Here is a 115,343-nt window from a genome sequence, read left to right as displayed (position 1 = left end):
GGCCTGAGCAGCTACAACGCCTTCATCTCGATAATAACCAATTGTCTGACTGGCCGAGCGAATGGCCTGTACAGTTACAGCGCCTTAATCTCGATAGTAACCAATTGTCTGACTGGCCGAGCGAATTACCTGTACAGTTACAGCGCCTTGATCTCGATAGTAACCAATTGTCTGACTGGCCGAGTGAATTGCCTGAGCAGTTAAAAGTCCTTTTTCTCGGAGACAATCAATTGTCTATCTGGCCCACTGTCTGGCCAAATTTACCTAATTTAAAATACATGAATTTATCGGGCAATGGACTAGGAGAAGACGTCGATGCACTAAGCATTACTAATGTTGAAGCACTTAAACGCTTATTTCAACGATCTGCAGATCGTATCTTTATTAACGAAGCCAAATTACTGATCGTTGGTGAACCCGCATCAGGTAAAACCTCTTTAATGAGGAAATTAACCGATGCAACGCATATTCCCATACCGAATACAGAATACAGAATCCACCACAGAAGGTATCAATATCGCTCAATGGCCTTTTGATAATGGCAAATCAACACCTTTCACTGCCAATATTTGGGACTTCGGTGGACAAGAAATCCAATACGCCACCCATAAGTTCTTCTTAACAGAGCGAGCCGTTTATGTTGTGGTAGCAGACAACCGCGCCCAAAAAACCAACTTCGATTATTGGCTTCGTATTATTAATTTCTTAGGTAAAAAAGACAGTAAATTGATCGTCTTCTTACACGATAAAGAAAACGCCTCGGTAACTAACTTTAATGAAAGCGAATATCATAAAAAATTTCCAGACTTTGGAATCGAAAACTTCCATGCAAACTTAGCGGATGGTGATGTTAGTAAGTTTTCAGTGTTACAACATGCTATTCAACAGTCTCTTACCACTCTGCCATTTCTTAAAGAAAAGGTAGATAAAGCATGGCTAGATGTAAAACAGCATATAGAACACTTACGGGAAAGCGGTCGTCATGATTTAGGATTTAACGAGCTTACAAATATTTGCTCTGAATATGGGCTAGCCAGTTCAGAAGTAGAGCCATTAGCTAAATACTTAAATTGGATGGGGGTTATTATTTATTTTGAGAATGATTTGTCCAGCTTAAGAGACTTTATCATTATCGATCCTGAATGGGCGGTTAATCCGCTCTATCAAGTACTTAAGCATGATGTGGTTAAAAAATATGGAGTGTTCGAAGAATCGTTTTTCTTCGATTTATTAGACGACACTCTCTATAATCCTGCTCAAAAAGGACATTTACTCACATTATTAACCAAAGACCATTTTGAGATTTGTTATCCGATTAATGAAAAAGAAGGCCATTATGTTGTGCCTATGCTTTTACCTGAAACACCAAATCGCCTTGATATTGAAAACCACCCCAAAACACAAAGCCAACCCTTACAATATGAATTTGAATATCGATTTTTACCTAAAGGCTTGTTTGCTCGCCTCATCATTCGCCACTTTTCTGACATAGCCAAAGACAATGCAGATAATCAATATGTTTGGCGAAGTGGCGTGCTGTTTAATGAAGGGAACTGCGCTGTCGAAGTATTGATGGAAGATGAGATAGATAAGGTTAATGGTGTTATTCGGATACGTGTATACGGAGCAGAACATCAAAGACGTAATGCTTTATTAAAGTTTAGAGCAGAAATCCAAAAACTGAATCGGGATTTATCTAAGTCTTTGGAAGGCGAAGTGGAAGAAAAAATCCCATGTATATGTGAACACTGTGTTGTTTCAGAAAAGCCTCAATACTACCCTTTAGATCGATTGGAAAACAATCTAACCAAAGGCAAAAGCACCGTAGAATGTGGAAAATCTGGTTATGATATTTTAATATCTAAGTTAATTGAAGATATAGTACCCACAAGCTATGAGCCAAGTCTTAAAGAACTAGAACACCGTGAAACGGAAATGGAATCATCTGAAGAGTTTGATGTGACTACTTTGATGAAACAAAACTCTCTTCAAAAGATAGAGCCCTCAAAAGATGAATTACAGATTCTTATTCAACTAGTCAAAGGTCTTGAAAAAGTCCACTCTGCCCCTAGAGTAGAGGTTCATAATCATATTCAAGCTCAGGCTTCCTCTCAAGCAACTAACACAAACAACATATCAATCAATATCGAACAGAAGAATCAGCATTGCTTTGACATAAGTGGTTTTCTAGATGAGATGAAAGATCAGCTTAATACTCATCCAAAAGCCACTGCGGAAATTGAGCAAGCTGAGAAGTTAGTCGATCAAATTAGTGAGTCGGATAAGGCGGAGAAGGGAAAACTCAGCCGCCTAAACGGCATCATTAATAACATCAAAAACGGCACATCAGAAGTGGGTAAACTGATGAATTCGGTACAAGGTTTAAAAGACCCCACTTCCAAATTAATTGATGGTTACAATATGATTGCTGGGCTATTTAGTCAGCCGCCTATTGATAACTTTTTGAAATAGTTATTTATGGTAATAAGGCGTCAGCCCCTTAAAATATTTAAGTCGGTTGCCGCCTGATTAGCTTTATATTAGGTTTTTAACATTTTTATAAACGTTCTCGTGTGAGCCAAGTGCAATCAGTTCTAATGTCACTGTGCCATCCTCTTAGCGATAACCTAATAACATAAGCTGTTTTTTTTGAGTTTAAGATCCAATCAACCATGATTTCCGTATTGCTTTTATGGCTCATAAAAAACCAAATTTACCCGAAAAGATTTGTCCTGTTTGTCAGCGTCCGTTTACGTGGCGTAAGAAGTGGGAGCGCGATTGGCCGCAGGTAAAATTTTGCTCTGAGCGCTGTCAACGACAAAGAGCAAAATGAGTATGTTAGAAAGTTATTTCTAAGCAGTCTTTTCTGACAATAAATAAATCAATCTTTGATTTTGATCGTGCTTTGTCTTTCGCGATTGATGTGCAGTTGCGTGACGTCAGGTCTAGAGTAATGGCCTACCGGGTCAAAACTGTGTCGCTCTTCTAGCACGGTATTAAAGTCTAGTGTGGCGAGGTAAATGCCCTCTTTTCCAATTTGAGGTTCCACTAGCCATTCACCATCTGGTCCGGCAATGCAGGATGCTCCGTTAGCCAACATTGGCTTGGCATGCTCTAATATTTCCTCTAAATAAGGCGTATCAGCAGGGAAGTCTTCCGCTCTCATTAAACCCGAAGCCGAGATCACATAACTGCGACTTTCTTTTGCGATAAAGCGAGTAATGTCGTGTGTGTTATGTTCTCCGCCCGGCCATATCGCTACATGTAAATTCTCACCTTGCCCGTACAATGCAGCGCGAGCCAGCGGCATCCAGTTTTCCCAGCAATTCAGCGCTCCCATGGTAAAAGGGCCAACTGGGAAGGTTCTTAAACCGTGTCCATCGCCAGATGCCCAAGTGAGTCTTTCTTCGTAGGTTGGCATTAATTTACGATGGACATTTTGAATCAAGCCATCTTTATCGATGTACACCAATGAACAATAAACACTATGGCCACCTCGGTCAGTCGCTCTTTCAGCGACGCCAACAATAACGGCAATACTTCTTTGTTTTGCTAGGTCACAAATAGGCTGTAAATGGCCTTCTTCAATGTTCACGGCTTGTCTTAAATAATGAGCGTGAATTTCTTTTTGTCTAGTTGAGTTAAATTCCGCGCCGTTGGTTAACTCGATCCAAAATGGATAACCAGGAAGAAGGGTTTCACCAAAGGTTACGAGTTCCGCGCCTTTATTCGCCGCTTCTGATATGGCAGCTAAAATTTTATCTATCGTTTTATCTCGATTTAGCCAAACCGGCGATATTTGAGCTATAGCTACCTGTAAATATTGATCGTTTGCCATAATATGCGTCCTTCAACCTTCTAAAACCTAAAAATGCGTTAACGTAAATACATTCATACCAAAGGGTATTTTGTGTTCACCTTGTTTCACTGTATCAAACATAACAACGATAACAATGCTCAGAAAGGAAAATAATTGGAGGGGCTTAATCGTTTTAACCTAGAAATACTAAAAGGCCCTTGATTACTCAAAGGCCTTTTTTATTGTGTGCTAACAGACAGATTATCCGTTTTTATGCTTTCACTTAAAGCTAAGAAATACTGTCATTCTTTTTAATTTCAGCTTTATTAATGTACATTTTTTGGTCTGCTACAATAAGCAACTGTTCAACGTTAACACCATTTTTAGGGTAATGGGCAGCTCCGATTGCAGCACTTAAAGTGAGTTCTAACTCATCAGATAATATAAGAGGTTCTGACAGCGCTTTTTCAATTTTCAGAAGAATAGGTTCTAAATCTTTTTTGTTTTCTACATTATTAATCATAACGACAAATTCATCCCCCGCGAACCTTGCTGCCAAGCCATTCGGGGGCATATTATTGTTAAGCCTTAACGCAAACTCTCGCAACGTCTGATCACCTACATCGTGACCATATACATCATTTATTGTTTTAAAATTATTGAGATCAAAAAACAAAACAGTAAACGGAGTAATGGTTTCTGCTGCATCGCATTCGCCAATAGTCGCTTTTATGTGTTGTTCAAAAGCATATCGATTAGGTAAGCCTGTTAGATAATCTGTATGTAACCTTTTTTGCATGGCAGAGAAATTCTTAGCGAGATCACCTATCTCATCCTTCCTTTGAATATTAATAGGTTCTTCAAGGAAACCACTTCCAACTCTGTTTACTGCATTCGACAAAAGCTTAAGATCCTTCGTCACCCACTGCAGTGTAATAAGTCCTATAATAGACACAAACGCTGTTGCTAAAACACCCAGAAATAATGTCTGAATGACATTGTTTTTGATGCCTTCCATAAAATCTTCACTCGGTATTGCCACGACATTTATCCACTTTAAGCCGGCTTCATCTTCAAACTTATTATAGGCAACATGAATCTCTCTATTTTGCTCATTAGTGAAGCTAAAAGACTCAGGCTTGAGGTTCTCCATCTCACCTGAAATGAAAGGCATTATTTTCGAATAAACTTCTGAGAGTAATACGTTTTCACTTTCCTCGGCGGGTACCCTTATATTAGCCCCATTTTCGTCTTGTCTAATATTAGAGCTATGCGACGAAGCGATAAGCATACCGTTAGACTCTACAATAAAGGCAATCGCATTTTCGGAAATATTAAGGTTACCGATAAAGTCATTTAATGACCTTAAGGACATATCAGTCGCAACAACGCCTTCAAACTCTTCATACTCACTTTCAATACGACGAGCTCGTGTAGCAACCAAATGCTGTGTTTTAAAATCGATATAAACAGATGTCCAAATGTCATCTACATTTTCCCAACCTGCTTGAAACCATGGTCTTATTCGAGGATCAAAATTCTTCTCTTCGACTGAAGAGAATTGAGGTTCACCATTAATGCCATCGACTTTGTAAAAGGTTCGGTGTTCGTTTGGCTCAAACTTAACCCTCAACTCTCCTGAGCTAATCGAATCTCGATACAGCCCTATTCCTTGGCCTGCGACATTTCCATAATAAACATAGTTATTAGGGTCTAAATACAAGGAAGAAGCCGTCCACAATCGAGTACGGATAGCTTCAAATTCATTACGGATGTCTTTTTGAACAGGTATTCCTTCTGGAAACGCGGTTTCGAGTGTTGCAACAGAGCCAACTACATGTCGGTCTATGGCTTGGCTTAAACGGCTTACCGTTTCTTTTAATAAATGATTAGACACAGTTTGAACGGCATGGCTGCCGGCATTATAAGAAAGCAGACCAATAGCGAGCGCCAAACAAATAATAAGCGCGACATAAGGAAGAATAAGAGCAGATCTAAGAGAGAGTTTAGCCATGTTGAGTATCTTGCGTATAAATAATGATTAAAAGAAAAGAACAATGACGACTCATGCTATGCATGTATTATTAATGCCCAAAACTAGACGTAAAAGATTAGCGACTTAGAGATAAGCTCTCAAGTAACGAGATGTTCTACTTTGTAACCAAAGCCCCAGCATGACTGGCGTGACTATAACATAACAACAGAAATACAGTCTTAGTTCAGAGAGCAAAGCGCCGATTACAGCAGTCTTAATTGAAGAATCGCCTTTCTAAATTCTCTTCGTCAAAACTCACCAAGATATAGAGGTAACCTAATGTTCTTCTTAAAAAATTAAACCCTATTGCTATATTAAGATCTTGCAAGTTTTTAAGGTGGTTAGCACATTAAAGGATTAAAAATCGCAGGCATATTAAGCCTTTAAGTAAATTGGAACTAACAGAGATATTATTTCTAAGTGGTACGCCCTATTTTTTGCTACTCTTGACCCTCACAGGCTGAAAAACTTAGTTCAACCCAACAAGAGACATTAAATGGCAAAGCGTAAACGAAGTATTTTCGGTTGGATATGGCTTATCACGTGGCGCGCTGCGTTGCTATTGGTGCTGGTTTTACTGTTATTTCGGTTTGTGCCCTTACCGACTACGGCGTTTATGTTGCAGAGCCCTTATCCTGTTACCCAAAAGTGGATCAGTATCGATAAAATACCGTCTCATATGGCCTTGGCGGTGGTCGCTTCAGAAGATCAGCGTTTTCCATCACATATCGGCCTCGATTTCGCTTCTATTCGCAAAGCCCTTGAACAATACAACGATGGTGATGGCCTTCGTGGCGCGAGTACTATTACGCAACAAACCGCGAAAAATCTCTTTCTATGGTCAGGGCGAAGCTTTACACGCAAAGGGATGGAAGCCATGCTGGCACTTGGTCTTGAAGGCGTTTGGGGTAAAAAGCGTATCTTGGAAGTGTATTTGAACGTGGCAGAATTTGGCCAAGGTATTTATGGAGTCGAAGCCGCGAGTCAGCATTACTTTAATCGCTCTGCCAGTCGCTTATCCAAAAACCAAGCCGCGAAATTAGCCATCATGCTGCCCAGCCCTCGAACCCGAAACCCTAATGACTTAACCTTTTATCTTCGTCAAAGAGTTATCTGGGTAGAGCAGCAAATGCAGCAACTTGGTACGGGTCACCTTAAATCTATTCTTAATTGAGAATGTTAAGCAACAAGAGTCATAGCAGACCTTAAATCTCAACAACAACCGCATCATTTTTAAAGGGTTCTGACCTCTTTTGAGTGTTAAGTGCTAGAATGCAGTCTTTATTTTGTACGCTTTCACTTACTATTTTTACACCCAAGGCAGGCTATGACCGTTCTTCTGATGACACCACCGATGACGCAGTTAAATACGCCGTATCCAGCGACGGCTTATTTGACTGGCTTTTTACGCTCTCGTGGTTATGAAGCGGTGCAACGTGATCCTGCTATTGAGCTTTTCCTTGAAATGATGACTATGCCTGCGCTGGATATTATCCACCAGCATGTAGAAGACAATTTCGAGGCGTTTGAAGACGATGAACTCCCCGATGTAATCTATACCTTCATGGCGGAGTTTGATCGTTATCGCCTTTGTGTTGAGCCTGTCATCCGTTTTTTACAAGGTAAAGACCCAAGCCTTGCCCTACGTATTGTTTCCCGTCGTTTTTTGCCTGAAGGTCCTGCGTTTGATGCCATTGCTCAAATGGAAGCGGTGTCTGGTGATATTCTAAAAACAGCGTTTGGTAGTTTAGGCTTACAAGACAAGGGCAAATATTTAGCGACTTTGTTTATTAATGATTTGTCTGCGGTAATTACTCAAGGCGTCGACCCTTATTTTGAAGTCAGCCGTTATGGTGAACGCCTCGCGGCGGCGAATCCAAGTTTTGATAATCTCTACGATACGTTAATGGGCGAGCCGAGCTTTAGCTCTGAAATTTTAGAGCAGTTAGTTGAGATGTACTTGGAAGAAACCCAACCCAGCGTAGTTGCGTTAACCGTGCCTTTCCCCGGTAATATGCTAGGTGCTTTGCGAATCGCACAAACTTGCAAAGCAATTCATCCTGACCTTCCTATCGTTATTGGCGGTGGCTTTGTAAACACCGAATTACGCGCATTAAAAGACCCTCGAATATTTGAATTTATTGATTTCATCTGTCTTGATGATGGCGAACGCCCTTTTATGACCTTGTTAGAATACTTTGACGGGCAGCGTGAAATAGACGATTTGGTACGAACCTATTTTCTCGCAGAAGACGAAAATGGCGAACAATATGTTCATTACAACGAAAACCCTGAACTCCACGATATTCCACAGACTGATGTAGGCACACCGATATACGAAGGTTTGCCATTGGGCGACTATCTTTCTTTGTGTGAAATGCTCAACCCTATGCACAGAATTTGGAGTGATGGACGCTGGAACAAGCTGACTATCGCCCACGGGTGTTACTGGCGTAAATGCAGTTTTTGCGATGTGACGCTGGATTACATTGACCGCTACGATGCCGCTGGTGCAGATATTCTGGTGGATCGTATTGAAGAGCTTATTGAAGAAACAGGCCAAACAGGTTTCCACTTTGTGGATGAAGCCGCACCACCAAAAGCCTTGTTTGCTTTAGCAAGGCGCTTAATAGAACGCGGAGTGGTGATTAGTTGGTGGGGGAATATTCGTTTCGAAAAGACTTTTACGCCTGAGCGCTGTCAACTATTGGCAGATTCTGGTTGTGTTGCGGTGAGTGGCGGCCTTGAAGTCGCGTCAGACCGATTACTGAAATTGATGAAAAAAGGCGTAAGCGTCGAACAAGTTGCTCGCGTGACTAAAGCCTTTAGTGATGCAGATATTTTGGTTCATTCTTACCTGATGTATGGCTTCCCAACACAAACAGAACAAGAAACCATTGATGCATTAGAAATGGTGCGCCAGATGATGGAGCAAGGCTGTTTCCAGTCGGCATTTTGGCATCGCTTCGCTGCCACGATTCATAGCCCAATTGGTGTGAATCCTGAAGAGTTTGGCATTACACTGGCTGAACGCCCAGATATTTTGTTTGCAGAAAACGATGTGGACTTCACTGACCCAACAGGCACAAACCATGAAATGCTAGGCGAAGGGCTACGTAAAGCGCTCTACAACTACATGCACGGTATCGGTTTTGATCAGCCAATGGCGTTCTGGTTCGGAGAACCTGTCACCCCAACCTTAGTGAAAAAAACTCTTATTTCACGTGCCATCAATGACCTGATTGCACACAGCTAACAACACAATCGGAATAGTTCTGATTAAATAATAGACACAAAATCCATTCTCTTCTTTCTGGCTTAGACCTTACTAAAAAAACAATGTATCTTTTTGTAATATACTGCATGTAGCTTATTATATGCGAACTAAAACAATAGAGTGCATGGATCGCAGATTCAAAAAAAGAACCTAATAACAGCATTGGATCGCTTACATAGGCAACTATAAAAGAACAACCCATTTACGTTTTCACTGGAGTGAATATGAAGCTCAAAAAGATGAGTGTGCGATACCAGCTTTTGATACTAATTAGCAGTGCTATCATTGGTTTAATTGCACTAGTCGGAGTAAGTTTGTTTCAAACAAAGAATGTTTATACCTCCTCTAATTATGTCAACGTAAAGGTCGTTCCTTCTATTGAGGTAATGCTAAGTATCAGTAAAGCCATCAGTGAAGTTCGCCGTTTATCTTATGTGCATGTATTGGAAAAAGACAAAGATCAAAAGCTCAAAATAGATGAGCAGCTACAAGGCCAAGTCGCTGAAGTGTATAACGAATTTGAACAGTATAAGCTTTTGGTGAGTGATGAGACCGATGGCACTCTGTTGGATAATGAAATTAAGGCGTTTGAGGTTTATAACCAAAAAAGAGAAAAAGCCATTTCCTTATCACGTAAGAATATTCAGGCTGCAGCAACCAAAGTGCTGCTTTATACTGCAGTTGAAGCAGAACAGTTAACTCAAGCGCTTGATGAACATATCGCATTTAATGAGGCACTCGGTAAAACTGGTGCAGATAACGCTGTCACCGCAATTTGGCAGGCGGTTGTTATCCAAATTAGTATTGCTATTGCTGTGATCGTTCTGGTCTTTACTGTTGGAATAATGATTCTTCGAAACATCATGAGTTCTCTCGGAGGAGAGCCTCAGGAAGTAGCTGAAATTGCCAATCAAATTGCACAAGGCAACACAAGCATTTCCATTCAACTTAACGACCATGATCAGGGTAGTCTTAAAGCCAGTATGAAAAAAATGGCCGATATCATCCAGGATATCGTTCACGACTTGTCTGATAAAATGTCGGCATTGGCAGAAGGTGATTTACGAGTAAGAATCACAAAAGACTATATTGGAGATTTCTCCACGATCAAAGACAGCACGAATGGGATGATCGATCGACTCAAGAACACCATTGTTGAAACCCAGAATGCGATGGATCAAATGGCGGCAGCCAGCTCTCAAGTCAATGTCACCGCACAGAACCTATCTAGCAGTGCGGCATCAATGACAGATAACCTTAAAAATACGACGGCAGAGATTGATAAGATCGCCATCAGCATAAGTCAAAACTCTGAAAGTGCAGCATCTACCAATGAAATCGCGCTCAATGCCAGCAATAAAGCAGTACAAGGTGGCGAAGCCGTTGATAAGACCATGACGGTTATGAGAGACATTGCCAATAACATCAGCATCATTGAAGACATTGCAGAGCAAACCAATCTTTTAGCATTAAATGCGGCTATTGAAGCAGCACGTGCAGGAGAACACGGTAGAGGATTTGCGGTCGTAGCAGATGAAGTCCGTGCTTTAGCGGCGAAAAGCCAAAAAGCCGCTCAGGAAATAAACGATATAACATTGAACAGTGTAAAAATCAGTGAGCATGCTGGTAATTTGCTAAAAGAAGTTGTGCCACAGATTCATCAGACCTCTGAATTGATTCAATCTATTGCTACCGCAAGTGTTGAGCAAAACGCCAGAATAGAGCAAATAAACCTCTCTATGCAGCAACTCGATGACATCACCCGACAAAATACTACTGGAAGTGAAGAGCTTGCAAGTACGAGTGAAGAGATGACGGTTCAAGCAGAGCAGCTTAAACGCATGATGGATTTCTTTAAAATTAATGCCTAAGTAATGATTTTTCAATAATACCGCATATCATCAGTTTTAAAGCGGGTATGATTTTAGCCAGAATAATAAAGCTCTAATCTGCCCGTTTTTTCTTTTCCGTTTCTTAGGTCTATTGGTTTCATCCAAGCCCTTTCAATCAAGCCTTATCACATTGCAGTCTCATAACTTTTTGAAAATATCTAATGAGATAAGATACTTTAGGCTCACTCTCACCGCTTCAACATTGTTAATTCAGGCAAACGCCATTTACTTTAAGTGGCGTAACTTCCAACAAACCGTTACACACCTAAACTAATTACCTGTAAGCGCTTCAATCATTTTTAGTTACTCTGTAACCCACACTAAAAGTGAGGAGTGTAATCATGAAAGGCGCTGTTTTTACTAATTTCCAAGAAATGATCGAAGACCAATTTGGTATGGAGTGCTGGGAAGCTTTGCTGGAAAAATGCGATTTACCCAGCGGTGGCATGTACACCAGTGCCGATACCTATGACGATCAAGAAATTTTATCTCTTGTTGGTGCGCTATCTGAATACAGTGAGTTACCGGTTCCAGCTCTAGTGGAAGCATTCGGACGCTACTTGTACGATGGACTGGCAAACAGTTTGCCGCCCTCCATGATGAACTACCCTGACCTTTGGTCTTTGCTTGACGCTGTAGATTCCGTTATCCACGTTGAAGTAAATAAGCTTTACCCTGACGCTTTAACGCCAAAAATCATTGTCACTGAAAAGCACGATAATGGTGTCACCTTGTATTATCAGTCTCCTCGTAAAATGTGTTTGCTCGCTATAGGTTTGGTTCACAAAGCCGCTGAGAGCTTTGGTACGCCCGTAACGATTAAACATACTTGTTGCATGAATGAAGGAGCAGATCATTGCTCTATGCTCATCGAACAAGACTGAGTCGGGAGAAACTATGGAATACGAAGCCGCCTTTCAACGGGAGCGAAAAGCACGAAAAAAAGCTGAGTCAATTCTTGAACAAAAGAGTCGAGAGCTTCACTTCGCCAATACGTCGTTGAAGGAAAATGTCGATTCTCTGCATTTCGCCTTACGGGAAAATAAGTTCCTAAACCACATTGGTCGTTATGGTATTGAGAAGCCTAAGTTACTCGATTTTTTACCCACTATAGTGAACGACATGATGCGCCTAAGCGAGATTCCTTTCGCGGCTTATGTTCATTTTCCATTTGAGACGCAACAAGCTGGTTTTTATTCACCACTCTTGCGTAACCCTGATTTATACGACGATGCTTTAGAAACACAAAACAACGAAACAAACCGTCTAATTACTGAAATAGAACCCATCATTCGAGACATGAAACGAACGCATTTACAGATTGTGGATCTAGCTATTGATGACAAAGCTATTGATACCATTGTTGCTTTACCCATTATCAGTTTAGACCACCTTAGCGGTATTATTATTCTGTTTACTCACACGTTAACCGACAAACAAAACCATGTTCTGAACGTCTTTAAAACAGGTATAAAGCAACTCGCTATTATTATGGAGCATAGATATCAAGAAGATAAACTAGTCGCGAGTTATGAAGAAATTAGCGCTACCAATGACGCCTTAAAAGATACCCAGAACAAGCTTGTGCAATCAGAGAAAATGGCGACTGTCGGACAACTTTCCGCAGGAATTGCCCACGAAATCAATAATCCAATGGGGTTTATTAAAAGCAACATAGGGTCTTTAGGCACTTACATTGAAGACTTCGTTGAATACGTAGAAGCCTCTAAATCTCTCACTGAGAAAACAATGCAATCAACTGACGACGATATAATGACTGCAGCAAAAGGCTTAGACAAAATTTGGTCAGATTTGGATATGCCCTATTTAATAGAGGACAGCAAAAATCTTTTGGCGGAATCGCAGCAAGGCATCAAAAGAATTATAGATATTGTGGGAGGGTTAAAACGCTTTTCTCGCCAATCAGATAATAAGAAAGAACCTTGCTATCTTGATAAAACCATAGATGAAGCACTCAAACTTGCACATAATGAACTAAAGTTTAAAGGTGTGGTAATTAAAAATGTCGCCAAAGTGAAGCCAATTAACGCGAACAATGGTGAATTATTACAGGTATTTTTAAATCTATTTGTGAACGCTTCCCACGCCATGAATGAACAAGGCGAATTAATCATAGACGTTGTGGAAGACACAAAAGGTGTCAGTATCAAAGTCACAGATAACGGCAGCGGTATCGACGAGAAGAATTTGGAATCTATTTTTAATCCGTTCTTCACTACCAAAGACATTGGTGTGGGTACCGGCCTAGGCCTTTCTATTTCCTACGGTATTATTAAAGATCATCAAGGCACTATTGATGTAACCAGTGAAGTAGGTAAAGGCACGGCGTTTAGTATTTGGCTGCCTTTCGAAGGCACCAGTTCAAAGGAGGGGTTGAATGAGTAGCACTGAATTGAATCAATTGGATACGGAAGTTATCCCTGGCTTGTTGTTAGTTGATGACGAAGTGAATGTGCTGTCGTCATTAAAACGGTTATTTCGAAAATCAAATTGCAATGTCTTTATTGCGAATAGCGGCCCAGAAGGCATTGAGATTCTTAAAGAACAATCCATTGATGTGATTATTTCTGATGCGCGTATGCCAGAAATGAGTGGACCAGAATTCCTAGCGATAGCAGCCGAAGAATACCCAGATACGATAAGAATTTTATTAACCGGTTATGCGGATATGGAAGCGGTCGTTGATGCGGTTAATTTAGGTAAAGTCTCTCATTATCTTGAAAAGCCATGGGACGATGAAAAACTAAAAGAGCTCGTTGACGATACTTTTGTCGCGATCGGCTTTAAGAAGCAGAACGAATACCTACAGTCTTTGGTTACCTCGCAAAACGAAAAACTTACAGAAGCGAATGAAACACTAGAAGCAACGGTGAAAGAGCGTACCCAGAAAATTATAGAAATAAACGGGGCGTTGCAAGAAAACTATAAGAGCACTATTGATCTGTTTGCTAACTTATTAGAAATGCGCAACCCAAAAAATAATGCGGATGCACCAGATATAGCGATTCTGGTAACCGATATGGCAGAAGTAATGCAGTTACCGCAACGTGAGCTTATTCACCTAATAAGAGCCGCTAAAATGCGTTATATGAGTCAAATGAGTTTCGCCGATGAATTACTTCATACACCTTACGTTTCCTTATCAAAAGAACAAAAGCGCGAGTACCAACAATACCCTTTAAAAGGCGCACAACTGCTTAGTAATATTCGCCCTCTTGTTCCGGTCGCTGAGATTATTCTACGCCATAAGGAATACCTAAATGGCGAAGGTTATCCAAAAGGTGAGAAAGGAGCAGCGCTTTCTAAATCGGTACAAATATTAACCGTGGCAAATGATTATATTGAGTTGCTAACAGGACGAATGCAAAAAGCACCATTGACGCACGCTGAAGCGATTCAGTATTTGGACTTGAAGTCAGGCAGTTACTACTCTATCGATGCAATTGAAGCATTAAAAACTCTGCTTTCAACCACTAAATTAGAAACGGCCGTGAAGAATCATCGAATTCTTTCGAATCAGCTTGTATGTGGAATGACGCTTTCTCAAGACCTTAAAAATCATAACGGAGACTCTTTACTACCCAAAGGCAGCGAGCTAGCGAACAGTACTATTACAATAATTACTGAGCTAGAACGAAGTTCAAAAAAAGGCTTTCAAATTTTCGTTAATATTCCAGCGGGATTAGAAGTGTCTAAAGCTTTACTAACGAGTATTAAAAGCACCCGATAAACATCATTTGTTTATATAAGAATCTATTTAAAAAGCGACAGACAAGTATCTATCAAACTTGTGCCAACACTTAGAGTCATGCACACTCTAAGTGTTATTTTTAACCGTACTTTATGAGTCTTTTTGACGTGCTGCAGAAGTATTTAAATCTTGTTAGGTCTGTTTTATGAAATGTCCACATTGTAAATCTAAACTGTCTTTTTCTTCTATTAAAAAGAGTCTACGTCGCCCACAACCCTGTAATGAATGCGAAGAAGGCTACCTGCTTACTCTGAGCATGAGTCGTATGCTATTACTGATTCTTCCAGTGGCATTCAGTTTGGTAATGATTCGTCCAATCAGCTTACATTGGGGAATTCCACCATCGATATTTACCGCACTGATTGTAGTGCTTTATGGACTATCCTGCTTAACATTGGTCAAACGTTCGATTCGTTAATTCGCATTATAAATGCTGTGATTAAATGAGCTTATCTTGTTTAAAGATAAGTACTTGATCCAATGGAATTGGTCTAGAAAAATAGTAACCTTGCAGGTAATCACAGCCATATCCAATTAATAGATTTGCTTGTTCCTTTGTTTCTACACCTTCTGCAATCACAGATACACCAAGTGCATGAGCCATTGAGATAATTGCTTCACAAAGTGTTTGTGAAGCATGCTCTTCGCCCAATTTTTGGACAAAACTTTGGTCAATTTTTAAGTAGTCGATGTCATAGTTCATAATATAGGCAAGAGATGAGTAGCCCGTTCCAAAATCATCTAACGCCACTTGAATACCTTTCTCTCTAAACGCTAATAACGCATCTCGAGTACTTTCGTCTAGGTTCATCAGAAGGTGTTCGGTAATCTCAACCACTAGGCTATTTTGGCCATTCCCACAACTTTCTTTACTCAGTAAATCAGCCAGTAATAAACCATTTCCATCTTGCTGTTTTGATAGTTGTATCGGTGACACATTTACGCCAATTTGAATGTTTTCACCATATACACTGCGAATAGCTCCTAGTGCTTGTTTTGCTTCTTGGATAACCCAATGGCCTATTTCTATAATTTGTCCAGACTCTTCTGCATAGCTAATAAACTGGTCTGGTGCTATAAGACCTTTCTCAGGGTGCTGCCAACGAATAAGAGCTTCAAACTTCAACACTACGCCATGCTTATTAACAATAGGTTGATACAATAAATAAAACTCTTGATTTAAAATTGCTTGGCGTAAGTCTTTAATTAATTCGGTTTTATGAATTAGGGCGTCCTTTAACTCCCAATTAAAGCGTCTAACAGCATCTCGTCCGCTCTGTTTAGCAAAATACATAGCTTGATCGGCTGCCCCCATAAGCTCTTTTACATTTTCTCCATCATCAGGATAAAGAGCAGCTCCAATACTAGCCGTTACGATAATCTCAGTACGAGAGATGATAAGGGGCTCTTTAATCGCATTTCTAATATCTTCACATACAGCGAGGAGATGACTTTCGTTAACATCCCTGCTTTCAAAAACGAGAATAAATTCGTCTCCACCTAGACGGCTAATCAATTTCGCCGTTGGTGCATGCATAACTAAACGCGATGCTATTCTTTTAAGCACGTCGTCACCGATACCATGACCACGGGTATCATTTACCTCTTTAAAGTTATCAAGATCGAGAAGAATGACACCAATTTTTTGGTCACCTTGATTTTCTATAATAATATTCAGTAATTGCTCATTCAACGCATCACGATTTGAAATACCCGTTAAGCTGTCAGTCTGTGATTGTAAAACGACTCTCCTCTCAGAATCGCTAATTTGTTTAGCCATTTCAAGAAAGCCATTTTTCAGATCATCCATTTCTTTAACACCCGTTGCTGGGGCAGATGTTGTATCTATGTGTTTACGCTCACCTAGTTTAAGAGCTAAATCAGATAATATTCCTAATGGCTTTGAAATCGCATTCATAAAAAATTGTTTAAGTAATATCAATATTATGAGAACCATAATAGAAAAAATAATACCCATCACCGTATAGCGATAATTGACACTTTTCAGAGCGTCATCTACTGCGATTCCAGTTAAAAAAGTTAGGAGTACATCACCATTGGAATCAGTTACTTGACGCTTAACAAAAACTCTATTTATACCATCACCACCTAACCACATTGCCTCCAGATCGCTAGGGGGGTCATATTTAATATTATCGGGATAGCTTGCGACTGGTTGACCTTTATTGTCTAACATATAGGCAATACTACCTTTAGGTAACTCGTTACTATTGAGTAATTCACCCCACCAATCTAAAGACATAACCACAACAGCAGCGCCAACAATCTCACTGTTTGTTTCACTTTTTTGTACAGGGTAAGCAAAGTTGATAGTCGGATGACCTAGCACTCTGTCTATATGCACGCCACTCGTACTAAAGCGCCTAAACGTCATGGCGTCTTGGACATAGCGTCTGTCTTTAACGTCAATAGCAGATGAAAGCTGAATACCACTGCAAGTCAGCATGCCGTCTTTATTTGGCACTCCGATGTTAATAAAGCGATTTAATAGAGGTGTGATTTCACTTAGAAATTGACGGCAGGCTTCAGAGTTTGGTTGTCTGATCTGAGGTAAGGTGGCAAGAGAAACAATGAAAGACTCTGTCGAATTAACCAGAGATTCTTGATTATTCACAGCTTGATTCGACACTAATCGAGCCGCATCTAACAGATCTTCTTGTACCATGTCTCTACTGTAGCTAAAGCTGAAATAGATAAAGATGTAAGTAGGAAGAACCACTAAAGCAGTAAGAAAATATAGCCTCCCTTTAAGTGTACTCAGCATTATAGAAACGACTCCTAACTCCATGTAGATCTAATGGTAACTTAGCCACATATTTAATGTGTGACTCCTTGTTTATTCTGGTTAAAATTAACACAACTAATTAAAATGAATCCGTTCATTTTTGTAAAAAATCGAAAGTATATGTGATGATAAAGCATTCCTTTACTCTTCCAAATTCAATCTTACTGCCAGTCGTTAAAACCATAATCTATATCAATAATTTAGTATGTTATTTTGTTTTTTGAAAAGCCTTAATACTCAGCTGTGAAATGTAGTAACTAGAAGTATAAAATAAATTTTTTTACTATTTAAAAACTAAATATTCAATACAACATTGAATCAAGCTAAGGAAAAAAAATGGCACATACTCATACTGGATCTTGCCTTTGTGGCGGCGTTAAATTCGAAATGGAAGGTGAGTTCAAAAAGTTTTTCTTCTGCCATTGTAGTCGCTGTCGAAAGATGTCCGGCTCAGCTCATTGTGCCAATTTATTTGCACCAAATGCAAAACTAACCTGGCTTAGCGGCGAAGATAAAATCAGTTTTTATCGACTTGAAGGTGCCAACTTCACTCGCAATTTCTGCTCTACTTGCAGTTCACTACTGCCTATTTATGTCAAAGCAAGAGACATAGTTATTGTACCAGCAGGTGCGCTAGATACAGATGTAGACATTACGCCACAAGCACACATTTTTACGGACAGTAAAGGCAATTGGGATGACGTATTGAACGACATTGCTTGCTTTGAACAGATGCCAGTCTAACTAGACTTCAATCAGTACAAACATCAATAAAAAAGCCAACATCTAATTGTTGGCTTTTTTGTTTTCACTGTCCCGTCCTGAAATAGGTTTATCACTGAGCCATAAAAGGATAATCCGTATAGCCTTCTGCACCTGGTGTATAGAAAGTATCTGGATTTGGTGTGTTCAATTCTGCACCATGCTTAACACGCTCAACGAAATCAGGATTAGCAAGAATGCCAGTACCAAATGCTACACTGTCGGCTTGTTTATTCGCAATTATTTGGCTGGCTTCTTCAGCACTGTAACCCATGTTTACCATTAAGTGACCTTTATAAGATTCACGAGCAACAGGCACAACGTCAGCTTGTTGTAGACCAAAGAAATCGGCACGCATCAAATGTAAATAAGCTAGGTCATAGGCGTTTAGTGCATTCGCAAGATAACGAATCAGCCCAACCGGGTCACTGTCTTTCATACTATTAAAACTGTTAAGAGGAGAAAGGCGTAAACCTACTCGACCGCTTCCCATCACTTCTGTCACCGCTTCAATAACCTCTGTGAGGAAACGAGTACGGTTTTCAAATGAACCACCATATTCATCTGTACGTTGGTTAGCGCTATCACGTAAAAATTGATCAATCAAATAACCATTTGCACCGTGAATCTCTACTCCATCAAAGCCAGCTGCTTTTGCATTAATTGCAGCTTGACGAAAACTATTAACAATTTCTTTAATCTCGCTGACTGTCAATGCATGTGGGACTGTATAAGGTTTTTTGCCTTCTGGCGTATACGTCTCGCCTTCAATTGCAATCGCACTTGGTGCGACGGCTTCTTTACCGCCATTTAACAATGGATGTGCTGCACGACCAGCGTGCCAAATTTGCATAAAAATTCTACCGTCCGCTTTATGGACCGCTTCTGTCGTTAGCTTCCAACCTTCAACCTGTTCTTGTGAATAGATACCTGGGTCTGCGCCAAAAGATGATGTGCCTTCAGCAGCCATAGTACATTCTGTGATTAGCAAACCAGTACTAGCTCGTTGTGAGTAATATTCAGCCATCAAGGACGTTGGTTGATGTCCTGAGGCACGAGCACGAGTAAGTGGAGCCATTACAACTCGATTTGGTAATGTAATATCGCCTAGCTGTACTGGGCTAAGTAGTAGGTTTTCAGTCGTGGTCATTATTGACTCCAATAAATTCAGTCATATAAATAGTAAGGATAGCCCTTAAGTAAGGTCACCTTTTAAGAATACAATCGCTTGCACCTTCTTTACTGAATTGAACATTCACTTTAGCGATCTGCGAATTTAACGACATACATAGCCTTATCCGCTCTATGCAACATATCCTCTAAAGTATCGCCTTCTTGAACCAGGGTACTACCAACACTAAATTCAATAAGGATGTCTTGATTATTGATTTTGATAATCAGTGGTTTTTTATTCTCTAGCAGTATTGCCGATATTTTGACGGTATCTAAATCATCGATTTGTTTTAAAAGTATTAAAAATTCATCGCCACCCCATCGCGATACTTCTCCTTTTTGCCCTACTACATCAACCAAATGAGCGGCAATTTTTTTCAATACAAAGTCACCTACTCCATGACCATACAAATCATTTATCGCTTTGAATTTATTAACGTCAATGTTTATTAGTCCAAAAGGTTGCTTTTGCTCATGCCACTGCTGCATGTACTCGACCATATGTACTTCAAAACCACGACGGTTATATAGTTCAGTTAAAGGGTCTAATTTAGATATACGACTTAGCTCTGTTGTTCGAGCTTCTACTTTGTCTTCAAGCTCATGCTGATACTCCAATAGAGTCTTAGACATATCTTGATAATCCGCTACTAGTCGCTTAATTTCAGAGCCAGCAAAGCGGCTGAGTTTTGGCGCCTGATATTTATTTTTTCCCAACGCGCGTATAGATGAATCCAACTCTGCTAAAGGCCTTGTGACAATCAAGGAAAACAACAGATAAAAAATAATCAGGGTACAAATTAAGCTAATAAGAAAAATAAATAAAAGGCTATAAAACTCAGTTACTGGTAAAAAGTTATTGATATCAATAAAGTTAATTTGAAACCAGTCAATTTCAGGGATATACACAACACTGGCTAATTGACGCACACCTTCTTTACTTACAGAGGATATATCAACACTGTTTGGATGATTCCTCGCTCGCTCAAAACTTTGTTTTAATATTTTGCGAGAGCCTTCATCATCGAGTAACTGAAAAATACGTTTTTTATCTTCAGAGTTTTTCGTTATTGAAGCGTAATCAATTAGGTCTTCTTCTTGATAAAGTTGAATGGCACCTTCGTAATTAGTGAATACAATAGCGGAATAAATATCTTGTTTTTCAACTATTTGACTTAAAAAATCGGATAGATCTAACCCAGTACCAACAACACCTAAAATGTCATCTCCATCCCGAATTAATACATCACTCCATAGCTTAACAACCCCTAATTCAATATCAGGGTTTACATTAAGGTGGAGATTTAGACCAACTTCCATAAGTCGATAAAACCACGCATCCGCAGCCTTTGATGCATCCAATGTATACCGATAAAGCTCTTCATGCGAAGCGGTCTGCTCATCACTGTAGTAATAATGATTATTACTTTTCAAACCAATGAAATAGGAGTTATCTGAAAAGCGGTTACGAAAATCTTCCGTATCTATCCTAGCTTCTTGTTTCAACAATACGTTATCTGGTTGTTTCGCCCACGCCTTTAACGACTCTAATTTTGCAAATTCTTTTGATAATTCCACCTCTTGAATTAAAGGCAGCAATGTTCGCGCTTTATCATATAGAACTTGTTTTTCTGCATAGCGTTCAACCCAGCTAACGATAATATCTTCCGCTAAAACTCGCATTGAAAGCCAAGAAAAAAACCCCGTTAACAATAAAATAAGTGTTGTTAATATTAAAAAACGCGACTTAATCTTCATACTTTTTAAAGATTCCAAATAATCAAACGAAAATAATTTTATTTTACCTTTCTAATAAGATTATAACACCGACTAAAATCCCTTTATTTTTAATAGACCCACGAAACATTTAAGAAGCAATAAAAAACTAAAGCATTCATTTTTTATGAAATGTTACACTAGCGAAATTACTTATAACGAACGAGATACCCATGAGCTTCACCTCTTTAGGACTTCTTAAAGAAATTACCGATGTCATACATGAACTAGGCTATGTCACTCCTACTCCAATACAAGAAGCGGCTATACCTGCTGTTCTCGATAAAAAAGATCTAATGGCTGGTGCTCAAACAGGGACAGGTAAAACCGCAGCATTTGCCTTGCCGCTTTTACATCGTATTGTACAAAACCAACAATCAAATGAGACAAGACACATAAAAGTATTGGTTCTAACGCCGACTCGTGAACTAGCGCAACAAGTGCATTCCAGCTTTATTCGTTATAGCCAAGGTTTAGCCGTTAATTCTGTTGTTGTTTACGGTGGAGCAAGTATCAATGTCCAACTGGATGCATTAAAGCAAGGCTGTGAAATATTGGTCGCAACACCAGGGCGATTACTTGAACTTGTCATGAAAAACTTGATTGATTTGAGCAAGGTCGAAACATTGGTTTTGGATGAAGCTGATCGAATGCTAGATATGGGCTTTATCATTGATATTCAAAGAATTTTAAAAAAACTTCCCTATAAAAGACAGACTTTGTTTTTTTCTGCAACTTTTAATGATGAGATTTTTGCTTTAAGTAAAACTTTATTGAAAGATCCAAAATTAATTGAAGTAAACAATCGAAACACCACGGCGGCCGAAGTAGAACAACTTATTTATGCCGTAGATAAAGACCGTAAAAGCGCGCTTTTATCCTACCTAATTGGTTCTAAAAACTGGAAACAAGTACTCATTTTTACTCGAACCAAGCAAGGTGCTGATGAATTAGCCAAAGAAATGGGTAAAGATGGCATTGCCACTCAATCTATCCATGGTGATAAATCCCAAGGGGCTCGTGATCGAGTATTAACAGATTTTAAAGCAGGCAAAGTTCGTGCATTAGTAGCAACAGATGTTGCTGCGCGAGGGTTAGATATTGAACAACTTCAATACGTGATCAACCATGAGCTCCCTTATAATGCTGAAGACTATATTCACCGTATTGGTAGAACAGGGCGTGCAGGGGCAACGGGATTAGCGATTAGTTTAGTGTCTGAAAAAGAACGTTATTTACTGACTGATATTGAGAAATTAGTAGGCGAAAATTTTGTGCCTCAATGGCTTCCAGGTTTTGAACCAGATTTAAATAAGGTCGAGAACACAAATAAAAAACGCGAGCCATCTAGAAAAGAACTAAGAGCGAAAGCATTAGGTCATCACTCGTCTAAAAGCAGTAAGCCTAAGCGAAGACACCCCGCAAGATAAATACAATATTAGATAACAAGTAATGCCGTATGACTTTTGTTTAGTCATGATATATTGCTTGTTACAAGCCCACCTAGCGTTATAAACAACCAGAGCAATAAAAACTGCTGATTCTGTTTTATTTTAAAGATATCTGGCTGTTTTAGTCTGTGTATTTTCAATGCATTTATTAGCACTTTTCTCCCTTGATAAATACTTTCTATTTTTCCTGCTTAAGATTAATTGAGCGTGCTCCTAATGCTCTCAAATGTAACGCTTTAGTTTTTATGGCTTTTTTGACGCTCTCTTCATTTGAACACTCATCCACACTTTTCTATTAGACATACCATCCCCCAAAATCTAATTTTCATCTATTTTTTTTACTCAATTATCTCGCACCAGTTTTACAGCGACTTCGCATCTAAATAACATCTAATCAAGCCAATATAAAATTAAAAATTAGTTTAAATTCACACAAATACACAAACAACACACTGTATAGTTATTGTAAAATCACAAAAATACACTTAGTATTTACAGAACACTCTACACTGTAGATTTATTACTATTTGGAATAAAAATCTCTAAAAAGGGGGCTTAAAGTGATAAGAGGCGAAAATGAATTTTTAGAAGCGTCATCTGAACGCGAGTGTGTTTTTTACGCAGAGTATTTAGTGCAGCATATTAAAAGCGCATCATTAAAAAATTTACGCGGTTTGTCTTATCAAGAAAAATTAAAGGGAATAAACGACGAGCTAGAAGTTCTTATTAAAAAAAATCGAGCCCCTAAGAATTTTGCTTCTCAAATGCGTACAGCATTTAGAGCAGCCCAAATTCCTTCACAATATTTCCGCTGGATAGATAAAAATGACCAACGCTTATGCAATTGGGCTTGGTGCTACTTAAAAAGCCGCACATCAGAACAGAATCCAGAAAATGAGAAAAAACCATTAGCACTCTCTGCAAAATCTTTTAATACAGATAGAGACAGCGTTTTGGAGCGACACGCAGATATTATTGGTGCGTTTTATGATGGCGAAGCGGATATTGAGACACAACAAAGCATTCTTGAGCATTTAAAGGCTAAATGGCAAGATGTTAGATTAAATGAAACAATTGTAAATTGGATGGAAGACAACAACCCTAAACACTGGGTTTGGGCATGGTCTTACCTACAAAACATCACTCAAAGACCTCTAGAACAAGCTTGGATTCCAAGCAGTGATGCAGAAAAAAAAGCTGCGGTCATTGCTACTATCGATTTATCTGATAACGTAGACCGTAAGGCTTTGGTCATTGATAAGATGAAAAAAGCTTGGAGTCAGAAAAAATTTAGAGAAAAATCGAGTGGTAAAAAGCCTTATAGTATTAGTATGACGCTCAATACGAAGCAGAAGCTAAATGCACTGGCCGAAGAAAAAGACATGAAAATCAATGAGATGATTGAGTTCCTAGTGAGAAGTGAATATAAGAAACGGGACCTCAATTAAGAGTATAATTCATTGAAAAGTAAGAAAGATTTCATCATATCAGCAATAACGTTTAGTATTTGTTCCTGATAGTTTAATTTGTCATTTAATAACTGTATAACGAGCCGCATGAAAATCCCTAAAAGAATACAACCACTCATCGAAGATGGCTTAATAGACCAAGTGCTTCGACAATTAATGAGCGGGAAAGAAGCGACAGTCTACGTAGTACGTTGTGGAACAGAAATCCGCTGTGCAAAAGTATATAAAGAAGCTGGAAAGCGCAGCTTTAAGCAAGCGGTACAATATCGTGAAGGTCGAAAAGTCCGAAATAGCCGACGCTCACGAGCGATGGAAAAGGGCTCTAAATTTGGCCGGGACGAACAAGAAAACCTTTGGCAGAATGCCGAGGTCGATGCTTTATATCGTTTAGCCGAAGCTGGCGTTCGCGCTCCTACACCTTATGGCTGTATTGATGGCGTCTTGTTAATGGAACTCGTCACAGACGACAATGGTGAAGTAGCACCCCGTCTAAATGATGTCGTTTTAAGTCCAGAACAAGCAAGACGAGATCACGCTACCATCATACAAGAAATCGTTCGCATGTTATGTGCAGGTCTAATACACGGTGATTTATCCGAGTTTAACGTTCTTGTCGACTCCCATGGCCCAGTCATCATTGACCTTCCTCAAGCCGTTGACGCTGCTGCTAATAATAACGCAGAGTGGATGTTAGAACGCGATGTAAATAACATGCGTGACTATTACGGCATGTCTGCTCCTGAGATTCTAGAAACCAAATATGCCAAAGAAATTTGGGCTCTATTTGAGGCGGGTAAATTAACACCAACCACAGAGTTAACTGGCTTGTTTGATGAACCGACAGAAGAAGCTGACGTTGAGTCGGTTCTTGTAGAAATACAAGAAGCATTTGATGAGGAACAAGAGCGACTTGCTCGCATTAATTCAGCAGATGATGAAGAAGACTAACACTCTTATTGATTAAGTAACGGATAGACATTTAATCAAAAGCGCTTAGTATTTAGATAGAAATTTAAAAAGAGGCAGTGAGAGCGACTTCACCGCCTCTTTTTATTTAATGCGCTTTTAAGCATTACCTTTTTTAACCACTGCGCCATACACAAACTTTATGATTAGACATATCAAATTGAATTATCAAAAGAGTTATGTATAATCCGCCTCCGTGTTTGATCATAAGATCGAACCAATATTAAAATTGAATGAAAGTCCATTTGAAATAATGCACTTTTATAAACTTGGGTTCCCTCACCCCAATCAAACGAAAAAGGTCACAATATGAGTACGTTCACATCTCTACAGCAGGGTAAAGCTCTGTGTTATCTTGCCATTTTCCATTTGCTGGTTATTGCGTCTAGTAATTATCTTGTTCAAATCCCTTTTACTCTTGCTGGATTCCATACTACTTGGGGTGCTTTTACTTTCCCTTTTATTTTTCTAGCGACAGACCTTACCGTTAGAATTTTTGGCGCTGCATTAGCGCGTAAAATTGTCTTTTGGGTCATGATTCCATCTTTGCTTGTATCTTATGTTTTATCTGTAATTTTCGCTCAAGGTGCGTTTCAAGGATTTGACTCTCTAGCGTCGTTTAATACCTTCGTTGGACGTATAGCACTTGCAAGTTTATTGGCATATTTACTTGGACAAGTACTTGATATTCAAGTTTTTAATCGTCTTCGTCAGTTGAAATTGTGGTGGATTGCACCTGCGGCGTCGACTTTATTAGGGAATGCGTTAGATACTCTGGCCTTCTTTGGAATTGCCTTTTATCAAAGCCCAGATCTATTCATGGCTCAGCATTGGCAAGAAATAGCTCTCGCAGACTTTGTATTTAAGCTGATTATTAGCCTTGGGTTATTTATTCCGATGTACGGTGTCTTACTAAATTATTTAACGAAGAAGCTTACCTCTATCAACCCTGAGTTTTCGTTAAACAGTGCAAAAGCCTAAACCCACAAATCACCAAACCGATCTCGATGGCTAAGATAAACACGTAAATCGAATTCGAGCTGATGATAATCTGGTTCCATGTAACAGCAAAGCTTATAGAAAGCTTTGCTGTGATCCTTCTCTTTTAAATGCGCTAATTCATGCACCACTATCATCTTCAGTAAAGGTTCTGGTAGGTTTCTGAACAAGGCTGCAATACGAATTTCATTTTTTGCTTTTAGCTTATTACCCTGTTTTCTAGAAACAAAAGTATGCAAACCCAATGCATTATTTATAACGTGTATTTTATCGTCATAAATGACTTTACTAATGGGAGGTGAGCTTCGCATACAGTCATTTTTAATACCCATCGCGTAATCATATAACCCACGGGTACCATTTAAAGTGTGTGCATGAGGGTATTTATTTAATAACCAGCTTTGTGATTTTTCAGTTTCAAGTAAGTCTTGTACTTGCTGCTGCACGTGAGCACTATAACCATTGAGGTAACTTCTGACGCCTGTCGATTGGTTGCTTTGACTCATGATTCCTGCTTTTATATTTTCTGTGCGTGTTACCTAAATGATTTCACACCATTCAAAGTGGTTCTGAAAAATAACACTAAAAGCCAAGATTGTAGTTAAAACAACGACTTCCTGCCATGACATTCTAATGAGAGCACACAGTTCCGTCCTGCATCTTTTGACTGGTACAAAGCTTTATCAGCTTGGCTTAACAACTCATCAACAGAACAATAACCACTGTTCTTATAAGCGACACCCAAGGACACCGTAAGATAAATTTTCTGATTTTCGGGGCTCAACACCATGCTTTTTTCTATTGCAACTCTAAGTTTTTCAGCAACTCTGATGGCGCCTTCTTCTTTGGTAGATGGCAATAAAATAGCAAATTCCTCACCACCTATTCGAGCAATAAGATCGTCTTGCCTCAGGACAGATTGACTCACTTCAGCTAATTTTTTCAAAACAGAGTCGCCTGCTTTATGTCCATAAGCGTCGTTGATATTTTTGAAATGATCAACGTCCATCATAACGATAGACAAAGGCGTATCATCAAGAAGAGTCTTATTTAGAATGCTTTCACATTGCTGGAAGAAACTACCTCGATTGGCTAAACCAGTGAGGTGGTCATAGTAAGCTCTCTTCTCCAGCTCTTCTTGACCTTTGAAGCTCTCAATCGCAATACACACCAAATTACTGGCGAAGTTAATAAGCTCAAAATCTTTTTCTGTCGGAGAAGATGGTACGCGCTTATAAATAGCAAATGTACCAAGTAAATCACCTTTCGAGGACATGATAGGATCAGACCAACAAGCTGCAACATCAGCCTCCTGAGCCACTTGTGTGAAAGGAGCCCAGTTTTTATGTGTCGCAATATCTTCTACTATAACGCGCTTACCTGAATATGCAGCGGCGCCACAGGAACCAATATTTGCCCCAACCGCTATGCCATCTACAGCGGCATTATAAAAATCCGGCAAATCAGGGGCAGCACCCAATCTCAAACATTGCTCAGTCTTATCAAATAGCAATACGCTGCAAAGGGAGTCTGAGCTTTCTAATTGAATCTGCTTTACGATGACATTCAAGATATCTTTCAATGCTGAACTTTTTGCTACCATTTCAAGCATATTACTTTGAGTACGAAGTCGTTTTTCAACAACCCAATAATCTGTAACGTCATTGAAATACCACAGCCTTTTCTCACCTACGGTAGAAAAACTCATACTAACTTGTCTAACAGAACCGTCTTTGCAAAGTAACTGTGTCTTTAAATCTTCGGTAGACGAATTCCCATCACTGCTGCAGATCCAAGGTTCAATAACATTATGGTAAAAACCAGCATCATGAGAAACACGTAGACACCAAGTTCCGATATCGGGGAGGTCTTCCAGGTTAAAGCCAAACAGTAGGTTAAAACTCTTATTGATATATTCGACTCTATCAGAGGAGACATTAGACCACCCAACAGCAATAGGAGTCGTGTTTAAAATGTCCTCTAACTTAATATCACTTTTTACATTGTGTTCCATACATATTTCCACGAAAAGTATGCTTTTTACGATAATTAATCCAATCCTATCGTTTACCCTCTAATTAATAAGTAATTGATCATTTAGTACAAGGTTGAATCGGATTTTTTTGTATGTTTTTTGTACAGACCATGCGATCATAATTTTTTACTTTTTTATTAACAAGCTTGGCTATTCCCACTTCTCATATTCTAATACTAGAAAACACTTACTTAATTCTATAATGCTTAAAAACACTTTTTTATGTAAATAGAAACAACTTGAACGCCGCTATCGTAGACATGATTCTGATCATCCATTTAAATTGAATTGGGTTCACCTTCTTCAAAAAGTGGAAACCAATAAATGAACCGATCACTAAACCCGGGATTGCATATAAACTTGTTTCAATCGTTTTCATCGACAATAAACCAAGTCCCATATACAAAGGAAATTTAACAAAGTTAAGAATCAAGAACGCCCATGCACGCGTGCTGACATACGTTGGCTTATCTAGCTTTTGCTCTAGTAAAAATAAACTAAACAATGGACCGGCTGCATTAGCCATCATACTTACAGCACCTCCGAAAAAGCCCATTGAGTAAGCAACCCAAGGTTTACGCATAAAAGAGGTTGGTCGAAAATCTAAATATAAACCTAATGCAATCATGGCAAGAATAGTGACACCTAAAAAAACCACAAATTGGTCCGCATCTATCGTTGCCAGAAAGTGACTCGCGATAAAAATACCGAGTAAAGCCAAAGGTAAGAACCGCGCTAATACAGGCCATGCGATTTTATTCTTATAACTGGCGACAGCCATTAAATCGGTGATGATATAAAGCGGCAACAAAATCCCTAACGCCTGCGGCCCAGGAAAAGAGACCATCACAATTGGCAATACTAATAAGCCCATTCCACCTACTGAAAATTTCGAGAAACCAGTAATCAAACCCGCAAAAAATAAAATAACAAATGATAACTCCACTTAGCCCTTCTCCTTTCATAAAACGCACAAAACAATGTACTTAATGCTTGTTATGTTAAAACAAATAATGAACTATAAATAATCTCGTTTTTCTATTAAAACGATCATAATTAATTATCATGTGGCATGAATATGAAGTTAGACCAACTCAGGGCTTTTATTGCAGTTGTTGAAACAGGTAGCTTTCGCTCTGCAGCTGAAGCAATACACAAAACTCAGCCAGCTATTAGCGCCTCTATTAGAATACTAGAAGAGCAATACGGTATTTCTTTATTTGATCGGGACAGTTATCGACCCACATTAACATCAGCCGGTCATGCTTTCTTTCTACAAAGTAAAAAGCTTTTGTCCCAAGCCCAACAACTGGATAATCTTGGCCATGACCTTGCTCAAGGAACAACTACGCCTTTGGCTATTTGTTTGAGTCTTATGGGGCTCGATAGCGACTGTATGGGTCGGATTAAAGCCTTCCAACTACATTATCCTGATATTTCTTTAGACATCACCACAGATCATCTCTATGGCGTCCAAGAGAGGTTAATAAAAAACAAATGTGATATTGCCATTGGCCCGAGATACGGATTAGATGATAGACACGCTTTCATTGAATTAAATAAAATACAGATGATCACTGTCGTCAGCCCAGAATGCTTTAATACGTTCAATAGCAATGGTACAAAAATCAAGCCTCAACAACTTTATAAACTGCCACAAATCTTAGTAAGTAATACTGCAGAAAGCGCCACTGAAAATGGTCATAGATACATTTTACCAACAGGAAAGCGTTGGTACGTGAATGATTTTCAAGCAAAAAAAACCATGCTGCTGCATGGTTTAGGTTGGGCAAGAATGCCAAAGCATACTATTAATTCTGAACTTGACGGTGGTCAGCTAATTCCCATAGAAATAGAAAATTTTACCTCACAGAGCCAATTGCCTATTTTTATGATTCGCATGCGTCATCAAACTCAAAGCTATCAAGCAAAATTATTTTGGGAAATGATGAAGAACTATTCTCCCGTAGAAGAATAGGCTATTCATCACACACTCAAAAAATGTGCTTTACAACGTTTTATTCAATGCCCAATCATAGTCTAGAAATTTGATGTCTAATTTCTTCGCTTTAAGCTTTACTATCGCATCAGGAGTCAGCCCTAAATCAGTCGAATAACTGACTAGAAAATCTTCTAAAGACTTATATCCTTTCCAGTTTTTTTCAAAGTCTTCACGGTACCATTTGAAAATAGAAGACAATTCTACTTTATTGCCTTTCAAACGATTTCGGCTGCGATCTGCTAGAAACAGTTTTGTTTGCGTTTCTAATAAGCTATCAACATTGTCACCTTGAAAAGCTTGATTCGCTAATGCAGGACAACCAATGCTGGCACAGTTGACGGCAAAGTGAATACGCGGATCATTGTAACGATCTGAACCACGAATCAACTTGTGCTCAACATCGTCCAAAGAGTATTTTTTACCAAACAGAGATACGATACTTTTACTCCAAGGAGAGCTAAACAGACTACCAAGATCTTTAATAGATTTCAGGCCAGGCCACTTAGTTAAAATAAGCTCAACCGTCCACGCATTATAGGTGTTGATTAAAAACGCTAACTGATCATTTTTAGGCCAGTTATCGAATTCAGTTTGACTAACTTGAGCCAAACTCTCTAAGTAATTTTTCAAAGACGTCCTGTCATCTGCAAACCCCTGATAATCCACTTGGCTAGCTTGACCGCCATTCAAGAGGTGTACATTTTGCTGTAGCAAGTCATTCCATGATGAATGGTCAAATGCGTTTTCAGCATTCACCATCGTACTTTGTAATCCAATAACCGCGAATAAAGTAATCAGCCATTTTTTCATTTGATTAGCCTCGACGCCATGTGTGGTATTTTTCTACCCAAGCCAATATACGCTCTGGTGTATGAGCTCGCTTCCACTCGCCCGCTGCGTATTTGTTTGACTCAGCCCACGTTGGGTAAGTGTGGATCGTACCCAGAATTTTGTTCAGACCTAAACCATGTTTCATTGCTAAGACGAATTCAGCCAATAACTCACCAGAATGCTCACCAACAATGGTGACACCTAAAATTTTGTCTTTGCCCGGAACCGTTAACACTTTAACAAAGCCTGCCGTCGCACTTTCTGCAATGGCACGATCTAAGTCATCAAGTCCATAACGAACCATTTCATAAGCAATGCCTTGCTCTTTTGCATCTTGCTCACTTAAACCCACACGAGCCACTTCAGGATCAACAAAGGTCGCCCATGGAATTACTCTGTAATCTGCACGGAACTTCTTAAAGTTACCAAATAACGCATTCACAGCAGCAAACCAAGCCTGATGGGCGGCAACATGAGTAAACTGATAAGGGCCAGCCACATCGCCTACAGCGAAGATATTCGGGAACAAAGTTTCAAGATAATCGTTTGTTACAATATTGCGGTTTGTTTCAACGCCTAGATTTTCTAAACCGTAGCCTTCAAGACGTGCTTGACGGCCTACAGCACAAAGCAACGCATCAAACTCAATGACGGTTTCAACACCGTCTTTTTCAACGATTAAGCGCTTAACATCACCGTCTTTTTCACAACGAATGGCATTGTGAGACGTTAGAATGGTTACACCATCTGATCTCATACTCTCTTGAACCAGCTCAGACACTTCTTCATCTTCTCTCGCCATAATACGCGCAGCACGCTCAACCTGAGTCACATTAGAGCCTAGACGAGCAAAACTTTGAGCCAATTCAGAGCCAATTGGGCCACCACCTAATACAACAAGACGTTTTGGTGGCTCATCAAACTTAGCAAATTCTTCCCACAAGTTATCGCTTGTGTAATAACCCACGTCATTCAAACCTGGTAAATCAGGAACAAATGGACGAGCACCTGTCGCTAAAACAATACTACGGGCAGTCAGACGTTGAGTACCACCATCGTTTAACTGGATTTCTACCGTCCAAGGGTCAATAAGTTTTGCATAACCCTGCACTACGTCTACACCTAGTTCTGTATAACGCTCAACACTGTCATGAGGCTCTATTTTACTAATAACATCATGAACACGTGCCATAACCTTTTTGAATGAAAAAGTTGGTTCGCTGCTGTCTAAACCATAGTTTTCGGCATGACGCATTTGCTGCGCAACTTTCGCACTTTTAATCAAAGCTTTACTTGGGATACAACCGTAGTTTAAACAATCGCCGCCCATTTTATTTGCTTCGATTAAAGTCACTTTTGCTTTTACTGCCGCTGCGATGTAAGCACTTACTAAGCCACCAGCACCGCCACCAATTACAATAAGGTTACGATCAAATGATTTTGGTTTCGTGAATCCTTTGTAGACACGACGCGCTTTGATAATTTCTACTATTTTTTTAGCCATTAAAGGAAGTAACCCTAACAAGACAAAAGAGAACAATAATGAAGGAGACAAAATACCTGACAAACTTTCAAGTTGACCAAGCTGAGTTCCTGCATTCACATAAATTACTGTACCGACTAACATGCCTAATTGGCTTGCCCAGTAAAATGTAAAAGCACGAAGTTTCGTTAAACCCATTACCAAATTTATAAGGAAGAAAGGGAAAACAGGCACAAGACGAAGGGTGAATAAGTAAAAGGCACCGTCTTTTTCAACACCTTCATTAAACGCTTTAAGGCGATCTCCAAAGCGTTTTTGAACGGTACTTTGCAGTAAATAACGTGAGGCAAGAAATGCTAATGTTGCGCCAATACTGCTGGCAAAAGAAACAATTACAGTTCCTAACACTAAGCCAAAAAGAGCACCTGCCGCCAAGGTCATAATGACAGCGCCAGGCAAAGACAAAGCGGTTACTGCTATATAAAGCAATAAGAAACCGCCAGTCACTAAGACTGGGCTAGCACTACGCCACTCTTCAAACTGTGTCAGGCCAGATTTTAAACCATCTAATGTTAGTAGTTGGTGAAGATCAAAGTAGAAAAATCCAGCGACAATCGCTGCAATTAACACCAACAATCCAATTTTTTTCATTTAGCAGACTCCAACAAAACCGATTCGAATTCAGCTCAAATTAGTTATTAAACTGATAATATGAAGATTAGACGTCAAAAAAGTGAAAATGTTACAACTCATTCCTGCTTTTTTAACCTATCCCTATTATTGACACAATTCGAATGTTTATTAACCCCCATAGGGCTAAACAGATTCAGTCGATTTTATTCGATTTGCCAAGAAACTAAACACAATACCTAAACTACATATCAGCAGTACTAATGAAACTAGGCCGTAGATTCCATAGAGCGAAATTAATAGAGCAAACGAAGGGGGTCCAATGGTTCCACCAAGATTACCGAATTGAGCAATAAGACCATAGCTTTGCGCCTGCTCACTTGGATTACGAGCTAATGCAGGAATCATCGCCATTGATGCGCCAGACACCATACCAAGAAACAAAATCAGCACGCCGACCGCCAACCCAAATACGATTGGCTGATCCAATAAAGAAGATAAGGTCAACGCACTAATTCCTATCCCTGAATAAGCCATTAAAGCGACATGTTGTGGCCGCATTACGTATTGTGCCAATGCGCCTGCAAGAAAGGTCCCGCATGTACTGACCAATGGTAAACACACCATCAATAATGCCTGCAGTTTTGCATCGTCTACTAAGCGAGGAGCATAGGTTAATAACGACACAAGCGTACAAGTATAGAAAAGAAAGACGACGCTCGGTAATAGCGATCGCGGATTACGATACACTCGCGCCATTTGACGAAGAAAGCTGCCTTGATTAACGGCTACAGGTTCAATATTTAATACAGGATTATTACGTAATAAAAAATACAAAATTACAGCCATGCTAGTAATTAATACGCCATGACTAAAGAATAATTCACTTAAGCCATATTGGTCTAATATGGCTTTGCCTAACCAACCGCTTACGGCAAATGCAACACCAAAGAAAGTTGCCCATAACCCCATACTCAAGGAACGATGCTGAGGCGCGCTTAATTTAGCGATTAACGTTGGAGCCGTAACAACAACACCTAATTGAGAGAAGCCCTCAATTAATCGAGTAATTATTAACAAGGTAAAGTTTGGCAGTAATGACTGAATAAATGAGAGTAAGCCCCCTAAAAGCAAGGCGCCCATCAATACCTTTAAATAGCCTACTCGACTAGCGATAATGCCACCAAATACGCCGAACATTAGCCCTGCAACACCTAAAATCGAAAGCGCCATTCCTGTCATTGTTGCGCTGGTTTGATAGTGTTGTAAAACAGCATCATAAGACACCGAGAATTTTGCGAACTGCATCGCAGTACTCACGCCTGCAATCCACAGAAGTACGATCTCAAGAAGCTGAGTTTTTGGTGCTGGAGCTGGAACTGGAGCTGGATTATTCACAGAGTCGCGTGACATCTATTTTCCTTACTAGAGACAAACAATTTTATCGATTCTATTTGAATCGATAAAATTGATCATTTGGACAAGTTTAAGGTCTCTATTCTAAAGTAAAAGAAGCTCATTTGTGCGAGGTATTTTAATATGGTCTTTATAAATGTAAAAAAGAGTCTGATGTATATCATCAGACTCTTTAAGTCATTGTTAACTAGAACCCTAAAACGCAGAGTAGAAAATAATTAGGATTGATGCGTTTCTGTAATTAACTCTGTGTGACGAAGCTCTTTCATGCGTAAGCCAATGTTGCCAAGAATCAAAATACTCCCACCAATAATTTGGTAACTGGTTAATCCTTTGTCTAGGAAAAGCCAATTAATGCTAGCCGCAAATACAGGAAAAGATAACTCGGCCAAGGTTGCCATTTGAGCAGGTACTGTCTTTAAGCCTCGATAATAGAACCACATACCTATTAAGCCACTTAATAGGGCCATGATAATAATTAGGCTCAAATCCACAGGCACAATCGCGGTCAGACTTTCTGTCTGCATCATCGCTAACGGTACTAAAACCAACAACCCCGCGACAAAACGACCAGACATAATCGCGTTTGCAGGAACATTTTGATGTGAAAGGTATTTACCGCACACAGTCGCAGCGCCCCAAGCAACAACTGCAATTAAGGTAAAACCATAACCTTTTAATAAACTCATACTGTCGCTTGAATAATGCCATTGTGCATCACTCAACAAACGTAAATCAGGCCACATCATAATAAAACTACCTGACAAAATAACTATGGCCCAGCGCAGAAACTGACCTTCAATACGTTCTTTCAAAAACCAATAGGCCAGCAAGATGGCAATAATCGGTTGTAGTTTTTGCAACAAAATAACAACCGTTGGATTCAGGTATCGAAAAGCTTCAGTGAACGCCAGGGTACCAACCGCTGAGCCGATTCCACCAATAAATAACAAACATAAGAGACTGTTGAGTGATAAGTGGCGGAAAACATAGCGATAGCGACATATCAAAGGGCTGATAATAACTACTAGCGTAAGGTGTTCGATTAAAACAATTTGCAGTGCGGAATAACCCGACCCCAGTAAAGGGTAACGAATTAAAGTATCAAGCGCCCACGTAAAGCACGCGATCATGATAAAAAGTATTCCTGCCATCTTGGTTTCTCCAAATGAATAAGATGCACAGGGGTGATGAGTACGAATATACCAAGTATTGGAGCCATAAAAAGCACAGAAAAGAAGCTTCTGAATACCATCAAAAGCCACTAACACTTGGTCGATCTTCTATCATCCGGACTGTAACCGTCGGCTCTGGAGTTACACCAGATCTGCTGACCTTAACTTCTTAATATAACCAAAAAAATTAAGCGCTCGCGGGCTTTTTATTACCATCCACTAACATTTGATTAGTAAATTTAAACAAATTACCGCCGGTGGGGAATTTCGCCCCGCCCCGAAGTTCGATTTATGTAAAATTTGTTGAGCTCACTTTAAACGCATCACTTTATTTAGGCAATACTATTACCAGCAAGATGTTCATCTTTCTATTTGTAAGGGAGTATTTTTTATACTGCACGAGAGCTATGTATTCCTATACACTCACCACCCTAAACTGATACACATGAAATTAGGATGACAGCGATGCAAACATCTTCTAGAAGCGGCATTCTTTATGCTTTAACTGCTTTTACCCTATGGGCAATTGCACCTATTTATTTTAAAGAAATGTCTTTCGTCCCAGCGACGGAAATACTTGCTCATCGTGTTATTTGGTCCTGCATCCTAGTTTTTGTATTAATTATTATCTTGCGATATAGCGATGCGTTAAAAACTGTTTTACGTTCACCAAAAATCCTAATGGCCATGTGTATTTCGACCACCTTAATCGGACTAAACTGGGGGGCTTTTATTTGGGCGGTACAAAATGATCAAATGCTCAGCGCCAGTTTGGGTTATTACATCAATCCATTAATAAGTATTTTACTTGGTGTTATTTTCTTCAAAGAAAAGTTAGATAGAGTACGTAAAGCAGCCGTTGCTTTATGCTTTTGCGCTGTGGTATTTGAAGTTATTCAGTTTGGTTCTTTGCCTTGGGTAGCATTAACGTTGGCATTAACGTTTGGGGTTTATGGATTGATTCGTAAGAAAATTGCTGTCGATAGCTTTACTGGAATGGCAATTGAAACCAGTATTATGCTGCCTTTCGCTATAGTTTATTTAGTGCTTATCGACTCACCAACAGCGAACATGTTTGCTAATACCTCTTCAACAAATTGGTTACTATTCGCAGCAGGTCCCATCACAATGGTCCCTTTAATGTGTTTTGCTGCTGCAGCAAACCGAGTCAGCATGGTAACGCTTGGATTCTTTCAATACATAGGTCCGACTGGAATGTTTTTCCTAGCCGTATTTTTGTATGACGAACCCTTAAGCCCTGAAAAATTGATAACTTTTGTGCTTATTTGGTCTGCACTAGCACTACTTATTTTCGATTCTATTCGACGCTTGCGTAACACTCGCATACAGAAGAGACCCGCTACTAAAAATTCTATTTAAATAAAAATGGCGCTCTATGCGCCATTGTTAAATAACTACTTTTTTGTAAAGACCAGCCTTTAATTGTCACTAACAAGAAAGTATTGCAATAAAACCTTTCACCAGACTGTTTATTCATTTAAGAGCACCCATTGTAAAGACCAACACCCATAACTGAGCTTTTAGAATGACAATTAATGTCCAAAAAATCTTCGCAAAAACCTTTGCCTGTATCTTCTTTACTTTAGCCGGTTTAGTCGTAATTTCGACCTTCGTTTCTGCAGTTGAAGAATACCTTAATGGCAAAGACCTAACTCAAGTGATTATTCAAATCATTAATTCGAATATCATTGCCATTGCCGTATTTGAGCTAGCAATGGTAATTAATAAAGAATATGGCAGTGGTAATGAGCATGACGTCATTATTTTATTACGTCGTACATTGCCCCGATTCATAGGTACAGTATGTGTTGCCCTCGCACTGGAGGGACTTATTATGGTTATCAAATACAGCCAGCTGGATATGGCAGGAAACCTGTATTACCCCGTGGCGATTGTAATCAGTGCAGCTGTTTTGTTGGTTTCACTTGGCTTGTTTCTCAAATATGCTCCAAATGAGCCTTAGGCAAGCAATAAAATTCTGATGGCTATTGGGTATTAAAGAAAAAAGAGGGAGATTTGAAGTGGATAATATAAATGACCCACTTCACTTGACGATACTCTGACTACTTCTTAGCCATAGTATTAATTGCTTTTTTAAGCGCCAGCGCAACATCGCCTTGAGAGCCAGTTTTAACTGAGCACTCTTGGATTCCTACTGCGTAGTCAGTTAAGAGTTTTTTCTCTGAGTAACGGTCATCCAGATATTGAGTAAAGGTTCCTTGTTGACGGCTAAACAGTTTTTTCATCAGTTTAGCTTGAGAAGCATTTCCTCCATATAGTTTTAACAACTTCGGATTAATAACATCTTTATCAAGATACTCACTGTACCCAGACAAACCTTTATGAATTAACTCTTTTTCATCTGAAGAGTAAGTGTCGTTAGCACCCTTTACTTTCGAGTTTACAAAATCGACTAAAGCCAAACAAGAATGAATGGAATTAATAGATAAGGACTCAGCCATCAAAAGAGGCGAAGAAATTAAACTGATGATAAAAACGATATTTTTATAATTTTTCACAACCCTTCTCCTTTTTATAAGTCGAGAGAAAATAACTCCCTAAAATGCACGCCTCTTCCTGAGATTGTAACATTCAGTTTTTTCACACAATCAACTATTGTAAATGATTCCCATAAAATACCATATTAAGATTCAAGATGGCATAAAACCATCGTGCTTCACCTATGCAAACAATTAAAAAAAACAATACTTTATCAACTCTACATCTCCATTTAACGTGTATTTAAAGAAGAAATATAGTTACTATCTACGATAGAAAAATGATATTGGAGCTTAGTCGTAGGTAATAAGGACGCTATTAATGACAATAGATTTTAAAAATAAAATCCGCCCACACCGTTCGTTTAACAGACCAAATTTTGATGAACGCAACCAAGATCTTTCAATTTTTGAAAGTGATCGTGGTCGTATTATTAACTCTGCCGCCATTCGTCGTTTACAGCAAAAAACCCAAGTCTTTTCCCTAGAACGTAACGCTGCTGTACGCAGCCGTTTGACTCATTCAATGGAAGTCCAACAAGTTGGCCGTTACATCAGCCAACAGATTTTCAAAAAATTAAATAAGGCTAAACAAGAAGAATACGGACTAACCGACTTAGATCGCCAGTTTGAATCAATCGTTGAAATGTCTTGTTTAATGCACGACGTAGGCAACCCATCCTTTGGTCATTTTGGAGAAGGCGCGATTAACCAATGGTTTGGCGATCACATCCAAACCTTTGTAAAAAGAGAAGATATCCTTGATGAGGCAATAACTCTCAAACCTCTCATAACAGACATTTGCGCTTTTGAAGGTAATGCCCAAGCCTTACGTATTGTGCATTCCTTGCAAACGCTCAACCTCACGTTCACGCAAATGTCAGGCATCATCAAATACACCCGTCGAGCAGACCAAGCAAAGCCTAAGGTCGAAGACAAGGACCCCAAAAGCTACCTGAAAAAGAAATCTGGTTTTTACCTTAGTGAAGTCGCGATTATTAAAGCAGTCAATAAAACACTAAACATTCAAGAAGGCTGCCGTTCCCCATTTGCTTACGTCATGGAAGCGGCCGACGATATCTCCTACTGCATTGCCGACATTGAAGACGCCGTAGAAAAAGGCATCTTGAAATTTGACGAGCTGCTGGTCAGGCTCAAAGAGGAATATCAAACCATTATCAATAACGGCAAGTTTTCAGTTTATGAAAATGAAGTCGGCCTGATGGAACAACTGATTGAAAACAATCTGTATCGCTACAACAAAACCAATATCGTCAGTGATTTCTTTGTACCTTTTCGAGTTGCACTCAATACTCGCTCCGTCAAACACGCCAGTAAACAATTTATCGATAACATCGACGCCATTTATCACGGCACTTATAACCAAGCTTTGGTCGAAGACTACAGCAGTAGCCATGCGTTATTAGAAACCCTTAAATCTGTCGCATTCAAGCACGTATTCTGTGCGCCAGAAGTTCAAAAACAAGAGCTACAAGGCTATCGTATCATCGCGGGGTTATTAGACATTTATAAACCACTGCTCGATTTAAACAGAGAAACCTTTACCGCGATTATTAACCAAGAAGATAAAACACCGCTTTACCAAACTCGCCTGTGTAACAAGCTATCCAGCAAACACCTCCGTGCTTATCAAGAGGCGATAAAACCTGAAACGCTTAAGGAATTTAAATCTCACTTTGCTACTGATAAGAATCTGAAAAACGTCAGTGACGACGCTTGGGAATTCTATTTCCGTTGTCGATTGATTCAAGATTACATCAGCGGCATGACAGACCAATTTGCCTATGATGAATATCGTGCTTTGCACGTCATTGAAAATTAGAACCCTGTGCATTCCAGCATTGAGAATAAGGAAGATAATGTGACTGACTCAAAGCAACGCTGCGCATGGGCAGATTCCGCACCAGACTTTCCTGATTATCACGACAAAGAATGGGGATTTCCAGTTGCTGACGATCAGCGCTTGTTTGAAAAACTCTGTTTAGAAACCTTTCAATCAGGCCTGAGCTGGCGAACCATACTGACCAAACGAGAAAACTTTCGCCTCGCTTTTCAGCAATTCGACTTTAATAAGATCGCCTTATTTGATGATGAAGATGTAGAAGACCTTCTTAGTAACGCAGGCATCGTTCGTAACAAACGTAAAATTCTCGCCGTGATCAACAACGCCAAACGCGCTCAAGAACTCATCGCCAAAGAAGGCTCTCTTGCTGCGTTTCTCTGGCGCTACGAACCTAATGAAAACACCTTGCCACTACCAGAAACACAAACCACATGTAAAGAATCTGTCGCACTTTCTAAGGACCTAAAGAAGCGCGGCTGGATTTTCGTCGGCCCAACGACACTGTATGCCTTCATGCAATCCATGGGGCTTATCAATGACCACGCCGAGCATTGTTTTATGCGAGAGAAAATAGACACGGCCAGAAAGGCTTTTGAGAGACCCTGATAATATCAAGCGACTCTAACTAGTCATTTTCATACTTACAATATAATTTCTCTACGATAGTCTTTCAGCTCAACACCTAAAAACATACTTAATAGCACCGCGTCGTTTTCAAGTTGATCTTCATTATTATGATTCAAAATGTTAATTCTTCGTCCATGCAGGGTCAGTAAATTCAATTCATAGCAGGCGTAGCTAAGAGCATTTTTACGTTGAATAATCTTGTTGTTTATTTGCAATGAAACAATATGGTGTAGCTTTACATTTCGATCTTTACGGTTGTCAAAAACGCCTGATGTTTTATTAAAGCTCACGCGCCTTAAAAACGGTTGGATTAACATAATGCCAAAAGCACCAATGGCAATACCAAAGCCACCAACAAATATAGAAAGGTCATATTGAGTAGAAACAACTAACAAATAAGCGGCAAGACTAGATAAAAAACCTCCAACAACGATATACACGACACAGAACATCATTGCTCCCACTGTTGGCCTTAAATACGCATTACTCTTTGTTATCACCAATGTATGCGATAAAAATTTAGGGCCATCTTTAAGTAATGTTCGTGTTAGGTCAACAATACAAGATTCACTTTCGTTCATATTGCTCTCTATGCCGTATGGATATGTGAGTAATAAAGCCCAATATAAAAAACCCACCGTAGTGGGTTTTTTATATAACGGGATTACTTAACAACTTTTAGGTTGCGATTATTTCTCGTAAGTTTTGATCTCACCAGATTTAACGCGAGCAATAAAGGATGCTAATTCTTTCTTAACAATCGGCATCAAGAAGTACAAGCCGATAATGTTAAAGATAGACATTGCAAAAATCGCCGCGTCAGAGAAGTCGATAACAGCACCAAACTGAATAGTTGCACCGATAACAACAAAGACACAGAACATCATTTTGAAAGCCAATTCGATTTTTTTGCCTTCACCGAATAGGTAAGTCCATGCTTTTAATCCGTAGTATGACCAAGAAATCATAGTAGAGAATGCAAACATAACAACTGCTAAGGCCAATAAGTATTTGAATACGCCAGCCGTCTCAGTAAATGATGCTGCAGTCAGTGTTACACCTGTTAAACCGCTGCCATCAAATGGACCAACGTTTAAGCCTGCAATAGTGATAACCAATGCTGTCATAGTACAAATAACAACGGTATCAACGAATGGCTCTAGTAATGACACCAGACCTTCAGTGATAGGCTCTTTCGTTTTAACGGCTGAGTGAGCAATCGCAGCAGAACCAACACCTGCTTCATTCGAGAATGTTGCTCGTTTCAAACCTTGTATCAAGGCACCAATAAAACCACCAGCAACACCAGCACCAGTAAATGCACCAGCAAAGATAGCACTGAATGCAGCGCCAACTTGATCGATATTAGCAATAATAACGATGACAGCCATACCGATATACAAACCAGCCATCCACGGAACTATTTTCTCTGTTACAGATGCAATTGATGGCATACCACCAACGATAACCGAGAATACTAAAGCAGCAAGTACAAGACCTGTAATAACGCCGTATTCGCTTGGAACATCAAAAGCGTAAGTAAGCATTGCGTGAGCTTGGTTAGCTTGGAACATGTTACCGCCGCCTAACGCGCCTAGAATACACATTAGAGCAAAACCAACAGCCAATACTTTACCTAAACCGCCTAAGCCTTTTTCAGCAAGACCTTGGCTTAAGTAATACATTGGACCACCAGAGATAACGCCTGATGGTAAAACTGTTCTGTATTTCACACCCAGAGTACACTCACAAAACTTAGATGCCATACCTAGAAGACCACATACGATCATCCAGAATGTCGCGCCAGGTCCACCAATCGCAAGTGCAGCACCAACGCCAGCAATATTACCAAGACCAACTGTACCGGAAAGAGCTGTTGTTAATGCTTGGAAATGAGACACTTCTCCGTCTTCTTTAGAGTTAGGGTCTGTGTATTTGCCTTTTACGATATCAATCGCCATGCCCGCACGTTTAAACTGAACAAAGCCAAAGTACAGCGTAAAGATCAGAGCGGCTAACAATAGCCAGCCAACAATGATTGGGAAACCGACATCACCAATTGGTACACTTTTAAAAATTAAACCGACAAACCAGCCAGTATAATCGTTAAAAAAACCGTCGACGCTTTCACTGAATGCAGCAATGGTTTGCTTAAACGAGCCTGCTTCTTCGGCAAAGGCACTCGTACTAAAGGCTAATAAAAAGCCAAAGAAAATCTCTCGTATTTTTCCCATGTTTTTCTTCCTCGTATTTAATATACATATTTTTTTATGTGATTTTCCACTTAAGCTAATCACTTGAACTCTCTAATGCCTACAAACAATAATGACTGATTAAAGATATGATATAGAATAAAAAGTGGCTCACTTTTATATAGATTGCTCTATAAAAATATTTAATATTTTTTGGCACAGGAAATAATCATGCCAAATAAAAATTCAAACACCTTATAGTCACTATGCATTGATCTTAGCACCGGTTTGGTTCATTTTTTACGGAACTTCACTTTTCTTTACAAAAAACAGCCGAAGGCGAATTTAGCCAACCCAATATTGATCGCTTCCTCTGTTAGCATCACAACTTCTTTGATAAAGTTCTCAAATATTGAACACAATGAAACCTCTCTTTCGTGAAAGACTTCCTACGAGACTAAAAAACAATCAACTTATTATTTTTTCGTATGAGATGAGGCATTTTTCACATTACGAGCTGCATGTTTTTTAATTAAAAAAGGCAAAAGCCATGGGTATTAAAGATCACCGATCTTTGCCATGCCCATTGTATTTAACGTGAGCCCCCACTCAGAAATTTGTGGAACTTCAACTAAGAAAGAGACTATGGATAGAATATTTGGCGCAGTATTTGCTTTTATTTGAAGGTATTAAATAACTTAAAAAGGTGGTAAATATGAAATTAAAAATACTTAAACTGTCTATATTTTTGACTATGTTTAATTTTTTAGCACTTTCGGCCACAACATGTGCAGGGCAAGAAAAAGCTGACCCAACACTATCAACGACACTAAAGACAGATTTAAAAGTATTACAGTCAGTGACAAGCTATTTAGAGAAGTCATCTGATGAAACAGAAATCAGAATTTGTATTGAAAAAACGAGAGAACTTGAAGAATTACAGAAAAAGAGAAATGCCATGGAAAAAACTGTAGCAAAGTATGAAAGAGCCGTTGAGAACCATAAGGGGAATATAAATGGAGCCAATGATATTATCAAATACTTTCAAGAGGATTGTGATGAATATAATGAGAGCTGCGATACTATCGAAGACCAGCAGATAAGAAGATTTAACGAGATTAATATGAAAATGGAAGCAGAAGAAGACCTAATGGAATATAGAGAAGAAAACTTTCATCTTATGAGAAAAGAAAGGGCCCTAAAAAGAACATTCGATGCAAATTGTGAACGGAAAACATACCTAAGAACTCAAGTTGTTCAAATTTGTAAAGATTACTACTCTAGAGAATTTCCAATTTGTAGATACAATATCTAAACTATATATATCCACCACATAATAGGCCTTTAAATAAGTAAAGGCCTTATTCCTTACTCACATTCCCCACCTATTTTTTAAAATCTTATAGATTTTTCACTTTAATGAGTAAGCTAAACAACATCACCCCTAACTTGATACGTATCGCAGCCTTAACCGCCCTCGCTGGACGCTCTGCACTGTATACCTACACGCTTATTTTGCTAAATTTATAGCCATTCAGAACGTATAGTCATTCGGACATTATAGTCACTATAAAAATATAGTTTTACTGAAAAAAAACCAGAGCTAAATGACGTATATTTCTATTCATCGCTAGCTTCGAACACTCAATTTGATCTTTTATCATCCTACAACTTTTTTCTCATTTAAAAAGCCACCTTCCCCTTCCCTCTAATCCTTCATTTTTACCTTTATCGCACTGAAATTGTGCAAAAAATAATCGTTGCATCGAAACATTTTCGGTCTTAACGTCGATTGCTGCTGATCATGAAATGCACGATTAAGGGTTTATATTTTCCTCTTAATGATGGACAGTAATAAAAATAAGAATGGAGTGCAGTAAAGACATTATGTCTATTAAAGAGATAGCTACCCAATTGGATTTGTCGGTATCAACAGTGTCACGAGCACTAAACGATTACCCAGATATTAGCCCTAGTACCAAAAAGCGCGTTTTGAAAGAGGCAGCGCGACAGGGTTACCAATTAAAAGGCGCTGACGCGGCCCACTGGGTACAAGCGAAACGAGCCATTACGGCTATTGTTCCTAGCCAGGATACTCAATATCTCGACCCCATTCTTTCGAAGGTGTTAGCCGGAACTCGACATGCGCTGCAAGCAGAAGGTTATTTACTGCAAGTGGTTGCCATTGATACCGGAAAACAAGAGTTAAGCGAATTTGAACGCTTTATTAAAGCTGGCGATCAAGACGGTTTTCTACTCCTTCGCACTCGGGTTAACGACCCGAAAGTCCATCGATTACTTAAACTCAACGTGCCTTTCGTGTGTTACGGACGTACCGAACGAGCCACTCAATTTGCTTGGCTAGATTTAGACAATTACCAAGTCGGCCATTTAAGTCTGACCCACCTTTATGAACAAGATCATCGTCATATTGGTGTGGTGTCAGTGAACGATCGGTATTTTTTCGCCCAAGAAAGGCAACGTGGTATTCAAGATGCAGCAAAAGAAGTTGGGCTGACTCTTACGCCCGAACACTGTTTAGAGGTCGGTTTTGACGAGGAAGATACTTACCTCGCGTGTGCCGAATTTTTGCTCCAACACCCAGAAATTACTGCGCTAATTTGCCTCACTAGCACTAGCGCGCGAAGTGCCGCTTTGGCAGCAATGCGTTTAAGCCATAGACAAGACAATACAGAACATAAAATAAGTGTGATTGGTTGTGATACACCGCTTGATGAGCTAACCGCTAGTATGGGGATTACCAGTATTCAACAAGCACCTCCAGCACATATAGGTGAACAACTTGCCAACATGATGATATCGCGCATTAAAGGTGTTCGAGTAAAAGACCTTCAAATCGTTTTATCCCCAGGTGTGGTGAAAACAGGGTTTTAATTCATCCCTAAAATAGACAGCTTAAAGATCAATCAGAACGGTAAAAACACGGATAAATAACCACTAATAAAAACAACATGAGGAAATCACAATGCAACATTATAAATCTCTGCTTGTCGCCAGTACTCTACTGGTAAACGGACTCGCTGTGAGCTCTCTTACGAACGCGGCGACGGTCGAATTTTGGACAGCACAAACCCAATCAGATCGATTACAAACCATCGAACTGCTTGCCAGTACGTTTGAAGCTTTGAACGATGGCGTTACGGTGAAAGTCGTGGCCGTTGATGAAAATGAAATGGCAACTCAAATGGCAGCAGCAGTTGCTGCTGGTACTACACCTCAATTGATTGAGGTTAACTCTGAAATCATTATGTCATTGGGTGAAGAGGGCATTATCGATACAAAAGCACACCAAGACGTAGTAAGTAGCATAGGTAAAAGTAGGTTCCATAAAGGCGCGCTTACCACGCTCACCTCACCATCTGATGAATACTACGGTTTACCTTATCACGGTTGGATTCAAGGGATTTGGTACCGTAAAGATTGGTTCGACGAGAAAGGCTTAGCAGCTCCTAATACATGGGAGAACATCGAAACGGCAGCCAAAGCGTTGACTGACAAAGCCAATAACCAATACGGTATCTTGGTTGGCACCAAGCAAGACAGCTACACAGAGCAAGTTTTCACTCAGTTGGCATTATCGAATAATGCCAACGAGTTCGACGCTAAAGGCAACCTGATATTTAATAGTCCAGCCACGTTAGAAACTATCAAATATTACAAAGATCTTGCTCAGTACAACCCTCCAGGTCCGCAAAACTGGCGCGCACGTGATTATTACCTGCAAGGTAAAATGGCCATGTTCTTCTACTCCACTTATATTATGGATGATTTGTCTTTAGCAGAAGTCGCAAAAGGTTCGCTGTCTTCTGAGAACTTTGCAGAATTGAGTGGTGGAACCTTTGATCCAGAGTTGGTAAAAAATACGGCTTTCGCTCCGATCATTAGCCATAAAAGTGCCGCGTCTTACGGTACTTTGTCTGGTCTTGTAGCCTTAAAAACAAAAGACTCAGCAGATACTGAAGCAACAAAAAACTTCATCGAATTTATGTACGATCCAGCCAGTTACATCACTTTTTTACACATGGCACCAGGCGGTATGAACCCAATGCTTAAAGGCATTGCTGAAGATCCAGCGTATTTAGACGACTCAAATGGTGTGTTTAAACTCTATGGCGCAGACAAAATGAAACAGATTGTTTCTGGATTTGACAACATTCGCTCCTTCTCTGTAGTTCAAGGTAAAACGTTCCCTGCTTCTGGTGCTATTTTCGCCAAATCGGTCATTCCTCGCATGATCTATGACGTGACCATTGAGGGCAAAGATCCTCAAGCGGCATTAGATGATGCAGAGAAAGAAATGAAGACGATTATTGCTCAATAACGATCATCAGATCGCTACGATCAAAAGGATCGTAGCGATCTGTATACGTCGACATATGAAAACCTTTACTAACACAGTAGCCACGTAGACCGTTTTCAAGCAAAAGGAAATAAACATGGCGTCATCCATACTCATAAAAAACGAAGCGAGACTCGGCCTCAAAATGGTCGCGCCTGCCATTGGTATTATTGGCTTGCTGGTGATTTACCCTATTTTGTTCAACATCTATTTAAGTTTTTTTGATGTACAACTCAATGGTACGAAAACCTTTGTCGGTTTGGATAATTATAGCGATTTACTTGGTAACCCTCGTTATTACCACTCCATTGGCGTGTCTGTTATTTACTTGCTCGGCACTGTCATAGGAACAACGGTTTTAGGCTTGGCAGCGGCCGTTTTAATGAACCAAGAATTTCACTTTCGTAATATAGCTCGTGGTTTGATCTTGCTACCTTATTTTGCGCCTGTGATTAGTGTCGTGTTTGGTTGGCAGTTTATTTTTGATCCAGTGAACGGCATTTATAACCATGTTGTTGTGGATGTATTGCACTTAACAGACACCCGAGAAAACCTGATTGGTAATCCTGATTCAGCGCTGTTTGTCGTTATCTTGTTCGATATTTGGAAGCATTTCCCTATCGCCTATTTATTGTTGCTTGCCAAGCTACAAAGTGTTCCAAAAGATTTATATGAAGCGGCAGCAATTGATGGTCAAAATGCATGGGGGCGTTTCTGGCACGTCACCTTACCTGAGCTTAAATTCGTCATCGCGACGGTTGTATTACTGCGTATTATTTGGAACCTAAACCGTTTTGAAGATGTGTACTTACTCGCACCAAACGTAGAAACCTTACCAATTTTCACTTACTACCAAGCCTTTGCTGGCATCGTAGATCAAGGCGGCGCAGCGGCTATTTCAGTTATTCAATTATTAGTATTGGTCGGTCTGATTTGGTTATACGTTCGCAAGGTACTCAAATGGTAATCGTCAATTATTTAGTCTTTTTTCATAACATTGATGACCGTTTTCTCAGAGGTAATAATGATGAATAAACGCACTCCTATTCAATCTGTGATCTTATACACCCTAGTACTTGCTTTGGTGATATTTTGCGTCTTTCCTTTTTTGCAGATTCTTTCTACGTCATTAAAGCATCCGATAGATTGGGGGAATCCATCCCTCATTCCTAGAGTGCTGCATTTAGACGCCTATAAAGAATTGCTAGGCTTGATGCCAGCGAAAGAAGTCGATGTGCCAGCCAGCATTCAACGCTTGCTAGATAATCCCGCGTTATCAGCCGAGAAGAAACAAGCGTTGCTAGATAAATTCACATCTGGCGGTGACGTATTTCCGTTTGGTCGTTATATGTTTAACACCTTCACCATCTCTTTGATAACAGGTATTTGTTCTACTTTCTTGGCGTCTCTAGCGGCTTATGCCATTGCTCGTCTTCGCTTCCCTGCGCAATCTTTAATGGCAAACGGTGTGCTGTTTGTTTATATGGTTGGCGGTGTTTTGTTGATGGTGCCTCTGTATCAAATGAGCGTAAACGTAGGTTTGGCTTCTAGTGCTAGTGGTACGATACTAAGCTTATTCTTGATCTACCTGATTCAAACCTTGCCTGTTGCCATGTATATGCTAGGTAACTATTTCCGAACCATTCCTTTCTCTCTTGAAGAAGCGGCGATGATGGATGGTTGCTCAAGAGTAGAGGCCTTCTGGCGCATAATTCTGCCATTATCAAAACCTATGCTATTCACTGTGTTTATCTATTGTTTTGTCATCGCATGGAACGAGTATTTATTCGCTTCCGTGTTTCTAAAACAGTACCAAGATTTCCAAACCTTGCCGTTGGCATTGCAAACCTTGTTCACCTCGAAAAACGCCATCTGGGATCGCATCATGGCCGCGTCCATGTTGACACTTTTACCTGTGATCATCTGCTTCATGCTAGCCAATAAACACCTTTCAGGTGGTTTAACTGACGGCGGCGTTAAAGGTTAAATTTTAGAAGGAATAGAATTATGAGTTCAGTCATTTTACGAAACGTAAACAAGTCTTATGGCAATTTGCCAATAGTGAAAAATCTTAACCTTGAAGTTAAAGATGGTGAATTCGTTGTCTTAGTTGGCCCAAGTGGCTGCGGTAAAAGCACCACATTACGTATGGTCGCCGGACTGGAAGACATCACCCAAGGCGATATTCAAATTGGTGACCGAGCGATTAATGATTTACCGCCGCACAAACGTAATATTGCTATGGTGTTTCAGAATTACGCCTTGTATCCGCACATGTCCGTGCGTGAAAACATTGTCTTTGGTTTGAAAAAATCTGGCGCAGATGCACAAACGATTAAACGTAAATTAGCCGATGTATCGGAAATGCTCAAACTTGATGATTACCTAGATAGAAAACCTGCAGATTTATCAGGTGGCCAGCGCCAACGTGTCGCCATGGGTCGTGCTTTAGCGCGCGATGCAGACGTTTATTTGTTTGACGAACCTTTGTCTAACCTAGATGCCAAACTTCGCCATCACATGCGTACAGAGATCGCCCGTATTCAGCACCAGTACAACATGACGGCAATCTATGTGACTCATGACCAAATCGAAGCCATGACACTAGGAGACCGTGTCGTGGTAATGCGAGATGGTGTTGTCGAACAAGTCGGTACTCCGATGGAGATTTATCTACAGCCGACCAATACGTTTGTGGCAACCTTCATCGGTTCGCCTGCTATGAATTTATTCGAAGCCAAAATAGAAGGCGAAGACTTGGTGTTCGATAAATATCGAATTCCAGCCTCAAAAATAGCGAATGTCGACATGCATAATTTAGCTTCTCACGAAACGGTCTTAGTCGGTATTCGTCCAGACTTCTTTGAAGACAGCGCCTTATCTTTAAAGAGGTCACCAAGTGACAACCTTTTTGAATTCAACGACATAGAAGTGGATTTGGTAGAAAACCTCGGCTTCGATAAAGAAATTATGTTCAAATTAGGTGGCGAAGACGCTAAGGCAAGACTAGACCTACGCTCACACGTACAACGCCAAGAGAATATCTCGTTATCTGTGGATTTGAACCGAGTCTTATTATTCGACACCAGCCCACAAGGTATGTTGATTAATGCTGGAGAGGTTTGAGTTTTTTAAGATTGGAGTGGGGTTTGAGTTTTTTAAGATTGGAGTGGGGTTCGAATAGTCTTTGAATCTCACTCCAATTACTAGGTAAATAGCATCAAGCCATTCCCGCGCCAACAGTTGCTCTGACTGGAATGCCTTCGATATCAAACCCCTCTAAACAATGGACATTAATACCAAAGAAGTCAGGCGAAACTCGCTTTCTGTGGAAGGGATAGGTACCGCAGGTTTTGCAAAAAAAGTGTCGCGCGGTATGGGTGTGAAATTGGTATTCAGTAAGGCTATCTTCCCCCTTGATGAGTTCAAATTGGGTTTCGTGTACTTTCACCATTAAGGCGTTTTTTCTGATGCAGATAGAGCAGTCGCAGGTTGTGAGCTCTGGTGCGTCTGTGACAATTTTGAATTGCACACTGCCACAATGACAACTTCCGTGATATTCCTTTTCCTTCATACGACTACGTCTCTTTTCACTATTCAGGATTGAATACAAATAAGATAAAGCTTAAATACTCATTCCTCAAATATTAATATCTATACATCACTGAAGTGCTACAAAAAATAGACGTTAAAAGTACTAACGATAAGAGGAGGTCGTTTTAAGAGAAGGGAATTACGTTATGAAAGTATGTAAAGACACTTACTTTCATAACGTAAAATAACGCAGCTATTATTCTTTATCGGCTAATTGTTCTGCGTTACGTAAAAAGCCAGCTGCACTCTCATCTTGCTGAAGGGATTTTTTAGTATCATCTCCCTCAAGTGCTGGTTTTGAGCCATGCGAACGCATTTGTTCATTAAGTTGATAAAGTTGCGATGCATTACCAATATCACGCTCACTGGTAATGGAAGCAATCAGCTCTCTATCCTTCAAGAACCCAACCACATCAGCTCGAATTTCAGCAAGTTGATCATCATCTTTATGCATTTCCATAATATGTCTCGAATACTCAAGATTCTTCATACCTATGCCTGCGAAAGTAGTAGAAACAACTCTTGATACAACAATCCAAGGTGTAATACTGCTTCTTACTACTCTGTTTTCTGAACGAGTACTATCATGTATGCCGCCGCCAGTAGACATAGTAGATTCAGCAAAAGTACCTTCGCATTTAAAATAAACAAGTAACGACTCAAATTGTAATTCGGCAAAGAATATATGAGCAGCTTTACTCAGCATTTGCGCAAACGATTTGGCAATCAAACCAATTAAGCATAAGTGAATAACCCACATAGATGAATCAACAAAATTAGCAAAATTTGAGTCTCTAAAGAAACGATCCAAATTAGTAATACGCATATTTTGATAAATATTGAAGGTATCTAATACGGCGTAGGCCATCAAGAAAGTAACAATACTAGCGATAATGAAAAGTACATTGCCACTAATTAGTGCCAGCATTCTTGAGCCAGAAAAACCACGACCCAAATTCATTGGACTAAACTTAGGTTGAATCTCTTGTATTACTTTGCCTTTAAAATCACCCTTGCCTTGAACTTGCTCATTTAGGATAGGTTTAAGTTCGTGATAGACACGGTTTGGCATTTCTTTATAACGTAAGTTCGCTAAGACCAAGTTTTCTAAGTTAATGAAAATATCATTTGGATGTACTGATTCTTGCCAGTTTTCACGTAACTCAGATACTTCAGTAACCGGGTTAGCATGAGCCAACCTTTTACTAAGCATCACTAAAACAATACCTGTACCAATGGTGGATATGATAAACAGGCCTATCAAATAAGCATATGTGTGAAGACTTGGTAGATGAGCCATAATATCAGCCAGCTGTCGTTCAGACATATTGATATTGCTAAGGGTCCAACCAATCAATGCTGCAACGCCTACTGGCAATAACACAGACCAAATAACGATTTTAACGATAGCACCAGAACCAAGAGATTCAACCTCTTTGTCTGCTTGTCGACTAAGGCCTCGACTAACTTGAACCCAAACTGAAATGACGTAGAGCAGTAAAATGACGGAATAAACAGGAAACGCAAGCTCTCCAACACTGCCTGCTAAGCCAGTTAAAGAAATAAAAGCAACCACGGCATAAGCAACTAAAGCAGCAACTGTTTTTATCCAAGCTCCAAATAATTTCTGAATAAGGTTACGAATCAGATAGGGCATAAATAGAAGTTTAGGAACTAAGCTATGAAGCAACCGAGCAAGAAAGCCTTTAGGTTCAACGAAAGTCGTATTTTTTCGACCTATTAACATTTCTTCTAATTCTTGCCCACTATAAGCGACCGATTTTTTTTCTTCTGCAGCGGTACTAGATTCACTTTTACTATAATTATGCGCAAGAGATGTAGGGTGGTTACGGCCGACATAATATCGAAACATTGCATAAATGCCACTACCTAATGCTCGAATACCAATGGTCAGTAGTCCACCACTGAAAACAACAAATATCCATCCAGAGATAGGACTCTCTTTTATAAGAGGGACGGCAGCTATCAATAGATAAACACCAAGTACTATTTGTATAGCACCTCGAATGGCGGTTATAGCGCCTTCTTTTTTGAAAGGATTTTTTAAACCTAGATCAATTGATCCATAATCAAATGCCATTTGCATCTCCTAAAGCACAGTCTTTGTAAGGCTGTGTGAATTAGTTCCATTGTTAATAGGATAAATCGAGTGAAAGCTAAGTAGTGTATTTAAAGAGAAGTTTGACGTCATAACGCATAAAGCTTTATGGCTACTTTTATATAAACTAGTGCTCCGTCGGTACCGGGAGCAACGATACTATTTTGTCAGCTTAATCGCCATTAGAAATGACTAAAAATGTAAGACTTATATATATTGTAAAAAAGTCATAAAAACTAATAGAAAATAACTACTTAAGAGGAAAAATAATAAACCATTAGTCACTCAACAAAGCGGCAGTACTACCGCAAATTGTCATCACTAATAAAAACCATTTGAGATGATTTGGGTTAGCTTTTATCGCGAGCTTAACCGCAAGGTATGAACCCAACATAGTTCCAGATGCCAGTATTAATCCTGGAATCCAAAGGATTTGGTCATTCCAAATGAACACGCCAAGCGCTAACGCAGTAAAACCAAGTGTACAGACCATTTTTAAAGCGTTAGTACGTACTAAGTCATAACGTAATGTCCCTGCTAGCGCCGCAATCAAGATAAAACCAACACCCGCTTGAACAAAGCCACCGTAACCCCCTGCGATAAATAAGGCGATCCAAGCGCTCGGTTTTTCTCTGACTTTAAATGGAACCGTACCTTCTGGTGGCGCAATCATGGCTGGACGAACAATCATAATGAGCGTCATGCTAATCATCGCGCCAAGGAGTAAAGGTTTTAACCAAGCTTCTGGCGCGTAACTCGCAGCAAAAGCCCCAACTACACCACCAACTAAAGAAGGTATCATCACAGGCAGGATGTCGACAGTATCGAGCTTTTTGGCTTTACGAAAACCAAATGTTGCTGTGACATTTTGCAGAAAAACGCCAACCCGATTGGTGGCGTTAGCGATGTCTGCTGGCATCCCCATCACCATTAATGCGGGTAAGGTCAGGTTAGAACCGCCACCAGCAAGCGTATTAATAATACCGGCCACAAATCCTGTGCCCATCAACAAAGTCACAGTAAATAAGCTGTAATCCATAACATCGCCCTTAAACTACCAAATACGAGTCAGAAGAAAATCAAAAGAGGCCGCATAATAAGGAAAAAACCAATGACAAACAAAAGGTTATTTCTAATTCAACTGCTAAACAATTTCATAAAACACTTTATAAAAATACTCGTCCAGTTTTCGGTTGTCGTTTTTAAGTACGATGGCTTAACCTTAGATGACTGAGTGTTGTATTCCATAGCACAGAGAAAACGCCAACGAGTGTAAGCATGTTAATAACCGATGAAAAACAAGCCGATCATTATTATCAGGCATTGATAAACCGTACATCGAGTTATGTCGGCGTGTTTTTTGTGGGCGTGACAACCACATCAATTTTTTGTATCGCCACCTGTCGTGCCCGCAAACCTAAGCGTAAAAATGTGTTGTTTTATACTCACTTTAAAGATGCGATGGACGCGGGCTTTCGTCCTTGTAAAGTCTGTCGTCCTACCCAAAATGCTCATGAAGCGCCTTATGAAGTTCAAGCCGCGATGGATCTTGTGCGAGATTGCACCAAAGCAAAAATCACCGATGAGCAACTTGTCGAAGCAGGCATTCGTCCTATTTTTTTACGTCGTTGGTTTAATCAGCATTACGGCATGACGTTTCAAACCTTTCAACGTATGTACCGAATCAATTATGCTTTTCAAGAATTAAAGAATGGTAAAACAGCGACCAACACAGCGTTAGATTCAGGCTACGACTCTTTGAGTGGTTTCGGTTACACTTTTAAAAAGCTGTTGGGCCATTCGCCCACATTAAATTTGGAGAACCCTGTGATTTTAATCGATAGACTCACCACACCCATTGGCCCTATGTTTGTGTGTGCCTCAGACGACGGAATTTGCCTTTTGGAGTTTGTAGATCGCCGTATGCTTGAAACAGAATTCGAAGACTTACAGCGCCGCCTGAAAGCGCCTATCATGGCTGGCGAAAATACTCACACTAAGCAGATGAAAAAAGAACTGGAAGAGTATTTCCTCGGCCGACGAAAAGACTTCACTGTGAAGCTTCATACACCAGGGACAGAATTTCAGAAGTCCGTTTGGAAAGCTTTGTGTGATATTCCCTTTGCTACTACCGCAAGTTACCAAGAACAAGCCACTCGATTGAACAACCCAAAAGCCGTTCGCGCGGTTGCAAGAGCCAATGGAATGAACCGTATTGCTATCGTTATTCCTTGCCATAGAGTGATTGGAAAAGATGGAAGTCTAACCGGATATGCTGGCGGATTAGAACGCAAAAAGTGGTTACTCGACCATGAAAAAGCTCACGCTTAATCTATCTGATTTAGGCGCTATAGTGCACATAAATGCAAGTAACCTCATGAATGGCTCAAGGATGTGTCATGGCAGTGTAATTTTCCTCTAAGCACCTTGAAATGGGCTCTCAGCAAGTTCATCTTGTGCACTTTCACTTCTAATAAACGGACTACATTCATGCCGACCACCATTGTTGCTGTATATGGAACTCTTCGCGAGGGTTTAAATAATCACTCATTAATTAGCGAATGCAAACGCATCGGTCATGGTTGGTTGACTGGATTTCGCATGTACAACTTAGGTGAGCTTCCAGGTGTTGTCTTTACCCACGATGACAGTGGTCGTATTCGAGTAGAATGGTATGAAATATCAGAAGAAGTGTTGGAAGAGTTGGATCGCCTTGAGAACTACGACCCAGAAGAAATCAAAACCTCAACTCATACTCGAAAGCGTGTTTTTTCACCTTATGGTCCAGGTTGGATTTATTTATATAATCAACCGTTAAACAATGCGCCTTATATGGAGGCTGGTGATTGGGAGCGTTTTTCCAGAGGAGCTATGCATAACCAAGAAAGATCTGAGGCAGGACAAGTCGCTTAATATCTATCCTTTGAAACATGGAGCGCCTTCTAAGAAAAGGGGCTCCATGCTAACTTGAGACAAGATGAATGGCTATATAGTAGAGTTTATGTTGATTAAAAATCTCCCGGCGCACATTGCAAACATGTCAATCCTAAATTACGCCACCCAGCCACTACCGCATCTCGGTCGTCTAATACTAACCAAGGCGAGAACCCATCATTGTGAATTTTCTGTAAAAGAACTTTTTTCACCTCTTCATCAGGCACTTCATCCGCATTTTCGGGACGTAAATAAACGCCATCAAAAGGAACGTTATACCGCTGCATCCATTCTATAGAGTGTTGTTTGTGTGATTCAGGGCGACCACTACAAATCAAAATAGATTGCCCTTGTTGCTTTAGAATAGTGACCAACCGCAAAATATTTTCAATCACAGGTGCATTTTTCATATGTTCAAAAAACGGATCCCAATGTTTTTCTGCACCCAACACCCAGTGGGCAACTTGAGTGTGGTCAAATTCTGCAAGTGTGCCATCTAAGTCAACAATAACAGCGTGTTTGGTCATATCGAATTTCCTTTAAGGGGAGTGATTTTCCAGCCATTTTCATCTTGGCTAGGTATGAAAGAAATAGGTGAAACATTGCCAATTCTGGGACAATAAGGTGTTCCGTTAATCACATTATTCAACACTCTATAAACGCCAGAGTGAGCAATAATAAGAGGTTGCGGATACTGTCGTAAAATATCATTTAGCGCATTGATGATTCGCGTTTCAAAAGTGTCCCAAGGCTCGCCATTCGGTGGCGTCACTTCATAAGGCAATTGCTGCTCTATAGGAACTCCTTCTAAATCCCCCCAATTCCTTTCTTTAAGCTGTTCATAAGGGGTTATCGTCTGATTAGGTACAGCATAAAAAGCCGTTTGCTGAGTTCGTTGTAAGGTACTGGTAACCACAACACTCCATTTAGTACTGTTTAAATCGTTATTTAATGCATCACTCAAAATCGGTGCGGCATTTTTTGCTTGCTCAATACCATGCTCACTAAGTGGACTGTCTGTAAAACCACCAATGAGGTGAGCCGCATTAAATGTGCTTTGAGCATGACGGGCGAACACGAAGGGTTTACGGATTAATTTCATAGGTTTGCTCGATATAGGTTTGTGACGTGATACTTGGACCAAGCGCGGCTCGCCACTCTTGTAGGTCTTTCATGCCATTAAAAAGAGGACAACAGGTATCACATTCTAGGTGGTCAATAAGACGTTTTAAGTCCTGTTTACGCGGATGTACATTCCAACGTACAAAATATGCTTTGTCCTCGCTAACCGCTTCACGAGCATGCTCAGGAAGATGTCCCGTATAAACAGGTAAGTAATATTCTGGCTGTAATAACAGCTCCGCAGCAATGCCGCTCATGCCATCAGGGTCACCACATAAAATCACTTTGGCATTAGGGTTAAATGGCTGGTGTTTTATATCCTTCAATATTAAGCGAGCGCCTTCACAGATACTGTCTACTGGAGCGGCCAATGCCATTTCTGGTGATAGACAATCACTTCCTAGCGTCCAATCTTCGATGCCTATAGAAGTTAACCAGCAAGCAATTTCTAGTGCCCGCCCTGTTTGGGGCACTGGCATGAGCAGAGACTTGTCCTCATTTAAAAACGTCAGCAACGATTGCTTACCTTGCTCAAGAGAGTGGTCATATAATCCATAAGAAGCATCAAGCAGGGATACACTTGCTTTAGGAGGCATAGTGAATGGGTACAAGGTTGACTCTAAACTAAAATCACCACTGTAAAACACGCCATTCCCTATATTTAGATGCAGCCACACTCCACCAAATGAATGCCCAGCAGACCCTGTAGTAATTTCAATTCCACATACAGAAATCGTTCCACTCACAGGTAGTTCATGCATATTGAGATGTTTAGGAAGCCATGGTTGAACTGGTGCTGTCGCATAGACAGGAACGTTTCCGTCTATGTCTTTAAGTCCACCCATATGGTCTTCATGATCATGAGAAATAAAAATGGCATCTAAATTATCTGGTTGAGTCCAGCCTTTGACTTCACCAACTTCTAATGCACCGCCAGCATCCAATAAAAAACGAATTTTCTGTGACTCAAGAGAGGCTTGATAAGTCACTAAAATCGCAGCCGCTGTTTTTCGACCTGCGCCACTGAGGATATCAATACTAACCTTCATGATTCACTCTCAAGTGACCACGCTTGCTCAAGACGAATGTGATGCTGACTATTCACTGTCATCGGCATATCGTTGTAAGTAAGCAATTTTTGACCGTCTTCTAGTGTTAGCTCTACGTCATATCTCTCGCCACGGAAGATGCAGTTATTTACTGTCACAACAATAGATAGGTCACCTATAGGTACAAAATTAATATCTTGGGGCCTGACCAGTACAGAGCTAAATACTTGTTCAGAAGAATACCTTTCAATCAAATCATGCAAGTCTGTACTGTTAACGTATTGTTGAGGTGCGATTTCGCTCACCTTCAACACTGAACCCCGACCAATGAAGTTTGCTAACCAAGTATTTTTCGGCGTGGCGTAAAGCGCTTGAGGCGTTCCCCACTGCACTAATTCCCCTTTCTTCAATACAGCTATCCGATCTGCAAGTGACATGGCTTCAGACTGATCGTGGGTCACATACACTATGGTAGCGCCAGTTCGTTTATGGAACGCACGAAAAGTTTCTTCCATTTTTGCGCGTAAATGTCTGTCTAAATTAGCAAGCGGCTCATCAAATAGCACAACATCAGGTTCAGTAACCAAACTACGGGCAAGTGCTACACGTTGTCGCTGTCCACCACTAAGTTGCGCAGGTAATCGACCTGCGTATTCTTCAAGCTGGACAATTTCTAACGCTTCTTGAATGCGTCTGTCACGCTCATCCGATTTGATTTTTTGTACCTTAAGCGGGTAGCCCACATTGTCTTTCACACTCATATGTGGCCAAAGCGCATACGATTGAAAGACCATGCCGAAATTTCTGTCTTCCGTTGATACATGCTGCTTACTGCTAGAAAGACAGATATCTCCATGAAGGATCTTCCCGTCGGAAACAGGTTCAAAGCCAGCCAACATTCTTAAAATAGTGGACTTCCCACAACCACTTGGACCAAGTAACGCAACAAATTCACCGGGTTCAATGGTTAGGTTTAAACCTTTCACCACAGATTCCCCGTGAAATGACTTATGAATATTGTCTAATACTAATCGTGCCATGGAATAACTCCTTTCGGCAGTCGAGGAGCAAACAGGCTCAGTAAACTCATTAGCCCAGCCACCAGCATCACAACCAGCACGGCAATAGCAGAAGCAAGCACACTGTCACCACTTTCATCTAAATTGAAGATCAGTACCCCTAATGTTTCATTTCCTGCACTCCATAATAAAGCGGAAACCGTCAGCTCATTTATCGAGATAAGGAAAACCAACAAACCACCCGCAAAAAAAGCGGGGGCAGTGAGCGGTAAAATAATATCGACCAATCGCTTAAGTGGTCGTGCACCCGCTAATTGAGCCGCCTCTTCTAGAGCTGGATCTAACTGTGACATTGCGCTCAATACGGGTTTCAGACACACGCTTAAAAAACAAGAAAGGTACGCTAAGAAAATAATCCCTAAGGTGCCGTACAAACTTACTTCGATAAAAGGTAGAGGTTTGGCAAACAACAAAATAAAGGCAATCGCTAAGACAATGCCGGGAATGGCATAAGGCACTTCGATCAAACTGGCGATCACCGCTCTGGTACGCATTGGCAAACGCATCAAGAGATAACCCAATGGCAAAGAAACAACCATCAGGACAAAAGCACTTACGAAAGCAAGAAAAACACTGTTTTCAAAAGCGCGCTTGGTGACACCCTGACGGCTTATCATTTCGTAAAAAGCGGAGAAAGTGAGTGTGTCTAATGTGAGAGGCATGCCCAAAGCAGGCACCAAAGAACTCACGATCAAAGCGAATAACGGCGCCACTAAAATGAAACACAGAATCGAGGCGAGTAATAATTCAAGAGGTAAACGCCAGCGTTGTAAACGAAAAGAAATAGACTGAGCAGTGTGCCCTAATAAGGAATAACGACTACGTTGCTGTAACCATTGCTGCAGCAACATACCCGCTAACACTAATAGCGCGATGATCATCGACAGACCTGCAACTTGACTCAGCATATCATTGCCAAATCCAGCCATTTGCTGATAAATCAAAGTCGGTAAAACAATGTAACCGGCAGGAATACCGAGCATGGCAGGAATGCCAAAATTCCCCAGTGAAGACACAAAAGCCAACGCAGCACCAGCAACAATAGCACTACGACAAAGAGGCACAATGATGTCAATCCAAACACGAAACGGAGAGGCCTTTGCTAATTGTGCTGCTTCTAATAAATCCTGCGGTAGAGCAATAAGCTGAGTTCGAAGTGCAAGATAGACTAACGGTGCACTTTGTATACCTAACAACAAGGCAATACCTTCTGCGGAATACATTGGCTGTGGACTACCTAATGCAGGTGCAAGGCCGAGCGTATTTAAGATAGGACTTGCCGGTCCAAATAGCTGTAACCAACTCAGTGCCGTTACTTGTGGCGGAATCATCATGGGTAACATAAAACAGAACACCCAAATCGCACGACCACGGATGTTAGTTAACGTTGTTACAAAACCAAAACCGCAACCCAAAAGAACAGCAATTAAAGTCCCTAGGCCTGAAGTATAAAAACTGTTCCCCAACGCAATCCAAGTTCGCTCGCTACGCAAGACTTCTGCCAAAGGTGAGGACGCTGATAAGGTAACTTGACTTAGAGCCTCCACCAGCAAACGTAAGCTCGGCACAACACTTAATGCTGCAATTAAAACGAACAATCCTATGGATAACCAGCGAAGCTGGCTATCCATGGAAGGTCCATCTACAAAGCGTGCTTTGATCAAAGAAGGTGTCATATTTCTTAACCTTCAAAGATCTTACTAAAACGAGTTTTATTTGCTTCGTTGTTTTCTAGTGTTTTAGCGGCATCAAATGGCATTAAACGAATATCATCACGCTTAGGAAATCCTGCAGGTACACCAATGTCACCTCGTGCAGGTAAGTAACCTTGTTCCAATACCAACTGCTGACCTTCTTTCGACAAAAGAAAATCAACAAACCGTTTTGCCGCTGCTTTATTTTTTGCGCCCTTCATAATCGCAACCGGCTCAGTCACCATGGACACGCCTGTTTTAGGGAAAATAAACTCAATCGGTGAGCCTTTAGCGGCTTCTCGAATGGCTAAGAAATCAACAATGACGCCATAAGGTTTGGTACCAGATGCAACAGCTTTTAGGACACCACCATTACCACCTTGCGCTTTCACTTGATTCGTATGCAATTGCTCGTAGTAATTCCAACCTAGCGTTTTTTCATCTGTTAACGTCGCAAGATGGATTAGAGCCGCACCAGAATATAAAGGGCTTGGCATAGCAACCTGATTTTTATAAGCAGGCTTGATGAAATCAGACCAATCGGTTGGTGATTGCGGGGCGTTTTTATGACGAACGATACCCGACGTAATTAGCTTAGTACCGTAGTAATACCCTTTATCACTGTACAAGCTGTCTTCATATTCTGCGCGATTAGGGCTTAAGTAAGATTCCAGATAACCATCTGACACCATAGATTCCATTGTCACACTATCAGCGATGAGTAAAACATCAGGTTTCACAACACCAGAAGACAATTCTGCGCGTAATTTAGTCATCAATTTCGTCGTGCCGTCGCGAACCCACTCCACTTTAATATTCGGGTTGGCCGCTTCAAAAGCATCCACTGTCATTTGTGCATCTTTGTTTGGTTGGCTCGTGTACAGAGTCAATACATCTTGAGCTTGCGCAGATAATGGTAAAGCAAGTGCGGCTGCGCATATCAATAAAGTCTTCTTAATGGTCATTGGGAAACTCTCTTTTTGATAAGTGAGCTGCAACAATACCGACACAATTTGACACTATAGTGACAAAATATTTTCGTTTGACGATGACTTACTTTCGTTTCGAAAATCGACTTTGAAAAACATAATTAAAAAAGGATTGAGCGATGAATCAACGCCATCACGAAATTATTCAATGGGTTAATGAGCAAGGACGACAAACGCTACAAGCCGTTGCCGATCAGTTTTCGGTATCAGTACAAACCATTCGTTCAGACATTCGACTATTAGCTGAAAAAGGCTTGCTGTTACGCAGTCATGGCGAAGTCATTCCTTTCCCTCATAGGGAAAATATCAGCTTTGACCAAAGGCGAATTCGTAATGCGGAGGGAAAGAAACGTATTGCAGATTTGTGCGTTAGCAAAATAGCAGACTATCAATCTATTTTTCTTGGTAGTGGCTCAAGCGTGGCTGAGGTAGCCAGTCAACTAAGCGCCTTCCAAGGTTTACAAGTAATGACTACCAACCTGCATGCTGCTCGAAATTTATGCGAGCATCCAGATTGTGAACTGACAATTTCAGGAGGTAAAGTACGAATGCGAGACCAAGATATCATTGGTGGAGATGCCATGCGATTTTTCCAACGTTATCGAGCTGATATTGGTATTTTCTCTGTTGCTGCTAGTAATAAACAAGGTCACTTATTCGATTTTACAGATGAAGAAGTTATGGCAAGAGAAGCCTTAATCGATCATTGTCATTATCGTATATTAGTTATTGATAGTACAAAGTTCGAAACCGAATCTCGTTGTTTATGGGGGAAAATCAGCGACTATGATTGTGTTATTACAGACAGAAAACCTACTCAATCGTTATTAAGCATCCTCAACTATCAGGGAGTTGAAACTCTCTATTAATAAAGGCCCCATTACATTCACTACATCTTATGAAATGACTCATTTCCAGCGGATAGAAACAACTTAGCTAATCCATAAGCCGTACAGAAAGCTGATATTTGAATCTTGAGGCTAGCGGTTAACAATTTGAGGAAATCTTTCAATGTTGGGACATTCAATGCAACAAAAAACATAGATAAACGGGCTGAGAGATAAGAAATGCAGAAAAATCTCAATTTTGCTATTTCGTCTCTTGCTGAGATCACAAGTCAATTTTTTTATCCCCAACGAGCTCTTTTGACAATTAGCGTCAACATAACCGTTGAAAAACCTCAATATTTTCAACCACGCTGCCAAAATACGACTATTAACAACAAATACCTTTCTCTCATTTCTGAGAACGTTTTGTCGCCAATCAAAGCAAATAATGTACATTTAGATGAATAACAAAATCATCAGTTAACGGGTGACTTGGAATATTGAAATAAACTAAAAATAAAAATAACTAATTGTTTTACATGATATTTATATATTTAAACATTCTAATATAGAAATTATTAAAGCATAGATCGCCCCCAATTATTGTCTATTCGAAAGCGCTATTTATAGTATTAATTGTTTTTCCACTCTTGACAAAATACTTAAGAAATTGCAGTACAAAGATAAAAGGTCAAATTTGTACGAAATATGCACGATTACCTACAAAAACTTGCATTACTACGAAATAATCACCCGTCCAATTTTTCTTACACATAGTTATCCACAGAAAATCTCAACAGATAACACCTTCACTGTATTGCGGTAAATACCTATAAAGTCGACATATTTACTCAAAATAAGCCTCTGTATGCTCTATTTTCTTACTTTTTGTATATCGTAATTAATAAAGCAATCAGTATGATTAACCCATACTGAATAAATAACGACGGGAGTAAAAACCATGAAAGTAAGTTTCATCGGGCTGGGCACAATGGGTTATCCAATGGCAGGACATGTAAGCAAAGCGGGTCACGCTGTTGTTGTATATAACCGCTCCACTTTAAAGGCACAAAACTGGGTTGCAGAATACTCAGGAACGTATGCAGAATCCCCTGCACTCGCCGCTCAAGATGCTGACATTGTTTTAACCTGCGTCGGTAATGACGATGATTTACGTGCCGTATATCTTGGTACCGATGGTGCTTTTCAAAATGCTAAAGCCGGTACATTATTTATTGATCACACGACAGCATCGGCAGAAGTCGCTGAAGAACTTCATCAAATCGCTCAAGAACGTGGTTTCTTCTTTATGGATGCACCAGTTTCTGGTGGTCAAGCTGGAGCTGTGAATGGCGTTTTAACCGTTATGATTGGCGGTAACCAAAGCGATTTAGACAAAGCTCAGTCTGTTCTTAACTGCTATTCCAAAGCAACGTCATTAATGGGGCCTGTTGGTAATGGACAAATAGCCAAAATGGTTAATCAAATTCTGATTGGTGGAGTGCTATCTGGTTTATCTGAAGGAATTCGTTTTGCTCAAAAGGCAAACCTAGATATTGCAACCTTGGTTGATACGCTAAAACATGGCGCGGCAGGTTCTTGGCAGTTAGAGAATCGCGGCGAAACAATGGCGAAAGATGAATTCGATTTTGGTTTTGCCATTGAGTGGATGCATAAGGACTTAGGACTCTGCTTATCACAAGCTAAAAAAATGGGGGTCTCGTTACCTCTCACTCAAACAGTCGATCAAAACTATCAAGATCTTATGGCTGAAGGACGGGGTCGCCAAGACACTTCTGTGTTAATAAAAGCATCAGATAAAAAAAAGTAAAAAGCGTCATTTGAAAGCCATCGGTTGACTCCCAGCAGTCGGTGGCTTTCACCCTCAACACCTATCAAACTTAAAATCATAAAAAAATTCATCGGAAATAGGCTGACTAATTTACCGAATATCCACTCTGAAAAAGTATTTTGAAAAATAATTTTCTCTTTTTACCTCCACATTTCTTACGCTTTGCTTTTCTCTAAACCTTTAGATCTAGAGCCTTTCACTCGTTATACAAATTCTGTATTCATTACACGCATAGGCCATATCATTATTTCGATTGGTCATTTAATGCCATTTGAGTAATCTTCAAATACGCTGTTTTTTAATGATGTTGTTTATTCAGCATTGTTATTAATAGCAAAGGGGGCTCAAGGATGAGGCAGAGCAACTTCATTTAAACAGGAGTTTGAATGAAGTTTGTTTCTGAAGAACGAAAGAAAATTGACTTCGCCTTTCTAAAAAATCACAAAAGTAACGAATGCATTGATTCGACTTCCAACCTGCTTAATACGCATATAATTACACTAATGGAGAGTTACAATGAAAAAAGGGTTAGCCACACTAACACTTGCACTTATGGCTGCTGGCGCAATCAGCACGTCTACTCACGCTGCAACCACACTGGTTTACTGTTCAGAAGGTAGTCCAGAAGGTTTTAACGCGTCACTTTACACTTCAGGCACCACATTTGATGCTTCATCAAAAAACATGTTCAACCGTTTGCTAGAATTCAAACTAGGTACAACGGAAACGGAAGCAGGATTAGCTGAGAGCTACGATGTATCAAGCGACGGTCTTGAATACACCTTCCATTTGCGCAAAGGCGTACAGTTTCATTCAACAAAAGATTTCACACCAACGCGTGACTTTAACGCTGATGACGTAATTTTCTCATTTGACCGTCAAGGCAACAAAAACAACCCTTACCACATGGTTTCTGGTGGCTCTTACGAGTACTACACAGCGATGGGTATGGATACGCTGGTTAAAGACATCGTAAGAATCGACGACTACACAGTGAAGTTTGTTCTTAATCAACAAGAAGCGCCTTTTGTTGCCAATATGGCAATGGACTTCGCGTCTATCTTCTCTAAAGAACAAGCTGATGCTTTGATGAAAGCAGGCACGCCTGAAAAGCTAGACAGTGATCCAGTTGGCACAGGTCCTTTCCAAAAAGTTCAGTACCGTAAAGATTCTTTGATTCGCTACACAGCGTTTGAAAATTACTGGAAAGGCAAAGCGAAAGTTGACCGTCTTGTTTTCTCTATCACGCCAGACGCGTCTGTTCGTTATGCAAAACTAAAAGCTGGCGAATGTGATGTTATGCCTTACCCGAATCCAGCTGATCTTAAGCAAATGGAAGCGGATCCAAACATTAACTTGCTAAGCCAAGAAGGTTTAAACGTTGGTTACTTAGCGTTTAACACTCAGAAAAAACCATTTAATGATGTTCGAGTTCGTCAAGCATTAAGCCTAGCGACAGATAAGAGCGCAATCATTGATACGGTTTTCCAAGGCGCAGGTAAAGTGGCTAAGAACCCTATTCCACCAACAATGTGGTCTTACAACAACAAAGTTGTGGATTACCAATACGATCCTGTAAAAGCGAAGAAATTGTTAGCGGAAGCAGGATATCCAGATGGTTTTACTACCAATATTTGGGCAATGCCTGTTCAACGTCCATACAATCCAAATGCACGCCGTATGGCAGAAGTTATGCAAGAAGATTGGTCAAAAATTGGCGTTAAAGCAGAGATAGTTTCTTACGAATGGGGTGAATACCTAGATCGTTCTAAGAAAGGTGAGCACGATACGGTTCTACTAGGTTGGACTGGTGATAATGGTGATCCAGATAACTTCCTATACGTATTGCTTGGTTGTGAAGGCGTAGGCGGTTCTAACCGTGCACAATGGTGTAACGAAGAATTCAACAACTTATTGCTAGGTGCAAAACGTACTGCAGATAAAGCAGAACGTACTAAGTTGTATGAAGAATCTCAAGTTGTCTTCAAACGTGAAGCACCTTGGATCACGATTGCTCACTCTGTTGTTTACGAGCCAATCCGTAAAGAAGTAAAAGGCTATAAAGTAGACCCACTTGGTGGTCACTTCTTCTACAACGTTAGTAAATAAAAAACGTTTAGAAAGCCGTCCTTAATTGGACAACTTATAAAATGCCTGCTCGCTAGGACGTGAGTAGGCATTTTGTTCATAGAGCGGATCTGGTTAAACACCTAATCAAATCAAACGGCTATTCAAATAAAATAGCTCTTCAAATCGAAGTGATGCGCTCCTATAACATGGTAAGAGAATCAGTCCTTTATGTTTCAATTTATTTTTCGTCGTTTAAGTCTCGTTATTCCGACCTTTATCGGAATCACTTTATTGACCTTTACCCTTATTCGTTTGATCCCGGGTGACCCTATTGATGTCATGGCCGGTGAACGTGGCGTCAGTCCTGAGCGCCATGCTGAATTAAGCGCTCAATTGGGTTTTGATCAGCCGCTGTACATCCAATATTTTCGTTATGTGACGGGTGTTTTACAGGGTGACTTAGGCAACTCCCTCGTTACTAAAGAACCTGTAATGAGCGAATTCTTAACTTTATTTCCAGCAACGATAGAGCTTGCTCTGTGTGCCGTTATTTTCGCGATTTCGATTGGTTTACCCGCCGGAATTTTTGCCGCTGTGAAGCGCGGTACCATTGTTGATCATTCTGTCATGACATTTTCGCTGACAGGTTATTCCATGCCTGTTTTTTGGTGGGCTTTGCTGCTTATGCTGGTCTTTTCCGTCAACCTTGGTTGGACGCCTGTTTCTGGGCGGATCGACGTTACCTATTGGATTGACGATGTCACCGGCTTCATGTTGATTGACACATTCTTATCTGATGAAGAGGGAGCATTTGCCTCAGCCGTCTCGCATCTTATTTTGCCAAGTATTGTACTCGGTACGATTCCTATGGCCGTAATTGCCCGTATGACTCGCTCTTCCATGTTGGAAGTTTTGAGCGAAGATTACATTCGTACCGCCCGTGCAAAAGGCATTGCACCTTGGCGCGTCATTGTGATTCACGCGTTACGTAATGCCCTCATTCCTGTAATTACCGTAATCGGTTTGCAAGTCGGTATTTTGCTGTCTGGCGCAATTCTAACGGAAACGGTTTTTGCCTGGCCTGGTGTTGGTAAATGGCTTATCGAGTCCATTGGTCGCCGTGATTACCCTGTTGTACAAGGCGGTATTTTAATTGTGGCTTGTATCATCATTTTTGTGAATCTCATGGTGGATATCACTTACGGCATCATCAATCCACGCATTCGACATAGCCGATAAGGAGACGTTTTATGACCATTCAAACTACAAGTACGACAAAAACGTCAACGGACAACAGCCTAGTATCGGCACCTGTTCCTATGACACCGTTTCAAGAGTTTTGGCACTATTTCAGCAGTAACAAAGGCGCTTTAGGTGGCCTAATTGTTATCGCATTGATTTTCTTTATGGCGATCTTTGCCAATTTTGTTGCACCCCATTCTCCGTCTGATCAATACCGTGATGCTTTGTTATTGCCACCAGCCTGGTTGGAAGGCGGTAACTGGTCTTTTGTCTTAGGCACAGACGACGTTGGCCGCGACATTTTATCCCGCTTAATTTATGGCTCTCGTCTCTCTATTGCCGTTGGCATTGTGGCTGTGACGGCGTCTTTGATTATGGGGATTTTACTTGGCCTTGTAGCTGGGTATTTCAAAGGTCTTATTGATACCGCGATCATGCGTATCGTCGATATTATGTTGGCGATGCCAAGCTTGTTGCTAGCGATTGCGATTGTGGCGATTTTAGGGCCAAGCATTGTGAACGCGGCATTGGCCATTTCTATCGTGTCATTACCGCATTATGTGCGATTAACCCGTGCGGCAACCATGGCCGAGATGTCTCGTGATTACGTGACATCCTCTCGTGTTATTGGCGCAAGTCCGTTACGTCTTATGTTTGTGTGTATTCTGCCAAATTGTTTAGCCCCCTTAATCGTGCAAGCAACACTTGGTTTTTCAAGTGCCATTCTTGATATGGCTGCGCTTGGCTTCCTTGGGTTAGGTGCTCAACCACCAACACCGGAATGGGGATCTATGTTGGCCAACGCTTTGCAATTCGTACAACGCGCATGGTGGGTTGTGACCTTCCCAGGTTTGATCATACTGATCACGGTATTGGCGTTTAACCTCATGGGCGATGGCTTACGCGACGCTCTTGACCCTAAATTGAAACAGTAGGAGAGGTTCAGATGTCCCTGTTACAGTTGGAAAATTTAAGCGTTACCTTCGGCAACTTTCGTGCCGTAGATAACATCAGTTACAAGATCGAAGAAGGTGAAGTTCTTGGTATCGTTGGCGAATCTGGCTCAGGAAAAAGTGTCAGTTCTTTGTCGATCATGGGATTAATCGATTTCCCCGGCAAAGTGACCGCAGACAATTTATCTTTTGACAACCAAGATCTGCAAGCGATGCCAGAAAAGCAGCGTCGTAAGCTAACAGGCTCCGACATTGCAATGATCTTCCAAGACCCAATGACAAGTTTAAACCCATGCTTTACTGTGGGTTATCAAATAATTGAAGCCTTAAAAACACACCAAGGCGGCAGTAAAAAAGAACTGAAAGCTCGTGCCATTGAATTACTGACTCAAGTCGGTATTCCTGCACCAGAATCACGTTTGGACAACTACCCGCATCAGCTTTCTGGTGGTATGAGCCAACGTATAATGATCTCTATCGCCATTGCGTGTAATCCACGTCTACTGATTGCAGACGAGCCAACAACGGCTTTAGACGTGACAATACAAGCTCAGATCATTGATCTACTGATTGATTTACAACGCCAGAAGCAAATGGGCTTAGTGCTGATCACTCACGATTTGGCTCTTGTGGCGGAAGTGGCTCATCGCGTTATCGTGATGTACGCAGGGCAAATTGTAGAGTCAGGCCCCGCAGCTGAAGTGTTTAGTACGCCAAAACACCCATACACACAAGCTTTGCTGGCTTCTTTGCCAGAATCGGCCGCAGGTAAGGCTCGACTTGAAGCGCTTCCAGGTGTGGTGCCTGGTCAATATGATCGCCCCCTCGGCTGCTTATTAAGCCCGCGTTGTCCTTATGCGACCGATCATTGTCGTAAAGTAGAACCAGCGAACCAAGGCGACATTCATCGTCAAGTGAAGTGCCATACGCCATTGGACAGCGAAGGGAGACCAGCCGCATGAATCAATCCGATAGCCAATTAATTTTAAAAGCGGAAAACCTCAAACAGCATTACCACGTTAAACAGGGTTTGTTTAAACCCAATGCCGTTGTCAAAGCCGTTGATGGGATTAGTTTCAACCTTGAAAAGGGCAAGACACTAGCTGTTGTAGGGGAGTCTGGTTGTGGTAAATCGACCCTAGGTCGCATGCTCACTATGATTGAAACACCAACAGCTGGAAGCTTGGCGCATCTAGGTGAAGACTTACTAACTTTAACGAAAGATGCTCAAGCCAAATTACGTCAGAAGATTCAGATCATCTTCCAAAACCCTTACGGTTCATTGAACCCACGCAAAAAGATTGGAGCAATTTTAGAAGAGCCTCTGATCATCAACACGACATTGTCAAAAGCAGAACGCAAAGAAAAAGCGCTGACGATTATGTCGAAGGTGGGCTTAAAGGCAGAACATTATGATCGCTATCCGCATATGTTCTCTGGTGGACAACGTCAGCGTATTGCCATTGCCCGAGGCTTGATGCTTGACCCAAACGTCATCGTCGCTGATGAGCCTGTCTCAGCCCTCGACGTCTCAGTTCAAGCACAGGTATTGAACTTGATGATGGATTTGCAGGAAGAGTTTGGCTTGAGCTACGTATTCATCTCCCATGATTTATCTGTGGTAGAACACATCGCCGATGACGTGATGGTGATGTATCTCGGTAAAGTGGTGGAGCAAGGTACTCGTGAGCAATTGTTCGAGAACCCAAAACACCCTTACACCTTGGCTTTGTTATCGAGTACACCTCAGCTGTCACCAGAGAAGCGCCGTACGCGTATTAAATTAGAAGGTGAATTACCATCACCGCTTAATCCGCCGTCTGGTTGTGCTTTTCACGGTCGTTGTAGCTACGCGAATGATCGCTGTCGTAATGAAACCCCAGCATTGCGTTTAGACGGTCAAGAACTAGGTCACCTAATTGCCTGTCATGCAGTAGAAGAAAATCGCATAGAAACACTTGCAGGAAGCGCAGCGTAAATGTTGATTCTTTTCCTACATTAAAAAATATAAAAAAAACGCCCAATCGGGCGTTTTCTTATCTGCGATTTAAACTGTTAGTAGTTAAACCTCTATTTCTAGTTCTTTCTCAAAACTATTTGGCTGCTTCCACTTCCGCAATAACCGCTTTTTGTTTTCGATTTAACTTTATCGCCGTATAGATAGACAATGCTGTTAAGCCTAAGAAAACCAGAGTAATAGGTCTTTCATATAGAAACGACCAAGAACCCTCTGAAAGAAGAAGAGCTTTACGTAGATTTGTTTCCGCCATTGGGCCAAGAATCATAGCAATCAATATTGGCGACAAAGGCACTTTAAGTTTAATAAAGAGAAAGCCTAACAATCCAAAGAATGCCGCTATCCCTACATCAAACATAGAGTTATTGATTGAGTATGCACCAATAATCGATAAGAACATGATAATTGGAATCATCAAAATTCTAGGTATTTCAATGATCTTACAAAAGAAACGAATGCCTAAGAGCCCAACTACTAACATCACAATGTTTGCGATTAACATGGAACTGAAAATACCGTAAACGATATCAGGGTTATAGGTGAACAATAAAGGGCCCGGAGCAAGACCTTGAATTATCAAAGCACCAAGAAGGACGGCAGTTACTGCATCACCAGGAACACCGAGTGTAAGAAGAGGAACTAAGGCACCACCTGTTACACCATTATTACCCGCTTCTGCCGCGCTCAACCCTTTGATAGAGCCGTTACCAAAATCTTCAGGTGTTTTAGACGCACGCTTCGCTTCGTTATAACTAACAAAGGCGGCAATATCAGCACCGGCACCTGGAACACTACCTATAACGGTACCGATCACACCACTTTTAATGGCCGTAGGCGCTATTTCTTTTAAGTCTTTTCGACTTAGCATTTTCAAACTAAATGAATCTAGTTTTTGCTTTTTATCAGATATAACGCCTTCTAATTGAGTCAGCGCTTCAGATAAAGCGAACAAACCAATTAATACAGGAATGATGCTAATGCCGTTGTATAAGTCCTGTACGCCAAATGTAAAACGAGGAACACTAGTAATAGGGTCAAGACCAACAACAGATATCAAAAGACCAATTGTACCCGCTAATAAGCCTTTCATGATATCGCCACCAGAAATGGTGGAAATGATCGTAAGACCGAACAACGCAAGGGCAAAGTATTCTGGAGCACTAAACTTCAAGGCAAAGCTAGCAAGTACTGGTGCAAATCCAATCAGTAGCACTGTACTAATAAATCCGCCTGTAAAAGAGGAGATAGCTGAAATACTAAGTGCTCTGGCCGCTTGCCCATTTCTTGTTAAGGTATAGCCATCTAATACACTGGCGGCTGAGGCCGGTGTTCCCGGCGTATTCAATAAAATGGCCGAAATAGAGCCACCATAAATCCCACCAATATAAACACCAATCAGCATTACAAGAGCAGCTGTAGATTCCATTCCAAATGTGAATGGAAGCAAGATTGCTACACCCATTGTTGCTGTTAAACCAGGCATTGCGCCGAGGATAATCCCGCCGACAACACCAAAAATTAGAATAGGTAAAATGTCAAAACTGAGAGCCGTCATCAGGCCATTCAACAAGTGATCCATCATAATACACCTCCGAATATCAGCCCTTCAGGAAGAGCAACAAAGAAAACATTCGCGAAAATGTAATACACAGCACAAGTAAAGAGAATCGCCGTAATGTAGTAACCAATAATCTTAATCTTAAAGAACAACAGGTACACAATAAACGCAGCTAATGTTGAGATGAAGTAGCCAAAGACATAAATCAAAGCAACGTAAGAAATAATAAACGCAGCACCAAACAATGAATATTTGTTAAAGAAGGCCGCTTGGTAAGAAATTTCTTTTCTATTGAGAAGTTCGCCTAAGATAATAAAAAAGCAGATTATTATTTGTATGATCGCTACAGCGGTAGGAAAAAACTTAGACGTCACACTCGCGTCTTGAAAACGCGGAGTTGGAAACTGACTGATGAAATACAGTGCGATAAAACTTATAACAACAACTATTACCGGAAAAATAAGGCTTTTAGTTTTCATGTCCACAACCTATTTGTTACAAAAACGCCCCTAAATAAATTAGAGGCGTTTTTTAATGTGTGTCACTTATTGATTAATAAGAGCACCTAAGTTTTTAGAATCTTGAGCAACAAATTCAGTAAACGCTTTCGCATCTAAATTATGAATTGTCATAGCACCATTTTTCATAAACTTAACGAATTCAGGTGAAGCCATTGCTTTATCAAACGCAGCACCTAGAGTCTCAACAATTGCATCAGGTGTATTTTTTGGTACACCAAGTCCACGCCACGTACCCGTAGACACATCAACACCTTGCTCTTTCAACGTTGGAACATTTGGAAGAAAGGCAATGCGCTCTTCAGACATGATACCAAGTGCTTTTAATTGGCCTGCTTTAATTTGAGAAAGCGCTTCGCCTGGTGTCACCATAGTGACTGCCGTATGACCACCCAATACAGAAGGAATTGCTTCTGCTGAGCCATTGTAAGGAATTGCATTTAGCTTGATGTTTTGGCTATTTTCTAACGCCATTAGATAGAAGTTTGGTTTCGCAGTAGAAGCGAATTTAACACCACCATCACGTTTCTTAGCTTCAGCAACTAATTCGTTGATGTTATTGAAAGGGCTGTCTTTGCTTACAAGAACAACCGCTGGGTCTAAGTTGACCATACGAATCAGTTTGAAATCGTCTGCATCATGCTGCATCAAACCCATTTGAGGTAAAGACGCAATTTCACGAGTGACAACAGTAACAGTATAACCGTCTGGACGTTGTTGAGCACCAAAGCTCATACCAACTGCACCAGAACCACCTGTTCTGTTCATAACGATGATGTTTTCACCAAGAATATCTTTTGTTGAGTTCGCGATAGCACGGCCAACAGAATCGGTACCGCCACCAGGACTAAAAGGTACAACAAGTCGGATTGTTTTAGATGGGTAGTCAGCAGCAGTGGCGCCGGTCATAAAAGCGAAAGCAGCGACTATTAACGTACTTTTTATAATTTTTTTCATACGATTACCTTTTTATATTTGTTTTTTATTAACATCTAAGCATCTAGTTAAAGATCGCTGTAGATGTGTGTATTTTTAAGTTTCTATCTACACTTAGTCACCTTAGAGCAAAAAAAGTTTGATCACGACCAGACCAGAAGTAATAACAATTACTGTCATCTAGGTGACCAATAAGCTTCTCAACAGTCATGAGGGCACGATCAAATCAAGGCTTAACTTTAAGCTAGCATTAAAGTGTTATTGTAAGACTAATTTAAAAATCGCTTGTGGACAATCCTAACTCAGAGTTTTTTGTGTAAATAAATTCAGAATTTTCGCCATGACCCGCCTCAATAAAAGGGAAGCCCACTATAAAAAGATCATATTAAAGCGCTATCAATAAGAGCGGACATGATAAAAACGTAGACGCACAAAAAATGCAGAGAAACAGAAGTAAGAGTGAGGAGATTAAACTTAATTGATTTAAGCGTTAGTATGATGGCGTTCTAGTCAATTTTTATCTATCACGCCTATCACTTTCTATATTTATCTAGAGCCAACAATCATCATTAAGCTCGGTGCTGTTTTTGCAACCCCATTAAGAAGTTACGTAGGATTTGATCCTTACATTCGCAATACTGTCGAGTGCCTTTTTTACGAAAGAATGAGCTCAGCTCGTGACGACTTAAATTGAATTCTGCTAATGCCATAATGTCTAGAATATCGTCTGCTTGTAGGTTCAAAGCAATACGCAATTTCATAAAAATAGCATTGTTAGTTAAACGTGTTTCAGCTTCTGGCTGTGGGCCTTCACGTTTGCCTCGCTTACTATTAATAAAGCCGTTTAAAAAAGTTGCTAGTTCTACGTCAACCATTTCTACGTAACCTGCATCATCCTCTTTCTTTAACCAACTCGTCACTTGGTCTTGCGTTGCAACACCGTCAGCTTGGCTGAACATGTCTACAATAGTCAGTTCTTTTAGGTCAAAAGTGTAGCGAAGGCGGCGTAAAACATCGTTATTATTCAAAGTAAAATCCTGTATTCGATTTGTCAGTCTAATCGACATGAAAAGCTGAACATTTTATGGGCGCTATTTTAACAGAATTGAGAATAGCACCCTATTTATTATTTTCCCCTTTGCTCAAAAAAACATCATTACAGACCTTATTAAGGTAATGACCCAAATTCACAAAGGGAAAACTTGTTTATCAAAAACTATTAAAGTAATGATTCATACTCTACAACAATTCAAAAAATAAACAGCTTTCTCCAGACTTTCTCTTGTTTATGCCTTAAAAAGACCAAAACTGTTATTTCCGATCTCATTTTTTTATAGATCATTTCATACTAACTCAGTCTATTTTAATCACTTTTTGAAATAAGTAAAAAGAGTAGATACAAGGCCACAAATATTACTGTGAAGCGTAAGATCGTTCGGATGCACCATAACGATGCGTGAAGAGTATTAACCCACACATTGCCTTCTAGAGTACAAGGTCACTTTTTCTAAGAAGATCATTATTAGTGCAACTCATCCCTATAAAAGTGCAAGAAACACTCATGGAATTCACTAGATTCTGACAGAGCAATAACTTAAAAAAAGTACTTCTTCGCCATTGTTGCCTTAAAAGCAACAACGCCATTATTAAAAGGCAACAAATAAAAGCGTTTTATAACCGTGTCATTAACTTATAAAAAATCACTGGAGCATTCCCATGAAGCCTGAATCTACACCCACAAGCTTATTGCTGAATTGGCGATTGCATTTAATCGTTATTGCGATGTCTGTTATCTCTGAATGGATCGGCATTCAAAGTATTCCTGTTGCAAATGCTAAGCTACTATTTTTACCCTTGTTCTATGCTTTTATTTTATGTCTTTTCTTTAACCCTAATATTCTGAAGTTTTCAGAGAAAATCATCACCAAAAAACAAGCGTCTATTGCCGCGCCAATCATTGTGATCGGTATTCTGCCTTTCATTGCCAAATTCGGAACCTTAATAGGACCTGCTCTGCCTAAAATTGCAGAAGCTGGCTCTGCTATGATTATTCAAGAATTAGGTAATTTAGGCACCATGCTAATCGCTATGCCAATCGCCGTCTTGGTATTTAAAATGGGTCGTGAAGCCATTGGCGCAACTTTTTCTATCGCTCGCGAGCCAAACATTGCATTAATCTCAGATCGTTATGGGTTAAAAAGTAATGAAGGTATCGGCGTGATGGGCGTTTACGTGATGGGCACCATGTTTGGTACGATTTACTTCGCTTTATTAGCAGGTTTCTTTGCTTCCACTGGGTGGTTTGATCCTCGCGCACTCGCAATGGCTTGTGGCGTTGGTAGTGGCAGTATGACTGCAGCGTGTTCAGGTACGTTAGCAACATCCTTTCCAGAAATGAAAGATGAAATTCTTGCCTTCGCGGGTGCCAGTAACTTACTGACAAATGCAACAGGCTTATATGTTGCGATTTTCATTACCTTGCCTTTCTCTGAATGGTTCTACAGAAAATTATCAAAAGACAATACGAGTACAATCACTTCAAAGGAGTCACATTAATATGACTACTCAAACTGACACTATGAATGAAGAAGCATCAAAAGAAATTCGTCTAACATTGAAAGAAAGCATTATTGCGCTGATTGTGATGTGTTTGGTCAGCCTTGTCAGTAACTGGGCAGGAGCAGGAACCGATTTTTTCGCAGCATTGCCAGCCATGTTGATTATTTTTGCTATGGTCGTTGTCGGTATGTTGTTGTCAAAATTCATCCCTATTGGCTTTCCTGCAGTCGCTTGGGTATCCCTTGTGAGCGTTTTGCTGACCATTCCTGTGTCGCCGGTTGCCGCGCCAATTTTGGCAGAACTGAAAAATATCAGCTTCCTTGCGATGGTTACGCCAGTATTGGCTTACGCAGCAATGGCAATCACTAAAATGGAAGTGGATTTGTTCAAACGCTCTGGCTTTAAGATTGCTGTGATCTCTATCTTAGTGTTCACTGGCACCTATATTGGCTCCGCTCTTATCGCGAATGCTTTCCTTTAGTTAGCCCAGAATTAAGTCACCAAACATAATCAATCTGTTTGGTGACTTGCACACTATTTACATGCCATTCGACTTTTACCTTGCATGAATAATTTGGAGTGAAGATGTCAGATATCAAACAGCTTGTTGTAGACGCCAAAGCATGGCGTAGAAACTTTCATCAACATCCTGAACTGGGCTTTGCCGAACACCAAACCTCACAACAAGTCGCCGATTTATTAACCAGCTTTGGTCTAGAAATTCACACTGGTATAGGTGTAACTGGCGTCGTTGGCGTTTTAAAAAATGGTGATGGTCCAAGCATTGGCTTACGAGCCGATATGGATGCGTTACCTATCCAGGAACTAGGCGCACCAGAGCATAAATCTCAGCACAGCGGCTGCATGCATGCTTGTGGGCATGACGGTCACACGGCAATGCTTTTAGGTGCAGCCCGTCATTTGGCTGCCACTAAGCCTTTTAATGGCACGATTTATTTTGTCTTTCAGCCCGCTGAGGAAAACCTTGGTGGCGCTCAAAAAATGATAGAAGACGGATTGTTCACTCGTTTTCCAATGGACGCGATTTACGGTCTGCATAATTGGCCTGGATTACCCGCTGGCCACATTTCGGTCAACGATGGTGCAATGATGGCGTCTCTTGATACCTTTGATATTAAAGTCACAGGGAAAGGCTGTCATGCCGCTATGCCTCATATGGGTATTGACCCTATTGTCGCGGCATCAGATATTGTCTTGCGCCTGCAGACTATTGTGTCTCGTCACATTTCTCCACTGGAATCCGCCGTGGTTAGCATCACTATGTTTAACAGTGGCGAAGCCATTAATGTGCTGCCTGAATCAGCATCATTACAAGGAACCGTCCGCTGCCTTAACGGCGTCGTCCGTGACCAAGTTCAAACACTACTGGAAGGTTATATCGACAGCTATAACCAATCACCCGGCCTGTCTGTTGAACTTACGTACCATCAAGGTTATCCGGTCACAATGAATCATGTAGAACACGCAGAGATCGTTTCTCAGGTAGCTAACAAACACCTTGGTGATGAACGTTCTCATAGAAACACTCCGCCTTCTATGGCATCTGAAGACTTTGCGTTTATGCTAAATGAATGCCCGGGTGCGTATTTTTGGTTGGGCGTAGATGAAGAAGAATCTATTGCGTTGCATAATCCTTATTACGACTTTAATGATAATGTCATTGAGGTCGCCATTCGGTTTTGGTGTGATTTAGTAAAACAGCGATTGCCTATTCATAAAGAATAATCATTCGATACTTTCCGTTATACTCTTCTGAAAAGCAGCGAGAATAATTCTCTCTGCTTTTTTAGTTTTATTATGATCGATATTTTTCCTAAAAAAATAGCCATAGAAGAAAGTCATGAACGAAATTAACGCCAAACGCTTAACCTATTTTTATGAAGCTGTTTCTTTAGGTACTATTCGTGCAGCCGCAGATAAACTGGATGTGGCACCTTCTGCGATCAGCCGACAAATAATGCAATTAGAAGAGGAAATGGCGTGCCTGCTTATTGAGCGTCACCGAAAAGGCGTACGCCCTACAGAAGCAGGACAATTATTATTGCGTTATTATCGCGAAGCAACCTCAAACGAAGAAGCCTGCTTGTCTGAACTACAAGCAATTCGAGGCTTAAAATCAGGTCATATTACATTAGCTGTTGGAGAAGGTTTTATTGGCGATATTATGTCTAAAGCCTTACCTCAATTTCAGGCATTGTATCCTGATCTAACACTTTCAGTATATGTTGCAGGCTCAAACGAATTAATTCGAAAAATTGACGAAGATGAAGCGCACATTGGCGTATTATTTCACCCCCCTCAGCATCAAAAACTGCGCTCCCATGAAACCTCTTTTCATCCATTAAAAGCCATCGTTCCGCCGAATCATCCTTTAGTCGCTTTAAATAAGCCTGTGCAATTGGAAGAAATGCTGCCTTATCCAATCGCATTGCAAGAAGCAGAATTTGGTGTGAGACAACTTATTTCGGTCGCCGAATTCAAACATAGAATACGTTTTACACCTACTATGACGGTTAACTCATTTTCGTTATTAAAAGAATTTGTTCGCTCAGGAATGGGCGTCACTATTTTACCCGACTTTGTTGTGAGGCGAGAATTAGAAGACGGTCTGGTTGTCTCTTTGCCTATTGAAGACTTGATTCTGTCTTCTGGCGAAGTTCATATCGTCACACGCCTTGGCAGACAGCTCACCGAAGCGCCACTGGCTTTACTCAAGCATCTACAGCTTTGGATGAGAGATTTTCATTCCTAACAGATTTTCTTACTGTACTAACAATAAAAAACGACAATACTCTCATGAATATTGCCGTTTTTTTAAAATCAGACTTATCTAAAGCTTAACGTTTTTTCGGTTGGCGACCGTGATAAATGGCGTAGCCTTTATCTCTGAACAAGCGAGTATGAGAGCCTAATGCAGCATCAAGTATTGGTGGGTATCGCAAGAAATCATTCGCGACAACAAACAATTCGCCGTTTAGAGTGAGATGTTGTTTAACAGACATAAAGAAGCTCTCCGCTATGCTGTAATCTGTATTCACGCCTTTATGAAACGGCGGATTAGAAACAACATAATTAAAGCGACCTTTTACATCCGTTAATCCATTTGATGCAACTAAAGTTAAGGCGTCGCTAGCTTGGTTAGCAGCAAACGTCAGCTCAGTCGATTTCAACGCTAAGGCGCTGTCATCTAATGCGGTGATTTTTGCACCGGTTTTATTGTATATCCACAAAGAAATAATACCGTCGCCACAACCAAAGTCGAGAATACGAGCATTAGCAACGTCACTCATAAAACGGTGTTCATTTAGCTGGTTCAAAAACAAACCAGTGCCTTTATCTAATTTACCGTGACCGAACACACCCGGTAAACTACACAAGGTGAAGCTTTGGCCCGCAACATCTTGTTGCCAAGTAACGACCCAGTCTTCAAATACAAAAGGTTTTGCAGGGCGGCGCTTATAGCCAGCATAAAGTAAACAGTGTTTTGCACCATCAACTTTACCCACATCATCCAATCCAGCTTCTAAACGCTTTGCAGAGGACTTAACGCCACTTTTGTTATCACCCACTAACCAAATCTGCCCACCTTCTTTTAAAAGAGGCAAAACAGCGGCTAATAAATAATCTAAAAGGTCTTTAGCTTTTGGCTGATAAATAACAACATGATCAAAATCAGAATTGTCTTTTTGCTCCCATTGCGCAGACAAAAATAATTTATCTTCCGCAAAACCAACACGCGCCAAAGCATCATGACTGGTTTTAGATTGGCACCAAGCATAGACATCGGCTTGCTTGCTCAAGTTTTGTGGGTACGTGTCTTCTGGATTAGCGAATAAAATTTTTCCAGACAGCTCATTTTCGTTGCGCGTCAGTAATTGACTCGTCAAATTAAGATTCATAAGTTACAGATAGCTCTTTAATTGAAAGGGTGGTTACAGGTGCCAATAAGGTATTCAATCGCTCCGTTGGAAGGTCTGTTTGAACCCTAGGATAACGAGGCGTTTTTCGATCATTCAGTAATGGAGATGCCCAGCCTTTTGTCAGCTCAAGAAAGTCTTGAGTAAAGTCGTCACCATGCTCTAAACAGCCAGACAGTATGACGTCCAGATAACTCAAGACAATCGGGCAATCTTGATTCGGTTCAACCAAATTTTCGGTGTGATAAACCCAATAAGTACCTTCAGGCAAAGAAGTTGCATGATAAGCACTTAATTGATTCGCTTGGATCACTGTCCGTTGGTAGCCTCTTTCACGCTCATCAAATAAAGAGAACTGATCAAAAGGCACTTCTACCAATACGCCATTACAAGACTTATTGGGAACTTGAATTACAGCAACAGAACTCATACCAAACTCGTCGCTCATCACCGACCAATGACGTTCAAAACCATGCAATTTAACAGACCAAACATTACCTGTTTCACCTGTTTTTGCACGGCTTTCGCCATTAATAAGACTGCCGTAGCCTAAGATAAAATGTCGACCTGATGAGCTCACATTAGCCTCCAAGCAAAGCGTACAATTAGAATGACACGCATGATAGCCTGTGCCATTAGACAGTACTAGCCTAGTTTCTATCTGGATCTCCATAAAAAAACTGAGTATGGTAAAAAACCAAGCATAAAATGATATAAGGTTACTGTTATGGAAAAGCCTATTCTATTGATTACTGGCGGCGGGCGAGGCATTGGAGCAGCAACCGCAAAACTTGCCGCTCAGCAAGGCTATAGAGTTGTGCTGAACTATCGACTAGACAAAGCATCCGCTCAGGCCGCTCTTGAAGAAATTAAACACCTTGGTGGTCAAGCTCATAGCATACAAGCAGATATTTGCGACGCTGATCAAGTCAGCACCATGTTTGAACATATTCTTAAAAATTGGGGCCCAGTTAGCGCTCTGGTTAATAATGCAGGAATATTAGAAACACAAAATACGTTCGCTCAAACAGACCTAAACCGCTGGCAACGTGTTTTTAACACTAATGTCTTTGGCACGTTTTCATGCTGCCAAGCGGCATTTAAACACATGGCACTTAGTCAAGGAGGCAAAGGGGGAAGTATCGTTAATGTATCCTCTCTTGCCGCAATCAGTGGATCTCCTAATGAATACGTTGATTATGCTGCTAGCAAAGCCGCAGTAGATACATTTTCAAGGGGCTTTGCAAAAGAAGTCGCAGATGATGGTATTCGTGTGAATGTTGTACGACCTGGTTTTATTCATACAGACATGCACAAAGATGGTGGTGAAGCAGGCCGAGTTGATCGATTGGCTCCAAGTATTCCAATGAAGCGAGGAGGACAACCAGAAGAAGTCGCTGAAGCAATTCTTTGGCTACTAAGTGATAAAGCCAGTTATACGTCTGGCGGGTTCATCGATGTCGCTGGCGGCCGTTAGACATCAAGGTGACTCAAGCGTTTTCCCATACTAATTCTAGGCTCTACTTCGAACCCTAAAGATTTATAAAAATGCGCGACATTATGGTTTGTGTCGCGAATTTGTAGGTTAACTTTAAAGCACCCTAGTTTTGTTAACTCAAGAACAGCGTGTTCAATCAAGGCTTTACCAATGCCTAAACGTCTATGATTTTGGCTCACGGCAACGGCGTAAAGCCAACCACGGTGGCCATCGTATCCAGCGATACAAGCACCTGCGAATTCACTTTGATATTCTACGATAAAAATAAGATCATCCACGGCTAACTTAGCTTCTAACATAGCCAATGGCTGACTGTGTTTAGGATTATTTGGAAAAGCCTGTTCCCAAAGCTTAATAATATTAAGCTTATCTGATGCTAAGTATTTACGTATTTTCATAAAGTGTCTTATCTGTGTTCTGAAAAAATTATTGGCAATAGAAGGATTGAGCTTTTTTCAAATCCCCACTTCCATATCTAGCATAAGCAGGATAAGGGCACAGTGGACGAGTTAAACCGACCATACGAGACGTAATTTCTGGATTATCTAATCGTGTAGAAGCAATAATCTCTCGTGGTATTTTGCTTTTTTCGACCCAATTAACTAAAGGTTGCAACATATTAAATTGATCAACTGATGCCCCACCTTGACCATGGGGCATACCAGGAATACGATAAAATTTAACAAACTCTTGTGCTCGACCAACTAAACCAAAATCTAAGAAGTCATACCAACGAACTGTATCCTTTACTGAAAAGACAGGATCACTGTCACCATGAAATATCATCATTTTCCCACCTTGCTGCTTAAAATGGGCCAATTTCGGCTTTACAGCATCTGGCGGTGTCATCAAGAACATAGGGGAATTTGGAAACTGTTTATTTCTTACATAAATTTTCTGTGCGTCTTTATCAAAATTAAACGCGAGTAAATATTTTTCAAGCGAGTAAACATCAGGGGCAATCGGAGTTAAAGGCGTGGTGTACATATTTGCCAATGACAAGGCTCCCATTACAATCCCTGCAGACTTGTGGTCCCAATCAGAGCGATTACTTTCTAATTTCCACGTACGCCAATTGTCAGAGCGAATTCCTGAGTCATAGACCCAACTCGTATACAACGCTTGGTTTTTTGAGTTATGAGGGCCTTTGAACATTTTGATTATCGCGGCCACTTTATTCAATGGCAGACAGTCTCGGTCGAGATTGCTTTTGCATATTAATGAAGTCGGTTTAAAAGCGGTCTGACAAGCATCAATAGCGAAAATTATATCGTCATTAATCCCGTCTAATGCATCACATTGATTCAAAATTTTTCGTGAAAAAAAATCGAGATCCTGTTTAGTTAATGCTTGGCTTATATTGTCATTCACACTATGCAAGGTCTGAATATCCCAAGCATGTTGCAATGCTGCTTTAGGGGCATTAAAGCCAGGGGAGCCAACGAGAAGACCGTCAAACATACTAGGGAAACGGGTTGCCGCAACCATAGCCAAGCGCCCACCGTTTGATTGACCAATGCCATAAGAATACTTTATCGGTAATTGGTAATAACTTTCCACCAATGAACGTGCAATGGGGTTAAGTTTCTTTACCTCAGCATAAGCATAATCACGACGCCCTTCTTCATCTCGAGTAAAAGCAACATTACGTATCAGGCCTTTCTCTAGAAAGGCTTTCGCTTCATGGCCTCCATTACTAGAAACAACGGCGAAACCTTGATTAATTGCATACTGTGAAGGTAAAAGTCCTGTAATTGAACCCAACGCAGGTTTTACGATTCCATCACTACCTTCATTAAATTGATAAGCGAAGCGACCTTGCCAATAACTTGGCAAACGCAATTCGAATTGAATTGAGTAGAATTTTCCATTAGCACCTAAACGCTGAGCCATAACACCAGATACTAAACAAAAAGGACTTCTGACGTCTTTGTTTGGCGCATGCATAGCGACTTTGATATCTACATTTTCTGGGACTTCTGTTAACAACGCTTGGCAACGAAGGGTGTCAGCATATGCTGAATTAGAGCCTAAGATAAAAGCAAAACTGACTGCTGCTATCGAGGTTAAAAGCGTTTTCATTAACATCATCCCTTTTGATTTCTGGTAGTACTAAATTAAATTTAACTGTCAGATACTCAAAATAACGAATAATGAGGGAAATAGAAAGATATCAAGGAAAGGTTCAACCGAAATATACACTCCATCTTGTTACTATGGCTATATACTAATTTTTTACTAAGTCTTAACCTTGCCCAAGACAGTACCTATGGTTATCATTATTACGCTATTCAAATACAGTTCTAGCGTTTCAAAGATCCGATTTTCCAGCCTTTAAACCTATTCAGTTCGAGTCTTTATATGTCTATTAAAAATAACACTTTCATCATGAAGCTTCTTGGATGTGCTCTTATTCCGATATTGACTCTTATTATCGTTATAAATTTACGCAGCGCACCTACACCTTCTTTCGAAGCAGTTTCAGGGCAATCGTACAGTTGGAAAAGTGAAAAGTGGACACTCGTGAATTATTTTGCGGAATGGTGTAAGCCTTGCTTGGAAGAGCTTCCAGAATTAAATGAACTTGCGCAAGCTGGCGACCTACGCGTATTTGGAATAAGCTACGACAGCTTATCCGATCAAGAAATTATGGATTTAAAAAAGCGTTATCAAATCCAATTCCCTGTATTACAAACATCTTCTCTAGAAACATTGCCTATGTCATTACCAGCTGTGTTACCGACAACCTATATCCTCTCTCCTGATGGAGAAATCGTTGATGTTTTACATGGAAAAGTAACTATTGAAGGAATAGAAACATTATTAGAAAAACATCAACACGGAAAAAGCTAAACAGACCCTTTAGAACCACATGACTTATCAGATCTATTTTTCAAGAAAGGTTACTCAGCGACTTTTCTTGGATCGATGACATCGAACTTAAAATCTTGCGAGGTGCCATCATCGTATTTCAAGGTGATGGTTGCTTGCTCACCATGTTTAATGCGCTTCTTAAGGCCTATCAACATAACGTGATAACCGTTTGGCGCAAAACGTACTGATTCGCCAGCATCAACATCAATGTATTTTTCATGACGCATGATCATTCGATCACCGTCCATTTTGTGGCTATGAAGTTCTGTAAACTCTGACACGTCAGACTCAGCTCCAACAATACGCACGTCTTCTTTTGTTAAGTTCTCAACCAACATATAAGCAGCGGTATTATCACTACCTGGTGTGTTTGCTCTCAGGTTCGTTCTGCTAATGTCCAGCTGAGCAGAGAAAGCCAGTGGTGTAACCGCCATTAATAGTAATGCTATTGCCTTTTTCATAAGGTTACCTCTTAAAATCCACTGTGACGTCGAGTGACTAAGCACTCAGAGCCAGATTTAATACTTGTTAATGTCGCGTTTTTTGTAAAGCGTTCTTTATGACGTAAGAAAAAACTGTCTTTACTTAATTTACCGACGTATTCCCACTTCTTAAAAATTTGCTCGCGCACTTCTAAACAATTTTCAGGCGCCTCAAACACCTCTTGATATGACACCTCACATTCACCATTAACCATAGGGAACGCATTAAATTGTACTTGCGCATCATCATCTTTATACGAAATAACACCGATGACGGTAAATGGATATTTGTCAGCGTGCAGTTTAGGTTGATCCACATGCAATCGATGAACATTTTTCCCAATGAGCTCATCGGCAATCGCAATCAAAGGCATTTTACATTGCTCAATTTTATGCTCTTCGACTATGACAGACATAGACGTCTCGGCATGAGCATGTAGAGAAAGAAACATTGCATGGATAATGGTAAATACTAAAAACAAATGACGAACAAGGTACATAACACGTCCTTTCATTTAGATGTAACGATGGGTGAAAAAATTAAGAAGAAGTACTTTCCATGTTTTGAAGCTGTTTTATACGTGCCGCGAGTTCACTTGGTGTTGTGCTATGACTCATAGTGGTAAACAGCTTGCCGTTCTTATCAATCATATAAAAACGAGATGAGTGATCAACCGTGTAACCAAGCGCAGAACCTTCTAAGTCCGTTAACTCGAAAAATACACCGTAGTCAGATGTAACCTTATCAATCTCTTCTTGAGTTCCTGTAAGAGCGAGAAGATCGTTATCGTAATAATCACCAAAATCGTAAAGGTCTTCCAAGGAGTCTCTTTCAGGATCAACACTGATAAACAAAAACTGAACGCCATCTCTTTCAGCGTCTGTAAGTTGCTTATACGCGGCTTGTACAACGCCAATAGACGCTGGACACGCTTCAGTACAACTTAAGAACCCAAAATAAACAACGCCCACTTTTCCTTCAATATCAGAAAGAGAAAATGGTCCTTTCTTGGTTTCCAAAGTAAATGGACCACCTAACTCACTCAATGATTTGTACTTTTCTCCGATTGGGCGAGTAGAAGTTGTCGCATAAAAGACAATAATAAAAATGGAAAGAAAAACAGCAGTAAATATAGCTATTTTTATCACTCTAGATTCATTCATGATTGCATAGCCACTTGAGAATGTTGAAGTAAAGCGACCTCAGCTTGCCCATGATTCACATAATCAACCGAGATCAAAACACTAAAAATGGTGACAACAATAATCGAAAATACAAACAATTTTCGTCCCCATGCTTTTTCATTCTCTACGTTATATCCAATCTTAACTAAATAGATCCAGTAGATGCTCATTAAGCTAACAACCAGAGCATATATCACCCCAACAAAGCCTCTTTCAAAAAGCATCAAAGCAGCAATTGCGAAAGCGACAATGTAAACATACATATGATATCTAGCAGTTTGTACGCCGTATTTCACAGGCAATACAGGTATATTCGCAGCTTTATAATCATCAAATCGACAAATAGCAATGGCATAGGAATGAGGAATTTGCCAGAAGCAAAAGGTCAACAACAAGATAGCAGCACCAATGTCGAAGCCATTACTGACACTGACATAGCCCATTACTGGAGGACACGCACCAGACAAACTACCAACAAGCGTTCCGTATACAGAGTTACGTTTGTACTTGAGGGTATAAAGACCCACATAAACCAGGATTCCAATAACACCAAAGAGAACCGCGTAGGCCGTTGTATAGATATGCAATAACGCAAAACCGATGACACCAAGAACCAGAGCCATAATAAGAGCAGAACCTACACCTATACGCCCTTGGGCGATAGCACGGTCTTTAGTTCGACTCATTTTCAAATCGATATCACGATCGACACAGTTATTAACAATACACCCGGCCGCAACAATACATGCCGTTCCAACCAATACAATAAGCAGTAGAAACCAATCTATGTTGCCTTTGGCAGCAAGGAAAAAGCCGCTTGCAGCGGCTATAAGATTTCCGAAGATAATGCCTGGCTTAGTCAGCGAAACATAGTCTTTAAACATAATTTTCTCGACTAAGTTAGTGACCCATTAGCATATTATGATTCAAGTGTTCGAATATCCACAATGAACCAACAATAACGAAAAGTAAGATAAACACTGTATAAACAGCAGAAACGGTTAACCATGTTTGTTCAGAAGATCCATTCATATGAAGAAAGAAAACCATTTGAACTAAAACCTGAGCTATCGCAGCAACAACAATCGCAATAACAGTGAAAGTATCACTCCCAGCGCCTGACATTACCAAATAGAACGGAATAACCGTCAATATAATAGAGAGAATAAGACCCGTTACGTATTCTTTTACGCTACCGTGAGCTTGTCCACCAGGACCAGTTTCAGATGATGACATTACATAGCTCCTCTTAAGTATACAAAGCTAAAAACACAAATCCAAATGATGTCTAGGAAATGCCAGAACAAACTTAGGCAAGCCAAACGAATTTTGTTTTCGTGAGAAAAACCGTCGCGATTAAAGTGAATGAATAAGAAAAACATCCAGATTAAACCCGCTGTTACGTGAAGACCGTGAGTCGCAACTAGGCTGTAGAACGACGTCCAGTAACCGCTTGTTTGTGGCGTAGCACCTTCATGACTGAAATGAATGAATTCATAAATTTCCATGCCAAGGAAGCTTAGCCCCAGTAACGCAGTAATGATTAACCAAAACTTAGTTTTTGCCATGTTTTCAACATTGGCACCCAGCATAGCCATACCAAATGTAAAACTACTCAACAACAACAATGCCGTTTCAACAGCAACAAAGTTCAAGTCGAACAATTCATGAGGTGTAATGCCATTTGCAAAGCTTTGACCCATTACGGCATAAGTAGCAAACAAAGTACTAAAAAGTAAACAGTCACTAATTATATATAGCCAAAAGCCAAACATATAGCGATCAGCGGCTTCAGCCTCATGATGGTGATGATCGTCATGGTCATGAAGATCATGATCGTTAGTTAATGCAGTCATAAATATCTTCCAAAATTTAAAATCTAGTTATAGCGCTACCTATTGATAACGCTATAACTACGGTTTATTGGTTACTTAGCAACAACCGTGCTGTCATTTTGATCCGATGGCTTCCACTTTTTGTAGTATTTAGCATTCTTCTCAAAGTAATAACTACGACCTTCATTACTCTTCAAGAATTTACCTTCAATAGCTTCAACTTCAGGAACTTCGACATAGTAATCTTTATCGCGCTCGAAATTGAGTTTCACCCAGCAAGCGAAGATAGCAACTACTGCAGCAATGACCATCCACCAAATATGCCATACAAAACCGAACCCCATAGGTAATGTTAATAAGCCTAACACTGGACCCGCCCACGTATTTTTAGGCATATGGATGCGCTCGTATTTTTCAGGGCGCTTGTAAGCGATACCTTTTTGCTTCATTTCAAGCAACGGATCACGGTCATTGATGTATGGAACATCACCAAAATTATAGAACTGTGGTGGTGAAGTTGTGTACCACTCTAAAGTATGGGCATCCCATGGATCGCCAGTTTCATCTTTGTATTTAGGATTATTACGGTTGTACAAACTCCAAGCAATATTGAATACCTGAGTACCAATACCCGCTGCGATAAGAGCTACGCCGATAATCGCAATATACATATATGCTTGCCACTCTGGGTTATCAATATACTGCAGACGACGAGTCATACCGTCGAAACCAGTTATATATAAAGGAACCCAAGCGAAGAAGTAACCGAAGAACCAAAGTGCTACAGACCATTTACCTAACGTCTCGTTTAGTTTCACTCCAGTTGCTTTAGGGAACCAGTATGTGAAACCAGCGAAGTAACCGTATACCGCACCACCAATGATTACGTTATGGAAGTGAGCAGGTACGAACATGCTATTATGCAGCATGAAGTCATTTGCAGGGATAGATAACATTACACCAGTCATTCCACCTACGGTGAAAGTAATTAGCATAGCGATTACCCACCACATAGAAGCAGTTAGCTCTACACGACCTTTATACATAGTAAAGATCCAGTTGTAGAGTTTCACACCTGTAGGTATACCGATGATCATTGTCATGATACCGAAGAAAGCATTTACACTAGCGCCGGAACCCATCGTAAAGAAATGGTGTAGCCATACTAGGAAAGACAATATTGTGATGGCAATAGTCGCCCATATTAGAGAGACATAGCCAAACAACCTTTTTCTAGAGAAAGTAGCTGTCACTTCTGAAATCATACCAAACGCAGGCAATACCAAGAAATACACTTCGGGATGACCCCAAGCCCAAATCAAGTTAACCCACATCATTTGATTTCCGCCATCATCATTGGTGAAGAAGTTGAAATCTAAATAGCGGTCAAGTGTTAACTGAGCGATAGCAACCGTTAGAATTGGGAAAATAACTAACGCAATTATGTTGGCGCAAAACGTTGTCCATGTGAACACAGGCATTTTCATCATTGTCATGCCTGGAGCACGCATTTTCAGAATAGTCGCCACAAAGTTCACCGCAGTTAACGTTGTACCAATACCAGATATTTGCAGAGCCCATATCCAATAATCAACTCCGACCCCGGGGCTGTATTCGATCCCAGAAAGAGGCGTATAAGCTAACCAACCTACTGCCGCAAATTCACCAACAAACAATGAGATGTTTACGAGTAGTGCACCAACTAGGAATAAGTAAAAACTTAATGAGTTAAGGAAAGGAAACGCAACGTCTCTCGCACCGATCTGTAACGGCATGATCACGTTCATGATACCAATCATTAAAGGAGTCGCCACGAAGAAGATCATGATTACACCATGGGCGGTGAAAATTTGATCGTAATGTTCGGGGGGTAAAAATCCTTCGCCAAACGAATCTGACGTCGATAAGGCCTGATGCGTCCGCATCATAATGGCATCAGAGAAACCACGCACCAACATCACTAATGCAACGATACAGTACATGATACCGATTTTTTTATGGTCGACAGAAGTAAACCATTCGCTCCATAAATAACCCCAAAGTTTCTTGTAGGTTATAAAAGCAACCAATAGTAATCCGCCAAGAACAGCAGCAGCCATTACAGGCGCTACAACTGGGTCATGGAAAGGAATGACGCCCCAGTGCAACTTACCAGTCAGCACATGAGGATCTTTGATTAAATCAGTTTGAACCATTTTGGGCTCCAGTGAAAGACTCAATAATATTCTTAAATTGTAGAGGATCTATTGATGAGAAATACTCCACTTTATGATCACGTGTCTTTTCAATTAAGCGATCATATTCAGCACCAGTTAGCACTCGACCAGAAGATTTCACACCGTCTAACCATTTTCCAAAATCTTCTTCAGAGGTTACTTTTGCTTTAAAACGCATTCCCGCAAAGCCAAAACCGCTGTAGTTTGCTGATATACCTCGGTACTCACCAATTTCATTAGCCATTATGTTTATGCGGTTTTCCATACCAGCCATGGCATAAATTTGTCCACCAAGCTTAGGAATAAAGAATGAGTTCATTGTAGATTGAGAAGTAACCAAAAAGTTAATTGGCGTATCTACAGGGAAGGCAACTTCGTTAACCACTGCTATTTTTTCTTCTGGGAACAAGAAAAGCCATTTCCAATCCATTGCAACAACTTGAATAGTCAGAGGTTTCTTGTCTGAAACAAGCTCTTTCCTAGGGTCAAGTGAATACGATGTAATGTAGGTGATCGTCGCTAGCACGACAATAATCACAATAGGTACACCCCAAGCAAAAAATTCTATCTTACTAGAGTGCTCCCACTCTGGATCGTAAGATTCGTCTTTCTTACTTGCGTGGTATTTAAATGGAATCCAGATTGTCATTAAAATAGTTGGTATAACTACAATAAGCATCAATCCCATAGTAAGTAGAATAGTGTCACCCATTTGTTTGCCCGTGACACCGCTTGAATCGAACAAAGCTAGCTCACAACCACTTAAAAGTAGCGCAAGCGAAAGCAGCATAGTTGACTGGAACAGTTTTTTCTTCATCTGTAACCTCAGAATGTCCTAGAACAGCTTTTACAACCAAACTAGGCGCTTAACTTAAACTCATTAGAATTCATAAACATAATGTATCTAGTTATGAAAACTAAATTGAATGCTTAAAAAATAAAATTATGAGCATCTTCGTAGATACCATCAAAAAACCACATCGCATATTGCATGTAGTGTAAATTAAGCCTGACGATTATATTTTTGCACCAAGGCTTTTACAATAGTCAGCAGCTTAAATCGCACTCCACAATCAATTGTTTGAACAATTAATCATTGGTTACGCACAGTTTAGTGATTTAGATCAATTTTTTTCTGGCGAATACTATACTACGAGCGCAAAAAAATCCATCTAAAGCCCGATCTCTTGAACCAAGGTAAGCAAGAAATTTGATGCTACCGTTTATAAAATATGCCTAATTATATCACTCTAGATCTAAGAGAAATAAAACTTACTTATAACCCATTAATCATACAAAAAGATCATAATTGGGTTATCAGATTCTATTCATTATAGACCTTAAATTGACGCTTCACTTACTCTCTTTTCCCATGTGTTTTTGCAACCAACCCTGTAGTGCATATAAAGACTGAGACATAGCAGACTCAGTTGATCCACTAAAACCCAACACGAAACCTTGTCGAGTTATTGTCTGATCAACATAATGAGAAGATAACGTAGAAAGATGTATGTTTTGTAACAACAACTCAGAGGCTATACGGGCATCCAGACATTCATCAGGAAAAGCATTCATTGCATCAGCATTGAACTCAATAAGAATATGCATACCGCCACGAGGTTTCTTCCATTCAAACCATGGGTTCATACTTTCTTCCAATAAGGCTAAAAGAAAATCTCGCTTGATTCGATAATGCCGACGCATTCGATTGATATGACGATCAAAACTGCCTTGAATCATAAAATCAGCAACAGCAGGCTGAATTGGTAAAGAAGCCGATGACCCTAACGTTGCTTGGCTTTGTTTAATTAAATCAATTTGCTTTACAGGCGCGACAATAAAACCCAATCGTAAGCCACGGAACAAGACTTTCGAAAAACTGCCAACAAAAAAGACACGATCTCGCGCCTTTTCATGAATACTCGCCGTCTGCATAAAAGGCACGTCGCTTCGCCCTTGATACACAAATTCATTGTCATAATCGTCCTCAACCAGCCACCAATCAGAAGACGGTTCTTGTAGCTTTTTGAGCCATTGCTGTCGACGTTGCGAACTGATTCCTGTCCCTAAAGGATATTGCCGATTTGGCGTTATAATCCCTATATTCACAAGACGATCTTTCGGTAAACAAGGACCTTCATCGTCAATATGAATAGTGTGTATTTTGTCTTTCTGAGAAAGGACTTCACGCATTGGCGGATAAGTAGGGGATTCAAGCCACCAAGAAACAGATGCTTTTTTAGCTTCTTGACTCTTAGATTCTAATAACGAGGTAAGCGCATGCTGTAATAAAATCAACGAATCTCGATTGCCCGCCGTCACAATAATCTGCTCTGATACACACTCAAGACCACGCACACGATACAAGTAATCTACAATGGCATCTTTTAAATCTGGGTAACCCGTTTGATAACCACCCTGCAATAAAGCCATATCAGGATTCAACCAACTACGACGCATGCTGGTTGCCCACTCCTTGGTTGGAAAAGCAGCAACATCTACACCTGCATCAAACCCTATTCTTTTAATTTTCTGGTTAGTCGGTATTTTATTACTCGCCTTTTTAACATCCAATAAAAGCGTTTTCTGACGACCAACCATAGGTAAAGCAGACACAAACACACCACGCTTTTCTTCGCTCACCAAAACACCTTCCGCCACCAGCTGATCATATGCTCGTGATGTAGTACTTCTTGAAACGCCCAAAGACACAGCCAGAGCACGTGAAGAGGGAAGCTTATCACCCACGGATAACTCTCCTGACGCAATACCTTGAGTAATTTGCTCAATCAATTGTTGGTAATACGATGCTCCATCTTCGTTAAGAGAAAACCGTAAACTTCCTATCGCGTATTTCATATCTGGCCTGCTTTTTTATATGTATTCTGGCTATTTTTATAAAAGCCAGATTCCTCTAGAGTTGTTTATAACGAGATACACCTTCACCCACAAGATAAAGCGCTTAAAAAAGAACGCTTATTCAAAGGATAATACGAAAATGATGGATATTCGAAAAGCAGAGTTAAACGACCTTACACCTGTCGTCACAATATTTGAGCAGTATCGAGATTTTTACCGATGTGAAAATAATACAGAGCTCGCTACTGATTTTATTAAGTCCAGAATAGAGCAAAAAGAGTCAGTTATTTTTATTGCTGAAGTACTTAATAACGGTGAAAAAACAATCGTTGGATTCACTCAGCTTTATCCGCTTTTTTCCTCAACAGCCATGAAAAAACTTTGGTTATTAAATGATTTATTTGTTGATGTCAATTATAGAAAACAAGGTATTGCCGAACAGCTCATTGCCGCTTCTAAAGCGCTAGCAAAAGAAACTGATGCGCGAGGACTCATGCTTGAAACATCGTCAAACAATCTACCTGCACAAGCCTTGTATGAAAAAGTCGGCTTCACTCAAAGCCAAAGTTTTTATTACGAATTAGATGTTTAACAAAGAATCAAAAGGAAACCTAATGAGCGACTCACTCGAAACACCGCTAAGTAAAGTTAAAAGAGGGCCAAACAGAGCCAGCTACGACAAGGCAACAGCTTTAGACATCATTGATGCGGCTCTTATGTGTCATGTTGGCCAAACTAAAGAAGGTCAAGTCTTTGTCACACCTACTTGTCATTGGCGTGAAGAGGATTACTTTTATTGGCACGCGCATTCGAAAGCTCGTAATGTAAAAGGCCCAATCGACACACCAGAAAAAGTGTGTATTAACGTCAGTTTGTTAGACGGTTTAGTAATGGCGCGCTCCGCTATGCATCACTCGGTGAACTACCGTTCTGTGACGCTATTTGGTGTGCCAGAATTGATTGATAATAAAGAAGAAAAAGTGCGTCAGTTTAAGATTTTTTTAGACAAGGTAAGTCCTGGTCGCTGGGAGCAATTAAGACCTGTTAACGATAATGAAATCAAAGCCACTGGTTTAGTACGAATCAAAATAGAAGAAGCGTCAGTAAAACTGCGAGCAGAACCACCCGTTGATGACCCAGAAGATTACAGCTGGCCTGTTTGGGCTGGTGTGATTCCAATGGATCGCACGTGGGGAGAATGCCAACAAGATCCAAAACAGACGACGGAACACGTTTTACCGATACCGCCAACAGCCTTCTAAAAACTCAAAAGTTTTTGATGCAAAATCGCACGTCGTCTTCATTGATCTAACATTGAAACGACGTGCGATTTTCAGACATAAATGAAATTTAAAAGTTTAGCTTTTTTTCGCTAACCAAGCACTCAACTTTTGAACTGATGGGCCAAATGTAAAGGCAACCAAACCAGCAACAGGCCACGCCAAACACCAAGCCGCCGCCCATAAAGTTAAAAAATCAGACGTTATTCCGACGTTAATAAATGTGATCCAGCCAGACATTAATAAAGACATAATGCCAGACATCAGCACGGCTAAATACAAACGAAACTTCATTCCTTACTCCTAAAAAACTCGATCTAAAAACAACTCAAACAAATGCTTTGTCATTCTTTCGAGACGAGCATTCAGGTGGCTTAGCTTACAAGTGTAAATATCGTTACACTATACTCTCTTTACATTTTCCTCAAAAATACCACTTTTCAATAGGGATAAACATGGAACATTTACTATGGTGGCAATACGTCTTAATTGGCGTCATTTTCATTTGGAGTGGTTTTGTTCGTAGTGGATTAGGCTTCGGCGGTGCAGTGCTTGCGCTGCCTTTTTTATTATTAGTAGAAAACTCACCATTGATTTTCTTACCTATTATTTCTGTTCATTTATTGGTGTTTTCAAGCTGGATTGCATGGCAAGGGTCAAAAGACGCAAAGGCAAAAGCTCGGTTAGCTGCAGAGCAGGGCGAGGCAGTAGAAACTCGCAGTAATATCGATTGGCGGTACCTTAAAAAAGCCCTTGGCATTATGATTGGGCCCAAGCTCATCGGCGTATTTGGTTTACTGACATTACCAAGCGACATAGTCACCGGCGTGATTTTTGTGATTGTCGCTGTTTTCGCTGTGTCGTATATTTTGAACAAACCGTTCTACAGTAATAATAAAATCCTCGACACCGTCTTCCTTATGCTTGGCGGTTACGTCAGCGGCACCTCACTAATCGGCGCGCCGCTTATTGTTTCTGTCTTCGCCACCAAAGTGTCACGTTTCCAACTTCGCGATACGTTATTCGTACTTTGGTTTATTTTGGTATTAATCAAAATGACCTCATTCCTTATCGCTGGCATCGACTTACAGCTTATCCATCAACTTTGGTTACTGCCTTGCGCTTTGATCGGTCATGTTTTTGGACAGAGATTCTACAACCGCATTCAACAAGCCGAAACCGCGGTTTTCTTCCGATTCATCGGCGTCGCGTTACTCATCGTCTGCGTATTTGGGATTTACACCAGCTTGGTTCTGTAGTTTTAACTAATAGCTTTAAGATAACTAATGGAGCTAGAGTTTCAACGCTCAACAAGATCAATGCCTTGCTTCGGCGCTAAAGCGATAACATCCGCTCGGCATTGATCTTGTTATACGAGTTTCCAGAGTTAACCTTATTTCATCGATTAGACAAAGGAATGCAATATGAATGATACGAGGAAAAGGGAACTTCATTAATGCTTTTGACAGAAAAATGATTTGAAGTTTAGAAAGCATAATACGTGTAATTTAAAATCTAAATATCCTCTCAGACACACCTGAAGAATAGCCAAGAAACAAAGACCAACGCCGAATGGATGTTATGAGGCGTTGGTCTTTGTTGTGAGTTAACTGATAATACGCAACTAAGAAACAGAAGACTGAGCCAGTTGATCAACCAAGTAAACAATCGACTGATACTCGATGCCACTGTGTTCTGACAAACCGATTTCACAAGTTCGGCTATTGGAATAACCGACATCACAGCCTTCTACGGCTTTGGCTAAGGTTTTTAACGCGCTGGCATTTAGCTCAGGGGTTGAGAAACCTTTGTCACCAGCGAAACCACAACAAGTAATCTCAGGTGGAATAACGACTTCGTCTGCTAACTGTTTCGCCAAGGCAACAAAATCGTCAGCCAATCCCATTCGGGTGGTACTGCAAGTGACATGAAGCGCGATCTTCTCTACTTTATCTTTCAGCGTTAAATGCGACATCACATGCGTCGATAAGAAGCTAACTTGTTCATGCAATTCCAAACGAGAATCTAAACTTTCCTTCATGCGTAATGAGCAAGGACTCACATCACACACGACAGGGATTCGTCCATTGTCACTCGCTGCGAGCAATAACGTATTGAGGTCATTGGCTTTTTGGTGAGCGGCCTCAAATTGACCTTTGGACTCAAACGCCATACCACAACATTGGCTTTCTACACCTTCAGGTACAGTTATTTTAAAACCTGCCTTTTCAAGCACAGAAAACATGACGGTCATCACTGAGCGTTTGTCTTCCGTATTGGGTCCTGCCCCCATGACGCGTGTTGCGCAACTTGGGAAATAAATTACTTCTTTCAATGTTTCAGTCGACTCTAAATCACTGCAATCAAACGTAGGAATCAAGCCAGCTGGTTTCGGCATTTGGTTGTGCCATTTAGGTATCACACTGCCAGATACTTTATTCAGTACCCCGGTCGCAATGCCCATACCTTTGTTACCCAAAATATGACGTGCACCATTCGCTACCGTTAATCCTACCTTTGCCGTTTTCGTCACGCCTTCAAAATGATCGGCGACCCAATAACCGATTTTACTGTCTGGATTTCGGTCGTGCCGTAGTTCTCTCGTTAAATCGCCCGTATTTATGCCAACAGGGCATTGAGTAGAACACAGACCACAGGCTGCACAGGTGTCTATCGATTGATAATCATAGTCTTTTTGTAATCTCGCCAAACGTTCAGGGTTATCGCCTGACGCGCTTAAACTTTGAATTTCACGCCATATAACAATACGTTGGCGAGGTGTTAAGGTTAGCGATTTAGAAGGGCAAACAGGTTCACAAAAACCACACTCAATACAAGTGTCAACTCTGTCGTTCGCCTTAGGCATAGGTTTCAAATTCTGTACATGCAAGTTCGCATTGTGAGAAAGAATGACATCTGGATTCAGCAAGAACAGAGGATCAAACGCGCGCTTAATTTCCCACATAATGTCGTAGGCTTCTTTACCCCATTCTAACTCGACGAAGGGTGCCATATTTCGACCAGTGCCGTGTTCGGCTTTTAAAGAACCTTGGTATTTCACGGCAACCAACTGAGCGACTTCTTCCATGAGTTTTTCGTAACGAATCACTTCGGCTGGGTCTTCAAAGCCTTGGGTGAAAACAAAATGCAGATTACCTTCAAGCGCATGACCAAACAAAATCGCTTCATGGTAACCATGCTTTTGGAAAACACCTTGCAGCTCCAACACGCCTTCTGCAAGTTGTTCTACTGGGAAGGCAACGTCTTCAATAATAACGGTTGTACCAACAGGACGAACCGCACCAACAGCTGGAAATAAGCCTTTACGGATTTTCCAATAAGAATCGTAAATGGCTTTATTTTGCGTAAATGCTATGTCGTTGATGGTCTCTAAACCGTTCAAAGCTTGAGAAACAGACACTAGGTTAGCTTCTAGTTCCTTCGCATTAGACGCTCGTACATCAATCAATAAGCCTGCGGCTTGAGGCCCAAGAGAAGACAGTATTTCTGGCATTCCCGGTTTGCCTTCAACGGCTTTTAATCCCGCGCGGTCAATCAGCTCAACCGCCGATACTGGTGCCATTTTTAACGCCGTTACCGCATGACAAGTGACTTCCATGCTATCAAAGAAGATCATCGCAGCCGCTTTAATTGGGTGATCTAGTACCGTTTCATACGTAACTTCGCTGATGAAACCTAAGGTACCTTCAGAGCCAATCATCAAGTGAAGCAAGATATCGAAGGGATCTTGGTAATCTACCAAGCTATTTAAACTATACCCTGTTGTATTTTTTAAACGGTACTTGTATCTAATTCTATCAGCAAGTTCAGTATTGCTTTGAACACTTTTTGATAGTCGACCTAATGTATCTAACAAGTCAGCATGTCGATTGCCAAAGGCAAGACGGCTTTCTTCATTTGCCGTATCTAATAAAGTGCCATCAGCAAAAATAAGGCGTGCATTTTGAATCGTTTGATAACTGTTCTGCGCAGTACCACAACACATTCCGCTGGCGTTATTCGCTGCAATACCACCAATCATACAAGCATTAATAGACGCTGGATCTGGGCCAATTTTACGCTGAAAAGGCAATAGCAATAAGTTAGCTTTCGCGCCGATAATGCCAGGTTGCATGGAAATACTATGACCGTGATCGTGAATTTTATGGCCTTTCCAGTTATCGGAAAGCTGCATCAAAATAGAGTCAGTCACCGCTTGGCCCGATAAACTCGTTCCAGCGGCACGAAAAGTAATAGGCAAATGACGAGAACGAGCTTCTTTAAGCACTAATTGCACTTCATGTTCATTGTCCACTCGCACCACAAGCTGAGGAATCAATCGATAGAAACTTGCATCGGTTCCATATGCCAAGGTTCTAAGTGGATCTCGAATTAACCTAGACTCATCAATTGAGTCTTTTAAAACTCGATACAAATCATCATATTGTGACTGCTTTTCGCCGACTGTATGTGAAGTCGTCATAAAAAATCCTATGTAAAAAACCATTCATACAAATGGTGAGTCGTTCGCCTTTAATTATTTTTAATATTCTTTAATGATTCTCAATGAATTAAACAGCACTAAGGAATGAACATTCAAAATACATAAGCTGGACAAACTGACAAAAAAAGCTTTAAACTGGTAAGACCAATTTACCGACCGATATAGTCAGCACAATAAGAAGCGCCTTAATCTTTGTCAACCTATACTTTAGTTCATATCTAGACAGTTTTAAGGCAATTTTATTGGTTTTACCAATTATTAAGTTATTCACCATATACTGATTTTTTATAGGAATAAGCATGGAACCCAGCCCTTTCGGACGCGTTAAGCAACGTAAAATTTCCGATATTATCATGCAACAGCTGGAAGGAATGATATTAGAAGGAAGCTTCAAAGCAGGGCAAAAACTACCACCAGAACGAGAATTGGCAGCACAATTCGAGGTGTCTCGACCTTCTGTTAGAGAAGCAATCCAAAAGCTAGTTGCTCGCGAAGTTTTATTTAGTCGACATGGCGGTGGAACCTATGTATCAGAACAACTTGGCAGTGCCTTTGCAGATCCACTACAAGACTTGCTGAGCTCTCACGATGAGTTCTTATACGACCAATTAGAATTTCGAGATGCATTAGAAGGCTTAGCAGCTTATTACGCAGCACTGCGAAGCACAGACGCAGACAAAGCAAAACTAACCCATTGCTTTGATCAATTAGTTAGCGCGAATCAAAATCAAAACTTCACCTTAGAAGCAAAGTTAGATGCTGAATTTCACATGGTGATTGCCGAAGCTTCCCATAACGTCGTGTTATTACATACGTTACGCAGCTTACATGCTGTTCTTGCAAAAAGTATTTCAACCAATCTTAAAAATTTATTTGAGAAAAGAGCCGCTCGCAGTCTTGTGATGGAACAACATCACAATCTATATCAGGCGATTATCAATGGGAACGCAGACGATGCTCGCGTCGCAGCGCATACCCACTTGGTGTTTGTCGAAGATAATTTATTAAAAATGCGACAAGAAGAAACACGAATAGAACGTTCATTGCGTAGAACAGAAAACCAAAATAACGACAATGAATAATAATCTGGTTTAAATATTTTTAAACCAGATCTCTTTCTTCATATTTTGTAAATAGCACCAATATAATGTTACCCCGCGAGCAAGGAATAATACCGCTTGGCTAAACCACAAACCATGATTCCCCATACCTTGAGTGATAAACCAAACAGGAAAGAAAACCCCTAAAACACAGATAATCATGGTGTTTTGCATTTGCTTCACACTGGTCGTTCCAATGAAGACCCCATCTAACATAAAAGACCAAATACCCAACAGAGGAAAAAATATAAGCCAAGGTAGGTACAGTTTGGCGGTATCTTTAACGCTATCAACATTGGTTAATAAATTAATGATTTGATTACCAAAAAGCCAAAAAATTAGCATTAAAATAACCGCTGCGAATAATGCCCAATAGGTAGAAAGACGAACTACCTTACGAAAATTATCTTTGTCCTTACGACCATAATATTCGCCGCACAAAGCTTCTACTGAAAAAGCAAAGCCATCAAGCGCATTGGAAATGATCATCAAGAAAGTCAGTAATACGGCATTTGCGGCAAGGATGGAATCCCCTTGGCGCGCCCCTTGAGCGGTAAAAAACAACATGACTAATAATAACAAAATCGTGCGCACAAACAGATAACGGTTTACCTGTACTAATGCTATGTATTCTCTCCATTTCACCAAGGCTTTTATCGGCACGTGGCCAGAAAAACCTTTTAGCTTATGCCACGCCAAAACACCCGCCACGGTTACGCCAATATAATGCGCAAATACCGTCGCCCACGCCACACCATCACTGGCCATACCTAGGCCATAAACCGCGAAATAATCGAGCACCATGTTGGCAAGGTTAATCACCAACAACATCCACAGGGCTCCTTTTGCGTATTGCACGCCAAAAAACCACCCCATTAAGGCATAGCCAGCTAACACCGCTGGTGCACTAAAAATTCGGGCTTCACAATAAAGCCGCGCCCAAGGCTCTACATCTGTACTTGGCTGCATCAAATCTATAGCAATATCAATTAAAGGCGCACGAAATAAAATCAGCAGCAAACCAATGAGAACACCCATCAATATAGATTGTAATAACAGCTCGCGAACACGCCTTTCATCACCTTGACCCAGTGATTGTGCTGTGAGTCCTGTCGACCCCATTCGTAAAAAACCAAACGCCCAAAATAGGAAGCTAAAAATGCTTGCACCAATCGCTACCGCACCAAGGTGTGTTGCTGTTCCTAAGTGTCCAACAACGGCCGTATCAACCAAACCTAATAAAGGCGTTGTAATGTTCGATACCATCGGCGGCCACGCCATTCGCCAAATTTTGGTATTTAACGCGATATTCGAGCGATAAGCGTAAAATACAGAATTTAGTGATAATTTTGTCACAGAAATCTCACTTGTGGGTATGTCGCTGCTTGTGGATAAAAAACCAACAATAATCGCTGTTATATTGATAAATTCTGTGGGAAATAATAGCAGTTATTCACATTGAACTAGGTTTTTTAATGATTTAGCCTATTATCGGTTAAATTTAAACCTTATCTACTCATTATTTTCATTTTTCATCAACTTGTCCACATATATGAAAATTGAAAAGTGCTTGAAGAAACATGTCTAAAATCTTGGATAAGTAATGCTTTTTTCCACAATATTGCTCGCATCGTCGTATAAGTTTGCTAAACTCGCGTTTATTTTATACATCGTGGAGAAACCTATGTTTAACGCTATTCCTAAGAAATTCAAACCTTTTATTGAAGGTTTAGCGGTAGGGTGTGTTTTTATCAGCATCACATTGTTGTTCGAAATTCCTCTATATATGAGTTTCATCATTGGCGCTTTAGCTGCGTTAGGTGGTTACCGCAATTCAATTAAAATGGACCTTGATAAAGAATCTAAGAAAGATAAAAAGCAACAACGAGATCAAGACTAAATGACACAGGCAAACCCTCCAATTTATGGCGACAGCGACGGTACACTTCAAGCCGTTGGAGGATTAACTGGCTTACGAAAATTGGTTGAGACTTTTTATCGTCTTATGGAAAACACTCCAGAGTTTCACCCATTGTTTGAGATGCATCCAAAAAACATAGAGCTCACAATCAACAAGCTAACGGCTTTTTTGTCTGGTTGGATGGGAGGAGAGCGTTTATACGCAAAGACTTATGGTGAAATTAATCTTCCTCAGGCTCATGCGCATTTGATAGTGACAGAAAAGGAAAAAGCCATGTGGCTAAATTGCATGGCAGCAGCTTTAGATGAGCTAGGTTATTCAGAAGAATTGAAAGACTATTTATTACCTAAATTAGAGTTTCCAGCCGAACGTATTCGCCAAGTAAGCGCAGCACATCACGACCTATAATAGGAAGTAATTTCTAAAAGAATCGTCATGTCTTCATAATAAAAAATGCTACCATTCAAATCTAAATAAACAGCTCTCCTAAAGGATGTCTACATGGGCTTAAAAAGCGCGTATTACCTTATTTTACTGGCTGCTATTTGGGGTGCATCTTTTCTGTTTATGCGTATTGGCGCACCATCATTGGGTGGCGTTTGGCTCATTGAAGGTCGAGTAGGTTTCGCTGCTCTATTTCTTTTCTTTGTCGTGCTTTTCTTAAAGAAACAAATCAATTTAAAAGAAAACGGAAAGCATTATGCTGTCATTGGTATTTTGAGTGCTGCGATCCCTTTTCTTTGTTATGGCTATGCGGCGCAATATTTAACCGCGTCACTGATGTCCGTCGTTAATGCATTAACACCTATTTTTGGTACTGCGATAAGCGCGCTTTATTTTCGAACGTCTCTTGAGGCAGGAAAAGTCATTGGCTTATTTCTCGGTTTATTAGGTGTGGCAGTGATTGTTGGACTTGATCCAGAGTTATTAGAAGGCAATAACCTGTTTGCTGTATTGGTCGTGCTATGTGCCCCGATTTGTTATGGCATAGTAAGCACCTACACACAAACAGCAAAAAAAGTAGACCCTATAGCAAACGCTTACGGCTCTATGTTTATGGCCACCTTATTTATAACGCCTCTTTTATTCTTTATTCCGCCTAACTCGGTGGCTGATATTGATTGGGTTGTGATGGCTTCAGTTTTAACACTAGGCATTATTTGCACTGGTGTAGCCTTCTTAATTTTCTATAAGTTATTAAACGACATAGGAATGCCATCAACGCTAACGGTGACATTTTTAATTCCTATTTTTGGGGTGTTATGGGGCGTCATTTTCTTGGACGAAATAGTCGGATGGCACACATTAATCGGTGCTATTTTGGTTATTGCAGGTACGATTAAAACAACAGGTTTTACTTTAAGAACAGTCATAAAGCCGACGAATTAATCAGTCGATTTAGATGAAAGTATTACTTTGAAACAACCTCTTTAATAACTCGAATACCGAGTCGCTTAGCCAATCGAGCTAAGTTGGCTCTGTCCATAGACAAATCTTCCGCTGCTTTCGTCCAGTTTCCATTCGTTTGATCTAATGCAGATTGAATCAAATTTCGTTGATAAGCTTTTGTTTCTAAACGAAAATCTACTACCTCTCTAGCCTTATTAGTATTTTTAGCAGTATTACTCTCTTTATTTTGTATCCTTTCTTTTGCCTCTTGGTTTATTTGTAACCCTGTTAAATGAGCAGGTGAAATCACGGTAATACCAGTCGGGGTATCCGCTTTGGCAAACAAAGCGGCACGAGAGATAACATGCTCTAGCTCACGGACATTACCAGGCCAGCGATAAGCTTCTAACAGCTCTATGGCTGAACTAGATAAGGTCAATTGCTGCAAACCCAATTTACGACGAAATCGCTCAGCGAAGAAACCTGCCAATAATGGAATGTCGCCTTGTCGATGACGCAAAGCTGGCACTTGAATAGGAAACACACTGAGGCGATGAAATAGGTCAGCGCGAAAACGACGCTCCGTGACCTCGGTTTCTAAATGGCGATTGGTCGCTGCGATGATTCTCACATCGATTTTACGAACTTGATCTTTACCAACCGCTTGAATTTCTTGGTTTTGAATCGCTCTTAGCAAGGTGCCTTGTACTTCTAATGGTAATTCACCGATTTCATCGAGGAATAAGGTTCCGCCATCTGCGAGCAAAAACTTTCCTTGTCGGTCCCGATCCGCGCCCGTAAAAGCCCCTTTCACATGACCAAATAACTCGCTTTCGATTAGATGATGAGGAATCGCTGCGCAATTCACATACACCATAGGCGATGCGGAACGTGATGAAGTTTGATGGAGCATACGTGCTACGAGTTCCTTCCCGACACCCGTTTCCCCTTCAATCAGAATCGCAAAATCAGAAGGTGCTACCAGCTTAATCGCTTGATCTAGCGCCTTCATAACATCACTTTGACCAATCATTTCGCCGCCACCTTTTACTTGGGCTTGTTCATTCATGGCTTGAAGTACATGTTGTGCTCGCTGTGTTTTGTCTTCCAGTTGTTCCATCAAAATGGCTGTATTCAAGGTCATGGCAGACATAGCGCCAATAATTTCTAATGCTCTTGAATCAATGTTATCAAATACACCCGGTGTGATGCTGTCTAGCGTCACCACGCCAATCAGTTTGCCTTCTAAATGCAAAGGCACGCCCATGCAAGAATGCACGCGTAAGTGGTCGTCATGGCCGATTACCATTCCATCATAAGGGTCTGGCAATTCTGAGTCTGCCGGAAATCGAACAGGATAATGACCGCTACAGATTTCTTTGAGTCGAGGATGTTCTTCGATAACAAAACGCCTTCCCATCAGGTCATCAGACAAACCACGCTGGGCAATCGGTGTCAGCACATCGTTATTGTTCACCAGTAAAACAACCGCATCACAATTGATAGTGGCACGTACGGCGTACACCAATTGCTCAAAACGATTGGGTTGAGTAACCGCACTGGCTAGGTCGAGTGCAAAGCCAAGTAGAGCGTTGTTTGAAACCTGATTCATTGTGACTGACTCATCGGATAGATTGCTTTTCGTGTCTTATTGACTCAAAGATATCATATTGACTTTATTTTATGTGAGTCTTATTGACTCTTAAAATTGTTTAAACCCCATAAGCACATGTTTTTATTAGTTATTTTTAATTGGCACAAACTTCGCAATAACAACGATAAGACATTAAAACGAACTGTTTATTACATCGATTACTAAGGAAGCGCCATGTTATCTCAACAACATATAGACACTGTAAAATCCACCATTCCATTATTAGCCTCTGCAGGGCCTGCTATTACAGAATATTTCTACAAGCGTATGTTTACTCATAACCCTGAGTTACAAGACGTATTCAACATGACTCACCAAAAAACAGGACGCCAGCCAGCCGCCTTGTTTAATGCGATTGCAGCCTATGCGACACACATTGATAACTTAGAAGTTTTGACGAGCGCCGTAATGCGTATCGCTCATAAACACACCAGTTTTAACATCAAGCCAGATCAATACGATATCGTTGGTCATCACTTGATTGAAACTCTACGTGAATTAGCGCCTGACGCTTTTACCAAGGACGTAGAAGAGGCTTGGGTGGCCGCTTACGGACAATTGGCGGATATCTTCATCAAGATAGAAAAGGACCTTTATGAAGAACGCGCAGCACAGACTGGCGGATGGAAAGACTTCCGTCGCTTTAACGTAGTTTCTAAAACACCAGAATCTGATTTGGTCACCAGTTTTGTTTTCGCACCTGTCGATGGAGAAGCTGTCATTGACTATCTTCCAGGGCAATACTTAGGGGTAAAACTGCATCCTAAAGGCAACCAATACGAAGAAATTCGCCAATACTCTTTGTCTACAGCACCGAATGGCGAAACTTACCGTATCAGTGTGAAACGTGAAGGCAGCGGAGATCTTGCTGGTGTTATGTCTAACTACCTTCATGATCACCTAAAGATAGGCGACGAAGTTGAGTTAATGCCACCAGCAGGTGACTTTAGCTTCCAAGACAAGCAAAAGCCTGTTGTTCTAATCTCTGGCGGCGTAGGTTTAACGCCGATGCAAGCCATGTTGGATACCTTCGCAAAACAAGGTTACGCACAGCCAATCAACTACTTACATGCTTGTGCAGCACCAAGCCAGCATTCATTTAAAGAGCATGTGAATGGCCTGAAAACATCTTTGCCGTTGAGCGTACATACTTGGTATGAAAAGACAGATAAAACAGAAGAAGGCGTTTACGAAGGCAACATGACGCTAGAATCCATCAAAAATGATCTACCTATTGCAGATGGTGAGTTTTACTTATGTGGGCCACTGGGTTTCATGATGTTTGTAAAACAACAGCTACTAACACTTGGAGTGCAAGCTGATCGTATTCATTACGAATTGTTCGGTCCACACCAAGATGTTTAATTGTCTTGTTTAGAAGGTGACTGTTTGAAAGGTAAAAGTGCGCGGGTATCTTGATGGTATCCGCGTACCGCTTCTGCTTCTTCCTCACAGAAACGCCCAATCGCCTCACGAAAACCATCGTGTGCGATATGATGGATACTGTGGCTAAAAACAGGCTCGAAACCTCGCGCTATTTTGTGTTCCCCTTGTGTGCCAGGATCAAAATTCTGTAACCCTTTTTCTAAGCAGAATTCAATTCCTTGGTAATAACAGGCTTCAAAGTGCAGACAATCGACTTCTTCCATGCAGCCCCAATAACGCCCAAAAAGTGAATGGTCATCAAAGAAACACCAAGACGCGGCAATCGGCTCGCCGTCTTTATAAGCTTGTACCAGAAGAATTTGCTCGCCCATGGTGTCTGCTAACAAACCAAAGAACTCTCGCGTCAAATAGCCACGCTGACCTCGTTTGGCGTAGGTCGATTGATAACACATGTAGAAAAAATCAATCTCTTCTGATGTTAGTTCACTGCCTAATTTGCGATCTAGAGTAACACCTTGAGCAATGACTTTTTCTCGCTCTTTCCGAGCCGCCTTGCGTTTGCGACTAGAGAAGTGAGAAAAGTAATCCTCCATGTTCTGATAATCACGATTGAACCAATGAAACTGGCAGGAAATCCGATGTAGAAGGTTTTTATTTGGCAGGCTGTCATTTTCAAGGCCTTTGCCATTCAGAAACAACTCTGCATGTTCTGCTTTGGTAAAAAGCAAATGCCAGCTTGAAAAACCTCTCTCTTGGTTCGCTTGAGTCATCAGCTCCGCTAACGCTGGGTACAGATGAGAAAATGCAACATCATCGCCTTGTGGATCAAGATGAGAAAAAATACGAGGACCAGTAGCAGGGGAGAAAGGAATCGCCCAAATACGTTTTGGATAGTACTGCAAACCATGTTGCTGATACGCATCCGCCCATGACCAATCAAACACAAACTCGCCTTGGGAATGGGTTTTCAAATAGGTTGGTGCAATTGCTAGTGGTTCGTCATCATCGTCTATAACGAATAAGTATTCAGAATACCAACCTGTTCCATCACCAATGCTGTCGCTTTGTTCAAGCGCCTTATGAAAGGCAAACTGCGCAAACGGGTAACGTGTTTCACCAATAGCCGCTTGCCATTTGGCTTCGCCTATTTGATCTACAGAATTAAACCACTGCGCTTTCATCGCTTTCAACCTTACTTTTTAATATTCAAATTTCAGCCAGTTTTTTTAAATTAGCCTTCAAGCTCTGTGCGCATAGTGTTTAGCAAGCGAGTCATATCTGGTCGAACTTGTCGCCAGATGTAAAAAGATTCCGCCGCTTGGCCAACCAACATACCCAAACCGTCAGCACCGGTTGCACCATGATCAATAGCCCATTGTAAAAAAATGGTCGTGCCTTTTCCGTAGGTCATGTCATAGCACCAGGTCTTCTCGTTCGCTAGTTCATCTTTTAAAGGCGGCAAACTACTAGAGCGACTCGCGGATGTACCATTGATAATCAAATCAAACGCACCTTCCAAGTCTTCAAAAGAAGATCCAAAGCAGTCAAACTTTTCGGCTAAAGCTTGCGCTTTTTCAACTGTTCGATTCGCAATGGTTACAGATTTTGGATTCTCTGCCAGCACATTATCTAAAATGCCTTGGACTGCACCACCAGCACCAATAATCAAAATACGTTTATCTTTTAAAACCTGTTTATGGTTATCAATGATATCTCGTACCATGCCAACACCATCTGTTGTGTCGCCAAATAGGTCGCCATTTTTACCCATAAGCAAGGTATTTACAGCGCCGGCTTTTTTCGCTCGTTGACTCAGAATGTCGCACATAGCAAAAGCTCGATCTTTAAAGGGCGCTGTGACATTCAACCCTTTCCCGCCGTTCGCAAAAAAATCTCGAACTTGGTTTTCAAATTCAACATCGTCGCCTAAAATCCGTGAATAGCTTATATTTTGCTGCGTTTCTTCAGCAAAGTGCATATGTATGTCTGGGGATTTACTGTGAGCGATAGGGTTACCAAATACGGCGTATTGATCCAAAACATATCCTCTTTTTTTTATTGTATTTATGATTGCAGCCAATCTTTTGATGTTAAGTAATAATCTGTCAATTGAGCTTCATCACTGTCTGGCTTAACTTGGTATTCATATGTCCAACGTACCTCTGGAGGCAATGACATAAGAATAGACTCGGTACGGCCTAAACCACTCTGCAAACCAAAATGCGTTCCACGGTCAAAAACCAAATTAAATTCCACATAGCGGCCTCGGCGGTGCAATTGGAAGTCGCGCTGTTGTTCTGTGAAAGGTAAATCTTTGCGGCGTTCTAAAATCGGTGTGTAGGCTTTCGTGAAACTATTCCCTACAGACTGCATCATAGCGAAGCAGTCTTCAAAGCTGCCTTCATTGAAATCATCAAAGAATAGGCCGCCAATGCCTCGCGGTTCACCACGGTGTTTTAAGTAAAAATATTCATCACACCATGTTTTGAAACGTGTGTAATAACCTTTGCCAAATGGCTCAACCGCATCTCGCGATACTTGATGCCAATGGATACAGTCTTCATCAAAGCCATAATAAGGCGTCAGATCAAAACCACCACCGAACCACCAAACTGGTTCCATGCCGTCTTTATAAACAACAAACAAACGCACGTTAGCATGAGAGGTTGGTGCAAAAGGATTATTCGGGTGAATGACAAGAGAAACCCCCATGGCTTCAAAACGACCGCCCGCTAACTCAGGTCGATCTGCCGTAGCAGAAGGAGGGAGTTTATCGCCCATAACGTGTGAAAAATTCACGCCTCCTTTTTCGATGACTTTACCGCCAGCAATAACACGGGTTCGGCCACCGCCGCCGTTATCTCTATCCCAAGCGTCTTCTTTGAAACGCACCTCTGGTTCAAAACTTTCTAACGATGAGCAAATATGATCTTGAAGAGACAATAAATAATTTTTTACCGCGAAGATATCTAGTTTCTGGGGCTGCATTGAATGCTCAGGCATGACTGGTTCCATTGGATCGAATACTTAAAAATATCATTAACTTAACTCTTTGTTACTAATACAGGTTATTACCATCTGGCTGACTTCGTAGCAAATTCAAAATCCACATATATTGTTCCGTGTGTTTTTCGATCATGGCTTCTAATGCTTGGTTCATCAAAATAGCATCTTGGGTATCGTCACCTGTAGGAAAGTTCTCAAGCGCGGGAAAAATATGTAACTCATATTTCCCTGTTTTGTCGTTATAAGCTTGAAACATAGGAACAATATGGGCTTTCGTTAATTTAGTTAGTTTACCTAACCCTTTCATGGTTGCTTTTTCGGCACCAAGGAAAGGAACAAATACAGAGTGCTGTGCACCTAAATCTTCATCTGGTAAATAATAACCAACGTAACCCTTTTTAACGGATTGTAAGAAAGGTTTTACTCCTGCACTTCGAGGATAAACAACACCACGCCCATATTGCATACGCTGGGAGTGCATAATCCAGTCCATTAATGGATTTTTTTGAGGCTTCATGATGGTTGTTATCGTATACCCAAGTGATGCCAACATTGACCCAGTGTAATCAATCGCCCAACAATGAGGTACTAATGTAATAACGTTTTCACCCCGGTCTAACAAAGGGAATAGGTTTTCTCCCCCAATCACTTCATTCCGATTTTTTTTATATTTTTCACTACGGACAAACAATTCACCATAAGCAAAACAAAACTGAATGGCGGTGCCTAAGCTATCACGTAACATGACATCTCGTTCTTCTAACGATTTATTTGGGAAACAATGTTGAAGATTTAAGCGAGCACGTTTTAGAGCACTGCTTTTTTTATTGATAACAAAAGGGACGATTTTCTTTGCAAGCTTGTCACGGAGTCGAAAAGGAACATACGCCAATATAAATGCAAACATCATTAACAACCAAGTAAGCCAAAACTTCGGCGCAAGAAAACTCCATGTAAACTTAGGATTATGTAGATTTTTATCTTGTAAGCTCATTATCTTTCTTTTTTTAGTGAATTTTTTAATTCTTAGTTTTTTATTAACAATCATGTTACCCAAGGAGGCGGTTATTTTATAGTGCTACAGTTAAACATAAGCAATTTTCCAATAAGACAGAGCTCGATCAAAAAAAGTCGGATCATTGGTGCCTTGAACCAAAATGGAGGCACCATGCAGACAAGCAAGCAACTGACTTGCTTTAATCAAGGCTTCCTCTTCAGTGACCTGCTCTAAACGTACTAAAACTTGCGTCACCCAATCTAACTTTACCTTATAAAATACAGCCAGTTCATCGCAAACGGGCTCAGGTAAAATTGGTTTATTTGATGTCAGCATAGTACACAAACTCATATCGCCGTTAGTAACAATCTTGTCTTTAAATCCGTCAATGAAACTATTCAGTAGATGCTTGGCATCAAGCTCTTCATTATGAGGGTCTGGCAGCATCAAAGAAAAGGTATGGGTATAACGAGCCATTACAGTAGCAACCAAATCACCTTTAGTTCGATAATGATAGTGAACACTCGCACTCTTTATACCAACCGCTTCTGCTATGTCTCGAAAGCTAAAATTTCCATATCCTCCTTGAATAATAAAACGCTCAGCTACGTCCTGAATCTTAGATTTAGTATCAAATTTTGCTTTGCTCATGAAGCCATTTTCTCTCTACGCATGTTTTATCTATCTAGTGATAGGTATTTTATTGACCTGACACAAATCCACAAGTTATATTCTACCTATCTTGAGATAGGTAGAATATAACTACCTTACGAAACCCGATTTGAGGAGAGTAAAAATGACATACGATCTTGTGGTATTAGGAAGTGGGCCTGGTGGTTATGCGTCCGCTTTCCGCGCAGCAGATTTAGGTTTAAACGTTGCTATGATCGAGCGCCATAATGCTTTAGGTGGTGTTTGTTTGAATGTCGGCTGCATACCATCCAAAGCCTTATTGCATGTGGCAGGGAAAATTCTTATGGCCGATGAGCCAGCGCATGGCGTGCAATTTACTAAACCAACCATAAATCTAGACGATGTTCGACTTCACAGACAATCCACCGTAGACACATTAACTGGCGGCCTCGCCATGATGGCAAAAGGAAGGAAAGTCACCGTACTTCATGGCGAAGGTAAGTTTGATTCAACCAACTCCATCATTGTGACCAAAGAAGGCAAAGAAGAAAAAATTGAATTTAAAAATGCCATCATTGCCGTCGGTTCCCGCGCAATTAAATTGCCTTTCGTTCCTTATGACGATTCACGCATTCTAGACTCTACCAGCGCCTTACAACTTGAAAATATTCCAAAACACCTCTTGGTACTCGGCGGTGGGATTATTGGCTTAGAAATGGCGACTGTGTATCAATCATTAGGATCAAAGATAACTGTTGCGGAATTAGGTGATCAAATCATGACAGGGGCAGACAAAGATCTAGTAAAAGTTTTTGAACAAGCCAATAAAGATCGCATGACGTTCCTAACTCAAACCCAAGTAATTGATATCAAAGCCACCCCAAAAGCCTTGAACATTACACTTAAAGACAAAAACGGGGAACGTAATCTGGCTGTTGATTCTGTCTTGGTGGCTGTTGGTCGTTCTCCAAATGGTCGCACGGCAGGTATTGCGGAGATAGGCGTTGAACTAGACGAAAGAGGCTTTGTTTTAACAGACGACCAAGGTAAAACATCTGTACCCAATATCTTTGCTATTGGCGATGTGACTCACGGACCTATGCTTGCTCACAAAGCGTCTCATCAAGGCCATATTACAGCCGAAGTAATTGCAGGACATAAAGTGGATTTCCAACCGCTTGCCATTCCTTCTATTGCTTACACCTTTCCAGAAGTTGCTTGGGTTGGCTTAACAGAAACCGAAGCGAAGAAACAAGAAATTCCAGTCAAAACGGCTGTTTTCCCATGGAGTGCAAGTGGTCGGGCGATTGCTTCCGGCGTGACTCAAGGCAAAACCAAACTCATCTACGATGAAGCAACAGAACGCGTATTAGGCGCTGGTATTGTTGGTTCTCACGCAGGTGAATTACTCGGTGAACTGACTCTCGCCATTGAATTTGGTGCAACACTAGAAGATATCGCTTTAACCATTCATGCCCACCCAAGCTTACATGAAACAGTTGGACTCGCTGCGGAACTGGGCGCTGGAACCATTACAGATTTACCGAATAAGAAAGCAAAGAAAGCTAAATAGACCTGTTTGATATGTGCTGATCTTACTGCTCACCTTAATTAAAAAGTGAGATCAGCTTACATAGATAATATGTTGCTCATCATCGTAGCTAAAATTGAGGATAATCTGAATTTGCCTTTCATCAAAACACATCTTAGAAACTAAGTTAGCACTGCCTTTTTCAGCTTTCTTTGCGAGCTCTCTTAATTGCCTTTCTAGCATAATCCAAACGACATCATCTCTTGATTTATCCATGTTATTTGTCGATTGAAACGTCCTACGCAACCAACCGAAATAAACCAGCGAATTCGTTTTAATATCAAAATCTTCGCTGCTATCGGTTTCATTATAATCAAGCCCATAAACGGTAAACTCGCTTAACAAATACGCTTTCCACTGCTGCATAAACTGTTCTAAATATGGCAAATACTTTCTCCAAACCGAGCTACATCAAGTTAATTCTTCCTATTTTATAGATTACTCATGCTTCTCGTAATCTGTTGTCATAAAAGTAATGGATAAATAAGGAAGACTGTAAAAGGAAATTATCAACCCTATTCCAACAGAGGCATAGCGATGGTGTACAGCTAATATCTACAGGGGGAAATGATATGTCTTGCCAGAAGAACATCAATTAACTTTGGAGAAGGTTAACCTGTTAACTTCTTCACATTACTTCTCAGAGTTTAATGTTTGAAGCACATCAAACATTAAATTGATTGCCTACCATTTTTCATCGTTCGACCTTTGCTTACTATCAATTAATATGAAGAGACAACCAAATGCAAAAGGCGTTTACTGGTTCTCTTTCTTTCGTTCAGTCTGGAGTTTTTTATGCAAGTACTACTGTCTCAACCTAGTTTACTGAAAAGCCATTCTTACATTAATGGTGAATGGGTTACTGCTGTGTCAGGAAAGACCTTTCCCATTACGAACCCATCAAACGGCGAGCACATTATTGATGTTGCCGATTTGGGTGCAGATGAAACAACTCAAGCCGTTGAGGCAGCAGAAAAAGCACAGAAAGAATGGCAAGGCCGAACCGCAAAAGAACGTGCTACTTTGCTGCGTCGTTGGAATCAGTTGATTCTGGACAACCAAGACGATTTGGCGAAGCTGATGACGTTGGAGCAAGGCAAACCACTTGCAGAATCCAAAGGCGAAGTGCTTTACGGTGCGTCTTTTATTGATTGGTTTGCTGACGAAGCACGCCGTTTAAATGGTGATGTGATTCCAACATTTGCGAAAGACAAACGTATTTTAACCATCAAACAAGCCATTGGTGTTGTTGCCGCGATTACGCCTTGGAACTTCCCCATTGCGATGATTACTCGAAAAGCGGGTCCAGCGTTAGCTGCTGGTTGTGCGATTGTCATCAAGCCATCTGACGAAACGCCTTTGTGTGCATTGGCGCTGGCCGAACTGGCTCACCAAGCAGGCATTCCAGCCGGTGTATTAAATGTCGTGGTGGGTAAAGACGCAAAAGCCATTGGCGGTGTTTTAACAGGTAACCCAATTGTTCGTAAATTGTCTTTCACGGGCTCAACGCCTGTGGGCAAACTTTTATTGTCTCAGTGTGCGCAAACCGTGAAACGTACGTCGATGGAATTAGGTGGCAACGCACCCTTCATTGTCTTTGACGATGCAGACCTAGACGCGGCAGTTGAAGGCGCTATTGCTTCTAAATACCGTAATGCAGGCCAAACCTGTGTTTGTGCCAACCGTATATTGGTTCAAGACAGCGTTTATGATGCTTTCGCGGCAAAACTGGCCGCTCGTGTAGCGACATTCAAAACAGGTGATGGCTTTGTTGAGGGCGTTAATATTGGTCCACTGATTAACCAAGCCGCGATCAACAAAGTAGAAGAGTTAGTCCAAGGTGCAATTAGCCAAGGTGCGAAAGTCTTGATTGGTGGTTCTGCCGCTAAAGGTGTCGGTTCTCAGTTCTTTGAGCCAACCATATTGACGAATGTTACTGACGACATGGCGATTTTCTCTAATGAAATTTTTGGCCCTGTCGCACCCTTGTTCCGTTTCAAAACAGAAGACGAAGCGGTTGCCATGGCAAACAATACCCCATTTGGCTTGGCGTCTTATTTCTATTCCCAAAATATCGCTCGAATCTGGCGTGTATCCGAAGCATTAGAGTACGGCATGGTGGGAATTAACGAAGGTATTATTTCGACTGAAGTAGCACCATTTGGTGGAGTGAAAGAATCCGGCAGTGGTCGTGAAGGGTCTCAGTACGGTATCGATGAATACGTCGAAATCAAATACATGTGCATCGGTGGATTAGCGTAAACCGCTCTAAGTAACTCGAACAACATAAATTCATCCATTTATAGGTAAGAAAATACATGAAAAACGCAGATCTACAAAAGCGCAAAGAAAGCGCGATGGCTCGCGGCCAAGGTAACATGGCGCCAGTTTATGTTGATAGAGCCGTTAACTCCGAGTTGTGGGACGTTGAAGGCAATCGTCACATCGATTTTGGTGCTGGTATTGCCGTAGTCAATACGGGTCACAATCATCCGAAAGTAAAAGCCGCGGTACAGGCACAAGTCGAACGCTTCACTCACACTTGCGTCATGGTGAGCCCATATGAGTCTGC

Annotated in this window: 103 protein-coding genes and 1 riboswitch (2 of these 104 running past the window's edge); of the genes, 52 read left to right on the top strand and 51 right to left on the bottom strand. The window is 40.6% G+C overall.

What is annotated here, in order from left to right:
- The 3 genes from IF202_RS06760 to IF202_RS06750 form a co-directional block, all read left to right on the top strand.
- Positions 1–536, top strand: partial view of a hypothetical protein gene (locus tag IF202_RS06760; protein WP_191594127.1) — the final stretch only. It extends 1,045 nt beyond the left edge of the window; the window shows 536 of its 1,581 coding nt (coding positions 1,046–1,581); its start codon lies off the left edge, out of view; its stop codon occupies positions 534–536.
- On the top strand, positions 457–2,472 hold the full coding sequence (locus IF202_RS06755; protein WP_191594126.1) for a COR domain-containing protein: 2,016 nt from the start codon (positions 457–459) through the stop codon (positions 2,470–2,472). The genes IF202_RS06760 and IF202_RS06755 overlap by 80 nt, the downstream gene beginning before the upstream one ends.
- A gap of 220 nt (positions 2,473–2,692) precedes the next feature.
- On the top strand, positions 2,693–2,833 hold the full coding sequence (locus IF202_RS06750) for a DUF2256 domain-containing protein (RefSeq protein ID WP_191594125.1): 141 nt from the start codon (positions 2,693–2,695) through the stop codon (positions 2,831–2,833).
- A gap of 48 nt (positions 2,834–2,881) precedes the next feature.
- Here IF202_RS06750 and IF202_RS06745 read toward each other — a convergent pair whose 3' ends face one another.
- Together IF202_RS06745 and IF202_RS06740 are read right to left on the bottom strand one after the other, a co-directional pair.
- Positions 2,882–3,838 (bottom strand): carbon-nitrogen hydrolase family protein, encoded by a 957-nt coding sequence (locus tag IF202_RS06745; RefSeq protein ID WP_191594124.1) that lies wholly within the window; start codon positions 3,836–3,838, stop codon positions 2,882–2,884.
- Positions 3,839–4,088: 250 nt separating this feature from the next.
- Entirely contained in the window at positions 4,089–5,813 is a 1,725-nt protein-coding gene (locus tag IF202_RS06740; protein WP_191594123.1) for a diguanylate cyclase domain-containing protein, read from the bottom strand.
- Between the two features lie 517 nt (positions 5,814–6,330).
- Between IF202_RS06740 and mtgA the strand changes: the two genes are divergently transcribed.
- The 7 genes from mtgA to IF202_RS06705 all read left to right on the top strand — a co-directional run bounded on the left by mtgA (position 6,331) and on the right by IF202_RS06705 (position 15,193).
- On the top strand, positions 6,331–7,008 hold the full coding sequence (gene mtgA, locus IF202_RS06735) for a monofunctional biosynthetic peptidoglycan transglycosylase (RefSeq protein WP_191594122.1): 678 nt from the start codon (positions 6,331–6,333) through the stop codon (positions 7,006–7,008).
- Positions 7,009–7,161: 153 nt separating this feature from the next.
- A complete protein-coding gene (locus tag IF202_RS06730) occupies positions 7,162–9,090 on the top strand; it encodes a B12-binding domain-containing radical SAM protein (protein ID WP_191594121.1) in 1,929 nt (642 codons plus the stop codon).
- Between the two features lie 245 nt (positions 9,091–9,335).
- Positions 9,336–10,982, top strand: coding sequence for a methyl-accepting chemotaxis protein (locus IF202_RS06725; RefSeq protein ID WP_191594120.1), 1,647 nt, complete (start codon positions 9,336–9,338; stop codon positions 10,980–10,982).
- A gap of 362 nt (positions 10,983–11,344) precedes the next feature.
- A complete protein-coding gene (locus tag IF202_RS06720) occupies positions 11,345–11,887 on the top strand; it encodes a heme NO-binding domain-containing protein (RefSeq protein ID WP_191594119.1) in 543 nt (180 codons plus the stop codon).
- 13 nt (positions 11,888–11,900) lie between these two features.
- A complete protein-coding gene (locus tag IF202_RS17675) occupies positions 11,901–13,409 on the top strand; it encodes a sensor histidine kinase (RefSeq protein ID WP_191594118.1) in 1,509 nt (502 codons plus the stop codon).
- Positions 13,402–14,754: an HD domain-containing phosphohydrolase gene (locus IF202_RS06710; RefSeq protein WP_191594117.1), complete on the top strand. Its 1,353-nt coding sequence runs from the start codon at positions 13,402–13,404 to the stop codon at positions 14,752–14,754. The genes IF202_RS17675 and IF202_RS06710 overlap by 8 nt, the downstream gene beginning before the upstream one ends.
- A 166-nt stretch (positions 14,755–14,920) precedes the next feature.
- Positions 14,921–15,193 carry a hypothetical protein gene (locus IF202_RS06705; protein ID WP_191594116.1) on the top strand — a complete coding sequence of 91 codons (273 nt, stop codon included), beginning with the start codon at positions 14,921–14,923 and terminating at the stop codon, positions 15,191–15,193.
- Between the two features lie 21 nt (positions 15,194–15,214).
- On the opposite strand, the gene IF202_RS06700 is transcribed toward IF202_RS06705, so the two are convergent.
- Positions 15,215–17,560, bottom strand: a complete 2,346-nt coding sequence (locus IF202_RS06700; RefSeq protein ID WP_191594115.1) for a bifunctional diguanylate cyclase/phosphodiesterase — start codon at positions 17,558–17,560, stop codon at positions 15,215–15,217.
- Positions 17,561–17,917: 357 nt separating this feature from the next.
- Here IF202_RS06700 and IF202_RS06695 point away from each other — a divergent pair, with 357 nt between their 5' ends.
- On the top strand, positions 17,918–18,325 hold the full coding sequence (locus IF202_RS06695; RefSeq protein ID WP_191594114.1) for a GFA family protein: 408 nt from the start codon (positions 17,918–17,920) through the stop codon (positions 18,323–18,325).
- 91 nt (positions 18,326–18,416) lie between these two features.
- Here IF202_RS06695 and IF202_RS06690 read toward each other — a convergent pair whose 3' ends face one another.
- Together IF202_RS06690 and IF202_RS06685 are read right to left on the bottom strand one after the other, a co-directional pair.
- Complete coding sequence (locus IF202_RS06690; protein ID WP_191594113.1) at positions 18,417–19,493, bottom strand: alkene reductase; 1,077 nt, start codon at positions 19,491–19,493, stop codon at positions 18,417–18,419.
- Between the two features lie 110 nt (positions 19,494–19,603).
- Complete coding sequence (locus tag IF202_RS06685) at positions 19,604–21,274, bottom strand: GGDEF domain-containing protein (protein ID WP_191594112.1); 1,671 nt, start codon at positions 21,272–21,274, stop codon at positions 19,604–19,606.
- A gap of 191 nt (positions 21,275–21,465) precedes the next feature.
- On the opposite strand from IF202_RS06685, the gene IF202_RS06680 reads away from it, so the two are divergent.
- From IF202_RS06680 to IF202_RS06665, 4 genes are all read left to right on the top strand, one after another.
- Positions 21,466–22,722 carry a DEAD/DEAH box helicase gene (locus tag IF202_RS06680; RefSeq protein WP_191594111.1) on the top strand — a complete coding sequence of 419 codons (1,257 nt, stop codon included), beginning with the start codon at positions 21,466–21,468 and terminating at the stop codon, positions 22,720–22,722.
- Between the two features lie 581 nt (positions 22,723–23,303).
- A complete protein-coding gene (locus tag IF202_RS06675; RefSeq protein ID WP_191594110.1) occupies positions 23,304–24,191 on the top strand; it encodes a hypothetical protein in 888 nt (295 codons plus the stop codon).
- A gap of 108 nt (positions 24,192–24,299) precedes the next feature.
- On the top strand, positions 24,300–25,160 hold the full coding sequence (locus IF202_RS06670; RefSeq protein ID WP_191594109.1) for a PA4780 family RIO1-like protein kinase: 861 nt from the start codon (positions 24,300–24,302) through the stop codon (positions 25,158–25,160).
- A gap of 327 nt (positions 25,161–25,487) precedes the next feature.
- Complete coding sequence (locus IF202_RS06665; protein WP_191594108.1) at positions 25,488–26,159, top strand: 7-cyano-7-deazaguanine/7-aminomethyl-7-deazaguanine transporter; 672 nt, start codon at positions 25,488–25,490, stop codon at positions 26,157–26,159.
- On the opposite strand, the gene IF202_RS06660 is transcribed toward IF202_RS06665, so the two are convergent.
- The 3 genes from IF202_RS06660 to IF202_RS06650 form a co-directional block, all read right to left on the bottom strand.
- Entirely contained in the window at positions 26,156–26,683 is a 528-nt protein-coding gene (locus IF202_RS06660; protein ID WP_191594107.1) for a M48 metallopeptidase family protein, read from the bottom strand. The two genes, IF202_RS06665 and IF202_RS06660, sit on opposite strands and share 4 nt — an antisense overlap.
- Before the next feature lie 95 nt (positions 26,684–26,778).
- Positions 26,779–28,191 (bottom strand): bifunctional diguanylate cyclase/phosphodiesterase, encoded by a 1,413-nt coding sequence (locus tag IF202_RS06655; RefSeq protein ID WP_191594106.1) that lies wholly within the window; start codon positions 28,189–28,191, stop codon positions 26,779–26,781.
- A gap of 241 nt (positions 28,192–28,432) precedes the next feature.
- Positions 28,433–29,158: a sulfite exporter TauE/SafE family protein gene (locus IF202_RS06650; RefSeq protein WP_191594105.1), complete on the bottom strand. Its 726-nt coding sequence runs from the start codon at positions 29,156–29,158 to the stop codon at positions 28,433–28,435.
- A 132-nt stretch (positions 29,159–29,290) separates the two neighbouring features.
- On the opposite strand from IF202_RS06650, the gene IF202_RS06645 reads away from it, so the two are divergent.
- A complete protein-coding gene (locus tag IF202_RS06645; protein ID WP_191594104.1) occupies positions 29,291–30,190 on the top strand; it encodes a LysR family transcriptional regulator in 900 nt (299 codons plus the stop codon).
- Positions 30,191–30,220: 30 nt separating this feature from the next.
- Here IF202_RS06645 and IF202_RS06640 read toward each other — a convergent pair whose 3' ends face one another.
- From IF202_RS06640 to IF202_RS06625, 4 genes are all read right to left on the bottom strand, one after another.
- Positions 30,221–31,024 carry a DUF547 domain-containing protein gene (locus tag IF202_RS06640; protein WP_191594103.1) on the bottom strand — a complete coding sequence of 268 codons (804 nt, stop codon included), beginning with the start codon at positions 31,022–31,024 and terminating at the stop codon, positions 30,221–30,223.
- Positions 31,025–31,028: 4 nt separating this feature from the next.
- Positions 31,029–33,179 (bottom strand): FAD-dependent oxidoreductase, encoded by a 2,151-nt coding sequence (locus IF202_RS06635; RefSeq protein ID WP_191594102.1) that lies wholly within the window; start codon positions 33,177–33,179, stop codon positions 31,029–31,031.
- A gap of 165 nt (positions 33,180–33,344) precedes the next feature.
- Positions 33,345–34,571: an MFS transporter gene (locus IF202_RS06630; RefSeq protein ID WP_191594101.1), complete on the bottom strand. Its 1,227-nt coding sequence runs from the start codon at positions 34,569–34,571 to the stop codon at positions 33,345–33,347.
- A 221-nt stretch (positions 34,572–34,792) separates the two neighbouring features.
- Complete coding sequence (locus IF202_RS06625) at positions 34,793–35,728, bottom strand: DMT family transporter (protein WP_191594100.1); 936 nt, start codon at positions 35,726–35,728, stop codon at positions 34,793–34,795.
- Positions 35,729–35,848: 120 nt separating this feature from the next.
- Positions 35,849–36,038, bottom strand: a riboswitch (FMN riboswitch).
- 176 nt (positions 36,039–36,214) lie between these two features.
- Here IF202_RS06625 and rarD point away from each other — a divergent pair.
- Both rarD and IF202_RS06615 read left to right on the top strand, forming a co-directional pair.
- Positions 36,215–37,129 carry an EamA family transporter RarD gene (gene rarD / locus IF202_RS06620; RefSeq protein WP_191594099.1) on the top strand — a complete coding sequence of 305 codons (915 nt, stop codon included), beginning with the start codon at positions 36,215–36,217 and terminating at the stop codon, positions 37,127–37,129.
- Between the two features lie 166 nt (positions 37,130–37,295).
- A complete protein-coding gene (locus IF202_RS06615) occupies positions 37,296–37,733 on the top strand; it encodes a hypothetical protein (protein WP_191594098.1) in 438 nt (145 codons plus the stop codon).
- 100 nt (positions 37,734–37,833) lie between these two features.
- On the opposite strand, the gene IF202_RS06610 is transcribed toward IF202_RS06615, so the two are convergent.
- On the bottom strand, positions 37,834–38,289 hold the full coding sequence (locus IF202_RS06610) for a hypothetical protein (protein WP_191594097.1): 456 nt from the start codon (positions 38,287–38,289) through the stop codon (positions 37,834–37,836).
- Positions 38,290–38,590: 301 nt separating this feature from the next.
- Between IF202_RS06610 and dgt the strand changes: the two genes are divergently transcribed.
- Positions 38,591–40,111 carry a dGTPase gene (gene dgt, locus IF202_RS06605; protein ID WP_191594096.1) on the top strand — a complete coding sequence of 507 codons (1,521 nt, stop codon included), beginning with the start codon at positions 38,591–38,593 and terminating at the stop codon, positions 40,109–40,111.
- 39 nt (positions 40,112–40,150) lie between these two features.
- Positions 40,151–40,738: a DNA-3-methyladenine glycosylase I gene (locus IF202_RS06600; RefSeq protein ID WP_191594095.1), complete on the top strand. Its 588-nt coding sequence runs from the start codon at positions 40,151–40,153 to the stop codon at positions 40,736–40,738.
- A gap of 35 nt (positions 40,739–40,773) precedes the next feature.
- Here IF202_RS06600 and IF202_RS06595 read toward each other — a convergent pair whose 3' ends face one another.
- Both IF202_RS06595 and IF202_RS06590 read right to left on the bottom strand, forming a co-directional pair.
- Complete coding sequence (locus tag IF202_RS06595) at positions 40,774–41,340, bottom strand: hypothetical protein (RefSeq protein WP_191594094.1); 567 nt, start codon at positions 41,338–41,340, stop codon at positions 40,774–40,776.
- A 108-nt stretch (positions 41,341–41,448) separates the two neighbouring features.
- Positions 41,449–42,993 carry an alanine/glycine:cation symporter family protein gene (locus IF202_RS06590; protein ID WP_191594093.1) on the bottom strand — a complete coding sequence of 515 codons (1,545 nt, stop codon included), beginning with the start codon at positions 42,991–42,993 and terminating at the stop codon, positions 41,449–41,451.
- Between the two features lie 673 nt (positions 42,994–43,666).
- On the opposite strand from IF202_RS06590, the gene IF202_RS06585 reads away from it, so the two are divergent.
- The 6 genes from IF202_RS06585 to IF202_RS06560 all read left to right on the top strand — a co-directional run bounded on the left by IF202_RS06585 (position 43,667) and on the right by IF202_RS06560 (position 50,437).
- Positions 43,667–44,266 (top strand): hypothetical protein, encoded by a 600-nt coding sequence (locus tag IF202_RS06585; RefSeq protein ID WP_191594092.1) that lies wholly within the window; start codon positions 43,667–43,669, stop codon positions 44,264–44,266.
- Positions 44,267–44,838: 572 nt separating this feature from the next.
- Positions 44,839–45,846: a LacI family DNA-binding transcriptional regulator gene (locus IF202_RS06580; RefSeq protein WP_191594091.1), complete on the top strand. Its 1,008-nt coding sequence runs from the start codon at positions 44,839–44,841 to the stop codon at positions 45,844–45,846.
- Positions 45,847–45,937: 91 nt separating this feature from the next.
- On the top strand, positions 45,938–47,293 hold the full coding sequence (locus IF202_RS06575; protein ID WP_191594090.1) for an ABC transporter substrate-binding protein: 1,356 nt from the start codon (positions 45,938–45,940) through the stop codon (positions 47,291–47,293).
- A gap of 115 nt (positions 47,294–47,408) precedes the next feature.
- The gene (locus IF202_RS06570; protein ID WP_191594089.1) at positions 47,409–48,278 is read left to right on the top strand and encodes a carbohydrate ABC transporter permease; all 870 of its coding nucleotides are present in this window, start codon (positions 47,409–47,411) and stop codon (positions 48,276–48,278) included.
- 57 nt (positions 48,279–48,335) lie between these two features.
- Complete coding sequence (locus IF202_RS06565; protein ID WP_191594088.1) at positions 48,336–49,298, top strand: carbohydrate ABC transporter permease; 963 nt, start codon at positions 48,336–48,338, stop codon at positions 49,296–49,298.
- Positions 49,299–49,318: 20 nt separating this feature from the next.
- A complete protein-coding gene (locus tag IF202_RS06560; RefSeq protein WP_191594087.1) occupies positions 49,319–50,437 on the top strand; it encodes an ABC transporter ATP-binding protein in 1,119 nt (372 codons plus the stop codon).
- 94 nt (positions 50,438–50,531) lie between these two features.
- Here the strand turns inward: IF202_RS06560 and IF202_RS06555 are convergent, their stop codons facing one another.
- The 3 genes from IF202_RS06555 to IF202_RS06545 form a co-directional block, all read right to left on the bottom strand.
- A complete protein-coding gene (locus tag IF202_RS06555; RefSeq protein WP_191594086.1) occupies positions 50,532–50,885 on the bottom strand; it encodes a GFA family protein in 354 nt (117 codons plus the stop codon).
- A gap of 216 nt (positions 50,886–51,101) precedes the next feature.
- Positions 51,102–53,006 carry a hypothetical protein gene (locus tag IF202_RS06550; protein ID WP_191594085.1) on the bottom strand — a complete coding sequence of 635 codons (1,905 nt, stop codon included), beginning with the start codon at positions 53,004–53,006 and terminating at the stop codon, positions 51,102–51,104.
- A gap of 295 nt (positions 53,007–53,301) precedes the next feature.
- Positions 53,302–54,063 carry a sulfite exporter TauE/SafE family protein gene (locus tag IF202_RS06545; RefSeq protein WP_191594084.1) on the bottom strand — a complete coding sequence of 254 codons (762 nt, stop codon included), beginning with the start codon at positions 54,061–54,063 and terminating at the stop codon, positions 53,302–53,304.
- A 239-nt stretch (positions 54,064–54,302) separates the two neighbouring features.
- Between IF202_RS06545 and IF202_RS06540 the strand changes: the two genes are divergently transcribed.
- Both IF202_RS06540 and IF202_RS06535 read left to right on the top strand, forming a co-directional pair.
- On the top strand, positions 54,303–55,355 hold the full coding sequence (locus IF202_RS06540) for a bifunctional transcriptional activator/DNA repair enzyme AdaA (RefSeq protein ID WP_191594083.1): 1,053 nt from the start codon (positions 54,303–54,305) through the stop codon (positions 55,353–55,355).
- 159 nt (positions 55,356–55,514) lie between these two features.
- Entirely contained in the window at positions 55,515–55,937 is a 423-nt protein-coding gene (locus IF202_RS06535; protein WP_191594082.1) for a gamma-glutamylcyclotransferase family protein, read from the top strand.
- Positions 55,938–56,032: 95 nt separating this feature from the next.
- Here IF202_RS06535 and IF202_RS06530 read toward each other — a convergent pair whose 3' ends face one another.
- Genes IF202_RS06530 through IF202_RS06505 form a run of 6 tightly spaced genes read right to left on the bottom strand, consistent with a single transcriptional unit; the run spans position 56,033 to position 61,867 of the window.
- Entirely contained in the window at positions 56,033–56,485 is a 453-nt protein-coding gene (locus IF202_RS06530; RefSeq protein ID WP_191594081.1) for a phosphatase domain-containing protein, read from the bottom strand.
- Positions 56,482–57,060, bottom strand: a complete 579-nt coding sequence (locus tag IF202_RS06525) for a histidine phosphatase family protein (protein ID WP_191594080.1) — start codon at positions 57,058–57,060, stop codon at positions 56,482–56,484. The genes IF202_RS06530 and IF202_RS06525 overlap by 4 nt, the downstream gene beginning before the upstream one ends.
- Positions 57,044–58,129, bottom strand: a complete 1,086-nt coding sequence (locus IF202_RS06520; RefSeq protein WP_191594079.1) for an MBL fold metallo-hydrolase — start codon at positions 58,127–58,129, stop codon at positions 57,044–57,046. The genes IF202_RS06525 and IF202_RS06520 overlap by 17 nt, the downstream gene beginning before the upstream one ends.
- Positions 58,126–59,169, bottom strand: a complete 1,044-nt coding sequence (locus IF202_RS06515; protein WP_191594078.1) for an ABC transporter ATP-binding protein — start codon at positions 59,167–59,169, stop codon at positions 58,126–58,128. The genes IF202_RS06520 and IF202_RS06515 overlap by 4 nt, the downstream gene beginning before the upstream one ends.
- Positions 59,157–60,839 carry an ABC transporter permease gene (locus tag IF202_RS06510; protein WP_191594601.1) on the bottom strand — a complete coding sequence of 561 codons (1,683 nt, stop codon included), beginning with the start codon at positions 60,837–60,839 and terminating at the stop codon, positions 59,157–59,159. The genes IF202_RS06515 and IF202_RS06510 overlap by 13 nt, the downstream gene beginning before the upstream one ends.
- Positions 60,840–60,889: 50 nt before the next feature.
- On the bottom strand, positions 60,890–61,867 hold the full coding sequence (locus IF202_RS06505; protein WP_191594077.1) for an ABC transporter substrate-binding protein: 978 nt from the start codon (positions 61,865–61,867) through the stop codon (positions 60,890–60,892).
- A gap of 143 nt (positions 61,868–62,010) precedes the next feature.
- Between IF202_RS06505 and IF202_RS06500 the strand changes: the two genes are divergently transcribed.
- From IF202_RS06500 to IF202_RS06470, 7 genes are all read left to right on the top strand, one after another.
- Entirely contained in the window at positions 62,011–62,760 is a 750-nt protein-coding gene (locus tag IF202_RS06500; protein WP_191594076.1) for a DeoR/GlpR family DNA-binding transcription regulator, read from the top strand.
- 919 nt (positions 62,761–63,679) lie between these two features.
- A complete protein-coding gene (locus IF202_RS06495) occupies positions 63,680–64,549 on the top strand; it encodes an NAD(P)-dependent oxidoreductase (RefSeq protein WP_191594075.1) in 870 nt (289 codons plus the stop codon).
- 537 nt (positions 64,550–65,086) lie between these two features.
- Positions 65,087–66,679 (top strand): ABC transporter substrate-binding protein, encoded by a 1,593-nt coding sequence (locus IF202_RS06490; RefSeq protein ID WP_191594074.1) that lies wholly within the window; start codon positions 65,087–65,089, stop codon positions 66,677–66,679.
- A 189-nt stretch (positions 66,680–66,868) separates the two neighbouring features.
- Positions 66,869–67,879: an ABC transporter permease subunit gene (locus IF202_RS06485; protein ID WP_191594073.1), complete on the top strand. Its 1,011-nt coding sequence runs from the start codon at positions 66,869–66,871 to the stop codon at positions 67,877–67,879.
- Positions 67,880–67,890: 11 nt separating this feature from the next.
- Positions 67,891–68,817: a dipeptide ABC transporter permease DppC gene (gene dppC / locus IF202_RS06480; protein WP_191594072.1), complete on the top strand. Its 927-nt coding sequence runs from the start codon at positions 67,891–67,893 to the stop codon at positions 68,815–68,817.
- An 11-nt stretch (positions 68,818–68,828) separates the two neighbouring features.
- Positions 68,829–69,797, top strand: a complete 969-nt coding sequence (gene dppD / locus IF202_RS06475) for a dipeptide ABC transporter ATP-binding protein (RefSeq protein WP_191594071.1) — start codon at positions 68,829–68,831, stop codon at positions 69,795–69,797.
- Positions 69,794–70,813 carry a peptide ABC transporter ATP-binding protein gene (locus IF202_RS06470; protein ID WP_191594070.1) on the top strand — a complete coding sequence of 340 codons (1,020 nt, stop codon included), beginning with the start codon at positions 69,794–69,796 and terminating at the stop codon, positions 70,811–70,813. Before dppD ends, IF202_RS06470 begins: the two co-directional genes overlap by 4 nt.
- A gap of 115 nt (positions 70,814–70,928) precedes the next feature.
- Here the strand turns inward: IF202_RS06470 and IF202_RS06465 are convergent, their stop codons facing one another.
- The 4 genes from IF202_RS06465 to IF202_RS06450 all read right to left on the bottom strand — a co-directional run bounded on the left by IF202_RS06465 (position 70,929) and on the right by IF202_RS06450 (position 74,892).
- Positions 70,929–72,434 carry a tripartite tricarboxylate transporter permease gene (locus IF202_RS06465; protein ID WP_191594069.1) on the bottom strand — a complete coding sequence of 502 codons (1,506 nt, stop codon included), beginning with the start codon at positions 72,432–72,434 and terminating at the stop codon, positions 70,929–70,931.
- Positions 72,431–72,889 (bottom strand): tripartite tricarboxylate transporter TctB family protein, encoded by a 459-nt coding sequence (locus IF202_RS06460; protein ID WP_191594068.1) that lies wholly within the window; start codon positions 72,887–72,889, stop codon positions 72,431–72,433. Before IF202_RS06460 ends, IF202_RS06465 begins: the two co-directional genes overlap by 4 nt.
- Before the next feature lie 66 nt (positions 72,890–72,955).
- A complete protein-coding gene (locus tag IF202_RS06455; RefSeq protein WP_191594067.1) occupies positions 72,956–73,885 on the bottom strand; it encodes a tripartite tricarboxylate transporter substrate binding protein in 930 nt (309 codons plus the stop codon).
- Between the two features lie 548 nt (positions 73,886–74,433).
- The gene (locus IF202_RS06450) at positions 74,434–74,892 is read right to left on the bottom strand and encodes a YehS family protein (RefSeq protein WP_191594066.1); all 459 of its coding nucleotides are present in this window, start codon (positions 74,890–74,892) and stop codon (positions 74,434–74,436) included.
- Between the two features lie 688 nt (positions 74,893–75,580).
- Between IF202_RS06450 and IF202_RS06445 the strand changes: the two genes are divergently transcribed.
- From IF202_RS06445 to IF202_RS06430, 4 genes are all read left to right on the top strand, one after another.
- Positions 75,581–76,420: a DUF3100 domain-containing protein gene (locus IF202_RS06445; protein ID WP_191594065.1), complete on the top strand. Its 840-nt coding sequence runs from the start codon at positions 75,581–75,583 to the stop codon at positions 76,418–76,420.
- 1 nt (position 76,421) lies between these two features.
- Positions 76,422–76,904 (top strand): hypothetical protein, encoded by a 483-nt coding sequence (locus IF202_RS06440; RefSeq protein WP_235963344.1) that lies wholly within the window; start codon positions 76,422–76,424, stop codon positions 76,902–76,904.
- 104 nt (positions 76,905–77,008) lie between these two features.
- Positions 77,009–78,169: a M20 aminoacylase family protein gene (locus IF202_RS06435; RefSeq protein ID WP_191594064.1), complete on the top strand. Its 1,161-nt coding sequence runs from the start codon at positions 77,009–77,011 to the stop codon at positions 78,167–78,169.
- A gap of 115 nt (positions 78,170–78,284) precedes the next feature.
- Positions 78,285–79,196: a LysR family transcriptional regulator gene (locus tag IF202_RS06430; protein WP_191594063.1), complete on the top strand. Its 912-nt coding sequence runs from the start codon at positions 78,285–78,287 to the stop codon at positions 79,194–79,196.
- An 85-nt stretch (positions 79,197–79,281) separates the two neighbouring features.
- On the opposite strand, the gene IF202_RS06425 is transcribed toward IF202_RS06430, so the two are convergent.
- Both IF202_RS06425 and IF202_RS06420 read right to left on the bottom strand, forming a co-directional pair.
- On the bottom strand, positions 79,282–80,343 hold the full coding sequence (locus tag IF202_RS06425; protein ID WP_191594062.1) for a class I SAM-dependent methyltransferase: 1,062 nt from the start codon (positions 80,341–80,343) through the stop codon (positions 79,282–79,284).
- Positions 80,333–80,941 carry a gamma-glutamylcyclotransferase family protein gene (locus IF202_RS06420; protein ID WP_191594061.1) on the bottom strand — a complete coding sequence of 203 codons (609 nt, stop codon included), beginning with the start codon at positions 80,939–80,941 and terminating at the stop codon, positions 80,333–80,335. The genes IF202_RS06425 and IF202_RS06420 overlap by 11 nt, the downstream gene beginning before the upstream one ends.
- Positions 80,942–81,088: 147 nt before the next feature.
- Between IF202_RS06420 and IF202_RS06415 the strand changes: the two genes are divergently transcribed.
- Positions 81,089–81,838, top strand: a complete 750-nt coding sequence (locus tag IF202_RS06415; protein WP_191594060.1) for an SDR family oxidoreductase — start codon at positions 81,089–81,091, stop codon at positions 81,836–81,838.
- On the opposite strand, the gene IF202_RS06410 is transcribed toward IF202_RS06415, so the two are convergent.
- Positions 81,835–82,257 (bottom strand): GNAT family acetyltransferase, encoded by a 423-nt coding sequence (locus IF202_RS06410; RefSeq protein ID WP_191594059.1) that lies wholly within the window; start codon positions 82,255–82,257, stop codon positions 81,835–81,837. The genes IF202_RS06415 and IF202_RS06410 overlap by 4 nt on opposite strands.
- A gap of 28 nt (positions 82,258–82,285) precedes the next feature.
- Positions 82,286–83,941, bottom strand: coding sequence for a tannase/feruloyl esterase family alpha/beta hydrolase (locus IF202_RS06405; protein ID WP_191594058.1), 1,656 nt, complete (start codon positions 83,939–83,941; stop codon positions 82,286–82,288).
- A gap of 279 nt (positions 83,942–84,220) precedes the next feature.
- Here IF202_RS06405 and IF202_RS06400 point away from each other — a divergent pair, with 279 nt between their 5' ends.
- A complete protein-coding gene (locus IF202_RS06400) occupies positions 84,221–84,712 on the top strand; it encodes a TlpA family protein disulfide reductase (RefSeq protein WP_191594057.1) in 492 nt (163 codons plus the stop codon).
- A 50-nt stretch (positions 84,713–84,762) separates the two neighbouring features.
- Here IF202_RS06400 and IF202_RS06395 read toward each other — a convergent pair whose 3' ends face one another.
- From IF202_RS06395 to pdxR, 9 genes are all read right to left on the bottom strand, one after another.
- Positions 84,763–85,194 (bottom strand): copper chaperone PCu(A)C, encoded by a 432-nt coding sequence (locus IF202_RS06395; RefSeq protein ID WP_191594056.1) that lies wholly within the window; start codon positions 85,192–85,194, stop codon positions 84,763–84,765.
- Between the two features lie 11 nt (positions 85,195–85,205).
- Positions 85,206–85,715: a hypothetical protein gene (locus IF202_RS06390; RefSeq protein ID WP_191594055.1), complete on the bottom strand. Its 510-nt coding sequence runs from the start codon at positions 85,713–85,715 to the stop codon at positions 85,206–85,208.
- A 40-nt stretch (positions 85,716–85,755) separates the two neighbouring features.
- Positions 85,756–86,379, bottom strand: coding sequence for an SCO family protein (locus IF202_RS06385; RefSeq protein WP_191594054.1), 624 nt, complete (start codon positions 86,377–86,379; stop codon positions 85,756–85,758).
- Positions 86,376–87,284: a heme o synthase gene (gene cyoE, locus IF202_RS06380; RefSeq protein ID WP_206705408.1), complete on the bottom strand. Its 909-nt coding sequence runs from the start codon at positions 87,282–87,284 to the stop codon at positions 86,376–86,378. Before cyoE ends, IF202_RS06385 begins: the two co-directional genes overlap by 4 nt.
- Before the next feature lie 16 nt (positions 87,285–87,300).
- Positions 87,301–87,636: a cytochrome o ubiquinol oxidase subunit IV gene (gene cyoD / locus IF202_RS06375; RefSeq protein ID WP_191594053.1), complete on the bottom strand. Its 336-nt coding sequence runs from the start codon at positions 87,634–87,636 to the stop codon at positions 87,301–87,303.
- Entirely contained in the window at positions 87,636–88,256 is a 621-nt protein-coding gene (gene cyoC / locus IF202_RS06370) for a cytochrome o ubiquinol oxidase subunit III (RefSeq protein ID WP_191594052.1), read from the bottom strand. Before cyoC ends, cyoD begins: the two co-directional genes overlap by 1 nt.
- 71 nt (positions 88,257–88,327) lie before the next feature.
- A complete protein-coding gene (gene cyoB / locus IF202_RS06365) occupies positions 88,328–90,430 on the bottom strand; it encodes a cytochrome o ubiquinol oxidase subunit I (RefSeq protein ID WP_191594051.1) in 2,103 nt (700 codons plus the stop codon).
- Entirely contained in the window at positions 90,417–91,268 is an 852-nt protein-coding gene (cyoA, locus tag IF202_RS06360; RefSeq protein WP_191594050.1) for a ubiquinol oxidase subunit II, read from the bottom strand. Before cyoA ends, cyoB begins: the two co-directional genes overlap by 14 nt.
- A 536-nt stretch (positions 91,269–91,804) precedes the next feature.
- Entirely contained in the window at positions 91,805–93,310 is a 1,506-nt protein-coding gene (gene pdxR, locus IF202_RS06355; protein ID WP_191594049.1) for a MocR-like pyridoxine biosynthesis transcription factor PdxR, read from the bottom strand.
- Between the two features lie 139 nt (positions 93,311–93,449).
- Between pdxR and IF202_RS06350 the strand changes: the two genes are divergently transcribed.
- Positions 93,450–93,902 carry a GNAT family N-acetyltransferase gene (locus IF202_RS06350; protein ID WP_206705407.1) on the top strand — a complete coding sequence of 151 codons (453 nt, stop codon included), beginning with the start codon at positions 93,450–93,452 and terminating at the stop codon, positions 93,900–93,902.
- Between the two features lie 22 nt (positions 93,903–93,924).
- Positions 93,925–94,572, top strand: coding sequence for a pyridoxamine 5'-phosphate oxidase family protein (locus IF202_RS06345; protein ID WP_191594048.1), 648 nt, complete (start codon positions 93,925–93,927; stop codon positions 94,570–94,572).
- 96 nt (positions 94,573–94,668) lie between these two features.
- Here the strand turns inward: IF202_RS06345 and IF202_RS06340 are convergent, their stop codons facing one another.
- Complete coding sequence (locus IF202_RS06340) at positions 94,669–94,884, bottom strand: DUF2798 domain-containing protein (protein WP_191594047.1); 216 nt, start codon at positions 94,882–94,884, stop codon at positions 94,669–94,671.
- A 161-nt stretch (positions 94,885–95,045) separates the two neighbouring features.
- Between IF202_RS06340 and IF202_RS06335 the strand changes: the two genes are divergently transcribed.
- Positions 95,046–95,849, top strand: a complete 804-nt coding sequence (locus IF202_RS06335; protein WP_191594046.1) for a sulfite exporter TauE/SafE family protein — start codon at positions 95,046–95,048, stop codon at positions 95,847–95,849.
- Positions 95,850–96,214: 365 nt separating this feature from the next.
- Here IF202_RS06335 and IF202_RS06330 read toward each other — a convergent pair whose 3' ends face one another.
- Positions 96,215–99,073, bottom strand: a complete 2,859-nt coding sequence (locus IF202_RS06330) for an FAD-binding and (Fe-S)-binding domain-containing protein (RefSeq protein WP_191594045.1) — start codon at positions 99,071–99,073, stop codon at positions 96,215–96,217.
- A 320-nt stretch (positions 99,074–99,393) separates the two neighbouring features.
- On the opposite strand from IF202_RS06330, the gene IF202_RS06325 reads away from it, so the two are divergent.
- Positions 99,394–100,176 (top strand): FCD domain-containing protein, encoded by a 783-nt coding sequence (locus IF202_RS06325; RefSeq protein ID WP_191594044.1) that lies wholly within the window; start codon positions 99,394–99,396, stop codon positions 100,174–100,176.
- A gap of 9 nt (positions 100,177–100,185) precedes the next feature.
- Here IF202_RS06325 and IF202_RS06320 read toward each other — a convergent pair whose 3' ends face one another.
- Positions 100,186–101,475, bottom strand: coding sequence for an MATE family efflux transporter (locus tag IF202_RS06320; protein ID WP_191594597.1), 1,290 nt, complete (start codon positions 101,473–101,475; stop codon positions 100,186–100,188).
- 403 nt (positions 101,476–101,878) lie between these two features.
- Here IF202_RS06320 and IF202_RS06315 point away from each other — a divergent pair, with 403 nt between their 5' ends.
- The 3 genes from IF202_RS06315 (at position 101,879) to IF202_RS06305 (ending at position 103,504) form a co-directional block, all read left to right on the top strand.
- Positions 101,879–102,094 (top strand): hypothetical protein, encoded by a 216-nt coding sequence (locus tag IF202_RS06315; protein WP_206705406.1) that lies wholly within the window; start codon positions 101,879–101,881, stop codon positions 102,092–102,094.
- Entirely contained in the window at positions 102,095–102,523 is a 429-nt protein-coding gene (locus tag IF202_RS06310) for a group II truncated hemoglobin (RefSeq protein ID WP_191594043.1), read from the top strand.
- Between the two features lie 93 nt (positions 102,524–102,616).
- A complete protein-coding gene (locus tag IF202_RS06305; protein ID WP_191594042.1) occupies positions 102,617–103,504 on the top strand; it encodes a DMT family transporter in 888 nt (295 codons plus the stop codon).
- Positions 103,505–103,526: 22 nt separating this feature from the next.
- On the opposite strand, the gene norR is transcribed toward IF202_RS06305, so the two are convergent.
- Positions 103,527–105,116 carry a nitric oxide reductase transcriptional regulator NorR gene (norR, locus tag IF202_RS06300; protein WP_191594041.1) on the bottom strand — a complete coding sequence of 530 codons (1,590 nt, stop codon included), beginning with the start codon at positions 105,114–105,116 and terminating at the stop codon, positions 103,527–103,529.
- Positions 105,117–105,332: 216 nt separating this feature from the next.
- Between norR and hmpA the strand changes: the two genes are divergently transcribed.
- Positions 105,333–106,523, top strand: coding sequence for an NO-inducible flavohemoprotein (gene hmpA / locus IF202_RS06295; protein WP_191594040.1), 1,191 nt, complete (start codon positions 105,333–105,335; stop codon positions 106,521–106,523).
- Here hmpA and IF202_RS06290 read toward each other — a convergent pair.
- The 5 genes from IF202_RS06290 to IF202_RS06270 form a co-directional block, all read right to left on the bottom strand.
- Positions 106,520–107,725 carry a GNAT family N-acetyltransferase gene (locus tag IF202_RS06290; protein WP_191594039.1) on the bottom strand — a complete coding sequence of 402 codons (1,206 nt, stop codon included), beginning with the start codon at positions 107,723–107,725 and terminating at the stop codon, positions 106,520–106,522. The genes hmpA and IF202_RS06290 overlap by 4 nt on opposite strands.
- 50 nt (positions 107,726–107,775) lie before the next feature.
- Positions 107,776–108,582 carry a shikimate dehydrogenase gene (gene aroE / locus IF202_RS06285; protein ID WP_191594038.1) on the bottom strand — a complete coding sequence of 269 codons (807 nt, stop codon included), beginning with the start codon at positions 108,580–108,582 and terminating at the stop codon, positions 107,776–107,778.
- A gap of 26 nt (positions 108,583–108,608) precedes the next feature.
- Complete coding sequence (gene hemF, locus IF202_RS06280) at positions 108,609–109,547, bottom strand: oxygen-dependent coproporphyrinogen oxidase (protein ID WP_191594037.1); 939 nt, start codon at positions 109,545–109,547, stop codon at positions 108,609–108,611.
- Positions 109,548–109,602: 55 nt separating this feature from the next.
- The gene (gene lpxM / locus IF202_RS06275; RefSeq protein ID WP_191594036.1) at positions 109,603–110,544 is read right to left on the bottom strand and encodes a lauroyl-Kdo(2)-lipid IV(A) myristoyltransferase; all 942 of its coding nucleotides are present in this window, start codon (positions 110,542–110,544) and stop codon (positions 109,603–109,605) included.
- 90 nt (positions 110,545–110,634) lie between these two features.
- On the bottom strand, positions 110,635–111,198 hold the full coding sequence (locus IF202_RS06270) for a TetR/AcrR family transcriptional regulator (RefSeq protein WP_191594035.1): 564 nt from the start codon (positions 111,196–111,198) through the stop codon (positions 110,635–110,637).
- Positions 111,199–111,343: 145 nt separating this feature from the next.
- Between IF202_RS06270 and lpdA the strand changes: the two genes are divergently transcribed.
- On the top strand, positions 111,344–112,753 hold the full coding sequence (gene lpdA / locus IF202_RS06265) for a dihydrolipoyl dehydrogenase (protein WP_191594034.1): 1,410 nt from the start codon (positions 111,344–111,346) through the stop codon (positions 112,751–112,753).
- A 51-nt stretch (positions 112,754–112,804) separates the two neighbouring features.
- Here the strand turns inward: lpdA and IF202_RS06260 are convergent, their stop codons facing one another.
- On the bottom strand, positions 112,805–113,158 hold the full coding sequence (locus tag IF202_RS06260) for a hypothetical protein (protein ID WP_235963342.1): 354 nt from the start codon (positions 113,156–113,158) through the stop codon (positions 112,805–112,807).
- A 408-nt stretch (positions 113,159–113,566) separates the two neighbouring features.
- On the opposite strand from IF202_RS06260, the gene IF202_RS06255 reads away from it, so the two are divergent.
- A complete protein-coding gene (locus IF202_RS06255; protein WP_191594033.1) occupies positions 113,567–115,033 on the top strand; it encodes an NAD-dependent succinate-semialdehyde dehydrogenase in 1,467 nt (488 codons plus the stop codon).
- 56 nt (positions 115,034–115,089) lie between these two features.
- On the top strand, positions 115,090–115,343 hold the 5' portion of the coding sequence (gene gabT, locus IF202_RS06250) for a 4-aminobutyrate--2-oxoglutarate transaminase (RefSeq protein ID WP_191594032.1). It continues 1,024 nt past the right edge of the window; 254 of the gene's 1,278 nt are visible here — the first part of the coding sequence; it begins with the start codon at positions 115,090–115,092; its stop codon lies beyond the right edge, outside the window.

It is taken from the genome of Marinomonas colpomeniae (genome assembly GCF_014803385.1).
GTDB lineage: Bacteria > Pseudomonadota > Gammaproteobacteria > Pseudomonadales > Marinomonadaceae > Marinomonas > Marinomonas colpomeniae.
Note: the sequence above shows the minus strand (reverse complement) of the source record. Positions and strands in the feature narration are given on the sequence as shown.

Coding starts and splice junctions, on each gene's coding strand:
- IF202_RS06755 (WP_191594126.1), top strand. CDS start 457: ATGCAACGCATATTCCCATACCGAATACAGAATACAGAATCCACCACA.
- IF202_RS06690 (WP_191594113.1), bottom strand. CDS start 19,493: ATGACCACGACTGAAAACCTACTACTTAGCCCAGTACAGCTAGGCGAT.
- IF202_RS06415 (WP_191594060.1), top strand. CDS start 81,089: ATGGAAAAGCCTATTCTATTGATTACTGGCGGCGGGCGAGGCATTGGA.
- IF202_RS06325 (WP_191594044.1), top strand. CDS start 99,394: ATGGAACCCAGCCCTTTCGGACGCGTTAAGCAACGTAAAATTTCCGAT.
- IF202_RS06350 (WP_206705407.1), top strand. CDS start 93,450: ATGATGGATATTCGAAAAGCAGAGTTAAACGACCTTACACCTGTCGTC.
- IF202_RS06550 (WP_191594085.1), bottom strand. CDS start 53,006: ATGGCATTTGATTATGGATCAATTGATCTAGGTTTAAAAAATCCTTTC.
- IF202_RS06385 (WP_191594054.1), bottom strand. CDS start 86,379: ATGAATGAATCTAGAGTGATAAAAATAGCTATATTTACTGCTGTTTTT.
- IF202_RS06290 (WP_191594039.1), bottom strand. CDS start 107,725: ATGAAAGCGCAGTGGTTTAATTCTGTAGATCAAATAGGCGAAGCCAAA.
- IF202_RS06665 (WP_191594108.1), top strand. CDS start 25,488: ATGAGTACGTTCACATCTCTACAGCAGGGTAAAGCTCTGTGTTATCTT.
- IF202_RS06340 (WP_191594047.1), bottom strand. CDS start 94,884: ATGAAGTTTCGTTTGTATTTAGCCGTGCTGATGTCTGGCATTATGTCT.
- IF202_RS06595 (WP_191594094.1), bottom strand. CDS start 41,340: ATGAACGAAAGTGAATCTTGTATTGTTGACCTAACACGAACATTACTT.
- IF202_RS06645 (WP_191594104.1), top strand. CDS start 29,291: ATGAAGTTAGACCAACTCAGGGCTTTTATTGCAGTTGTTGAAACAGGT.
- cyoD (WP_191594053.1), bottom strand. CDS start 87,636: ATGTCATCATCTGAAACTGGTCCTGGTGGACAAGCTCACGGTAGCGTA.
- IF202_RS06510 (WP_191594601.1), bottom strand. CDS start 60,839: ATGGATAGCCAGCTTCGCTGGTTATCCATAGGATTGTTCGTTTTAATT.
- IF202_RS06255 (WP_191594033.1), top strand. CDS start 113,567: ATGCAAGTACTACTGTCTCAACCTAGTTTACTGAAAAGCCATTCTTAC.
- IF202_RS06495 (WP_191594075.1), top strand. CDS start 63,680: ATGAAAGTAAGTTTCATCGGGCTGGGCACAATGGGTTATCCAATGGCA.
- dppD (WP_191594071.1), top strand. CDS start 68,829: ATGTCCCTGTTACAGTTGGAAAATTTAAGCGTTACCTTCGGCAACTTT.
- cyoB (WP_191594051.1), bottom strand. CDS start 90,430: ATGGTTCAAACTGATTTAATCAAAGATCCTCATGTGCTGACTGGTAAG.
- IF202_RS06705 (WP_191594116.1), top strand. CDS start 14,921: ATGAAATGTCCACATTGTAAATCTAAACTGTCTTTTTCTTCTATTAAA.
- IF202_RS06565 (WP_191594088.1), top strand. CDS start 48,336: ATGATGAATAAACGCACTCCTATTCAATCTGTGATCTTATACACCCTA.
- lpxM (WP_191594036.1), bottom strand. CDS start 110,544: ATGAGCTTACAAGATAAAAATCTACATAATCCTAAGTTTACATGGAGT.
- IF202_RS06630 (WP_191594101.1), bottom strand. CDS start 34,571: ATGTCACGCGACTCTGTGAATAATCCAGCTCCAGTTCCAGCTCCAGCA.
- IF202_RS06720 (WP_191594119.1), top strand. CDS start 11,345: ATGAAAGGCGCTGTTTTTACTAATTTCCAAGAAATGATCGAAGACCAA.
- IF202_RS06530 (WP_191594081.1), bottom strand. CDS start 56,485: ATGACCAAACACGCTGTTATTGTTGACTTAGATGGCACACTTGCAGAA.
- IF202_RS06580 (WP_191594091.1), top strand. CDS start 44,839: ATGTCTATTAAAGAGATAGCTACCCAATTGGATTTGTCGGTATCAACA.
- IF202_RS06670 (WP_191594109.1), top strand. CDS start 24,300: ATGAAAATCCCTAAAAGAATACAACCACTCATCGAAGATGGCTTAATA.
- mtgA (WP_191594122.1), top strand. CDS start 6,331: ATGGCAAAGCGTAAACGAAGTATTTTCGGTTGGATATGGCTTATCACG.
- IF202_RS17675 (WP_191594118.1), top strand. CDS start 11,901: ATGGAATACGAAGCCGCCTTTCAACGGGAGCGAAAAGCACGAAAAAAA.
- IF202_RS06305 (WP_191594042.1), top strand. CDS start 102,617: ATGGGCTTAAAAAGCGCGTATTACCTTATTTTACTGGCTGCTATTTGG.
- IF202_RS06425 (WP_191594062.1), bottom strand. CDS start 80,343: ATGAATCTTAATTTGACGAGTCAATTACTGACGCGCAACGAAAATGAG.
- IF202_RS06315 (WP_206705406.1), top strand. CDS start 101,879: ATGTTTAACGCTATTCCTAAGAAATTCAAACCTTTTATTGAAGGTTTA.
- dppC (WP_191594072.1), top strand. CDS start 67,891: ATGACCATTCAAACTACAAGTACGACAAAAACGTCAACGGACAACAGC.
- IF202_RS06345 (WP_191594048.1), top strand. CDS start 93,925: ATGAGCGACTCACTCGAAACACCGCTAAGTAAAGTTAAAAGAGGGCCA.
- IF202_RS06395 (WP_191594056.1), bottom strand. CDS start 85,194: ATGAAAAAGGCAATAGCATTACTATTAATGGCGGTTACACCACTGGCT.
- IF202_RS06320 (WP_191594597.1), bottom strand. CDS start 101,475: ATGGCGTGGCCGCCGATGGTATCGAACATTACAACGCCTTTATTAGGT.
- cyoC (WP_191594052.1), bottom strand. CDS start 88,256: ATGACTGCATTAACTAACGATCATGATCTTCATGACCATGACGATCAT.
- IF202_RS06410 (WP_191594059.1), bottom strand. CDS start 82,257: ATGAAAATACGTAAATACTTAGCATCAGATAAGCTTAATATTATTAAG.
- IF202_RS06695 (WP_191594114.1), top strand. CDS start 17,918: ATGGCACATACTCATACTGGATCTTGCCTTTGTGGCGGCGTTAAATTC.
- IF202_RS06555 (WP_191594086.1), bottom strand. CDS start 50,885: ATGAAGGAAAAGGAATATCACGGAAGTTGTCATTGTGGCAGTGTGCAA.
- IF202_RS06640 (WP_191594103.1), bottom strand. CDS start 31,024: ATGAAAAAATGGCTGATTACTTTATTCGCGGTTATTGGATTACAAAGT.
- IF202_RS06525 (WP_191594080.1), bottom strand. CDS start 57,060: ATGAAATTAATCCGTAAACCCTTCGTGTTCGCCCGTCATGCTCAAAGC.
- IF202_RS06570 (WP_191594089.1), top strand. CDS start 47,409: ATGGCGTCATCCATACTCATAAAAAACGAAGCGAGACTCGGCCTCAAA.
- IF202_RS06515 (WP_191594078.1), bottom strand. CDS start 59,169: ATGGCACGATTAGTATTAGACAATATTCATAAGTCATTTCACGGGGAA.
- IF202_RS06470 (WP_191594070.1), top strand. CDS start 69,794: ATGAATCAATCCGATAGCCAATTAATTTTAAAAGCGGAAAACCTCAAA.
- IF202_RS06725 (WP_191594120.1), top strand. CDS start 9,336: ATGAAGCTCAAAAAGATGAGTGTGCGATACCAGCTTTTGATACTAATT.
- IF202_RS06455 (WP_191594067.1), bottom strand. CDS start 73,885: ATGAAAAAAATTATAAAAAGTACGTTAATAGTCGCTGCTTTCGCTTTT.
- IF202_RS06335 (WP_191594046.1), top strand. CDS start 95,046: ATGGAACATTTACTATGGTGGCAATACGTCTTAATTGGCGTCATTTTC.
- IF202_RS06660 (WP_191594107.1), bottom strand. CDS start 26,683: ATGAGTCAAAGCAACCAATCGACAGGCGTCAGAAGTTACCTCAATGGT.
- IF202_RS06270 (WP_191594035.1), bottom strand. CDS start 111,198: ATGAGCAAAGCAAAATTTGATACTAAATCTAAGATTCAGGACGTAGCT.
- pdxR (WP_191594049.1), bottom strand. CDS start 93,310: ATGAAATACGCGATAGGAAGTTTACGGTTTTCTCTTAACGAAGATGGA.
- IF202_RS06575 (WP_191594090.1), top strand. CDS start 45,938: ATGCAACATTATAAATCTCTGCTTGTCGCCAGTACTCTACTGGTAAAC.
- IF202_RS06590 (WP_191594093.1), bottom strand. CDS start 42,993: ATGGGAAAAATACGAGAGATTTTCTTTGGCTTTTTATTAGCCTTTAGT.
- IF202_RS06730 (WP_191594121.1), top strand. CDS start 7,162: ATGACCGTTCTTCTGATGACACCACCGATGACGCAGTTAAATACGCCG.
- IF202_RS06625 (WP_191594100.1), bottom strand. CDS start 35,728: ATGGCAGGAATACTTTTTATCATGATCGCGTGCTTTACGTGGGCGCTT.
- IF202_RS06680 (WP_191594111.1), top strand. CDS start 21,466: ATGAGCTTCACCTCTTTAGGACTTCTTAAAGAAATTACCGATGTCATA.
- IF202_RS06535 (WP_191594082.1), top strand. CDS start 55,515: ATGCCGACCACCATTGTTGCTGTATATGGAACTCTTCGCGAGGGTTTA.
- norR (WP_191594041.1), bottom strand. CDS start 105,116: ATGAATCAGGTTTCAAACAACGCTCTACTTGGCTTTGCACTCGACCTA.
- rarD (WP_191594099.1), top strand. CDS start 36,215: ATGCAAACATCTTCTAGAAGCGGCATTCTTTATGCTTTAACTGCTTTT.
- IF202_RS06585 (WP_191594092.1), top strand. CDS start 43,667: ATGAAATTAAAAATACTTAAACTGTCTATATTTTTGACTATGTTTAAT.
- IF202_RS06655 (WP_191594106.1), bottom strand. CDS start 28,191: ATGGAACACAATGTAAAAAGTGATATTAAGTTAGAGGACATTTTAAAC.
- IF202_RS06400 (WP_191594057.1), top strand. CDS start 84,221: ATGTCTATTAAAAATAACACTTTCATCATGAAGCTTCTTGGATGTGCT.
- hmpA (WP_191594040.1), top strand. CDS start 105,333: ATGTTATCTCAACAACATATAGACACTGTAAAATCCACCATTCCATTA.
- IF202_RS06460 (WP_191594068.1), bottom strand. CDS start 72,889: ATGAAAACTAAAAGCCTTATTTTTCCGGTAATAGTTGTTGTTATAAGT.
- IF202_RS06685 (WP_191594112.1), bottom strand. CDS start 21,274: ATGAAGATTAAGTCGCGTTTTTTAATATTAACAACACTTATTTTATTG.
- hemF (WP_191594037.1), bottom strand. CDS start 109,547: ATGCCTGAGCATTCAATGCAGCCCCAGAAACTAGATATCTTCGCGGTA.
- IF202_RS06445 (WP_191594065.1), top strand. CDS start 75,581: ATGAAGCCTGAATCTACACCCACAAGCTTATTGCTGAATTGGCGATTG.
- IF202_RS06485 (WP_191594073.1), top strand. CDS start 66,869: ATGTTTCAATTTATTTTTCGTCGTTTAAGTCTCGTTATTCCGACCTTT.
- dgt (WP_191594096.1), top strand. CDS start 38,591: ATGACAATAGATTTTAAAAATAAAATCCGCCCACACCGTTCGTTTAAC.
- IF202_RS06430 (WP_191594063.1), top strand. CDS start 78,285: ATGAACGAAATTAACGCCAAACGCTTAACCTATTTTTATGAAGCTGTT.
- IF202_RS06700 (WP_191594115.1), bottom strand. CDS start 17,560: ATGCTGAGTACACTTAAAGGGAGGCTATATTTTCTTACTGCTTTAGTG.
- IF202_RS06465 (WP_191594069.1), bottom strand. CDS start 72,434: ATGATGGATCACTTGTTGAATGGCCTGATGACGGCTCTCAGTTTTGAC.
- IF202_RS06330 (WP_191594045.1), bottom strand. CDS start 99,073: ATGACGACTTCACATACAGTCGGCGAAAAGCAGTCACAATATGATGAT.
- IF202_RS06500 (WP_191594076.1), top strand. CDS start 62,011: ATGAATCAACGCCATCACGAAATTATTCAATGGGTTAATGAGCAAGGA.
- cyoA (WP_191594050.1), bottom strand. CDS start 91,268: ATGAAGAAAAAACTGTTCCAGTCAACTATGCTGCTTTCGCTTGCGCTA.
- IF202_RS06505 (WP_191594077.1), bottom strand. CDS start 61,867: ATGACCATTAAGAAGACTTTATTGATATGCGCAGCCGCACTTGCTTTA.
- IF202_RS06310 (WP_191594043.1), top strand. CDS start 102,095: ATGACACAGGCAAACCCTCCAATTTATGGCGACAGCGACGGTACACTT.
- lpdA (WP_191594034.1), top strand. CDS start 111,344: ATGACATACGATCTTGTGGTATTAGGAAGTGGGCCTGGTGGTTATGCG.
- IF202_RS06740 (WP_191594123.1), bottom strand. CDS start 5,813: ATGGCTAAACTCTCTCTTAGATCTGCTCTTATTCTTCCTTATGTCGCG.
- IF202_RS06750 (WP_191594125.1), top strand. CDS start 2,693: ATGGCTCATAAAAAACCAAATTTACCCGAAAAGATTTGTCCTGTTTGT.
- IF202_RS06540 (WP_191594083.1), top strand. CDS start 54,303: ATGTTAATAACCGATGAAAAACAAGCCGATCATTATTATCAGGCATTG.
- IF202_RS06710 (WP_191594117.1), top strand. CDS start 13,402: ATGAGTAGCACTGAATTGAATCAATTGGATACGGAAGTTATCCCTGGC.
- IF202_RS06745 (WP_191594124.1), bottom strand. CDS start 3,838: ATGGCAAACGATCAATATTTACAGGTAGCTATAGCTCAAATATCGCCG.
- IF202_RS06635 (WP_191594102.1), bottom strand. CDS start 33,179: ATGAAAAAAATTGGATTGTTGGTGTTAATTGCAGCGATTGTCGCTGGA.
- IF202_RS06405 (WP_191594058.1), bottom strand. CDS start 83,941: ATGAAAACGCTTTTAACCTCGATAGCAGCAGTCAGTTTTGCTTTTATC.
- IF202_RS06435 (WP_191594064.1), top strand. CDS start 77,009: ATGTCAGATATCAAACAGCTTGTTGTAGACGCCAAAGCATGGCGTAGA.
- IF202_RS06440 (WP_235963344.1), top strand. CDS start 76,422: ATGACTACTCAAACTGACACTATGAATGAAGAAGCATCAAAAGAAATT.
- IF202_RS06615 (WP_191594098.1), top strand. CDS start 37,296: ATGACAATTAATGTCCAAAAAATCTTCGCAAAAACCTTTGCCTGTATC.
- IF202_RS06545 (WP_191594084.1), bottom strand. CDS start 54,063: ATGGATTACAGCTTATTTACTGTGACTTTGTTGATGGGCACAGGATTT.
- IF202_RS06390 (WP_191594055.1), bottom strand. CDS start 85,715: ATGTACCTTGTTCGTCATTTGTTTTTAGTATTTACCATTATCCATGCA.
- IF202_RS06490 (WP_191594074.1), top strand. CDS start 65,087: ATGAAAAAAGGGTTAGCCACACTAACACTTGCACTTATGGCTGCTGGC.
- IF202_RS06520 (WP_191594079.1), bottom strand. CDS start 58,129: ATGAAGGTTAGTATTGATATCCTCAGTGGCGCAGGTCGAAAAACAGCG.
- cyoE (WP_206705408.1), bottom strand. CDS start 87,284: ATGTTTAAAGACTATGTTTCGCTGACTAAGCCAGGCATTATCTTCGGA.
- IF202_RS06560 (WP_191594087.1), top strand. CDS start 49,319: ATGAGTTCAGTCATTTTACGAAACGTAAACAAGTCTTATGGCAATTTG.